The organism is Nocardia stercoris, from assembly GCF_003696265.1.
In the GTDB taxonomy this organism is placed as follows: domain Bacteria; phylum Actinomycetota; class Actinomycetes; order Mycobacteriales; family Mycobacteriaceae; genus Nocardia; species Nocardia stercoris.
The window spans coordinates 230,687-346,029 of the sequence record NZ_RFFH01000004.1; the positions used below are offsets into that span (position 1 = coordinate 230,687).

General features: G+C 68.1%; 99 protein-coding genes and 3 tRNA genes (2 of these 102 running past the window's edge). 57 read left to right on the forward strand and 45 right to left on the reverse strand.

Annotated features, from left to right (window positions below):
- Positions 1-1,337, forward strand: partial view of an N-6 DNA methylase gene (locus EBN03_RS12040; protein ID WP_122188076.1) — the 3' portion only. 733 nt of this gene lie to the left of the window's left edge; only the last 1,337 of its 2,070 coding nucleotides appear in the window; its start codon lies beyond the left edge, outside the window; it ends in the stop codon at positions 1,335-1,337.
- 22 nt (positions 1,338-1,359) lie between these two features.
- Here the strand turns inward: EBN03_RS12040 and EBN03_RS12045 are convergent, their stop codons facing one another.
- Positions 1,360-2,916, reverse strand: a complete 1,557-nt coding sequence (locus tag EBN03_RS12045) for a serine/threonine-protein kinase (protein ID WP_147471553.1) — start codon at positions 2,914-2,916, stop codon at positions 1,360-1,362.
- A 163-nt stretch (positions 2,917-3,079) separates the two neighbouring features.
- Here EBN03_RS12045 and EBN03_RS12050 point away from each other — a divergent pair, with 163 nt between their 5' ends.
- The 4 genes from EBN03_RS12050 to EBN03_RS12065 are packed head-to-tail and all read left to right on the forward strand — an operon-like array spanning position 3,080 to position 12,854.
- Positions 3,080-4,822, forward strand: coding sequence for a PD-(D/E)XK nuclease family protein (locus tag EBN03_RS12050; RefSeq protein WP_199742747.1), 1,743 nt, complete (start codon positions 3,080-3,082; stop codon positions 4,820-4,822).
- Entirely contained in the window at positions 4,822-6,006 is a 1,185-nt protein-coding gene (locus tag EBN03_RS12055; protein ID WP_122188078.1) for a pPIWI_RE_Y domain-containing protein, read from the forward strand. The genes EBN03_RS12050 and EBN03_RS12055 overlap by 1 nt, the downstream gene beginning before the upstream one ends.
- A complete protein-coding gene (locus EBN03_RS12060) occupies positions 5,999-9,718 on the forward strand; it encodes a pPIWI_RE_Z domain-containing protein (protein ID WP_122188079.1) in 3,720 nt (1,239 codons plus the stop codon). The genes EBN03_RS12055 and EBN03_RS12060 overlap by 8 nt, the downstream gene beginning before the upstream one ends.
- Before the next feature lie 52 nt (positions 9,719-9,770).
- Positions 9,771-12,854 carry a pPIWI_RE module domain-containing protein gene (locus tag EBN03_RS12065; RefSeq protein ID WP_122188080.1) on the forward strand — a complete coding sequence of 1,028 codons (3,084 nt, stop codon included), beginning with the start codon at positions 9,771-9,773 and terminating at the stop codon, positions 12,852-12,854.
- A gap of 376 nt (positions 12,855-13,230) precedes the next feature.
- Here the strand turns inward: EBN03_RS12065 and EBN03_RS12070 are convergent, their stop codons facing one another.
- Positions 13,231-14,016 (reverse strand): hypothetical protein, encoded by a 786-nt coding sequence (locus EBN03_RS12070; protein ID WP_147471554.1) that lies wholly within the window; start codon positions 14,014-14,016, stop codon positions 13,231-13,233.
- Between the two features lie 587 nt (positions 14,017-14,603).
- Here EBN03_RS12070 and EBN03_RS12075 point away from each other — a divergent pair.
- Positions 14,604-16,004 carry a site-specific integrase gene (locus tag EBN03_RS12075; protein ID WP_147471555.1) on the forward strand — a complete coding sequence of 467 codons (1,401 nt, stop codon included), beginning with the start codon at positions 14,604-14,606 and terminating at the stop codon, positions 16,002-16,004.
- A 77-nt stretch (positions 16,005-16,081) separates the two neighbouring features.
- Here the strand turns inward: EBN03_RS12075 and EBN03_RS12080 are convergent.
- Positions 16,082-16,154 (reverse strand) — tRNA-Lys (locus EBN03_RS12080).
- A 212-nt stretch (positions 16,155-16,366) separates the two neighbouring features.
- Between EBN03_RS12080 and EBN03_RS12085 the strand changes: the two genes are divergently transcribed.
- Both EBN03_RS12085 and EBN03_RS12090 read left to right on the forward strand, forming a co-directional pair.
- The gene (locus tag EBN03_RS12085; RefSeq protein WP_122188376.1) at positions 16,367-17,566 is read left to right on the forward strand and encodes a L,D-transpeptidase; all 1,200 of its coding nucleotides are present in this window, start codon (positions 16,367-16,369) and stop codon (positions 17,564-17,566) included.
- 201 nt (positions 17,567-17,767) lie between these two features.
- Positions 17,768-18,382, forward strand: coding sequence for an antibiotic biosynthesis monooxygenase (locus EBN03_RS12090; RefSeq protein ID WP_233608328.1), 615 nt, complete (start codon positions 17,768-17,770; stop codon positions 18,380-18,382).
- 38 nt (positions 18,383-18,420) lie between these two features.
- Here the strand turns inward: EBN03_RS12090 and EBN03_RS12095 are convergent, their stop codons facing one another.
- From EBN03_RS12095 to EBN03_RS12105, 3 genes are read right to left on the reverse strand one after another with little or no spacing between them, the layout of a single operon-like run.
- The gene (locus EBN03_RS12095; RefSeq protein ID WP_122188084.1) at positions 18,421-19,104 is read right to left on the reverse strand and encodes a CE1759 family FMN reductase; all 684 of its coding nucleotides are present in this window, start codon (positions 19,102-19,104) and stop codon (positions 18,421-18,423) included.
- Between the two features lie 4 nt (positions 19,105-19,108).
- A complete protein-coding gene (locus EBN03_RS12100) occupies positions 19,109-20,245 on the reverse strand; it encodes an LLM class flavin-dependent oxidoreductase (protein ID WP_122188085.1) in 1,137 nt (378 codons plus the stop codon).
- Between the two features lie 29 nt (positions 20,246-20,274).
- Positions 20,275-20,781 carry a MarR family winged helix-turn-helix transcriptional regulator gene (locus tag EBN03_RS12105; protein WP_122188377.1) on the reverse strand — a complete coding sequence of 169 codons (507 nt, stop codon included), beginning with the start codon at positions 20,779-20,781 and terminating at the stop codon, positions 20,275-20,277.
- A gap of 178 nt (positions 20,782-20,959) precedes the next feature.
- On the opposite strand from EBN03_RS12105, the gene EBN03_RS12110 reads away from it, so the two are divergent.
- Together EBN03_RS12110 and EBN03_RS12115 are read left to right on the forward strand one after the other, a co-directional pair.
- Positions 20,960-21,436, forward strand: coding sequence for an SRPBCC family protein (locus tag EBN03_RS12110; protein ID WP_122188086.1), 477 nt, complete (start codon positions 20,960-20,962; stop codon positions 21,434-21,436).
- 133 nt (positions 21,437-21,569) lie between these two features.
- The gene (locus tag EBN03_RS12115) at positions 21,570-22,121 is read left to right on the forward strand and encodes a hypothetical protein (RefSeq protein ID WP_147471556.1); all 552 of its coding nucleotides are present in this window, start codon (positions 21,570-21,572) and stop codon (positions 22,119-22,121) included.
- A gap of 42 nt (positions 22,122-22,163) precedes the next feature.
- Here the strand turns inward: EBN03_RS12115 and EBN03_RS12120 are convergent, their stop codons facing one another.
- From EBN03_RS12120 to EBN03_RS12130, 3 genes are all read right to left on the reverse strand, one after another.
- Positions 22,164-22,505 (reverse strand): zinc ribbon domain-containing protein YjdM, encoded by a 342-nt coding sequence (locus EBN03_RS12120; protein ID WP_122188378.1) that lies wholly within the window; start codon positions 22,503-22,505, stop codon positions 22,164-22,166.
- A gap of 18 nt (positions 22,506-22,523) precedes the next feature.
- Positions 22,524-23,333 carry an alpha/beta fold hydrolase gene (locus tag EBN03_RS12125; protein ID WP_122188088.1) on the reverse strand — a complete coding sequence of 270 codons (810 nt, stop codon included), beginning with the start codon at positions 23,331-23,333 and terminating at the stop codon, positions 22,524-22,526.
- Positions 23,334-23,431: 98 nt separating this feature from the next.
- Positions 23,432-23,758 carry a hypothetical protein gene (locus tag EBN03_RS12130; RefSeq protein WP_147471557.1) on the reverse strand — a complete coding sequence of 109 codons (327 nt, stop codon included), beginning with the start codon at positions 23,756-23,758 and terminating at the stop codon, positions 23,432-23,434.
- Between the two features lie 22 nt (positions 23,759-23,780).
- Between EBN03_RS12130 and EBN03_RS12135 the strand changes: the two genes are divergently transcribed.
- From EBN03_RS12135 to EBN03_RS12145, 3 genes are all read left to right on the forward strand, one after another.
- Positions 23,781-24,737 (forward strand): hypothetical protein, encoded by a 957-nt coding sequence (locus EBN03_RS12135; RefSeq protein WP_122188090.1) that lies wholly within the window; start codon positions 23,781-23,783, stop codon positions 24,735-24,737.
- A 2-nt stretch (positions 24,738-24,739) separates the two neighbouring features.
- Entirely contained in the window at positions 24,740-25,057 is a 318-nt protein-coding gene (locus tag EBN03_RS12140; RefSeq protein WP_122188091.1) for a hypothetical protein, read from the forward strand.
- Between the two features lie 106 nt (positions 25,058-25,163).
- Entirely contained in the window at positions 25,164-26,642 is a 1,479-nt protein-coding gene (locus EBN03_RS12145; RefSeq protein WP_122188092.1) for an aldehyde dehydrogenase, read from the forward strand.
- A gap of 92 nt (positions 26,643-26,734) precedes the next feature.
- Here the strand turns inward: EBN03_RS12145 and EBN03_RS12150 are convergent, their stop codons facing one another.
- On the reverse strand, positions 26,735-27,982 hold the full coding sequence (locus EBN03_RS12150; protein ID WP_122188093.1) for an NADH:flavin oxidoreductase/NADH oxidase family protein: 1,248 nt from the start codon (positions 27,980-27,982) through the stop codon (positions 26,735-26,737).
- A gap of 120 nt (positions 27,983-28,102) precedes the next feature.
- Here EBN03_RS12150 and EBN03_RS12155 point away from each other — a divergent pair, with 120 nt between their 5' ends.
- Complete coding sequence (locus EBN03_RS12155; protein ID WP_122188094.1) at positions 28,103-28,717, forward strand: TetR/AcrR family transcriptional regulator; 615 nt, start codon at positions 28,103-28,105, stop codon at positions 28,715-28,717.
- Between the two features lie 20 nt (positions 28,718-28,737).
- Here the strand turns inward: EBN03_RS12155 and EBN03_RS12160 are convergent, their stop codons facing one another.
- The 3 genes from EBN03_RS12160 to orn form a co-directional block, all read right to left on the reverse strand.
- On the reverse strand, positions 28,738-30,294 hold the full coding sequence (locus EBN03_RS12160) for an adenylate/guanylate cyclase domain-containing protein (protein ID WP_122188095.1): 1,557 nt from the start codon (positions 30,292-30,294) through the stop codon (positions 28,738-28,740).
- Between the two features lie 91 nt (positions 30,295-30,385).
- Positions 30,386-30,458, reverse strand: a tRNA-His gene (locus EBN03_RS12165).
- A gap of 52 nt (positions 30,459-30,510) precedes the next feature.
- Positions 30,511-31,137: an oligoribonuclease gene (orn, locus tag EBN03_RS12170; protein ID WP_122188379.1), complete on the reverse strand. Its 627-nt coding sequence runs from the start codon at positions 31,135-31,137 to the stop codon at positions 30,511-30,513.
- A gap of 217 nt (positions 31,138-31,354) precedes the next feature.
- On the opposite strand from orn, the gene EBN03_RS12175 reads away from it, so the two are divergent.
- Positions 31,355-33,046 (forward strand): helicase HerA-like domain-containing protein, encoded by a 1,692-nt coding sequence (locus EBN03_RS12175; RefSeq protein WP_122188096.1) that lies wholly within the window; start codon positions 31,355-31,357, stop codon positions 33,044-33,046.
- Positions 33,047-33,112: 66 nt separating this feature from the next.
- On the opposite strand, the gene EBN03_RS12180 is transcribed toward EBN03_RS12175, so the two are convergent.
- Both EBN03_RS12180 and cmrA read right to left on the reverse strand, forming a co-directional pair.
- Positions 33,113-34,006 (reverse strand): hypothetical protein, encoded by an 894-nt coding sequence (locus EBN03_RS12180; protein WP_122188097.1) that lies wholly within the window; start codon positions 34,004-34,006, stop codon positions 33,113-33,115.
- Positions 34,007-34,089: 83 nt separating this feature from the next.
- Positions 34,090-34,884 (reverse strand): mycolate reductase, encoded by a 795-nt coding sequence (gene cmrA, locus EBN03_RS12185; RefSeq protein ID WP_122188098.1) that lies wholly within the window; start codon positions 34,882-34,884, stop codon positions 34,090-34,092.
- 403 nt (positions 34,885-35,287) lie between these two features.
- On the opposite strand from cmrA, the gene EBN03_RS12190 reads away from it, so the two are divergent.
- The 9 genes from EBN03_RS12190 to EBN03_RS12235 all read left to right on the forward strand — a co-directional run bounded on the left by EBN03_RS12190 (position 35,288) and on the right by EBN03_RS12235 (position 44,148).
- Positions 35,288-36,088 (forward strand): ABC transporter permease, encoded by an 801-nt coding sequence (locus EBN03_RS12190; protein WP_233608364.1) that lies wholly within the window; start codon positions 35,288-35,290, stop codon positions 36,086-36,088.
- Positions 36,088-36,939 carry an ABC transporter permease gene (locus EBN03_RS12195; RefSeq protein WP_122188100.1) on the forward strand — a complete coding sequence of 284 codons (852 nt, stop codon included), beginning with the start codon at positions 36,088-36,090 and terminating at the stop codon, positions 36,937-36,939. Before EBN03_RS12190 ends, EBN03_RS12195 begins: the two co-directional genes overlap by 1 nt.
- 18 nt (positions 36,940-36,957) lie before the next feature.
- Positions 36,958-37,968: an MlaD family protein gene (locus tag EBN03_RS12200; protein WP_233608329.1), complete on the forward strand. Its 1,011-nt coding sequence runs from the start codon at positions 36,958-36,960 to the stop codon at positions 37,966-37,968.
- Positions 37,965-38,963 (forward strand): MlaD family protein, encoded by a 999-nt coding sequence (locus EBN03_RS12205; RefSeq protein ID WP_122188102.1) that lies wholly within the window; start codon positions 37,965-37,967, stop codon positions 38,961-38,963. Before EBN03_RS12200 ends, EBN03_RS12205 begins: the two co-directional genes overlap by 4 nt.
- Positions 38,951-40,012 (forward strand): MlaD family protein, encoded by a 1,062-nt coding sequence (locus tag EBN03_RS12210; protein WP_233608330.1) that lies wholly within the window; start codon positions 38,951-38,953, stop codon positions 40,010-40,012. The genes EBN03_RS12205 and EBN03_RS12210 overlap by 13 nt, the downstream gene beginning before the upstream one ends.
- Entirely contained in the window at positions 40,012-41,091 is a 1,080-nt protein-coding gene (locus tag EBN03_RS12215) for an MlaD family protein (RefSeq protein WP_122188104.1), read from the forward strand. The genes EBN03_RS12210 and EBN03_RS12215 overlap by 1 nt, the downstream gene beginning before the upstream one ends.
- Positions 41,092-41,374: 283 nt before the next feature.
- Positions 41,375-42,481: an MlaD family protein gene (locus tag EBN03_RS12225; RefSeq protein WP_233608331.1), complete on the forward strand. Its 1,107-nt coding sequence runs from the start codon at positions 41,375-41,377 to the stop codon at positions 42,479-42,481.
- Positions 42,478-43,434 (forward strand): MlaD family protein, encoded by a 957-nt coding sequence (locus EBN03_RS12230; protein WP_122188107.1) that lies wholly within the window; start codon positions 42,478-42,480, stop codon positions 43,432-43,434. The genes EBN03_RS12225 and EBN03_RS12230 overlap by 4 nt, the downstream gene beginning before the upstream one ends.
- Positions 43,435-43,464: 30 nt before the next feature.
- The gene (locus tag EBN03_RS12235; protein ID WP_122188108.1) at positions 43,465-44,148 is read left to right on the forward strand and encodes a hypothetical protein; all 684 of its coding nucleotides are present in this window, start codon (positions 43,465-43,467) and stop codon (positions 44,146-44,148) included.
- 137 nt (positions 44,149-44,285) lie between these two features.
- Here EBN03_RS12235 and EBN03_RS12240 read toward each other — a convergent pair whose 3' ends face one another.
- From EBN03_RS12240 to EBN03_RS12255, 4 genes are all read right to left on the reverse strand, one after another.
- A complete protein-coding gene (locus EBN03_RS12240; RefSeq protein WP_122188109.1) occupies positions 44,286-44,882 on the reverse strand; it encodes a VOC family protein in 597 nt (198 codons plus the stop codon).
- A gap of 119 nt (positions 44,883-45,001) precedes the next feature.
- Positions 45,002-47,056, reverse strand: coding sequence for an NADPH-dependent 2,4-dienoyl-CoA reductase (locus tag EBN03_RS12245; protein WP_122188110.1), 2,055 nt, complete (start codon positions 47,054-47,056; stop codon positions 45,002-45,004).
- Positions 47,057-47,063: 7 nt separating this feature from the next.
- On the reverse strand, positions 47,064-47,654 hold the full coding sequence (locus EBN03_RS12250; RefSeq protein ID WP_122188111.1) for a PadR family transcriptional regulator: 591 nt from the start codon (positions 47,652-47,654) through the stop codon (positions 47,064-47,066).
- A gap of 202 nt (positions 47,655-47,856) precedes the next feature.
- Positions 47,857-49,284, reverse strand: a complete 1,428-nt coding sequence (locus tag EBN03_RS12255; protein WP_122188112.1) for an MFS transporter — start codon at positions 49,282-49,284, stop codon at positions 47,857-47,859.
- Positions 49,285-49,386: 102 nt separating this feature from the next.
- Between EBN03_RS12255 and EBN03_RS12260 the strand changes: the two genes are divergently transcribed.
- Positions 49,387-50,313, forward strand: a complete 927-nt coding sequence (locus EBN03_RS12260; RefSeq protein ID WP_122188113.1) for a helix-turn-helix transcriptional regulator — start codon at positions 49,387-49,389, stop codon at positions 50,311-50,313.
- 33 nt (positions 50,314-50,346) lie between these two features.
- Here the strand turns inward: EBN03_RS12260 and EBN03_RS12265 are convergent, their stop codons facing one another.
- Together EBN03_RS12265 and EBN03_RS12270 are read right to left on the reverse strand one after the other, a co-directional pair.
- Positions 50,347-52,176 carry an acyl-CoA dehydrogenase gene (locus tag EBN03_RS12265; protein WP_122188114.1) on the reverse strand — a complete coding sequence of 610 codons (1,830 nt, stop codon included), beginning with the start codon at positions 52,174-52,176 and terminating at the stop codon, positions 50,347-50,349.
- Between the two features lie 154 nt (positions 52,177-52,330).
- A complete protein-coding gene (locus tag EBN03_RS12270; RefSeq protein WP_122188115.1) occupies positions 52,331-52,963 on the reverse strand; it encodes a TetR family transcriptional regulator in 633 nt (210 codons plus the stop codon).
- A 150-nt stretch (positions 52,964-53,113) separates the two neighbouring features.
- On the opposite strand from EBN03_RS12270, the gene EBN03_RS12275 reads away from it, so the two are divergent.
- The 3 genes from EBN03_RS12275 (at position 53,114) to EBN03_RS12285 (ending at position 55,805) form a co-directional block, all read left to right on the forward strand.
- Positions 53,114-54,223 (forward strand): ferredoxin reductase, encoded by a 1,110-nt coding sequence (locus EBN03_RS12275; protein ID WP_122188116.1) that lies wholly within the window; start codon positions 53,114-53,116, stop codon positions 54,221-54,223.
- Positions 54,224-54,332: 109 nt separating this feature from the next.
- Positions 54,333-55,481 (forward strand): fatty acid desaturase family protein, encoded by a 1,149-nt coding sequence (locus tag EBN03_RS12280; RefSeq protein ID WP_122188117.1) that lies wholly within the window; start codon positions 54,333-54,335, stop codon positions 55,479-55,481.
- A gap of 3 nt (positions 55,482-55,484) precedes the next feature.
- Positions 55,485-55,805 (forward strand): hypothetical protein, encoded by a 321-nt coding sequence (locus EBN03_RS12285; RefSeq protein ID WP_122188118.1) that lies wholly within the window; start codon positions 55,485-55,487, stop codon positions 55,803-55,805.
- An 82-nt stretch (positions 55,806-55,887) separates the two neighbouring features.
- On the opposite strand, the gene EBN03_RS12290 is transcribed toward EBN03_RS12285, so the two are convergent.
- Both EBN03_RS12290 and EBN03_RS12295 read right to left on the reverse strand, forming a co-directional pair.
- Positions 55,888-56,241: an Imm51 family immunity protein gene (locus EBN03_RS12290; protein ID WP_122188380.1), complete on the reverse strand. Its 354-nt coding sequence runs from the start codon at positions 56,239-56,241 to the stop codon at positions 55,888-55,890.
- Positions 56,242-56,335: 94 nt separating this feature from the next.
- Positions 56,336-56,785 carry a DUF4254 domain-containing protein gene (locus tag EBN03_RS12295; protein WP_122188119.1) on the reverse strand — a complete coding sequence of 150 codons (450 nt, stop codon included), beginning with the start codon at positions 56,783-56,785 and terminating at the stop codon, positions 56,336-56,338.
- A 376-nt stretch (positions 56,786-57,161) separates the two neighbouring features.
- On the opposite strand from EBN03_RS12295, the gene EBN03_RS12300 reads away from it, so the two are divergent.
- Complete coding sequence (locus EBN03_RS12300; protein WP_122188120.1) at positions 57,162-57,491, forward strand: hypothetical protein; 330 nt, start codon at positions 57,162-57,164, stop codon at positions 57,489-57,491.
- On the opposite strand, the gene EBN03_RS12305 is transcribed toward EBN03_RS12300, so the two are convergent.
- The 3 genes from EBN03_RS12305 to EBN03_RS12315 are packed head-to-tail and all read right to left on the reverse strand — an operon-like array spanning position 57,488 to position 60,052.
- Positions 57,488-58,498 (reverse strand): ABC transporter ATP-binding protein, encoded by a 1,011-nt coding sequence (locus EBN03_RS12305; protein ID WP_122188121.1) that lies wholly within the window; start codon positions 58,496-58,498, stop codon positions 57,488-57,490. The genes EBN03_RS12300 and EBN03_RS12305 overlap by 4 nt on opposite strands.
- Positions 58,495-59,328: an ABC transporter permease gene (locus EBN03_RS12310; RefSeq protein ID WP_233608332.1), complete on the reverse strand. Its 834-nt coding sequence runs from the start codon at positions 59,326-59,328 to the stop codon at positions 58,495-58,497. Before EBN03_RS12310 ends, EBN03_RS12305 begins: the two co-directional genes overlap by 4 nt.
- Positions 59,321-60,052: an ABC transporter permease gene (locus EBN03_RS12315; RefSeq protein ID WP_122188382.1), complete on the reverse strand. Its 732-nt coding sequence runs from the start codon at positions 60,050-60,052 to the stop codon at positions 59,321-59,323. Before EBN03_RS12315 ends, EBN03_RS12310 begins: the two co-directional genes overlap by 8 nt.
- Positions 60,053-60,379: 327 nt before the next feature.
- Between EBN03_RS12315 and EBN03_RS12320 the strand changes: the two genes are divergently transcribed.
- Positions 60,380-61,015, forward strand: a complete 636-nt coding sequence (locus EBN03_RS12320) for a hypothetical protein (protein WP_122188383.1) — start codon at positions 60,380-60,382, stop codon at positions 61,013-61,015.
- Here the strand turns inward: EBN03_RS12320 and EBN03_RS12325 are convergent.
- The 4 genes from EBN03_RS12325 to EBN03_RS12340 all read right to left on the reverse strand — a co-directional run bounded on the left by EBN03_RS12325 (position 61,012) and on the right by EBN03_RS12340 (position 64,149).
- Positions 61,012-61,491, reverse strand: a complete 480-nt coding sequence (locus EBN03_RS12325) for an NUDIX domain-containing protein (protein WP_122188122.1) — start codon at positions 61,489-61,491, stop codon at positions 61,012-61,014. The two genes, EBN03_RS12320 and EBN03_RS12325, sit on opposite strands and share 4 nt — an antisense overlap.
- 227 nt (positions 61,492-61,718) lie before the next feature.
- Entirely contained in the window at positions 61,719-62,315 is a 597-nt protein-coding gene (locus EBN03_RS12330) for a TetR/AcrR family transcriptional regulator (RefSeq protein WP_122188123.1), read from the reverse strand.
- Positions 62,316-62,338: 23 nt separating this feature from the next.
- On the reverse strand, positions 62,339-63,034 hold the full coding sequence (locus tag EBN03_RS12335; protein WP_122188124.1) for an ABC transporter ATP-binding protein: 696 nt from the start codon (positions 63,032-63,034) through the stop codon (positions 62,339-62,341).
- On the reverse strand, positions 63,031-64,149 hold the full coding sequence (locus tag EBN03_RS12340) for an ABC transporter permease (protein WP_122188125.1): 1,119 nt from the start codon (positions 64,147-64,149) through the stop codon (positions 63,031-63,033). The genes EBN03_RS12335 and EBN03_RS12340 overlap by 4 nt, the downstream gene beginning before the upstream one ends.
- Before the next feature lie 187 nt (positions 64,150-64,336).
- On the opposite strand from EBN03_RS12340, the gene EBN03_RS12345 reads away from it, so the two are divergent.
- The 3 genes from EBN03_RS12345 (at position 64,337) to EBN03_RS12355 (ending at position 67,849) form a co-directional block, all read left to right on the forward strand.
- Complete coding sequence (locus EBN03_RS12345) at positions 64,337-65,434, forward strand: sugar ABC transporter substrate-binding protein (RefSeq protein ID WP_233608333.1); 1,098 nt, start codon at positions 64,337-64,339, stop codon at positions 65,432-65,434.
- A 2-nt stretch (positions 65,435-65,436) separates the two neighbouring features.
- Positions 65,437-66,210 carry an ATP-binding cassette domain-containing protein gene (locus tag EBN03_RS12350; RefSeq protein ID WP_122188126.1) on the forward strand — a complete coding sequence of 258 codons (774 nt, stop codon included), beginning with the start codon at positions 65,437-65,439 and terminating at the stop codon, positions 66,208-66,210.
- 199 nt (positions 66,211-66,409) lie between these two features.
- Positions 66,410-67,849, forward strand: a complete 1,440-nt coding sequence (locus EBN03_RS12355) for a sugar ABC transporter permease (protein WP_199742748.1) — start codon at positions 66,410-66,412, stop codon at positions 67,847-67,849.
- 80 nt (positions 67,850-67,929) lie between these two features.
- Here EBN03_RS12355 and EBN03_RS12360 read toward each other — a convergent pair whose 3' ends face one another.
- Positions 67,930-68,550: a TetR/AcrR family transcriptional regulator gene (locus tag EBN03_RS12360; protein WP_147471558.1), complete on the reverse strand. Its 621-nt coding sequence runs from the start codon at positions 68,548-68,550 to the stop codon at positions 67,930-67,932.
- A gap of 125 nt (positions 68,551-68,675) precedes the next feature.
- On the opposite strand from EBN03_RS12360, the gene EBN03_RS12365 reads away from it, so the two are divergent.
- Positions 68,676-69,866 carry a lipase family protein gene (locus EBN03_RS12365; RefSeq protein WP_122188128.1) on the forward strand — a complete coding sequence of 397 codons (1,191 nt, stop codon included), beginning with the start codon at positions 68,676-68,678 and terminating at the stop codon, positions 69,864-69,866.
- A gap of 161 nt (positions 69,867-70,027) precedes the next feature.
- Positions 70,028-73,042 carry an FAD-dependent oxidoreductase gene (locus tag EBN03_RS12370; RefSeq protein WP_199742749.1) on the forward strand — a complete coding sequence of 1,005 codons (3,015 nt, stop codon included), beginning with the start codon at positions 70,028-70,030 and terminating at the stop codon, positions 73,040-73,042.
- Position 73,043: 1 nt separating this feature from the next.
- Here the strand turns inward: EBN03_RS12370 and EBN03_RS12375 are convergent, their stop codons facing one another.
- The 4 genes from EBN03_RS12375 to EBN03_RS12395 all read right to left on the reverse strand — a co-directional run bounded on the left by EBN03_RS12375 (position 73,044) and on the right by EBN03_RS12395 (position 80,493).
- Entirely contained in the window at positions 73,044-74,183 is a 1,140-nt protein-coding gene (locus tag EBN03_RS12375) for an FHA domain-containing protein (protein ID WP_122188130.1), read from the reverse strand.
- Positions 74,184-74,324: 141 nt separating this feature from the next.
- Positions 74,325-74,400, reverse strand: a tRNA-Gly gene (locus EBN03_RS12380).
- 214 nt (positions 74,401-74,614) lie between these two features.
- A complete protein-coding gene (locus EBN03_RS12385) occupies positions 74,615-79,222 on the reverse strand; it encodes a thioester reductase domain-containing protein (protein ID WP_147471559.1) in 4,608 nt (1,535 codons plus the stop codon).
- 110 nt (positions 79,223-79,332) lie between these two features.
- Positions 79,333-80,493, reverse strand: coding sequence for an alpha-hydroxy-acid oxidizing protein (locus EBN03_RS12395; protein WP_122188133.1), 1,161 nt, complete (start codon positions 80,491-80,493; stop codon positions 79,333-79,335).
- Between the two features lie 256 nt (positions 80,494-80,749).
- On the opposite strand from EBN03_RS12395, the gene pabB reads away from it, so the two are divergent.
- The gene (gene pabB / locus EBN03_RS12400) at positions 80,750-82,906 is read left to right on the forward strand and encodes an aminodeoxychorismate synthase component I (protein WP_267899283.1); all 2,157 of its coding nucleotides are present in this window, start codon (positions 80,750-80,752) and stop codon (positions 82,904-82,906) included.
- Here pabB and EBN03_RS12405 read toward each other — a convergent pair.
- Genes EBN03_RS12405 through EBN03_RS12415 form a run of 3 tightly spaced genes read right to left on the reverse strand, consistent with a single transcriptional unit; the run spans position 82,866 to position 84,352 of the window.
- Entirely contained in the window at positions 82,866-83,417 is a 552-nt protein-coding gene (locus EBN03_RS12405; protein ID WP_122188134.1) for a hypothetical protein, read from the reverse strand. The two genes, pabB and EBN03_RS12405, sit on opposite strands and share 41 nt — an antisense overlap.
- A gap of 41 nt (positions 83,418-83,458) precedes the next feature.
- Complete coding sequence (locus EBN03_RS12410; protein WP_158675604.1) at positions 83,459-83,896, reverse strand: T6SS immunity protein Tdi1 domain-containing protein; 438 nt, start codon at positions 83,894-83,896, stop codon at positions 83,459-83,461.
- Between the two features lie 48 nt (positions 83,897-83,944).
- Positions 83,945-84,352: a hypothetical protein gene (locus EBN03_RS12415; protein ID WP_122188136.1), complete on the reverse strand. Its 408-nt coding sequence runs from the start codon at positions 84,350-84,352 to the stop codon at positions 83,945-83,947.
- A gap of 249 nt (positions 84,353-84,601) precedes the next feature.
- Between EBN03_RS12415 and EBN03_RS12420 the strand changes: the two genes are divergently transcribed.
- On the forward strand, positions 84,602-85,534 hold the full coding sequence (locus EBN03_RS12420) for an SGNH/GDSL hydrolase family protein (protein WP_122188137.1): 933 nt from the start codon (positions 84,602-84,604) through the stop codon (positions 85,532-85,534).
- A 154-nt stretch (positions 85,535-85,688) separates the two neighbouring features.
- Here the strand turns inward: EBN03_RS12420 and EBN03_RS12425 are convergent, their stop codons facing one another.
- Positions 85,689-86,276 carry a dihydrofolate reductase family protein gene (locus tag EBN03_RS12425; RefSeq protein ID WP_122188138.1) on the reverse strand — a complete coding sequence of 196 codons (588 nt, stop codon included), beginning with the start codon at positions 86,274-86,276 and terminating at the stop codon, positions 85,689-85,691.
- 147 nt (positions 86,277-86,423) lie between these two features.
- Here EBN03_RS12425 and EBN03_RS12430 point away from each other — a divergent pair, with 147 nt between their 5' ends.
- Together EBN03_RS12430 and EBN03_RS12435 are read left to right on the forward strand one after the other, a co-directional pair.
- On the forward strand, positions 86,424-87,407 hold the full coding sequence (locus EBN03_RS12430; RefSeq protein WP_122188386.1) for an RNA polymerase subunit sigma-70: 984 nt from the start codon (positions 86,424-86,426) through the stop codon (positions 87,405-87,407).
- A gap of 198 nt (positions 87,408-87,605) precedes the next feature.
- The gene (locus EBN03_RS12435) at positions 87,606-89,681 is read left to right on the forward strand and encodes an acyltransferase family protein (RefSeq protein WP_233608334.1); all 2,076 of its coding nucleotides are present in this window, start codon (positions 87,606-87,608) and stop codon (positions 89,679-89,681) included.
- 7 nt (positions 89,682-89,688) lie between these two features.
- Here EBN03_RS12435 and EBN03_RS12440 read toward each other — a convergent pair whose 3' ends face one another.
- Together EBN03_RS12440 and EBN03_RS12445 are read right to left on the reverse strand one after the other, a co-directional pair.
- The gene (locus EBN03_RS12440) at positions 89,689-90,435 is read right to left on the reverse strand and encodes a glucose 1-dehydrogenase (protein WP_122188139.1); all 747 of its coding nucleotides are present in this window, start codon (positions 90,433-90,435) and stop codon (positions 89,689-89,691) included.
- Positions 90,436-90,567: 132 nt separating this feature from the next.
- Positions 90,568-91,623, reverse strand: coding sequence for an alpha/beta hydrolase (locus EBN03_RS12445; protein WP_147471560.1), 1,056 nt, complete (start codon positions 91,621-91,623; stop codon positions 90,568-90,570).
- 322 nt (positions 91,624-91,945) lie between these two features.
- Here EBN03_RS12445 and EBN03_RS34095 point away from each other — a divergent pair, with 322 nt between their 5' ends.
- Positions 91,946-92,410: a threonyl-tRNA synthetase editing domain-containing protein gene (locus EBN03_RS34095; protein ID WP_158675605.1), complete on the forward strand. Its 465-nt coding sequence runs from the start codon at positions 91,946-91,948 to the stop codon at positions 92,408-92,410.
- A gap of 12 nt (positions 92,411-92,422) precedes the next feature.
- Here the strand turns inward: EBN03_RS34095 and EBN03_RS12455 are convergent, their stop codons facing one another.
- Positions 92,423-93,643: a cytochrome P450 gene (locus EBN03_RS12455; protein ID WP_122188141.1), complete on the reverse strand. Its 1,221-nt coding sequence runs from the start codon at positions 93,641-93,643 to the stop codon at positions 92,423-92,425.
- A 337-nt stretch (positions 93,644-93,980) separates the two neighbouring features.
- On the opposite strand from EBN03_RS12455, the gene EBN03_RS12460 reads away from it, so the two are divergent.
- The 6 genes from EBN03_RS12460 (at position 93,981) to EBN03_RS12485 (ending at position 100,046) form a co-directional block, all read left to right on the forward strand.
- Positions 93,981-94,877: a TauD/TfdA dioxygenase family protein gene (locus EBN03_RS12460; protein ID WP_199742750.1), complete on the forward strand. Its 897-nt coding sequence runs from the start codon at positions 93,981-93,983 to the stop codon at positions 94,875-94,877.
- A 245-nt stretch (positions 94,878-95,122) separates the two neighbouring features.
- Entirely contained in the window at positions 95,123-95,644 is a 522-nt protein-coding gene (locus EBN03_RS12465; protein WP_147471561.1) for a hypothetical protein, read from the forward strand.
- Between the two features lie 655 nt (positions 95,645-96,299).
- The gene (locus EBN03_RS12470) at positions 96,300-96,662 is read left to right on the forward strand and encodes a hypothetical protein (RefSeq protein WP_233608335.1); all 363 of its coding nucleotides are present in this window, start codon (positions 96,300-96,302) and stop codon (positions 96,660-96,662) included.
- 156 nt (positions 96,663-96,818) lie between these two features.
- Entirely contained in the window at positions 96,819-97,196 is a 378-nt protein-coding gene (locus EBN03_RS12475) for a MarR family winged helix-turn-helix transcriptional regulator (protein ID WP_122188390.1), read from the forward strand.
- Positions 97,197-97,299: 103 nt separating this feature from the next.
- On the forward strand, positions 97,300-98,928 hold the full coding sequence (locus EBN03_RS12480) for a carboxylesterase/lipase family protein (protein ID WP_122188144.1): 1,629 nt from the start codon (positions 97,300-97,302) through the stop codon (positions 98,926-98,928).
- A 326-nt stretch (positions 98,929-99,254) separates the two neighbouring features.
- Positions 99,255-100,046, forward strand: a complete 792-nt coding sequence (locus tag EBN03_RS12485; RefSeq protein ID WP_233608336.1) for an alpha/beta fold hydrolase — start codon at positions 99,255-99,257, stop codon at positions 100,044-100,046.
- Between the two features lie 53 nt (positions 100,047-100,099).
- Here the strand turns inward: EBN03_RS12485 and EBN03_RS12490 are convergent, their stop codons facing one another.
- Together EBN03_RS12490 and EBN03_RS12495 are read right to left on the reverse strand one after the other, a co-directional pair.
- The gene (locus EBN03_RS12490) at positions 100,100-101,608 is read right to left on the reverse strand and encodes a glycoside hydrolase family 5 protein (protein WP_122188145.1); all 1,509 of its coding nucleotides are present in this window, start codon (positions 101,606-101,608) and stop codon (positions 100,100-100,102) included.
- Positions 101,609-102,260: 652 nt separating this feature from the next.
- On the reverse strand, positions 102,261-105,014 hold the full coding sequence (locus tag EBN03_RS12495) for an ATP-binding protein (RefSeq protein WP_233608337.1): 2,754 nt from the start codon (positions 105,012-105,014) through the stop codon (positions 102,261-102,263).
- A gap of 137 nt (positions 105,015-105,151) precedes the next feature.
- Between EBN03_RS12495 and EBN03_RS12500 the strand changes: the two genes are divergently transcribed.
- The 9 genes from EBN03_RS12500 (at position 105,152) to EBN03_RS12540 (ending at position 113,072) form a co-directional block, all read left to right on the forward strand.
- Positions 105,152-105,499 carry a VOC family protein gene (locus EBN03_RS12500; protein ID WP_122188146.1) on the forward strand — a complete coding sequence of 116 codons (348 nt, stop codon included), beginning with the start codon at positions 105,152-105,154 and terminating at the stop codon, positions 105,497-105,499.
- Between the two features lie 28 nt (positions 105,500-105,527).
- A complete protein-coding gene (locus EBN03_RS12505) occupies positions 105,528-105,989 on the forward strand; it encodes an iron chaperone (RefSeq protein WP_122188147.1) in 462 nt (153 codons plus the stop codon).
- The gene (locus EBN03_RS12510) at positions 105,986-106,909 is read left to right on the forward strand and encodes an ABC transporter ATP-binding protein (RefSeq protein WP_122188148.1); all 924 of its coding nucleotides are present in this window, start codon (positions 105,986-105,988) and stop codon (positions 106,907-106,909) included. The genes EBN03_RS12505 and EBN03_RS12510 overlap by 4 nt, the downstream gene beginning before the upstream one ends.
- Positions 106,906-107,730 (forward strand): ABC transporter permease subunit, encoded by an 825-nt coding sequence (locus EBN03_RS12515; RefSeq protein ID WP_122188149.1) that lies wholly within the window; start codon positions 106,906-106,908, stop codon positions 107,728-107,730. The genes EBN03_RS12510 and EBN03_RS12515 overlap by 4 nt, the downstream gene beginning before the upstream one ends.
- A gap of 736 nt (positions 107,731-108,466) precedes the next feature.
- Positions 108,467-109,198 (forward strand): DUF4097 family beta strand repeat-containing protein, encoded by a 732-nt coding sequence (locus EBN03_RS12520; RefSeq protein ID WP_122188150.1) that lies wholly within the window; start codon positions 108,467-108,469, stop codon positions 109,196-109,198.
- Positions 109,195-110,721 carry an MFS transporter gene (locus EBN03_RS12525; RefSeq protein WP_122188151.1) on the forward strand — a complete coding sequence of 509 codons (1,527 nt, stop codon included), beginning with the start codon at positions 109,195-109,197 and terminating at the stop codon, positions 110,719-110,721. Before EBN03_RS12520 ends, EBN03_RS12525 begins: the two co-directional genes overlap by 4 nt.
- 166 nt (positions 110,722-110,887) lie before the next feature.
- Entirely contained in the window at positions 110,888-111,682 is a 795-nt protein-coding gene (locus EBN03_RS12530; protein WP_233608338.1) for an alpha/beta fold hydrolase, read from the forward strand.
- An 88-nt stretch (positions 111,683-111,770) separates the two neighbouring features.
- Entirely contained in the window at positions 111,771-112,172 is a 402-nt protein-coding gene (locus EBN03_RS12535) for a hypothetical protein (protein ID WP_122188394.1), read from the forward strand.
- Positions 112,173-112,283: 111 nt separating this feature from the next.
- Entirely contained in the window at positions 112,284-113,072 is a 789-nt protein-coding gene (locus EBN03_RS12540; RefSeq protein ID WP_122188152.1) for a CPBP family intramembrane glutamic endopeptidase, read from the forward strand.
- Positions 113,073-113,285: 213 nt separating this feature from the next.
- Here the strand turns inward: EBN03_RS12540 and EBN03_RS12550 are convergent, their stop codons facing one another.
- Positions 113,286-114,179 (reverse strand): LysR family transcriptional regulator, encoded by an 894-nt coding sequence (locus EBN03_RS12550; protein ID WP_122188153.1) that lies wholly within the window; start codon positions 114,177-114,179, stop codon positions 113,286-113,288.
- 624 nt (positions 114,180-114,803) lie between these two features.
- On the opposite strand from EBN03_RS12550, the gene EBN03_RS34100 reads away from it, so the two are divergent.
- Together EBN03_RS34100 and EBN03_RS12560 are read left to right on the forward strand one after the other, a co-directional pair.
- Positions 114,804-115,004 carry a hypothetical protein gene (locus tag EBN03_RS34100; protein WP_158675606.1) on the forward strand — a complete coding sequence of 67 codons (201 nt, stop codon included), beginning with the start codon at positions 114,804-114,806 and terminating at the stop codon, positions 115,002-115,004.
- 5 nt (positions 115,005-115,009) lie between these two features.
- Positions 115,010-115,343, forward strand: partial view of a cysteine hydrolase family protein gene (locus tag EBN03_RS12560; RefSeq protein WP_122188155.1) — the 5' portion only. It continues 314 nt past the right edge of the window; the window shows 334 of its 648 coding nt (coding positions 1-334); the start codon lies at positions 115,010-115,012; its stop codon lies beyond the right edge, outside the window.

Consider the following 115,343-nt stretch of genomic DNA (forward strand, 5'->3'; position numbering starts at 1 on the left):
CACTGCGGGCGGATCCGCAAGCAGAGCTTCGTGCCCATATGGTGCTGTGCAACCCCCCGTTCAACGAACGCGACTGGGGACACGAGGAGCTGGCCACGGACCCTCGCTGGAGCTACGGACTCCCACCGCGGACTGAACCGGAATTGGCCTGGGTACAGCACGCGTTGTCCCGGCTGCATCCGGGAGGCGCCGCAGTTCTGGTGCTACCGCCCAGCGCTGCGGCCAGGAAAGCAGGCCGTAGTATTCGCCGGGCGCTGCTGCGCGCCGGCGCCCTGCGTGCCGTCGTTGCCTTGCCTCCCGGCTCTGCCGCGCCGCACAGTGTGGCTTTGCATTTGTGGGTACTTGGAGCCGGTCACGCCAGCCGCACGGCGGCGAATCAGTCGATCTGCCTGATCGATGCTGCGGGCGCTGCGATACCTGGGCGGGGAATCGACTGGACCACGCTGAGCAGTGAGGTAAAGGCACTCTTGGGACCGCGGGACGATGTTCCGGGTCCTCCCATAGACGAGTCGGAAGCGTGTACCCGCAGTGTCGTGATGTCCTCGATCGATCTGCTGGATGAGGAGGTCGATCTGACCCCGGCCCGCCATGTTCCGGTCGGATTGCCGGCTGATTCCCAGGCGCTGGGTGACATCAGGCAGCAGTTCTCGGCGAGGCTCGCCGACTTGCACCGTGCATACGACGCTTTGTCGGTAGTCGATCGAGTGCCAGGGCCAGGAACGCACCGCGGGACCACAACAGTGGGAGAGCTGGTGCGCGCCGGAGTGTTGGACCTGTACACCGGCCACTTGCCTGCCGAAACCTCGGTGCGCACCGGCTTCCCCGGCGCTGATGACGTACCGGTCATGACCGTGCCGGATGTGATGTCGAGTGGTCGTCCCGGCGGATGGATTCCCCGGCAAGAGGCGATTGAGGCAGGTCTCACCGTGAGTCAGCCGGACGATGTGATCGTGGTGGGAGTAACTCGCGCATTCTCTGCATGGGTGGAACTCGGATCGGCCACTGCGCTCGGGCCGCAACTGTATGCATTGCGCGCAGACCCGGAGGCGCTGGATTCTTGGTTCCTGGCCGGCTGTCTGCGGGCGCCGGCCAATGGCCGCCAGGCCGGAACGCACGCGTCGAGTTCCGCGCGAGTGGATGTTCGCAAACTTCAGGTGCCGCAGATGCCGCTCGACGAACAACGCCGACACGGCGACATTTTTCGGCAGATTGTGCGTTTCGAGCGGGAGCTTGGAGAGCTTGGCCGGGCGGGGGAGACCCTAGTACGAGAATTGAACGACGGCCTAGCCGGCGGACGGCTGGCCAGAACGCCCTTGGAAGACGACAGAGTCGGCTGAGGTTGCGTTGCGAGATGTCTAGTCAGCCTTCTTGCGAAGGCCTCGGCATTTTCTGCACGGGTGACTTGTATCCCAGCTCGTCGAGGTTGGTTTCCAGTTCGCTCCAGACAGCTCGAACGTCGTGTGCCGCGCTGGCGGGCAAGGTCGGGATCCTGGTGGCGATATCGGCGAGTGTCTCGATTGCGAAGTTGCCGTCCCCGAACGGGAGGCGGCACTCGGCGATGCGGAGCTTGTAGATCATTGCGGCTGCCTGGTCAGCGGGGTCCCGGTTACGCTCGAGGTCGTCGGACATCTGCTGGTAGAAGGTGACGGCGCGGCCACAGTCGCCGAGGACTCGCAGCCCTTCGGCTGCCAGCTGCCACACTCTCCGGACAAGGAGTCTGGTCGGTCCCCACTCCCGTCGTGCGGCGGCTGCGATATCGACCAGGCGGTTGGTTGCCGAGCCCGGTTCGCCTGCTGCCAATTCCCGCTCGGCTGCCGCGCACTCCTGCTCGACGTCCCGCGCGCGCAGCCATGTCCGCGCCGCCGGTTTCGGCAGGGCCGGTGCCAGCGGCGTGATGCGCTCGGAGTCTGTGCCTTCTGCCGGGGCGCGGTAGGGCAGTGTCGGATCAGGATCTAGTCTCGGCCGCGGCGGCTGGGATCCCGGTAGGGGCAGGTAGCGGCGGAGCACCTGCTGGATTTGCGCCATGTCCGGTCGTTGTTCGGGGGACTTGGCCAGCATGGCCATGACCAATTCGTTCAGTTCGTCCGGGACCTGTGCGGCGATGGTCCACAGTGGCGCGGGGTCCTTGTCCAGGTGCTGGCCCGGCAGGCCGCCGTCCTGCTCAAGGAATGGAGTGCGGGCGGTGAAAAGCTCATAGCACACGCAGCCGAGGGCGTAGCTATCGGTCTTGGGCACAACCGCGTCACCGCGGATCTGCTCGGGTGCCTGGTATCCCGGACTTCCCAGGCTGGAGCCGTGCTCGGTGTATCGCGTGACATCCGGCCAGAGTGGTCGCGCGATCCCGAAATCGATCAGAACTGCCACTCCCGTGACGGAGATCATGACATTCTGCGGTTTGAGGTCGCGGTGAACGACCGGGCGCTGGTGCGCGCACTCGAGAGCGGATGCGATCTGCACAGCGATTGCGGCCGCTGGAGCAAGAGGCAGCGGGCGGTATCGCTGCAGGAATTCGTTGAGTGGGATGCCGTCGATGTACCGCATCGCCAGGAACGGGGTTCCGTAGTGGCTGCCATGGTCGTACAGCTCGGGGATGCCCGGGTGGCTGAGTGTCGCGAGCAGGCCGGCTTCACGCCGAAACCGGTTGCGCAGGGTTTCGAGGTCTCCTTCCTGGAAGACCGTATCGACGTGGACGAGCACCTCGTCGGCCGATCTCAGAAACTTGACCGCTACAGCGCGCTCCTCCTGGATATCTGTGGCACGCCAGACTTGGGCCATGCCGCCCTTGCCGATCGGCCTTTCCAGCTTGAATCGGCTGCCGACCAGCTCACCGCGTCCGATGGCCCGCGCGTTCATAACCAATCCCTTCGGCCAGCGGCCCGCGATGGAAACTTCCGGATAGCAGTCCGGCGTGCGCACCCGCGCAGCATGACCGAGCTCCGACTGTGAAGAACTCTAGCAGCAAATTGTCTGTGGACTAAGTTCACAATGTGTGGCAGTCTGGTGGCGCCGGGCAACGCGCAGTGACTGCCTGCCTGGTGAGGGACGCGGCGCATCAACCCGATTCATCAGGGAGAGACTGTTGGCGGACTGGCAAATGCCGCCCGGAACCACCGGCGATGTCCGGTTGGTGCGGGCCAGTAGTACAGCCGTGCGGGAGACGGTCGGGGGCTGCCCGACTGCCAAAAGTGTTGCCCTGCGGCCATTCCTGAATTCCGACCCCCCGCCCGACCGTAGCTTTACAGCATTGCAGGAGTTTACGCTCGGGCCGTTGATGAAGGCCCTCGATCTGGTCGAGCACCGGCACTGGCCGGTGGATCGGGCAATCGCCGAATTGACGCGCACGAACGGCAGATTCGGCACATTCGGCCGACCGGCACATTCGGCACTGCTGGAGTGGACGACACAGGCACTGCTCCGCTACCTGGAGGCGCGCGATGCCGTGCAGTCCGCGCGCGACGACCCCTCTGACCGCACCGAGCCCATGCCGTTCGAGTGGGTGGCGTTGACCGACAGGGCGACGGCCGGACCGGACTCACGCGGTGTCATCCGTTACGAACGCACCGCGTGGGGGCGCCGCTACATCTCTCATGACCACAGGGTGCGTGAGATTTGGCTTCCGTCCATCCGGACCGCACGTGCGGACCGTGCCGACACTGAAAAGGCCGCGATCGCAGACGTTCTTGCGAGGGGAACGGCCTGCAGGAAGCCCAGCTACGGCAAGCTGTACGAGGCAGTTGCGGGCTATCCGTCTCGACTGCCGGAGCGCGTGAGAATATTCGCTTTCGGATGTGGGGACGGGACTGCCGAGCCCGTGCTGGACTGGGACCAGCAGGAAATCGGTCAGCGCTATCGCGAATACGCTGCCCCGGCATTCGCGCGCGCGGTCTCCGGGGTCGGTGCCGTACCGGGTTCCGACTGTATCGGGTGCAAGGCGCTGGACAGCTGTACGGCCCTGCCCCGCACTCCAAGCCTCTGGGGTTCTCAACCAGGCGACAGGCGTCCCCGGCGCAGCGTGTCCGCCTGGGATCTACGCGTGTACGACCAGTGCCCGGCACGCTATCACCTCACGCGGCGACTGCACCTCGGGTCGTCGCAGGTGGAGCACGAAGCTGCTACCCGCGGCCGAGCGGTGGACGCCTGGCTGAACGACCAACACCGCCAACGACCTTCAGGAGGATGCCGAACGATCGCGGGGCCGTCAGATCCAGGTAACTGGTCTGCCGGCGCCCATCACCTCGCTGGCCGGCCAGCTCACGACGGTGCATCGATGCTTGCTCAGCACAAAGCCTTGTGCCCCATCGACGGACTGGCACCGGAGGAACGAGTTCTCGTGCAGCACCAGGTGACCGGTTACATACCCGAACTTGACGTCGTCGTGATCGCGACCCCGGACCTGCTCTACACCGATTCCGGTAGCTGGGTGTGGCGGGAAACCAAGACCGCCACAGCACGGTTGTGGGAGGGACGATCACTGCTGCGCAGCTACCCGCAGCTGGCGCTGGCGGTGCTGCTGTTGGCCGCGGGAGTACCCGCAACCGGGCCGCGCAGTCCACGCGTCGAGTTCGAACTTTTGTATCCCGGAGACAGCACCCTCGAACAGCTCGATCCGACTCGGGCAGATGTGGTCGACGAGGCTCGCCGCGTCATCGCCGCTCTGGCCGGCCCACTCCTGCGTGACGACTCGTTCCATCCCGAGCCCGGACGCGACTGCCATGACTGCGAAGCCCGGCCTTGGTGTCGGCCTGGAAGCGATTACATCGCCGATAACCCGGCGCCCGCAGCGGTACAGGCCGCTGTGGAAATCCGACCTGAGGGGACTTGATGCGACGGCCCAATCCCGGTGAGGACTGGCTCGACCACGCCGACGTACCGCTGTTGCGGACCATTGCGACCGCCGTGGTGAAACTGGCCGACGCGACTGGGCTGCAGTCCTTCACACTTCCCTATGACGCGGACGTGGCGCGTGCCGTCAATGGCACGGCGCTGGCCTGCCTGCTGCAACAGGCACAACCGCCCACGAGCGTGCCCGATCTGCTCTCCTGGTGCCGCACCCGCCCCTTGGAAGACTGGCCACTGGATCTTCCTGCGGATGCGTTCGGGCCGGATGATTACCTGATCGACCCCGAGTCGGGGGCGCCGAGCCAGTTGTGCCACGAGTGGTGGGTCCAGGGACGCGACAGCGCCGCAGCCGAATACGACCGCAGAGTCGTACGCAGAGCGATGTATCTGTGCCGTGAAGCGTCGTCCCCGGAATGCTATACGGCCTTCCGTCGGCTACTGGTCACGAAGCCAGTACTGACCAGCGATGACCAATTCGACCTCGCCACAGACCTGTATCTCGAGCCCGTCCGGCCGCTGCTCGACGACATCTACGAACCCGTTCCCGCTGGGTATCTCCGTAACGGTGGATACCTGACGTGTTTCCGTTGTCATACGCTGTTGACCCCGGTGGTCGGCGGTGGCTGGTGGTGCGAGCGAGATCAATGCCGCAGCCGGGGCCCAGCGCCACGCGGGCGGGAACTGTCGGTCGAGGATGTCGGCGAACTGGTGCACCTGGTGCGCCCGTTGCGCCAATTCGTCACCGGGCCGGGCCGCGCCGAAGTCGAGCTGGAGCGACAACTGAAAGACCTGCGTCTGTCGGTCGAGATGTGGCCCGGATTCGACGCCTACGACGTGCGTATCACCTTCCCCGACGGCCATGTGTGGGCGATCGATGTTAAGGACTGGGCGCACCCAGGTCTGCTCGGCCGGGCATCGCGTCCGGTCCGGCCCGAGCCGCAGTATGACGAGGCGTGCTGGGTCGTGCCGCAATACCGAGTCAACGCACGTCGCGACTATCTCGGCATTTACGAGCGCAACCGTCCTCCTTCCGCTGGCGGACTGCGGTTGCTCAGCGACATCCAGCTCATCGATGCTGCTTCCGCCCGGTTACGTGGCGTCACAGGCCCGCAGGCGCGAATCAGCCCTACGAGATCCGACACAGTCGACGGAGGACGCAATGCGTGACCGCTACAGCTGGTACGAGCCGGTCGTCACAGCGCTGCGACCGTGGCCCACGGAAATTTCGAATGTCAAACCGTCTCTGCTGTGCCAGGTCGAGCTCGGTCTGCGGTTGCTAGAGCGTCTCGATCCGGAGCATCCGGCCGACAGCGTCTGGCCGTTGCTCGGCGGGTATCCGTTCGCTGCGGCCGCGGATATTGCCACCGATGACGAGTCTCATCGTCTGATCACCAATGCCAGGCATTTGCTGTGGACACTGCGCCGCAACAGGGTATGGCAGCAGAGCCTCGATCTGTACAAGACCCTCCCCGAACGACTACGCGGCTACCGGATCGCGATGAACGACGTGCCAGCTCGCCGGGTGGAGCCTTTAGTCGCCGCCGGCCGTTTCGACGACTACGACGCCGCATTGGAAACCTTGCCAGCGTTCGACCATGATCCCGTCCGGATCGCATCCCCCGGGTCCAATCGCTTCGTGGACCGCGGTCGCCGAACCTCGGTCACCATCCCCGAGGAACTGGTGTTTCCCTCGGCGCCTGGCCACGACCTGACCCAGAACCGTGGTGATGACGCGTGCGACATCCCGCTGGCCGAACTCGCCGAGACTGCGGCCTGGATGGACAGAGCCGAAGAAGACGCCGGCTTCCCGCGGCGTGGCAACTGGGCAGTCCGATTCGAGGACCTGCAGCTCGATACCCGCACCTCCGACGGTCTGCGATTCGAGGAAGCGAAGACACTGACACTGAACCGGCTGGTTCACCTGGTCGGGATGGTTGGTGCGGGCAAGAGCACACTGATGACGTTGATCGCGGTCTGGGGTGCTCTGCGAGGCCTTCGAACAACTTTGGTGGTCGGTGACGTCGCCGAACAGCTCACCCTCACAGCTCTGTTCCGTGCGCTCAACTTGCCGGCCGCGCCGGTGCTCGGACCGACCACCCGTGAACGTCACGTTCAGCGGCTGCACCGCCGGATCGCGGCGCGCACCGGTTTTCCGCTGCTGATGCACGACGATCCGGGCTTTGCTGACCTGAGCACTGTGTGCGTCCTGGATGCGCAACGTGGCCTGGACCCGGTCGAACCACTGCGCTACGCCGACGCACCCTGCACCGCGCTGTATCCGGCACCCTCCAAGCCCACAACTCCTGCCGACGATTCCAGCCCTCCGGGTCGCTATCGCGAGACTCGATCGCCTTCGCCCTCCGCGGACGACGAGGACGATCTCGGCACCCGGCACGGTTGCCCGATCTGGAGCGCCTGCCCCAGGCACAGTGCTGCGCGAGACCTCGTCGAAGCTTTGATCTGGGTAGCGAACCCTGCGAGTCTTGTGCAGACAGCCGTACCACGACACCTCAACAGTGAACGGCTGCGGCACCTTGAGCTGGCCTGCGTGCGCAGCGACATCATGATCATCGACGAAGCCGATCGAGTTCAGATGCACCTCGACGACGCATTCGCGCCCTCGGCGACCCTGGTGATGCGTGGTCCGGAGTCGTGGCTGGATCGACTAGGTACCCACAAAATCGAAGAATTGGCACGCCAGGGCCGGCTCCCACTGTCGGACCGTGACGTCGAGCGCTGGGCTGCGGCACTGGACGTCGTGACCTCCACGACAAACCGCCTCTACGCCATGCTCATCCGCGACAAGAGCCTGCGGGACTGGGTAGAAATCGACTACTTCAGCGCATGGACTCTTCAAGAAAAGCTGATGGAAGAGTGGTACCCGAGCGCGAATCGCCTCACCAGCCAGATCGTCGACACCATTCCGGACGAGGGCGAACTGTTCTCTACCGACAACGATCACGACGCCTTCGATGGACACGACGGTGTCGGGCTGTCCGCCGAGACGCCATGGGCGTCGCGCCGTGCCGAGGTCACCGCCGTGTTCGACACCTTCCGCGACGACCCGCTCGGCGACCGTGCACCCTACACAACGGTGACCGACCACCTCATCCAGGTGACCCACGATCTGCTGCACACCTTGAACGAAAACAATACCCGCCGACGTGTCAACACCTTGGTAATCGAACTACTGAGAGGGGCACCAGGTCTCGGGGAGGCCGACGCCTGGCCCGCGCCGAGGGCCCGCAAGGGCGAGGAACTCTTGCCGGCCGATTTTCGCGGGACCCCGGACTGGTACGACCGCACCGCGGGGCGGCTGGAATTCACCCTCTTGTTGGCCGCGCTGCACCACCGGCTGAACCGGCTCACGTTCCTGTGGCCTCAAGTGGAGGCAGCACTGCACCTCGACAGCACCGACAACGAACTTTCCCGCCGCCCGCCGCTCGACTACGCGCCCATCGTCCCCGAAGCACCGATGGGCAACGTACTGGGTTTCCAGTACCTGCCTGACGACCCGGAACAGACCCGTGGCGCGGACGGGCTTTGCACTGGCACGCTGCGCTTCTTCCGGTGCGCGGGAGTGGGACGTGAACTGCTGTATGCACTTCCCGATATCGGGGCAGACCGCAACTCCGGTCGTCGTGGGCCGCATGTACTGCTCATGTCGGGCACCAGCTGGGCAGGCACCTCGACTCGAGCCCACGTCCTGGCACCCGTCCAGGCTGTCCTCAAACCCGGCGACAAAGCAATCGAGGCTATCCGCAAGACCACGTTCCGCACCGAGTTCGTGTACGAGGGCAGCCGACCCATCACGCTGTCGGGGACAGACCAATCGATGCGGCAGGAAATACTCAAACAACTGGTCAGTAAGCTGGCCCGGCCCGGTAGAGGCGGGAAAGCCAGCCCGCTGGAAGCGGAACTCGCCCAGATCGATGACCACCGCCGCCGACGCGCACTCTTGCTGGTCGGCAGCTATGCCGAGGCATCGACAACGTTCACCCTGATGAACGACATGCAGCGCTGGCACGGCCGGGTCCGGGTACTTACCCGCGACGACGCCGAACTCGACGAACCGACCAGCGACGACCTGCCTTCGCCCAACAATGCATCTGGGGCCGTACGTCGCGGCGAACTCGCGGCATTCGCCGATGACGACGACGCCGAAGTGCTGATCGCCCCCTTGCTGGCCATCGAACGCGGGCACAACATCCTCAGCCCGGCCCGAACCCCCAACGAGGAGCGCGTCGCCGCATTCGGCACAGTGCTGTTTCTCGTACGCCCCCACCCACGCCCCGATGACCTCAGCATCGCAGTCTTCGCGATGAACGACTGGGTCTCGCGCTTCACCCGCAACCAGAAACAGCACAAGAAGTACGGCACGTTCGCCGATGTGGTGGCATCGAATAAGAGCCTGAGCAGCGCTGGGCTTGCCTTCCGCCACATCGCCCGGACAGAGTGGCGACGCCTGCTGACCAGACGCTACGTTTACTCGCATCTGGGCCCCGAAGAGAAGAAGGCGTTCGCATGGGACCAGTTGGTGAGCATCTGGCAGGTGATCGGCAGGCTCGTCCGTGGCGGCGTACCCGCTCGCGTCGTCTTCGTCGATGCCGCCTTCTCCCCGGCCCTCGCTGATGCCCAGGCTCCGACAGTGCCGGCCGATTCGGCAACCAGCCTCGTCGGACCACAGCGACAGGCGCGCCCACGCCGCAAGACCCAGGACTACGGGCTCCTAGCTCAGCTGCATGACGTTCTCGCGCCGTACTTCGATCCGGCCACCGACCTGGGCGAATTCACTGAGCCTTCCGATCCTGCACTCGTGCGGACGCTCTACGAGCCCATGTACAACGCACTGCGCGACATGCGGATTCGTCCTTCGTAGACACAGATCTAGCCATCGATCACGACATGAAGCTGGAAAGGGAACCCTGACTGTGGGCTTCACATACAAGACCGTCACGCGAGCCGCATACCACCTTGCGCCGCACTCGGCCCCGTGGACGATCGAGTACCGGGCACTACAGTTTCCTGAACAGGCCCGGGAAAGTCTGCTCGGACTATGCAACTACGGCCGGCACCAGGGAGATGACCTATACCGTACTGTGCCCACATATCGCCTGGACGGAGTGCTACAAAGTCTCGCCCCGGATCTAGTCGTGTGCGCACGGCCGAAGGATACGGCAGTCTCGGAAAAGGACTTCTGGCTGTATTCTCCTGCGGGGCTGCCCGATCCGCTACCCGGACCGACGATGAACAGGCTCCTGTCGGCTTGGCTTCGCACACTCGGACCGGCATCGGCGGTCGGCACTCCCGGCTATCGCGACCTGTGGGCGAAGACCCTCACCGAACTTGACGCCTCGCCTCTGCTCTGGCAGGACGATACCGTGGATCTGCTCGGTTGCCCCCTGACAACCGGTGGCACGGCAGCGCCGGCCGCCCGTCAGTTCCAGCTGGCGACCGATGCCTTGGCGCGGCGCATCATGGCACTGGAGCCATACGACTTCGGGACAGGTGTGTTGAGATTCCGCGCTATTCCGCGCGGGGCGCGCCAAAAGGGTGCGGAACTGATGTCTCAGCCACACAGCCACCAGATCAAAGGCAGGACATGGTGGTTCTCGATCACCATCAACATCACCCTGCACACAGTCCCCTTGGACCCGACGCCACGGCTGCACATACACACCGGCGTCCGGCGATGGGCAACACATCCCCGCACAGACACCGGGAGGGTCTACCTTCCCTACCGCCGCGCCACCACCGTCTACCTCAGACCCACGATCCCATGGCTGCCCGGCGCTCCCGCGAGTGAGAGGTACGCTGTGGCCAAATTGGCCTACGACCAACGCCGCAGCGCTGTCGACTGGGCAGAGAACGGCCCCGCCGGAATCCTGCGCAATCTGGCACTACGCCAAGCATTTCCAGACCCCGAGGCGCTGCTCAGAGCGCCGGAAGCGTGGCTCGGAGACGGCCCGGGTGTCCGTGCGGCCATCGTCCACAGCAACCACATGGGCGCACACGAGATCGGCCCAGGGCTGATGTCTCACCAGCGATCACAAATCATCGAGTGGGCCGAGCAAGCGCTGCCTGCGGAACTCGTCCGCGCGCAGCCGTTGGCCCGCAGCACCGCCGGCACGAGCAAACCCGCCAATGCTCGTGCTGCTGTCGAAGGAGCCGCTAAGAAAACCGAGGAAGAACGCGCGGCGTACGAGCGCCGCAGTGCTCTCGGTGCAGCCGCCCGGATCAACGCCGGCGACCACCACTCTCCGATGGATGGACCTGCGGTCGTCGAATTCAGGCTTCTATGGCAGACCTCGACGGTACGTGAGGCCGCGATCACCGCCCTGAGCGACATCCTCGGCCTGGACGGTGACGGCGAAGCACTCCTACCGGAGCTGGGCCAACGTCACGGTACCTGTACCGACTATGACGGCGCCGCGCCCGGAAACGCCGTGGTGCGCCAGTGGCACACCCCGGAACTGACGGTCGTTCTGCGCTGTATTCCACTATCTGGAGGTCTTGCTGACAAGCTTCATATCAACAAGCGGAATTGTTCCGGGACAACAGCCCTCGGCGATGCGATCAACACACGACGCCATGAGCTGGTCAGGTACCTGACCGATGATGGCGCTCGTAGCGCAACACCTACACTCGCCCTGGTCGAAATCGCCCACCGGAGCACATTCGTACCTGCGAACACCGATCCGAAATTCGCCGTCCGGCTCGGTTGCGCCGACGCCGGTGTCCTCACCCAGTTCGTAGCCGTCCCCTCGAATGCCAAAGGCATCAAGAATGCAAAGAACGTAGACCACCGCGTTCGCTCCAGCTGGCTGGACGGACTACGGCAACTCGGAGTACGTGTCCTGCCAGAACACACCCTCCATGGCGACCTCCCCGAGAACCTCCGGTACGCGGCGGTCTGGATGGTCAAACGCCGCAAGGACGGCCCCACTCGTCTGCCTCTGCACATGCCTGTCGCAGTGCGTGTGACCCCGATGCCACACGGAAATGGCCGAGCGCAGATCGAAGGCTGGGACGACGACGCCAAAGAGTGGATCCCATACCCGCGGTTCCTTCTCGGACTGGTCCGAAAGGCTGAAATCTCTAACATCGACCGCGAACCCGGCACGGCGGCCGATGTTGAATCCACCGCAGCCGATCCGAGCACTGAGCCAGCCAAAAAGAGGATCACCCGGGCCGCCTGGCGAAAAAACATGGAACAGCAAAGGCAAGAAGCTGCCAGCTTTCTGCAACGCATGATCTACTCGTTACGAAGCCAGCCAACCATCTTGATCACTCACTCTCAGAACAGTCGGCAACACTGGCCGTGGCTGCAAGACAGCAAGGTTGTGATGGATCTGATCAAGACGGGTCACGCCCCAGCTTCCGGATTGCATCACAACCTACGTCTGGTCCGGATACGTGGATCGGCGGGGCGCGAAACACCTCAATGGTGGGGTGTAGCCGGTGAACCGGATGGCATCAACGGACTGCCCGCCGGCCTATGGACACAGTCCGGCAGGTCCGGAACCGAACAGCGCATCTTTTACAGCACCACCGAGAAAGCCAGCCAGTTCAAGGCTTCGGCTGTCAGTGCCGACCGTCTCGCACCGAGGGAACTCACACGAGGCAAAAACGCCGGCAATTTGACGATCGACGCAGACAAGCCTGCGTGGAACCCATCTCTGGTAGAGATCGCCATCCTCGGATGTCACCGCGCCGGAGATAGTGATGACCACAGTGACAAGCCGGAGGCGATCGCGCTGGCTGTCCATCAGTTGCGTCAAGCGCCGGACTACTTGGATGCGCTGTCCTTGCCGCTTCCATTGCATCTGGCCGGCTTGGCCCAGGAATATGTCCTACCGACAATCACTGACGACGACCCCGCCGCGGAAGACGACCGGGTCGAGTACATCGAGACGGCAGACGACGGATCTCGCGACCTGGACCCGGATCTAGCTGATGCTCCTGGACTGGAGCAAGAGCCAGAGCCATACGAGCAGATCCTACTATTCGTCTGAGGAGCCTGAGGCCGAGGGCAGTCACAACTGAACGTTGACGAGGTCAAGGTCTCGGCCCGATTGCGCTGAGAAGCCAACTGACGTTCCGCAGCGTGCTCGCCCTGCTTAGGAGACAAGGGCCGAAATAGCGTCAGGTAGACGACGTCGTGCTCAGATAGGGAGGTGCGGTCGAGGGGCGCGTTAGTCGGCAGTCGCGATGATCGGATCACGATTGCCGGGGAATCGCCGTTTTCCCGTTTTAAGGTTTTGCGTGGGGTGTTGTCGTGTGCGCAGTTGGCGTCCTGCCGGGTCGGATGGCGGACCGGCGGGAGTCTACCGATCCGGGTGTCCTTCTTGGGTGCCGCGGTGTCTCGTGACCGGAGGCCGCTGATTCGGCCTAGAGCTCCCGAATTTTTCCGGTCTCGGTGAATCGCTGTGGAATCGGCTCATCGAAGACATCCACGATCCAGTAGAAGTCAGGGTCGGTTTCGATCTGGTGACCGTCGTCGTCTTCCATGAAGTGGACGAAATGCGGCAGGGCACGATGAATACGCACGCGGCGTCCGTTCATCGATTCGTCGTGAGCGATATCGATCGCTTCCTCAGGATCCTCGATCACCTGGTGGGCCGTTAGTAGCGAGCAGCCGGAAGGTAGCGGCCACGTACTGCGCTCGCCAGACCAGTTCGAGAAGTCGTTGCGGTATGTACCCGCGGTGTTGCGAATCCTCACACTCCACCCGGTCTTTTTGTCGATCTGTGCGTTCGCAATGCGGATGCCAAGGTCGAGGTCGGCGGCGGACTGCATTAACCTCGGGAGGTCGTCAGTGCATTTGATGTAGTAGCCGCCGATGTCTCGCGCGGCGGTATGACTTAGCTCATCGTATTGTCCGGGCTGGATGGGGTCGATATGGAGAAGGAAGGTCTTGATGGCCTGCCATACTGGGCCAGGAATTCGGGACATCAGTACCTGGAATGGCACTTCCGGTCCTAGTGCGCGTAAATCGGCGCTGGTCAGGTATTGGTTCATGCAGCCGGCTACCCATTGTGCTAGATCGGCATGAGGTCCACTCAGTGTGGTCACGACGGTAAGTTCGGAAATGCGTTGGCGGTGGTGCGAATCCTCATCTAAGGCGAATATCGTTGCCTTGGCACCAAACTTCCGCACGACGAATTGAGTTATCACCGATGGTCTCCTGGATGCGAGTGAGTGGACCGCAAGGGTCAAGCCGGCGAATCTGGTTTACGTGACGACCGTCCACTGCCGCGGACTGTGGTGGGTTGTTCATGCATTGGCAGAATCGGGCTATCGCCGATATATCGTCACTCGCGATGAAGCTTCTGCTTTCAAGGTTGCGCTGACAGCTGAATCTGCTCGATACACACTTTCGGGTGGGCAGTCGGTCGGCCACAATTCGCTCCTATCGGACTCGTTTGACCGCTCGGATATCTCCGTGAATGGCGATCGGATCACATAGGTCGGCCGGCGATTGACCTCACCTGTGAACCACCAAGAGCGGTGTCGAAGCCTAATATGGACGGAGGCTTCTGTGTTCAAGTGAAAAGCACGAAGCAGGTGCCCGTCTAGTCTATTGGCCCCCACGGTATGTGGGCCCACTGGGAGAGGCGCCACTGGCGGGTGTGGATCGTATCTCAACAAATGTGGGTGGGAAGGATCCGAATACGAAAACCTGATCAATGTTCATTCGTTGGCGCGGTTCGTGGAACCGATTGTTCCGATGGCTATGACACCAAACGTGAGGAGAATGACTCTTGGCCAAGCGCGGACGCCCTCCGATGCGCGAGGGCGTACCGACCAACCCTACCTACCATGCGAGCCGCAACGGTAAGAGCATCGTGGCGCGAGGCTACATGCGGCTCAACGGCAAGACCGAGCCAATGCAGGGCACAGGAGCGACTCGGACCGCTGCGCGGGACGCCTACTTCGAGAATGCCGAGAAACGCAAGTCTGTTCGGCGGTCCGAGGTCAACGACTACACCACCGACTCGAAATTTCGTGTGGTCATTGACGCTTGGCACACCCGGCAGCTGAAGAAGAACCCGCGGAACCGCGACCAAGGGTCCCTGGAAATCTATTTCAGCGAAGTCTTCCATTCGAAGGATCCGCGGGCGCCGAAGGACGTCATCAAGATCGAGGATCTCGCGGACTTTTCGATTCGTGAGATGACTGCGCCGAGGCTCATCGCGCATGTGGATGCGATCCTGGATCTGGGATTTCGGGTGAAAGCGCAGCGGCATCGACTGCTGCTGATCGAGATCATGGCGATCCCCAAGCAATGGGGACTCATCGACACCAACCCGGCCGAAGCCATCGAGGAAATCCGCGACAAGCCTGCAGCTCCACGCGGTCTCACCGCAGACGAGCTGTCACGCCTGCGTGCCCAGCTCCAGCGTTGGGTGGCCGGCGAGCCCATCCCTGGCACACCGGCGGGGCGGATGTCCGATCGGGACAAGACGATTCCCGACCTGTTCGAAGTCGGCCTCGCACTCACCTGCCGGCCCGGTGAGATTCTCGGCCTGGTCTGGGACGAGCCCGGCCGCGAGGACGGAGTTTCCGGTGGCATCGACCTCGATGCCGTCGACGAGAACGGCGATCCCGCCCCGTACGCGTGGGTGACCGGCATCGCCAAACAGGTTCGCGGGCAGTCCATCACCCGCCAGCCGCACACGAAAACCGGCGAGGACGGGATCCGGTGCATGCCGATCCCGGAATGGGCCCTACCCGTATTCCGGCGCCTGCAGGACGAGCACCTGGCCCGCAAGACACCGAACCCATTGAACCTGGTGTTCCCGTCGCGGGAAGGTACGTTGCGATACCTGAACAATGTGCGTCGCGCGTGGAACAACGCTCGCGGCACCGAGTTCGAGTGGGTCACCCTCGGTACTACCCGCAAGACCGGTGCCGGCACGGTGATGGCCGAGCTCGGCTCCAAAGCGACCGCCGAGCAACTCGGCCACACCAGCGAGAAGAACGTCAAGTACTACGCCAAGGCCCCGGCCCGGATCGTGCCCCGGGCGAACGCGAAAGCCCTGTCCTCCCTGGCGCCCAAACCGGCTCCCGAGCCGGTCCGCGCGGCACCGGCCGACCCTGATCCGGCACGTGGTTATGCACCTGAAATTCCCGGGAAACGACGAAAATCAAAGGGGCGCTAGGAGGAAACCAGCAGGAACCCCGCCCACCTGCTTCCGCAGGTAGACAAAGAAAACCCCTCCGAAGAGGGGGTTAACTGTGCGCCATCAGGGACTCGAACCCCGAACCCGCTGATTAAGAGTCAGCTGCTCTGCCAATTGAGCTAATGGCGCTTGTTTCGTTGTGCCCCGCTCTGCGGTGCCTGGAAACAATAACAGGGAGTCGGACAGTTGACGAAATCGCCTGGTCATCGTGGGTAACGAGGTGGTTTCGGTGCGGCGTGGTTGTCGGTTCTGTCCGGGTTGGGGCTGGCATGATCGGCGGGCTGTTTGTCGATCGTTCCGACGGGCTGAACTCCACCGCCGGATTCGCCTGGGGACAGGGGATGGGCATGAAGATTCGCGGATTGACTCGGCTGGCCGGGCCGACGGTGGCGTTGCTGCTGGTCGCGGTGGTGACCGCAGGATGTGGGGGGTCTCGGTCGAATGATTCCGCCGGTCATTCCGGCGCGCAGTCGGTGGCGGAGATATTGACGCCGAAACTGGATCTGCCGGCCGAGAACGGCGCGGTCGATGTCGGCGTCGACACGTTGCTGCCGGTCCGGATCGAGCAGGGGAAGCTGACTGCCGTGACGCTGACCGGCCCGAACGGTGCGGTGGCGGGCACCCTCGCACCGGACGGGACGTCGTGGCACGCCAACGACAAGCTCGCCTTCGGGGCCGTTTATCGGCTGCAGACCGCGGGTGTGGGGCTGGGGAAGCAGGTCTTCAAGACCGTGAGTTTCACCACTATCGCCCCCGAGCACAAGACCCACCCCTATCTGACGCCCGACGACGGGGAAGTCGTCGGTATCGGTCAGCCTGTGGCGGTCGCCTTCGACGAGGACGTGCCGAACCGCTACGCGGTCCAGAAGGCGATTTCCGTCACAACCGTGCCGCCGGTCGAGGGCGCCTTCTACTGGGTGAACAACCGGGAAGTCCGTTGGCGTCCGGAGCATTTCTGGGCGCAGGGCACGAAGGTGACGGTGCACGCCGACCTCTACGGCCACAACCTCGGTGGCGGCCTGCTGCCCGACTCGGACCTGGACGCGACGTTCACCGTCGGTGACGCGACGGTGTTCCACGCCGACGACAACACCAAGCTGGTGACCGTCGAGCGAAACGGGCAGGTCATCCGGACCATGCCGACGTCGATGGGCAAGGAGTCCTCGCCGACCACCAACGGCATCTACATCCTCAGTGACCGCCACCAGCAGATCATCATGGACTCCACCACTTTCGGACTGCCCTCGGGCAGCCCCGGCGGATACCGCACGCCGGTGGACTGGGCCACCCGCATGTCCTACAGCGGCATCTTCATGCATTCCGCGCCCTGGTCGGTGTGGGCGCAGGGTTCCACCGACACCAGCCACGGCTGTCTGAACCTGAGCCCGGAGGACGCCGAGTGGGTGTACGACAACGCCAAGCGCGGTGACATCGCGATCGTGTCGAACACCGTCGGCGACACCCTGTCCGGGATCGACGGTCTCGGGGACTGGAACGTCCCGTGGGCGGACTGGAAGGCGGGTAACGCGGGCGGTCAGTAACAGCCCGTTCGTGACCGGCGGGCCGGGTAGGTGCCGACCCGATAACAACTGTCGCGAGCCTATGGCAATTCGGATATGGGCTGCTGTAGATCAGTGGCAGGTGGTCTGGCTACCCACTGGCAACGTGTCGGTGGTGTCGACGGGCCGGATCCATCGGTGGCGCCGCCGGGGCGCTGCCCCCGTTGGCGGAGGGAGTTAGACGTGTTCGCACGTTCCACGACAGTGCAGGCGCAATTGTCCGCGATCGACGAAGGGATCACCGCCGTCCGTGACACGGTGTTGCCCGCGGTGCAGGGCATGCCCGGATGTATCGGCATGTCGCTGCTGGTCGACATGCAGTCCGGTCGGTGCATCGCCACCAGCGCCTGGCAGACCGAGCAGGCGATGCGCGACAGCGAGGGCCCGATCAGTTCCTTCCGGGCCATGGCCATGTTTCGGGGCCGCGCCCAGGTCCACGAATGGGAGATCGCGCTGCTGCACCGCGACCACCGGACCGGACCGGGCGCCTACTCGCGCGTGATCTGGGGGCAGACCGCCACGGGCCGGTTCGACGAGGCGATCGAGGGCTTCCGGGTCGGTGGCCTGCCGCAGCTCGAGCAGCTCGACGGTTTCTGCAGTGCCAGCATGCTGGTGAACCGGGCGACGGGCCGCGGTGTGGTGACCGAAACCTTCGACAGCGCGGCCGCGCTGGACCGCAGCCGGGAGCAGGCCGAGGCGATCCGTGACGAGAGCACCCGGCGGACCGGGGTGGAGATCCTCGATGTGGGCGAATTCGAGCTGGCCCTGGCGCACCTGCGGGTTCCCGAGCTGGTCTAGCCCGGGCGGGCGGTGGCCTGAAGCGGCCACCGCCGTGCTCAGCCGACGACGTGCCCGTTGGTGTGGGCGGGCTGCGCGTCCCCGGTGTGCCCGGCCAGCAGCCGGCTGAACGGTGTGACGGCGTCGAGCTGGTTGCCCGAGCGGCGCGGCCGGATCGACGGGTCCGGCACGAAGCCGGCAACCGCGGTCGGTACCGACACCACTTGGGTGGCCAGTTCGGCGGCCGCGCGGGTGATGCGCTCGGACAGCCCGGTGGAGCCGAAATCCGAAGTGGCGGCGAAGACTCCGGTCGGCACGACCACGGCCCGCAAGTAGGTGAACAGCGGGCGCAGGGCGTGGTCGAGGACCAGGGCGTGCCGTTCGGTCCCGGCGGTGGCGGCGATCAGTACCGGCATGCCGTTGATCGATTCGGGATCCAGGATATCGACGAACATCTTGAACAGGCCGCTGTAGCTCGCGGCGAAAACCGGTGTGACAGCGATGATTCCGGCGGCCCGAGTGACCTGTTCCCGAGCTGCCGTGATGGCGGGGGTCGCGACGCCGGTGGTGACCGTGGTGGCGAGATCGGCTGCCAGCTCCCGCAATTCGATGAACTGCAGCTCGATCTGCTCACCGCGCGCGCCCACCGCCGCCGACAGCGCGGTGCCGAGCTGGTCGGCGAGCATCCGCGTGGACGACGGCTGGGACACCCCGGCGGTGAGCACGACGACGGTTCGATTCATGTTCTTACCCTTCGGCATTCGCGGTGAGCCGCTCGCGGGCGGGCTCGACCAGGTGGAACGGGGACTCGGGGCCGGCGGCGACCAGGCTCGCGTGGGTGGGCGGGTCGCTGGGCACGCCGGCGGGGCGGCGCAGCTCGAATTCCTTGCGCAGCACCGGAACCACCTCACGGCCGAGGATCTCGACCTGCTCCAGCGCGGCCTCCAGCGGCAGGCCGGCGTGGTCGACGAGGAACAGCTGGCGCTGGTAATCACCGGCGTAGTCGGCGAATCCGAGCGTCTTCTCGAGGACCTGCTCGGGAGTGCCGACGGTGAGCGGGGTCATCTCCGTGAAGTCCTCCAGCGACGGGCCGTGCCCGTAGACGGGGGCGTTGTCGAAGTAGGGGCGGAAGTACTTCTTCGCGGCCGCTTCGGTTTCCGCCATGAACACCTGCCCGCCGAGGCCGACGATCGCCTGTTCGGCGGCGCCGTGGCCGTAGTACTCGTACCGCTGCCGGTAGAGCCGGACCATCTGCTCGGTGTGCTCCTTGTTCCAGAAGATGTTGTTGTGGAAGAAGCCGTCGCCGTAATAGGCGGCCTGTTCAGCGATCTCGGGGGTGCGGATCGAACCGTGCCACACGAACGGCGGTGTGCCGTCCAGCGGCGCCGGGGTGGAGGTGTACCCGCTCAGTGGCGTGCGGAACTTGCCCTGCCAGTTCACGACCGGCTCGCGCCACAGCTTGCGCAGCAGGTGGTAGTTCTCGATCGCCAGGTTCACGCCCTCGCGAATGTCCTTGCCGAACCACGGATAGACCGGGCCGGTGTTGCCGCGGCCCATCATCAGGTCGACGCGGCCGCCCGAGAGGTGCTGCAGCATCGCGTAGTCCTCGGCGATCTTCACCGGGTCGTTGGTGGTGATCAGCGTGGTCGCGGTGGACAGCAGCAGGCGCTCGGTGCGCGCGGCGACCCAGCCCAGCATGGTGGTGGGAGAGGAGGGGACGAACGGCGGATTGTGGTGCTCGCCGGTCGCGAAGACGTCGAGGCCGACCTCTTCGGCCTTCAGCGCGAGCTGCGTCATCGCGTGGATCCGCTCGCTCTCGGTGGGGGCGACTCCGGTCGTGGGGTCGGTGGTCACGTCTCCGACGGTGAAGATTCCGAACTGCACGGTGCGCCTCCTGGCATGTAGTGAAGATTTCAATCACCAGAACAGAGGGGTGCTCCGGAGTATTCCCCGCCCTTCGGCGCTGCCGGTGTGCCCTGCAGCCGGGCGCGCAGGCGGGTGAACACGCGCCCGAGGACCGCCAGCTCGGCGGGGTCGAGGTCGTCGAGGAACAGGGCTCGAATCGTGGCCGAGTGGTGCGGGACCGCGTTCAGGAAGGACTCCAGGCCGGTCGCAGTGAGCACCGCCACCGCGCCGCGGCCGTCGTCCGGTGCCGGCTCGCGCACCACCAGGCCGCGCTTGGCCATGGAATTCACCTGGTAGGTGACCCGGCTGCGGGAGAAGACCATGCGATCGGCGAGCTCGCTCATGCGCAGCCGGTGACTCGGCGCCTCCCGCAGCAGGAGCAGCATGTGGTAGTCGATCAGGGTGAGTCCGGTGCTCGCGCGCAGAGTTTCGTCGAGCACCGTTTCGAGCCGCAGGCTCGCCTCGATGTACGCCCGCCAGGCCACGCCCTCGTCGACCGTCTCGTCGCTCGGCATGATCACCCCGCATGTCGGTGGATTGATGATTTCAATCTTAACCAATAACGCGCGGGGCCGGTTCCCTTCGGCGCCCTGCGCTGTCGGTGCCGGGAGTGGGCTGCGAAACACGCCCGCGGGCCGGATCAATTGGTTAGGCTAACCTTAACGGCAGTTTGGCGAAAGTGGGGGCAGTGCAATGACATTCGAACGAGTAGTGCGGACGAGCCTGGTCGATGCGCCGGTCGCAGCAGTCTGGGCGGCCGTCACCACCCCGGCGGGCTTCAATGCCGAACTGTGGCCTTATCTGCGGATGACCGTCCCGCGGCCGTTCCGGGGCGCGACGATCGCGGATGTCACGCCCGGAATGCACATCGGGCGCAGCGTTCTCCTGCTGTTCGGTGTGCTGCCCATCGACTACGACGACATCACGATCGCCGAGATCGACGAAGGCCGCAGGTTTCGGGAGGAGTCGGCCATGCTGTCGATGCGCCCGTGGATCCACGAGCGCGCGCTGCGCCCTGTCGGCGACCGCACCGAGGTGACCGACACGCTGACCTTCGCGCCGCGCCCGCCGTTGGCTCTGGTGCCGGGTGCGGGCGCGGTGCTGCGGGGCATCGTCGCGGCACTTTTCCGGCACCGGCATCGCCGGCTGGGTTCCCTGCTCGGGGCGTGACGGAGTCGCCCGGCGAGCTATGAACGGGATTGTTCGTTTTCGGTTCGGGCCGGTACGACGGGCGGATACCGTGTGAGCCGCGGCGCGGTGGGTGCGTCGCACGCAGTGTCAGAGGATGTAGATGAAAAACAATATGACCAGGGCCGTTGCGGCGGTTGCCGGAATCTCCGCGGCAGTGCTGCCGGGGATCGACGCGGCGACGGCGTCGGCGGATGTGGCGCCGGTTCAGTACCAGCTCAGTTACAGCGGCTGCTACCAGCACAAGGCCTGTTCCTTCGATGTGCGGACCCCCGACACGACGTCGGTGGTGACGATCACGGTCAACGGCACGGCGGTGGCCAGCGGGGCACCGCAGCTGGTCGCCCCGGCCCAGCCCGGCTATTCCCCCGCCTACGCCGACTACACGGCCACGTGGACGCCGACCAGCAGCGGCGTGTACACCGTGACCGCGACCCAGGGCTCGAACACCGCGACCTGGAAGTTCGCCGTCTGCCCGACCCCGCCGTACTCCGGCTCCGGCGGTTTCACCGACAGCCCGTTCCCGCCGCCGGTCGACACCACCGGGCCCGTGCTCGGATCGGTGGAGAACGGTCCGTACAACCTGTGCAACCAGCTCGGGCTCCTGGCCACCCAGTCGGGCATCCCGACCGGAAGCACTCTGCCGCTGTTCAGCCTGTCCGGCTAGCGGGCCGCGGGTGGGGGCCGGCGCGGCTGGCCCCCACCCGCACTACGCCTTCTTGACCACGCTCGACTTGAGCTGCATCGGGCCGATGCCGTCCACCTTGCAGTCGATGTCGTGGTCGCCGACGCCCTGGACGAGGCGGATATTGCGCACCTTGGTGCCCACCTTGATGCCGGTGCTCGAGCCCTTGACCTTCAGGTCCTTGATCACGGTGACGGTGTCGCCGTCGGCGAGGACGTTGCCGACCGCGTCCTTGATCACCGGTGCGGTGTCGGCTGATTCGGTGCCCGCGGACCACTCATGGGCACACTCCGGGCAGACCAGCAGCGCGCCCAGCTCATAGGTGTAAGCGCTCTCGCACCGCGGGCACGGGGGTAGTTCGTTCATCGCGGACCCCATGTTGAATCAGGCTGCGCCGGTGAGGAAGCCGACGATCGCCTGGTTGACGGCTTCGGGCTGCTCCAGATAGCCGAAGTGGCCGCACTGCTCCAGCTCGGTGTAGCGGGCGCCGGGAATCGCCTGGGCCACTTCACGACCCATGGCGGCCGGGGTCATGCGATCGTCGGCGAACCCGATCACCAAGCTGGGCTTGGTGATCCGGGTGTAGGCGGTGCGGCGGTCCTCGGAACGGTCCATGCCCAGCTGGGCCCGCACGCCCGGTGCCGTCTTGGCGCCGGAGGTGAATTCGAAGATGTCGAGCCACTCCTGGGCCTTGGCCGGGTCGGCGACACTGGCGGGCGACAGGTTCAGCATCGCCTTGATCGCGGCGGCGTACTGCGGCGGCAGCTGGACATCCTTGTCGTACAACGCCTGTTCGCCCGCGTTGAGCAGCGCGGACAGCGGGTGCGAGCGGGCCACGGCGCCCATGGTGACCGTGCGATCCACCAATTCCGGTCGCGCGAGGGCGAGTTCGAGGGTCACCCGGGCGCCCATCGAGTGCCCGACTACGTGCGCGGGGGCGCCGAGGAGTTCGATCAGGGCCGCGGCGTCACCGACCAGGTCGGTCATCCGGATTCCGTCGGCGCACTCGTCGCTGGGCGCGATGCCGCGGCTGTCGTAGGTGGCGACCCGAAATCCGGCCTTCACCAGCGCGGGCACCTGGTAGTTCTTCCATACCCGACCGGGGCTGCCGCTGCCCATGATCATCAGGACCAACGGTCCGGTCCCGGTTACCTCATAGTTGAGCCGAATCCCGTTCAGGGTGGTGATAGGCATGGTTCTCCTGGCTGGTATGCCTGATTGCGAATCTATGCAACTAACCGGGGGAGAGTATCACGCGGCACTTCCGGGGCGTCCCGAGCTCGCCGGACCGCTCACACCAAGAAGCCGGCCAGCAGGGACGCCGCGTTGGCCGTCACCGAGATGAGCAGGAGTTCACCGGGCCGACGGCGGCGGACGGCGTAGACCAGCGCCGCTTCGAGCAGACAGACACCGATCTCGGCGACAATCAAGGTCGCCCAGAACGCGTTCGGGGCGGCACGGCTGATGATCGACCACAGCAGGGGATGGGAGACCAAGTTCACCGCGGTGCCCGTGGCGGCCGCGCGGGCGGGCCGGAAAGCCTTCGCCGTCACCAGCATCGCGGTATAGATTGGCACCTCGACGAGCAGGGTGAGAGCCAATGCCCACGGGTATCGCACGGGGAGATGGTAGGGGAGGACCGTGGCCGCGCCGACGATCGCAGCACCGGGCCCGGTGGCACAGCCGCTCCGGCCGACCGCGCTCGCCGCCGTTTTCGTACTCGCCGCCGCCGCGGCTCTGACCGCGGCGCTGCGGGTTCCGGCCGCACTCACCCTGATCGGGCTGGCCTGCTTCGGCATCCTGCACAACGCCCTCGAATTGCGTTATGTCACAGGCCGCTTCGCGCACGTGCTGAACGGGCGTTTTCTGCGGCTGCTGCTGATACCGATCACCGGGATCGTGCTGTGCCGGGCTTTTCGGCGCGGGCTGTGGTCGCAGGAGGCCGAAATCCTGCTCGGCTACGGCGTTCTCGGGGTGGCGGCGGTGCACGCGTTACGCCGGCGACCCCTGCTGCTGGTCGCGGTGGGTACGGTGCTGATCGGTGCGGCGGCGAGCTCGCTGTTGTTCCCCGCCTACCACTTCGTGGTGTTGACGCATGTGCACAACCTGGTGCCACTGCTGTTCCTGATCGAATGGTCGCGCGAGCTGCCGCGCGGCCGCGCCACCTTCCTGTCGGCCCAATTCCTGTGGGTCCTGGTTATTCCGGCGCTGCTGCTCACCGGACTGTTCGACCACATGTCGACGGTCGGCCCGGTCGCACTGACCACCGGATACACCCCGCCGATGTGGCTCGGCACGACCGTGGCCGCGCGATTCCTCGCCGTCTTCGCGTTCCTGCAGACCATGCACTACGTGGTGTGGGTGTGGTTCATGCCGCGCTACGGCCCGGCCGCGACCGCTGCCTTCGAGGCCCGGCTACCGGACCTGCGTGGAATCCGTGGCTGGGCAGTCGGTTTCGCTGCGGCTACGGCGGTCGGCGCACTGTTCGCGGCGGACTACGCCGCGGGCAAGTCCCTCTACTCGTGTGTGGCCACCTATCACGTGTACCTGGAATTTCCGGTGGTGCTGTTGCTGATCCTGGGGTCGGAGAGAGAGTGATCATGACGAATGTGCTGGCCGATGTTGCCCCGGCGGGCGGCGACAGCTCCGGCCACGGGCCACAGGTGATCGCGGTCCTCGTGGTGGTTCTGGTCGCCGCCGCGATCCTGTTCGCCCTGTTCCGTGGTGGTATTCGGCGCCTGCAACTGGTCGCTGCGGCGCTGACCGTCGTGATCGCCGTGGGCCTGATCCTCGTGGCCTGTGTCGCTCTCGCGCCACGCGATCGCCACCACGAGTACGTTCCGCACCCGTACGTGCCACAGTCCCGAACGGCGACCGCGACTCCCTCGCCGGTCACATCGACCTCGCCGCCCACCTGATCTTCCGGCCCTGAGCGTTTGTCGACGGCCGCTTGCCGCGCGCCCAGTCGGGAAATAATGTTTGGACCGTGTGTCCAACTTTTCGACGACGAAGGACAGCGCGAGCATGACCGACACCACGACCACCCCACGGACCGTCTACGACCGCCTCTTCATCGGCGGCCGCTGGGTGGAGCCCGCCGGTACCGAGATCATCGACGTCCGTTCCCCGGCGACCGGCGAACTCGTCGGCAGCGTGCCGCTGGCGCAGCCCGAGGACGTCGCCGCCGCCTGCGCCGCCGCGCGCACAGCGTTCGACGAAGGGCCCTGGCCCACAATGACTCCCGCCGAGCGGGCGGCGATCATCGGCAAAGCCGCCGACCTGATGGAACAGCGGGCCGACGCCTTCCGCACTCTGCTCTCGCTCGAACTCGGTCAGCCGGCGAGCATCATCGACATGATGCACTTCGGGGCGTCGATGACCACCCTGCGCTACTACGAGGGCGCCGCCGACAAGTTCACCTGGCGTGAGATCCGCGACGGCAACTACGGGCAGACCCTCGTCACCCGCGAACCGATCGGTGTCGTCGGCGCGGTCCTGGCCTGGAACGTTCCGCTGTTCCTCGCGGTCAACAAGCTCGGGCCCGCCCTGCTGGCGGGCTGCACGGTCGTGCTCAAGCCCGCGGCCGAGACCCCGCTGTCGGTCAACGCGCTGGCCGAGGTGTTCGCCGACGCCGGGCTGCCCGAGGGCGTGCTGTCGGTGGTCCCCGGCGGCGCCGAGACCGGGCGGGCGCTGACCGCCGACCCGCGGCCCGACAAATACAGCTTCACCGGCAGCTCAGCCGTCGGGCGCGAGATCGGCCGGCTAGCCGCCGACCGGCTCAAGGCCTGCACCCTCGAACTCGGCGGCAAATCGGCCGCGATCATCCTGGAGGACGCAGACCTGCCGTCGATCATGCCGATGCTGCTGTTCTCGGGTCTGATGAACTCGGGCCAGGCCTGCGTGGGCCAGACCCGCATCCTCGCCCCCCGCTCCCGCTACGACGAGGTGGTCGAGCTGGTCGCCGCCGCCGCGAAGGCCACCGTGGTGGGTGGGCCGGACAATCCCGCCGCCACGGTCGGGCCGCTCATCTCGCAGCGGCAGCTCGAACGGGTCGAGGGCTACATCGCCAAGGGTGTCGCCGAGGGCGCGCGGCTCGTGGCCGGTGGTGGCCGGCCCGCCGGACTCGACGGCGGCTGGTTCGTCGAGCCGACCGTCTTCGCCGATGTCGACAACTCGATGACCATCGCGCAGGAGGAGATCTTCGGTCCCGTCCTGTGTGTCATCCCGTTCGACACCGAGGACGACGCGGTCCGCATCGCCAATGACTCCGATTACGGTCTCGCGGGCAGTGTCTGGACCACCGACTTCGATCGGGCCATGGCGATCGCCGCCCGGATCCGCACCGGTACCTACGCCGTCAACATGTATGCCTTCGACGCCGGCTCGCCGTTCGGCGGGTACAAGAACTCCGGTGTCGGCCGGGAGAACGGGCCGGAGGGGATCGAGGCCTACTGCGAGCAGAAGAGCGTGCTGCTGCCGTTCGGGTACACGCCGGCGAACTGACCGGATCCGCTTGTCGCTCTGCGTGTGCGGGGCGGCAAGCGGGTGGAGCCGGAGGTGCCCTCGGATCGTCCCTCGGCACACCGGCGTCGTGGTCAGCCGCGCTTGGGCCGCAGGCTGTCGGATCCGTTGCGGCGCACGGTACTCAGCGCGGTCTGCCACCAGGCGCGGTTCGGGTCGGGTGCGTCACCGGCGCCGATTCGATGCAATTGGTCGGTGTACCACTGCAAGTCGATCATGCTCTGCAGCGGGCGCAGCCGGGGGTTCGCGTCGGCGAAAGGCACGGTGATCGTCTTCGTCTCCAGGCGCGGCAGGCGGCCGCTGAGTAGGGCGTCCGCCGCGTCGGGGACCAGGGCGGTCGGGCGGCCGAGTCCGACGACGTCGCAGCCGCCCGACGCGACAGCTTCGCTCATTCCGGTGAAGCTGCGGAAGCCGCCGGTGACCGCCACCGGAACCGCGCCGGCCAGATCGGCGACGGTGCGCGCGTAGTCGAGGAAGTACGCCTCCCGCGCCACCGTCGACGCCTTCGCCGCGCCCATCATCGCGGGCGATTCGTAAGAGCCGCCGCTGATCTCGATCAGGTCGAGGTTCTCGGCGGCGAGCATCCGCACCACGTCCCGGGATTCGTCCTCGGTGAACCCACCGCGCTGGAAATCCGCTGAGTTCAACTTGATTCCGACGGCGAAGCCGGGGCTGACCCGCCCGCGGATCGCCTGCACCACCTCGAGGACGAAGCGCCGGCGCCGTTCGGCGTCACCACCCCATTCGTCGTCGCGCTGGTTCGCCAAGGGGGACAGGAACTGGCTGATCAGATATCCGTGGGCACCGTGGATCTGGACGCCGTGGAAGCCGGCGGCCTCGGCGACGGCCGCGGTGGTGGCGAATCGCTCGATGATCTCGTGGATCTCGGCGCCGGTCAGCTCGCGGGGCCGGGTGGCGACGGGAATGCCCGGCGCGATCGCGCTCGGTGCCACCGGGCGCCGTCGGCCGAACGGGTTCGCTTGCCGCCCAGGGTGATTGATCTGCATCCAGAGTTTGGTGCCGGTGTCGTCGAAGGGCGCGGTCACGCGGCGCAGGGCATCGAGGTGCCGGTCGTCCTCGATGACGACGTTGCCGGCCTCGCCCAGCTGCCGCCCGTCGATCATCACGTTGCCGGTGACGACCAGTCCGAAGCCGCCCGCCGCCCAGGTCCGGTAGAGGCGCTCGAGCTGCGGGGTCGGCCGGCCCTGCCGGTCGCCCAGGGCCTCGCTGAGCGCCGACTTCATCAGCCGGTTGGGCAGGTGCTGCCCGCAGGGGAGAGCGACCGGATCGGTCAGGGTCCGTGCAGTGGTGGTGTCGGTCATCGGTACTGCCTCACTTGGGTCGCGCCGAGCGTCTGCGAATCGTCGGCGCCTACCCTAATTGCCAGTCATACGACTTACAAGTCGGATGACTGGTAAATCCGACCTGGGTAGGATCCCGGCATGAAGTGTCGATCCAGGACCCAGGCGGAACGGCGCGCGGCGACGATCGACGCACTGCTCGAAGCCACCATTCGCGCCCTGTCGGAGGTCGGATACGGCGCGCTGACCACGCGCGGGGTCGCGCAGTCCGCCGGCGTGAGTCAGGGTGCGCAGCAGCATTACTTCCCGACCAAGAGCGCGCTGGTGACCGCCGCCATGGAACGCCTGATCGAGCAGCTCACGACCCGGGCGATGGCGACACCGGTCCGCGCCGAATCCGAACGAGACCGGGCCCTGGAATTGCTCGACCGGTTGTGGGAGCTGCACACGCTGCCGATCTGCCCCGCCGTGCTGGAGCTCTACAACGCGGCCCGAACGGATGCTGAACTAGCGCAACGGGTTTCGTCCCTCACTCGGATCGGGATGGAATCGATCCGGTCCGTCGCGGCGCAATTCCTGCCGACCTGCGCGCAAGCTCCCGGGTTCGCCGACTTCGTCGACGTAGCCACCTCGACGATGCGCGGCACCGTCGTGCTGACCTCGGTGCCCGGCCTCGCCGACGCCCACCCCGGCTGGCCCCGGATACGGACGATGCTGATGCAGCTACTCGAGGTGTCCACCGGCACACCGGTCTGACGCCGGAACGCGTTGCCGCGCTACGACTGTGGGAAGGCCAGCTGTGTAGGACTGACCCGCCCGCGCAGCGTCACCGTCTCGCCCAGGCGCCAATTCGCGGCCTCCTCCGCCCCCGCGGCCGCCAGCGTGGTCGCCGAGGTGAGCAGCAATTCGTCGTACGACTTGGACAGTTCACACAGCCGCGCGGCCTCGTTGACCGCATCCCCGATCACCGTGAACTCGTAGCGGTTGTGCGTGCCCACGTTGCCCGCGACCACCCGGCCGGCCGCCACCCCGATCCCCGCCTGCAGATCCGGCGCAGCGCTGAGCCGGCGCTGGATGGCCCGCCCACACGACAGCGCCGCCGCCGCCTGATCGGGCAGCGGCGCCGGAGTCCCGAAAACGGCCAGCGCCGCGTCACCCTCGAACTTGTTCAACAGGCCGCCGTGCCGCTCCACCTCGTCCACGACGATGCCGAAGAACCGGTTGAGCAGCGCCACGATCTCGGCGGCGGGCCGGGTCGCGGTCATCGTGGTGGAGCCGATGATGTCGATGAACAATGCGGCCGCGTCGGTTTCGGTGCCGCCCAGTTCCGAACCCGACGAGATCGCGGCCAGCGCCACATCGCGGCCCACGTGCTTGCCGAACAGGTCCTCGATCAGCGCCCGCTCCCGCAGACCCGCGACCATCGTGTTGAAACCGCTCTGCAACTCGCCCAGTTCGGTGCCGTCGTAGACGGTGACCGCGGTTTGCAGGTCGCCGTTCTCCACCCGCCGCAACGCCTGCCGCACACCGCGGATCGGGGCCACGGTCGACTCGGTGAGCTGAGCCATCAGCAACATGCCGAACCCGAGCGTCGAACCGCCCAGGCTCAGCATGCACACCGCCAAGCGGGCCTTGCTCACCGTCGGGTCGGCCAGCGCCCACACCGCCACCGCCATGGCGACGGCGACCGGGATCACCCCGACCGTCCAGGTCAGCATGGTGCGGCCGAATACTCCTACCCCGTGGCGGGCCCGCTGCGGCTCGACCTCCAGGATGCGCGCGGTGATCGGGCGCAACCCGAACTCGACCACCAGATAGGTGTTGGCGCACACCATGATCGACGAACCGAGGATCGCCAGCGCGATCTTGGGGATCAGCAGCGGCTCGATCGCGCCGTAGGCGGTGGTGAGCACGATCAGCGTGACGATCCACAGCACCGCCGCCTCGAGCGTCAGCGTGCGCGGTGCGCGCGCGGCGGCCCGCCGCTGACGCTCGTCGGGCACGTGATCCAGTTTCTGTGCCCAGCCCAGCGCCCGCAGGCCCACGACCGTCGACCAGACCGTCCCCACGATGATGATCGAGGTCGACCAGACCGGGACCAGGACCACGTTCAGCAGCAACAGGCGGCGGGTGAACATCGGCGGGCCCGGCAACACGAAACACGCCAGCACGACGGTCATCGCCACGGCGAGCAGATTCGCCCCGATCAGCGACAGCGACAGCAGCGACTGCACGCGAATCCGGCGGGTCTTGCTGTCCTCGTCTGCGGTACCCAACAGCCGCGACCCCCACGGCGCCAGTCCCTCGTCCATCGGCGCGTCGGTGCGGCTCACAGCAGCCACCCTAGCTCGATCGCCCGCCGCCGACGTGCGGAGGAAAGAAAAAGAGCCTGGTCGGGACGATGTCCCGACCAGGCTCTGTAGGGGTGGCTGACGGGACTTGAACCCGCGACATCCAGAATCACAATCTGGTGCTCTACCAGCTGAACTACAGCCACCATCACCGGTTGGACCGGCGCGAACGATATTAGCGCGTGGTTCCGTCAGAACCTAATCGCTGTGGTTGGCGGCAGGTGCGGGCGCACCGAGTTCGGCGGCGACGGCCGCGATCTCCGAGGTCGACGGGCCGGGCGGCGCGACGAAGGCGGTGCGGCGGTAGTACTGCAGCTCACGGATGGATTCCTGGATGTCGGCCAAGGCGCGGTGGCTCAGACCCTTCTCCGGCTGGCCGAAGTAGATGCGCGGGTACCAGCGGCGGCACAACTCTTTGATCGAACTCACATCGATCATGCGGTAGTGCAGGTGAGCGTCCAGTTCCGGCATGTCCCGAGCCAGGAAGCCACGGTCGGTGGCGATCGAGTTGCCGGCCAGCGGGACGGTGCGCGGAGTCGGCGCGTACTCGCGGATGTAGGCCAGGATCTGCTGCTGCGCCTCCTCCACCGTGACGGTGGATCTGCGCACCTCGTCGGTCAAACCCGAGCGGGCGTGCATCTCCGCGACGACCGGCGGCATGGCGGCGAGGGCGGCGTCATCGGCGTGGATCACGATGTCGACGCCGTCACCGAGGATGTTCAGGTCGCTGTCGGTCACGAGCGCGGCCACCTCGATCAGCTTGTCGCTGTCCAGGCGGAGGCCGGTCATCTCGCAATCCATCCAGACCACTAGTTTGTCGGACACCCGCGCCACCTTAGCCGGTCGAGCGCCCGACTACGCGTCGTGCGCGGTCCGCTCGCGCGCTTCGCACCGGGGCCGGTCACCGCCCCGTCCGGGCCGCCGATGCCGGCCGGAAGTGTCGTGCCCAGGTCCCGGCCGGTACGGGCATTAGGGTTTTCCCATCCCCAGCTTTCGGATGCTCAGCGTTGTCAGCGAACAGAGTGCGGACGAAGGAGCGGCGATGACCACCCCGCAGGAGAAGGCAGCCGCGGCCCGGCGGGCGGCCGAAGCCGCGGCGAAGGCCGCCGCCGAGGCCGAGGCAGCGGCCGACGCCGCCGAACGTGAAGCCGCCGAAGAGGCGGCGAGAGCTTCCGGCCAAGGCGCCGCGAAGCCGGGGAAGTCCGCGGGTGGCGACGCGGCTGCGGCCGGGGAGAAGATCGCGGCCGGGTACGTCTTCGAGGGGCCGGCACTCGAACTCGGTGGGGTGATGGTCGACGGCGCGGTGATCCCCGGCGCGCTGACGCGGATCCCGCTGCGGACGCTCAACCGGCACGGTCTCGTGGCCGGGGCGACCGGCACCGGGAAGACCAAGACCCTGCAGGGGATCGCCGAGCAGCTGTCGTCGGCCGGTGTGCCGGTGGTCATGGCCGATATGAAGGGCGACCTGTCGGGGCTGGCGCAGCCGGGGGAGCGCAGTGACAAGCTGATCGCGCGGTCCGCCGAACTGGGCGACACCGGTTGGGCGCCTGCGGGTTTCCCGGTCGAGTTCGTGTCGCTGGGCACCGGCGGGATCGGGGTCCCGGTGCGCGCCACGATCACCTCGTTCGGTCCGGTGCTGCTGTCGAAGGTGCTGGGGCTCAACGCGACTCAGGAATCGACGCTCGGGCTGATCTTCCACTGGGCCGACGAGCACGGCCTGGCACTACTGGATCTGAAGGATCTGCGCGCGGTGATCACCCACCTGACCAGTCCCGACGGGAAGGCCGATCTGGCCGGGATCGGCGGTGTCTCGGCGGCCACGGCCGGTGTGATCCTGCGGGCCCTGGTCAATCTGGAGGCCGAGGGCGGCGACACCTTCTTCGGTGAACCGGAACTCGACAGCGCCGACCTGCTGCGGGTGAGGGGCGGTCAGGGCGTGATCACCCTGGTGGAACTGGGCGCGCAGGCGGCGCGGCCGGCGCTGTTCTCGACGTTCCTGATGTGGGTGCTGGCCGAGCTGTTCCAGACACTGCCCGAGATCGGTGACCCCGACAAGCCGAAGCTGGTGTTCATCTTCGACGAGGCCCATCTGCTGTTCGCCGGGGCCTCGAAAGCCTTCCTGGACCAGGTAGTTCAGACCGTGAAGCTGATCCGCTCGAAGGGTGTCGGCGTCATCTTCTCCACGCAGATGCCCACCGACATCCCCAATCCCGTGCTGTCCCAACTGGGTGCGCGGATCCAGCACGCCCTGCGCGCGTTCACCCCCGAGGACCAGCAGGCGTTGACCAAGACGGTGAAGACCTACCCGAAGACCGAAACCTACGACCTCGCACAGGCACTCACCTCCCTGGGTATCGGTGAGGCGATCGTGACCGTCCTGTCCGAGACCGGCGCCCCGACCCCCGTCGCCTGGACCCGCCTGCGTGCCCCGCGCTCGTTCATGGGCGCCATCGGCGACGACGCCGTGCACGCCCGCGCCGAACGCAGCCCGCTGTTCGCCAAGTACGGCGCCACTGTGGACCGCGAGTCCGCCTATGAGATCCTGGCGGCGAAAGTCCAAGCGTCCCAAGCAGAACCGGAAGCCCCACCCCAGCCCAAACGCTCCGGCCCCGACGACAAGACCGCCGCCGAACGCATCATGGACAACCCCGCCGTGAAGAACTTCCTCCGCTCCGCCGCGACCGCCGCCGGCCGCGAGATCAGCAGGAGCATCTTCGGGACGCGGAAGCGCTGATATCGCTGCACGACTGCGAATTTCGGCCGGGCTGGGACGGAAACCGAACGGCCCGGCCGAATTCCGCTAGTTGAACAGCTGATCCGCAGTGTCGATGTCGAGCGCTCGGGTCAGTAGAGCCTCCAGAATCGCGGGATCGGTGCACTGGGTGAGCTTTTCGCTGACGGTTTCCTCGATGGGGATCCCGCGCAGCGCGAGGATTCTCCGCACCCCCATCTGTAGCACCGCACGTGCTTCGCCACGTGCTTCACCAATGGCTTGGTGTCTGAGTGCGAATTCGGATTCCCACTTGTAGGTTTCGTTGGAGAGGGCCATGAGTTGCTCCAGGTCCTTCAGCAATTCGGGGGAAATTCGGCGGGAGATGTAGTCGTAGTAGATCGCTCGCTTGTCGTGTTGCCGGTGTCCGAGCGTTTCGAATGCGGCGTGGATCACCTCGGCGGTCATCCAGTCCGGCCCGGCGCGTTCCGTGGTGAGGGCCAAAATCACCATTTCAGGCCATTCTTTCGCCCGATCGGGCTCCTCGGTGATCTTGACGGCGCCGGGCCAATAGGTGAGCGGCCGCAGGTCGAAGCCGGGATGTCCGGTCTCGATGGTGGCGGCAACCCGCTCGGCAACGAGTTCCGTGGGACAGAAGACGAGAAGTACCACCGGACAGCGGAATCGGTGACGGGAATAGACGAGGTACAGCGGCCAGCTGAGGCTGATCCGCTGGAGATCCTCACCTTTTCCGCTGTTCTGGACTTCGTGGAGGATCACGCGCTCGGGACGGTCGGCGGTCTCGCCGACCGCCGCGAGGTCCAAACGTAACTCGCAGGGCAGGGCCGGGACCGTCTCCGGGCCCAGCCGCCAGGTCATCGAGGCCGGAATCGCCAGCCCGAAGTGCTCGCGCGCGAGCTTCGCGGCCAATTCCGGTCGGCTGCGCAGTAATTCGAGAGGTACCTCATGGTCGATGGAGGGCACGCCCAGAGGGTAGCTCGATAGACCGCCGTCTGTCTACGGAGTAGGCGAAATGGCGGTCTAGTCGAAAGTAGAACCCAGGTGGTTCAGCTTCCCATCTTCTTGTAGAAGCTGCCCACCAGTGGTGCGGTGATGCGGCGGGGGGTGTACGTCCCCGCGACGCTCATGCCCTTGCTGATCAGGCCCGGGACGACGCGCATCTTGTTGCGGGACAGCGCGTCGATGGATTGGCGGGCGGCGTCGGCGGCGGTGACCCAGATGAAGCCGGGGATCTTGGCGCTGACGTCGTCCTGGTCGGGGTTGTCGGTGCGGACCGGGCCGGGGGCCAGCAGGGTCACGTGGACGCCGGTGCCTTTGAGTTCGCCGCGCAGCGATTCCGAGAGACCGTTGGTGAAGGCCTTGGTGGCCACGTAGGTGGCGTTGTTGGGGATGGCCATGTTTCCGGCGGCCGAGCCGGTGATGAGGATGCCGCCGGCGTGGCGGTCGAGCATGCCGGGTAGGACCGCGAGGGTCAGGTCGTGGACGGCGACCGCGTTGAGTTCGACGATGGCGCGTTCGTAGGCCGGGTCCAGCTTCGAGAGGGCGCCGAAGGTGGCGACACCGGCGTTGTTGCACAGGATGGCGATGTCGCGGCTTGCTAGTTCGGTGACCAGGGGCGCGCGGGCGTCGCGGTCGGACAGGTCGACGGCCCGCACTTCGACCGTGACGCCGTAACGCTCGGTGAGGCGCTGCGCGTGTTCGGCGAGCAGGTCGCCGCGGCGGGCGACGAGGATCAACGAGTAGCCGCGAGAGGCCAACTCGGTGGCGAGGGCGGTTCCGATGCCGGAGGAGGCTCCGGTCACGACGGCGCGGTTCTCGGAGGTGGGGACAGGCAAGCTCACCCGGGCAGCCTACCGGTCCTTCCGCGATGTCCGGATCGGACCGCGAATCATCCGGGTGGGCAACTTCGGCCGAGGTTTGCTGAATAGAAACTGAAATGTTTCACTTCGTTCGACCCGGGATCGGAGATCACTCCGAGTGGACTTCGCCGGGCCCGTTCAGTGTGGTCGCGATGCTGCCTGTGCGCAGTTGTGGTCGAGGTCACGATGGGTTGGGACCGGCTCTCCGGGCGGTGCGGGTCACACCTGCACCGACTTTGATGTGACCTTACGTAACTGTTAGCTTCGTGTTGGCAGTGTTGCCGATCACCGAGAGTAGGGCAGTGAAATCCGAGCGGTCCACCGCACACCGGAGGCGCATGTGGCGCAGGTGACTCGGGCTACTTCGAGCCCATCACATCTCCGGATCGTGCGAAAGAATTTCTCCGACACCATCGCGTCGTCACTGCGCACCTTCGGTCGCTCCGTCGACATCGCGCGCGAATCCACCGTCGGCGCGGTCACCGACATCGCCCGCCGCGAATTCCAGTGGCGCGAGGCGATCCTGCAGTCCTGGCGGCTCGTCACCGTCACGGCGCTGCCCGCGATCCTGATCGCGGTCCCGTTCGGTGTCATCGTCTCGGTCCAGGTCGGCAACCTGATCCACAACCTCGGCGCCGACTCGCTGCTCGGCGCCACCGGCGGCCTCGGCGTCATCAAACAGGGCGCCCCGCTGGCCACCGGTTTCCTGCTCGGCGGCGCCGGCGCCTCGGCCATCGCCGCCGACCTCGGCGCCCGCACCATCCGCGAAGAGATCGACGCGTTGAACACCATGGGCATCAGCCCGATTCATCGCCTGGTGATCCCGCGGCTCGCGGCCATGATGATCGTGGCGCCACTGCTCAACATCCTCATCGTGTTCGTCGGCATCGTCAGCGGTTACGCCGTGGCCGTCGGCGGACAGCACGTCACACCCGGTAGTTACTGGGCCACCTTCGGTTCCTTCACCACAGTCACCGACGTCTGGGTGTCGGTGATCAAGGCGCTGATCTTCGGTTACCTCGTGGTCGTCATCGCCTGCCAGCGCGGGCTGGAAGCCAAGGGCGGTCCGCGCGGTGTGGCCGACGCGGTCAACGCGGCCGTCGTGCTGTCGGTGGTGTGCATCGCGATCGTCAACCTCGGCGTCACCCAGATCACCGAGATGTTCATCCCCACCAGGCTGGTGTGATGACCACCTACACCCCACACGGCCTGCGCGGGCTGCGGCGGCTGGACCACTTCGTCCGGGCCCGCGTCGAAGGACTCGGTTTCGTGCTGGCGTTCGTCTGGCAGGTGCTGTCGTCGCTGCCGCTCACGCTGCGCCGCTACCGCGACCAGACCCTCAAGTTGATCGCCGACATGACCTGGGGCCGTGGCTCGTTGATCGTCGGTGGTGGGACCGTGCCCATGATGGTGGTGCTGGGCCTGGTGCTCGGCGCGTCCATCGCGGTCGAGTCCTACACCATGCTCAACGTGCTGGACATGGGTCCGCTGACCGGCATCGTGTCCGCGTACGCCACCACCCGCGAGCTCGCGCCCATCGTGTGCGCGGTCGGCTTCGCGGCCCAGGCCGGCTGCCGGATGACCGCCGAGATCGGCTCGATGCGGATCTCGGAGGAGATCGACGCCATCGAGGCGCTCGGCCTGCGGTCGGTGCCGTTCGTCGTCACCACCCGCGTGATCGCGGGCGCGGTGTCGATCGTGCCGACCTTCCTGATCGCGCTGATCCTGTCCTACGCCGCCTGCCGCGGCCTGGTGACGCTCGTCGACGGCCAGGCCGCCGGCGTCTACGACCACTACTTCTTCCAGTTCGTGTCCGGATTCGACGTGATCGCCGCGGTGATCAAGGTGGCGGTCTTCGCCACCGTGGTCATCCTCGTCCACTGCTACTACGGGTTCTTCGCCACCGGCGGGCCCGAGGGCGTGGGCATCGCCTCCGGTCGCGCGGTCCGCGCCTCCTCGGTCGCCATCGTGGCCATCGACATGGTGCTGACCCTCGCGATGTGGGGCCTCAACTCGACGATCACCTTCACGGGGTAGCCGATGCCGAATTACGGAATGCCAGGAGTGGCGGTCGATCGCCGCCGGTCGCTGCTGACCGGGACCGCCGCGCTCGCGCTCGCCGCGGCGGTCGCGGTACCGGCCGCGCTCTATCTGCGCGGCCACGACTCGGCCGGGCTGACGGTCGCGTTGCACACCACCGAAATCGGGGACGGCATCCTCGAAGGCACTCCGGTGCGCGAGGACGGGGTGCAGGTCGGCACGGTCACCGCGATCGCCCCCGACCGGGCCGGCACCCAGCGCATCACGCTGCGGCTCGACGCTGCCCAGCTGCGCGGTCTCGACGAGAGCCTGCAGGTGGACTACGCGCCCTCGAACCTGTTCGGAATCGGCGAGATCGAGTTGCGCCGCGGTCCCGGCGGTGCGCCGCTGCGGCAGAACAGCGTCGTCGATCTCACCGGGCCGCGCGCGAACGGTGTGTTCGACGCGACGATGAGCGGGCTGCTGCGCAGCCTGGCGCAGACCGGCGATTCGGTGCTCACGCCGCAGATGGTGAGTTCGATCGCGCAGGCCGCCCGCGATCTGCACGCCTTCACCCCGCTGCTGCAGGCGCTGATCTCGGTGGCGGGCACCGTGACCGACCACCAGATCATGCCCAGTTCCGAACTGGCCGGCCGGCTCGGCACAGCTTTCGACGGCGGCGGCAAGTTCGCCGCGGCCACCATCCACGTACTGGACTTGATCCTGAGAAGCCCTGCGCTGCAAGAGAATCGCGCTGAGTACGACGCCGCGGTGGCCATGCTGACCGGGCAGCTGCTGCCCGGGCTGGCGCGCACCGCCGGGACCGCCGGCGACGGTCTGAGTGGCAGCACCGACGCGCTGGCGCCGGTCCTCGACGCCGTGGCCGCCACGGTCCCGCAACCCGGACAGTCCGGCGCCCAGCTCAGCGAACTGCTGGACCGCCTGCGCGCGGCCATGCCCGACACCCCGAACGGCCCGGTGCTGAACGCGGAGATCGACGTGCACGGGATGCCGATCCTCGCCCCCATGCTGGGAGGAAACCGATGAAGGTGGGAGCGGCCGCATGGCGGCTGGCACTGTTCGCCGCCGTCCTGATCGGCGTCCTGGTCGTGGTGATCACCGCCATCCAGCGCCCGGTATCCGGCCCGACCGAGCGGCACGACGCCCTGTTCACCGACGCCAACGGGCTCAAGGTGGGCGACGACGTGCGGCTCTACGGTGTGCAGGTCGGCAAGGTGAAGCACATCGCGCTCGACGGCCCGCTCGCCCGCGTGCAGCTGACCGTCAAGACCGACACCCCGGTGTTCGACAACTCGAAACTCGCCATCCGCTACCAGGCGCTCACCGGTCAGCGCTACATCGACCTGCAGCAGCAGCCGCACACCGGCACCCGGATCGCCGACGGCGCCACCATCGGAACCGACCACACGGTGCCGTCCTTCGACGTGACCGCCATGTTCAACGGGCTGCAGCCGGTGCTCGCCACCCTGTCGCCGGAGGCGATCAACCAGTTCAGTACCAGCATGATCGCGCTCATCGAGGGTGACGGCAGCGGGATCGGCCCGGCCCTGGACGCGATCGAGAAACTCGCCTCCTACGTCGACAACCGGCAGCAGGTGATCGGCACGATCATCGGCAACGCGTCGGACCTGGCCGACCGGGTCGGCGGCCGGGTGCACTACCTGGTGCCGCTGCTCGCCCGGCTCACCGACATCTTCCAATCCCTGGAATCGAGCATGGGCGGGCTCACCCAATTCGCTCTGGCCGCACCGTCGGTGCTGCGCCCGCTGGACGCGCTGCTGCAGGACGCGGGCTTGCGATCGGGCACCGATGTGAACGCGGCGGTCGAGGCTCTGTTCCCCGATCCGCAGCAGGCGGTGGACGTCCTGGGCAAGCTGCCGACCGTTCTGACCTCGATCGACGCCGCGGCCCCCGCCACCGCTGGTGGCTGGAAGCCGCAGTGCGCCGGTGGAATTGCTGCGACGCCGCCGCTGCTGCAGGTGCTGCTCGCGGGACAGCAGGTGACCGTATGCAACCGATGAAGTTGGGGCGCTGGCTCTCCGGCGATCCGCCGGTCCTCGACGAGACGGGCAAGCGCCGCCGCGAGATGCGGCTCGGGCTGACCGGTGTGGCGCTGGTCGGCGCGGTGGCCGTCGGGTCCGCGACGCTGTACGCGGTGCCGGTGGGCAAGAAGACCTACACCGCCGACCTCGCCGAGGCGCAGACGGTGAAGGCGGGCGACGACATTCGCGTGGCCGGCGTCCCGGTCGGCACCGTGACCTCGCTGGATCTGTTGCCCGACAAGGTCGTCATGCACTTCACCGTCGATTCGTCCGTATTCGTCGGTGACGCTTCGACTCTCGACGTGCGGATGCTCACCGTGGTCGGCGGGTACTACGTGGCGCTCACGCCCGCCGGGCGGGAACCATTGGGCAGCAAGGCGATTCCGCAGGACCGAGTACACCTGCCCTACACGCTGATGCAGACCTTCCAGGACGCGATCACGCCGCTGCGCGAGGTCGACGGAGACACCGTGCGGCGCAACCTGACCGCGCTCAGCACCTCGATCGACCAAGCCCCCGACGCGCTGCGCACCACACTCGACACCCTCGGCACCTACGTCGGCGCGCTGGACCGCCAGCGCACCCAGGTGGCGAGCGCGCTGTCGGTGGCCGACGAGTACCTCACCGCCTACGACGGCGCCAAGTCCGATCTGGGCCGGCTGATGGACAACGTCAACCTGCTCGAGACGGTGCTGCAGAACAAGAAAGCCGAACTGGCCGAGAGCGTCGGCCTGCTGCAGTCGGTGATCGACCGGCTCGCGCTGCTGGCGCCGGCCTGGGACTCGACGCTGAAGCCGAAATTGCAGCAGCTCATCGACGCGATGCCGGCGCTCGAGGACCTCGGCAAGCGGCTGGGCCCGGTCCTGGACTCGGTGCAGAGCCTGCAGCAGCGGTTCGCCGGGATGGTCGACACCGGCGGCGCCGTGCACGTCGACCAGTCGGGGCAGGTGGTGACCGCGCCCGCCGGCACCGATACCGCCGCACTGCTCGGCCACACCTGTGTGCCGGTACCGGGGAAGGATTGCTGATGCTGCGGACATTGCTGGGTTCGCGCGCGTTCATGTCGATCGCGGGCGTCGTGGTGCTGGCAGCCGTGGTGGTGGCCGGTTACTTCGTCGCGTTCGACCCGATGAAGGAAACCCGCAGCTACTGCGCGATCATGCCCGACAGCGTCGGGCTCTACGTCGGCAACCAGGTGACGATGCGGGGCATCCCGGTCGGCACGGTCACCGGGATCGGCAGCCAGGGAAGCGGTGTGCGCGTGGACTTCTCGGTCGACGCCACCCATCCGGTGTTCGCCGACGCGGGCGCCACCACACTGTCGAACAGCCTGGTGTCGGCCCGGCAGTTGGCCGTGGTGGCCAGCGGAAACGACCGCACGCCATGGGATTCCGGGAAGTGCCTGACCAAAACCGTGACACCCAAGAGTCTCACCCAGACGTTGAACGCGCTGGCCCAGCTGTCCGCGGAACTGCAAGGCCCGGACCCGAATTCGACCGACGCGCTGGCCGACGGTCTCGGCGCGCTGAACAACGCCACCACCGGCACCGGCCCGGAGATCAACCGGATCGTGCAGCAGCTCGGCTCGGCACTGTCCACGCCCGACGCCGACGTGGCGCATCTGGCCGGCATCTTCGACGCGTTCGCTTCGGTGGCGCAGCGGGTGCAGGCGCACTGGGGTGACCTGCAGTCGATGCTGACCCGGCTGGCGCCGACGCTGTCGCAGGCCACCGACGACCTGCTGGTACCGGGCGCGAAGCTTATGGACGGCCTGGCCCAGGTGCTGCCCATGCTCAACGACCTGACCACCCTGTTCGGTGATCCGATCCTGCGGGCGCTGAATTCGACCGCGCCGCTGTCGAAGCTGCTCGGTTCCCAGGTCGGCTCGCTGAGCCGGATCGTGACGCAGATTCCGGTGCTCACCCAAGCCATGGCCACCACCCAGGCACACGGCCTGGACTACACCCCGCCGCAGGTGGCGATCGCCGCGCAGAACGCCGACCAGGTGTGCGCGGTGGTGAACGCGGTCGCCCAGGGTCGATGCGCGGCCGACGGCGGGCGCGTGCTGGTGGACGGTTCGACGCTGGTGTTCGGGGCGGCGCGATGAGGGCTCGGTTGTCCAGCGGAACGGTGACCCTCGGCGGGGCGCCGGAGCGGGTGCGCGTGGTGGGTGTGGCCCAGAAGCGTTGTGCTAGTAGGTCTTTCGGTGCTGATGTCCGCAGCGGCGGGCGCGTGATGAGGGCTCGGTTGTCCGACGGGGCGGTGGATGTCGGCGGGGCGTCGGAGCTGGCGCGCGCTGGGTTCGCTCTGGCGGGGAATGCGAACGGCAGTGTGCCGGTGGACGGTTCGACGCTGATCAGCGGAACGGCAGGGGCGCGATGAGGATTCGATTGACCGACGGGACGGTGACCGTCGAGTTCGCCCCGGGCGGGCGGTCGCGGCGGTGGACCGGTGCGGTCGCGCTGACGGTGGCGGCGGCGGTGCCGGTTGCGGGCTGCTCGTTCGATCCGGCGTCGGTGCCCATGCCCGGGACCGGGGTGTCGGGCCCGTCGTATCACGTGCACATCCAGTTCTCGAACGTGCTCAGCCTGCCGGCGCGCGCCAAGATCATGGCCAACGGTGCCCAGGTGGGCACGGTGACCGGCGTGCACGTCGTGGACAGCGCGCACGACAGCAGCGCCGCGAACACCGGGGCCGGCGGATTCGTGGTCGTCGACGCCGACATCTCGACCGCGGTGCAGCTGCCGGTCGCCACCACCGCGGAGCTGCGGCAGAACACCGTGCTCGGCGACACCCACGTCGCTCTGCTGACGCCGACCACCGGCTACGGCAGCCTGCTGGCCGACGGCGGCACCATCCCGCTGGCGCAGACCAAGCCGCCGCAGCAGCTGGAGGACACCATGGCCGCGGTGGCCATGTTCACCAATTCCGGTGCGATCCAGCAGCTTCAGGACATGGTGCAGCAGATCGACGCGTCGCTGCCGCGGGATCCCGCGCGCACGGCGCAGATCTCACGCACCATCGCCGGCGACACCGTCGATCTCGCCGCGCACGAGGACGCACTGGACGCGCTGCTCGACGGTCTGGCCACCAATCCTGATGAACTGCACAAGGTTTCCGACGATCTGGACGACATCTTCCGGCCCGAGTCGGTGGAACAGACCGCCGGGATCGTGCGGTCGCTGTCGGGCGTGACCGACATCTTCGGTCAGCTCGGTCCGGTCGGCACTTCGCTGGCCTGGCTGGCGCCGCTGCTGGGGGCCGCCGGACCCGCCGCCGCGGCGTTCGTGCCGCTCGTCACCGGTGGAACGATCGACACCAGCCGCCCCGCGACCTTGGCGCGGCTCTCGGAGTTGTTGCGCGACAAAGTCATTCCGTGGGTCCAGAGCGGTCCGAAGGTGAACGTCACAGGGGTACGGACGGACGCCGCGGTGCCGGTCGCCGATCGGACCGACCGCATGATCGCGACCCTGCGGATGATCGGGGTCGTGCGATGAGGGCGGGATCGATTGCGTCGCTGGGCGGTATCGCCACCATCACCGCGCTGGGTGCCGCGTACCTGACCTTCGGGGTGGTGCGGGCGCAGCCGTTCGCCGAATACACCCACGCCACCATGGTGCTCACCAATTCCGGTGGGCTGGGTGCCGGTTCGCCGGTATTGCTGAGCGGGATCGAGGTCGGGCGGGTCACTTCGATCCACAACGGCGCCGACGGGGTCGAGGTCGGGTTCCGGGTCGCCGCCGACAAGCATGTGCCGACCGACAGCACGGTCACCATCGAGCACCTGTCCACGCTCGGTGAGCCGTTCGTGGAGTTCGTGCCCCGGACCGGGAACGGGCCGTTCCTGCACGACGGGCAGCGCGTGGAGACCTCGAATATCCGTATGCCGCTGTCGATTCCGGATGTGGCACGCCTCGTCACGCACACGCTCGAACAACTGGATCCGGCCGTGGTCGGTGCGCTGGCCGACACGATCGACACCGCGCTGGCCGGCACCGAATCCACCATCCCGAACCTGACCCGGGCCAGCGACCTGCTCACCGCCGCGATCGTCAGCCGCAACACCCAGATCGCGCAGCTGTTCGACGCCTTCCAAGCGACCGCGCAGAACATCGACTGGGCCGGGCCCGCCACCGCGGCCGCGGCACCCGAGTTCATCCGGTTCACCCAGGCGCTCAACGACCTGGCCGCCGGGGTCGGCAAGGTCAACGCCGCGCGTCCTACCTCGGCGTATACCGAGGGCGCCGGGTTGGTACCGTTGCTGAACGAACTCACCGCGGCATTGCGCGAGCTCGCACCGCAGCTGCGCGCCTCGACGCCGGCCCTCGCGCCGCTGGTGGAGTCGGTGACCACCACCGCTCCGCAGATCGACCTGTCCGCTCTGATCAGTCAGGCCCTGGCCGGAGTCGGTGACGACGGTGCCGTGCACCTGCAGATCAATGTCAAATAGCAAGTAGGGATTTTCCCAGGAGGATTTCGCATGTCGAACGACACGAGCGAGCCGGCCGCCCAGGGCGGCACCCCCGCGGCCGTGCCGGCCGACACCACGCCCAGCGCCGCCGCGACCCAGGCGGGCGGGCCCGCCGCGTCCGGGACGGAGACTTCCGCCGCTGCCGGATCGCAGGCAGCCGGGTCCGCGCCGGGCACGGTCCAGATCCGCCTCGCGACCCTACTGCAGGCCGTCGCGGCCGTGGCGCTGGTCGCGCTGACCGTCACCTTCGGCCTCCTGTGGTGGTCGGCCCGCAGCACCAACCACGACCACGACGCCCAGGCCGCCGCTGACCGCCACGCCGAACAGGTGGCCACCGACTACGCCGTCGGCGCCTCCAACTTCAACTACCAGGACTTCGACGCCTGGGTGGGCAAGCTGAAGTCCGGCACGGCCCCTCAGCTCGGCGCGAAGTTCGACGCCACCGCCGGCGCCCTGAAACAACTCCTGGTCCCGCTCCAGGGCACCACCAGCGCCACCCCCATCACCGCCAAGGTCGTGGACCGCGCCAACGGCTACACCGTCGACGTCTTCCTCAACGTCACCAGCACCAGCGCCCAGAACCCCGACGGCAAGCAGTCCACCGTCAACTACACGGTCCACCTGGACCCGAACAACAACTGGGTGATCACGGATGTGGGCGGCGTGACCGACATGCTGCCGACGAAGAAGTAGGTCGCCCGTCTCCGCGCTCGGGTCGGCTGACGCTTCGCAACAGCTGCCGACCAGCTGATTGTCCGTGAACGATGACATCGAACGGATGTCCGTGAACGATGACATCGTCTCGTGGGTGCCCCTTACACCGAGCGACCTCAGCGTGGGGCGGATTCCATGACGGCGAGCCCCCAGTTCACGTAGCCGGACCAGATGCTGGCGATGCGGCCGCCCTGCACAGAGGGTTTCGGGTCGCCGATCGGGGCGCCGGCGGTGCGGACTGCAGCTACGGTGGCGTCGAGGTCGGGGCTGCGGAAGGCGAGGCCGAGCAGGTGGGGTGGTTTGCCGGAGGCTACGACCTCGATGACGGCTTCGCCTGCGCGGTAGAAGGCCATTTCCGGACCTTCGGGGCCGCGGGGGTGGAAGCGTTTGCGTGGGGGAGTGCCGAGGACGGCGGTCAGGGCCTCGACCGAGGCGTCGAGGTCGGCCACCTCGTAGACCACGTGGTCGATCTTGGTGATGCCGTTCGGGTGGACGCCCGCGTCCGCGGGGAGGTCGGCGGGCGAGGTGCTCGGTGCGGGGACCGCGAGGATGCTCTGGTCGGCGTGGGTGTCGGCGAAGGCCCAGCTGGGGTGTTCGCCGACCGTGCAGACGACCTGGCCGATGCGGATCGTGCCGGAGACGATGGTGAAACCCAGTGCGGCCCAGGCTGTCTCGTCGCCGGGGAGGCCGAGGTGGGACAGGGTTGCGGTCATGGGGCGCCTTTCGGTGCGAGCTCGTGGTAGCGCAGGGGCGGCCGCGGGCCGCTGAGTGCCCGGTCCGAGCGCAGACGGGTCGGCCCGCACACGAACTCGTGCGCGGGCCCGGACTCGGACTACAGACCGGCCGCCAGTCGCGTCCCCTGGCCGATGGCGCGCTTCGCGTCCAGCTCGGCCGCCAGGTCCGCCCCACCGATCAAGTGCACGTTCACGCCCGCGTCCTTCAGCGGCTGTTCCAGCTCGCGCACGGATTCCTGTCCGGCGCAGAGGATCACGTTGTCGCATTCGATGACGGTCGGGCGCTCGCGCTGTTCGCCGTAGCTGATGTGGAGGCCGGCGTCGTCGATGCGCTCGTAGTTCACGCCCTTGAGCTGTTCGACGCCCTTGGCCTTCACCGCGGCGCGGTGCACCCAGCCGGAGGTCTTGCCCAGGTCCTTGCCCATCGAGCTCGACTTGCGCTGCAGCATCACCACGTCGCGGGCGGCGGGGGCCGGCTTGGGCGTGGTGAGGAAGCCGCGGACGGTGAGGTCGTCGGTGACGCCCCACTCCTCCTTCCACTCGTCGAGCTTCAGGCTGGGATGTCCTTCGACGGTGAGGAATTCGGTGACGTCGAAACCGATGCCGCCCGCGCCGATCACCGCGACCTTCTTACCGACCGGCTTGCCGTCGCGGACGAGTTCGGCGTAGGTCAGCACCTTCGGGTGGTCGATCCCGGGGATGCCGGGGATACGCGGCCGCACGCCGGTGGCGAGGACCACCTCGTCGTATTTGCCGTCGATCAACTGCTGTGCGGTCGCCCTCGTGTTGAGATGCAGTCGCACGCCGGACAATTCGATCTGCCGGGTGTAGTAGCGGATGGTCTCGGAGAACTCCTCCTTGCCGGGGATCCGCCGCGCGATATCGAACTGGCCGCCGATCTTGTCGTCGGATTCGAACAGGTCGACGGTGTGCCCGCGCTGGGCCAGGCTGACCGCGGCGGACAGGCCGGCCGGGCCGGCGCCCACGACGGCGATCTTCTTGCCGCGCCGGGTGGGCAGCAGGGTCAGCAGGGTCTCGTTGCCGGCCCGCGGGTTCAGCAGGCAGGACACGTGCTTGTTGGAGAACGCGTGGTCGAGGCAGGCCTGGTTGCAGGCGATGCAGGTGTTGATCTCGTCGGTGCGGCCCTGCTCGGACTTGATCGCCCATTCCGGGTCGGCGAGCATCGGGCGGGCCAGCGACACCAGGTCGGCGTCGCCGCGAGTCAGGATCTCCTCGGCGGTCTCGGGCATGTTGATCCGGTTGGACGCGCAGACCGGTACCGACACTTCGGCTTTCAGGCGCGCGGTCCACTCCACGAACGCCGCGCGCGGCACCGAGGTGACGATGGTGGGCACCCGCGCCTCGTGCCAGCCGATGTCGGTGTTGAAGATGTCGACGCCCGCGGCTTCGAGATCGCGTGCGGCCGCGGCGATCTCGTCCCAGGTCTGGCCGTCCTCGACGAAATCGGCGATGGACAGCCGGAATACGATGATGAAGTCCGGCCCAGCGGCGGCGCGCACCTTGCGCACGATCTCGGTAGCGATGCGGCGGCGGCCCGCGGCGTCGCCACCCCACTTGTCCGTGCGCTTGTTGACCCGCGGCGTCATGAACTGGTTGATGAAATAGCCTTCACCGCCCATGATCTCGACGCCGTCGTAGCCGGCGAGCTTGGCCAGCTTCGCGCAGCGGGCGTAGTCGTCGATGGTGTCCTCGACGCCCTTGGACGACAGCGCCCGCGGCTTGAACGGATTGATCGGCGACTTGATCGCGGACGCGGAAACCGAACGCGGCCAATAGGAGTAGCGGCCCGCGTGCAGGATCTGCAGCGCGATCTTGCCGCCGGCCTCGTGCACCGCCTTGGTCACGGTGCGGTGGCGGTAGGCCTCGGTCTTGCTGGTCAGTTTGGCGCCGAAGGGCAGCAGCCAGCCGGTGCGGTTGGGGGCGAAACCGCCGGTGATCATCAGGCCGACGCCGCCGCGGGCCCGTTCGGCGAAGTAGGCGGCCAGGCGGTTCATGTGCCATGGCCGGTCCTCGAGTCCGGTGTGCATGGAACCCATGACGACCCGGTTGCGCAGGGTGGTGTGCCCCAGGTCGAGTGGCTCGAACAGGTGCGGATACGGGTTCGGTTGCGGGGCAGAGGAATTCGCGGTCATCGGCGACTCATCCTTCGGTTGCGGAATGCGGATGCCGGGCTGGGGCATCCATCGGAGCGGTCGTGGGGCCGAGAGTGTCCAGAATTTCCTGGCACCATTCGGTGAAAGCGATCTCGACGTGGATTCCGCCGCGCAGCACCAGGTATTGGTGCAGGGCGGTGCCGGTGAGGTCGTGCGGGGCGGGGAAGTCCCTCTTCTCGATCCGGCGGTACACGTCGATGCGTTCGAGGTGCCGATCGCGGTGCCGGGCGACCTCGGCGAGGACCGCGTCGAGGTCGCCGTGGGCGGCGGCGCGCACCTTGACCCCGAGTTCGGTGCGCAGAATGCCGGTTTCCTCGCCGGGTTCGGCGATCCAGCGGGCGAGCTCGACCCGCCCGGACTCGCTGACGGTGTAGACCTTCTTGTCCGGCCGTCCGGCCTGGGCGACGGCCTCGCTGCTGACCCAGCCCTGCTCTTCCATGCGCTTGAGCACGCGATAGATCTGCTGGTGGGTGGCGCTCCAGAAGTAGCCGATCGATTTGTCGAAGCGGCGCGCCAGCTCGTAGCCCGAGCCGGCGCGCTCGGTGAGCGATACCAGTAGCGCGTGCTCGAGGGCCATGCGCTCAGGGTATCGACGGTCGCGGCGTTATGCAACTAGGTGCATAGGGCGCTCGGCGCGGAACATCGACCGATGAATTCGAAGAGATCAGTTACCAGTTATCTCCGGCCGGTGTATGGTCGGTCGCGGTGTGATCCACACCATCTCGGATACGAGAAGGGCACCTCCCGAAATTGGGAGGTGCCCTTCGCATCTGCGGCGCTCAGCGCGCGGCACGGACCGCCATCACCGCGGCCGCCAGGGCCGTCACGCCGGTCGCGATCACCGTCACGCCCACCGCGTGGATCAACGAGGTCATGGTGGCGCCGGCCACGCTGAAGTACACCGAGCCGAACGCGGCGACACCGATCACCACACCCAGCTGCGCGCCGGTGACCAGGATGCCGCTGGCGTCGGCCGCCAGGGTGATCGGCACCCTGCTGGTGGCGCGGGTCATCAGCGGGCTGAACGCGAAACCGTTGCCGAGCCCGACCAGCCCGAACAGCGTGAGCACCAGCAGCCCCACCCCGTCACCGCGGTACAGCAGCACACCCATCGCGAGACTGCACAACGCCGCGACGAACAACCCGACGGCCGGCGCCGCCGCCTGCATCCGGACCGGCAACTTCTGCCAGTTCATGCTGGCCGCACCGAAGGTGAGCCCACAGGGCACGTACAGCAGTCCGGCGCGCAACGCCGAGTAGCCCAGTGGGCCCTGCATGTGCATGGCCAGCACGAACTGGAAGCCGGCGAAGGTCGTCATGGTCAGCAGCAGGGTGGCGGCGGTGAGCAGCAGTCCGGGGGTCCGCAGGACGGCGTCCGCGAACAGCGGTGCGCCACCACGGTGGTGGACCATCCGCTCGATCAGCCCGAAGGCGGCGAAGGCGGCCGCCGATCCGGCCAGGGCCAGCCAGGTCCACAGCGGCCAGTTCTGCTGGTGGCCCAGGACCAGCGGCAGCACCATGAGCAGGACCGCGCCGGTCAGTGCGGTCAGACCGGGCAGATCGAGGGCGCGGGCCGCACCCGCGGCGATCCGCGGCAGCACTCGGGGAGCGGCCGCCACCAGCACCAGGCCGATCGGCACGTTCACCAGAAAGACGCCGCGCCAGCTGGATCCGGCGAGATCCGCGTCGACGATGATGCCCCCGGCCACCTGGCCGACGATGACGCCACCCGAGATCACGGTGCCGTAGGCGGACAGCGCCAGACCGCGCGTGCGGCCGGTGAAGGTGCGCTGGATCATGGTCATCACCTGCGGCACCCCCGCTGCCGCCGCCGCACCCTGCAGGAAGCGGAAGATGATGAGCGACAGCGGGTTCCAGGCCAGCCCGCAGGCGAGGGAGGCGAGGGTGAAGGCCGCGATCCCGGCCACGTACATGGTGCGCTGGCCGAACTTGTCGCCCAGCCGGGCGCCGGTCACCAGCAACACCGCGTACGCGATGACATAGCCGGAGACGATCAGCTGCAGCTCGGAGCCGTTGGCGTGCAGCGAGCTTCGCATCGCCGGAATGGCGACGTTGACAATGGAGGAATCCATGACGGACATGAACTGGCCGGTCAGGATCACCGCGAGTACGACGAGACTGCGTCGGGACACCGATGATTCGGTCTCCGGAGGCGCCGGCCGTGTCCGGTTCAATGTTTCGGTCATGGAGATCAGCCTGCTGCACCGTCAATCCTGGTAACAGGAGCCTGGATATCCTGGTATCGACACCACCTGGCTGCCGGAACCGTTGTGCTTCATGATGAATCCATGGTGGTGGAAGGTCTGAACGCGGGCTCGACGAGCGGGTCCAGTGAGTCGCGGAAGGTGCGCCGTGCGGAACTGGGCGCGTTCCTGCGGTCGCGGCGGGCGCGGATCACGCCCGAGGAGATGGGCCTGCCGACCGGATCACGCCGTCGCACACCGGGTCTGCGCCGCGAGGAGGTCGCCCAGCTGGCCGGGGTGGGTGTCACCTGGTACACCTGGCTCGAGCAGGGCCGCGACATCAACGCCAGCATGCAGGTGCTGGACGCGATCGCCCGCACCCTGGCGCTGGACCCCGTGGAGAAGGCGCACCTCTACCGCCTCGCGGACGTCCCCACCATCGGCACCGGTTGGGGCGAGGAAGAGTCCATTCCCGGTGAGCTGCAAGGCATTCTCGACCACCTACACCCGTTGCCCGCGGTCCTGATGTCGGCCCGCTACGACGTCCTCGCGCACAATCTCGCCTACGAGGTGCTGTTCCCCACGATGTCGGGACCCGACAGCAACGTCCTGCGCTCGGTGTTCCTCACCCCCGACTGCTGCAACCCGTACCCGAACTGTGCCGAGCGCCTCGCCCGGATGGTCGGCTACCTGCGCGCCGCCTACGTGAAGCATCTCGAGGACCCGTCCTGGAACGAGTTCATCGCCGACCTGCAACAACGCAGCCCGCTGTTCGCCGAAATGTGGTCCCGCAACGACGTCGGCGCACCTCCCGGCCGCTTCCGCACGATCCGCAATCTCGCCGTCGGCGACTTCGAGGTGGTCATGACGAGCATGACCGTTCCGAGCATCGCGGGCGCCTGGTTCCAGGTGCTGACTCCCGCCGGCGAAACCGCGCAGGCGCAACTGACGCAGCTGCTGGCCATGAGCGAGGAACAGCGGCAGGCCCCGGCCCGCGAGCACCGCGACCGGCATCACCGCCGCACGGCCTGACCGCGATCCTCCTCCGCCGCCGGCGGTTCCGAATCAGAATGCGGCCTCGTCGACTGCCATCACGTCGGCATCGAGTGACTCGATGATGCGACGGGTCGCCGTCAGCAGCGGCAGGGCGTTCTTGGCGAAGTGCGAGGCGACCGCCACCTTCCCCTGGTAGAACGGCCGGTCTTGCGGCTCGGCGGTCCGGAGGGCGGCGGCGGCGATCTCCGCCTGGACGAGCAGGCGCCAGCCGATCAGCAGATCGCCCATCGCGAGCAGATAGCGGACCGAGCCGAGACCGACCTTGTATGCCTCCTCCGGCTCCCGCTGGGCGGCGATCAGGAAGCCGGTCAGGCTGACAGTCATCACTTGGACGTCGTCGAGGGCGGTCCGGAGCAGCTCACGCTCGGCTTTCAGTCGGTCGCCGCCGTCGGCGACGGTGCGAGCGATCTGTTCGGACAGATGCGTGAGCGCGACGCCGTTGTTCCGAATGATCTTGCGGAAGAAGAAGTCCAGCGCCTGGATGGCGGTGGTGCCCTCGTACAGCGAGTCGATCTTCGCGTCGCGAATGTACTGTTCGATCGGGTAGTCCTGCAGGACGCCGGAACCGCCGAATGTTTGCAGGGATTCGGTCAGGAGCTGGTACGCGCGTTCGGAACCGACACCCTTGACGATCGGCAGCAGCAGATCGTGCAGGTGGTGGGCGAGATCGGCGTCGGCGCCCGAAACATGGTGGGCGACTTCCGGATCCTGGTGCGCCGCGGTGTACAGGTACACCGCGCGCAGCCCCTCGGCGTACGCCTTCTGTGTCATCAGGCTCCGCCGCACGTCCGGGTGCGCGATGATCGGCACCCGCGGTGCGTTCGGGTCGGCCACTCGCGTCGGATCGGTGCCCTGGATCCGGGTCTTCGCATAGGCGAGCGCGTTGAGGTAGCCGGTGGACAGGGTGCCCGCGGATTTGACCCCCACGACCATCCGGGCGTGCTCGATGACCTTGAACATCTGGGCGATTCCGTTGTGGACATCGCCGACCAGGTAGCCGACCGCCGGGACGCCGTTCCGGCCGAAAGAGATCTCGCAGGTGGGCGAGGCCTTCAATCCCATCTTGTGTTCGACACCGGTGACGAAAACGCCGTTCCGTTCCCGTAATTCGAGCGTCACCGGGTCGAACAGATGATTCGGAACGTAGAACAGACTCAATCCCTTGGTACCCGGCTGGGCACCCTCGGGGCGGGCGAGAACCAGATGGAAGATGTTCTCGGCGGTATCGCCGACGTCGCCACCGGAAATGAATCGCTTGATTCCGTCGATGTGCCAGGTGCCGTCGGCTTGCTGCACAGCCTTGGTGATGCCGGCTCCGACGTCGGATCCGGCGTCGGGCTCGGTGAGCACCATGGTGCCGGACCAGCCGCGCTCCAGGCTCTTTGCCGCCCAATGCTTCTGCTGGTCGTTGCCGACCGCGTAGAGGGCGTTCGCCAGTGCCGGGCCGAGACTGTAGAAGAATGCGGCCGACGGATTGGCAGAGTACAGAATCTCATTGATCGCCCAGGTGAGCACTGCCGGCGCGGATATACCGCCGATGCCTTCGGCTACACCGACCTGCCACCACTGCGCGTCCTTCACCGCCTGCACGGACGAGGCCAGCGCGGGCGGCACCGTAACGCGATGTTCGGCCGCAATGAATTCCGGCGGATTGCGATCGGAAGTCGCGAAAGTTTCGGCCAGTGGCCCCTCGGCCAATTTGGCAGCCTCGGAAAGCATGGATCGCGCGGTATCGCAGTCGAGGTCGCCGAAAGCCCCGGAGTCGAGAACTGTCCGAAGATTCAGCACCTCGAACAAATTGAACTCTATGTCGCGCACATTCGCGATGTAATGAGCCACGGCGGATACTCCTCTTTCGACGTCGGATCGGCAGAGCAGTTGGTCGGGCGAAAACTATGCGAACGAATGTAGCTCATTGTGCTGCCGTTGCCGGGCCGTCGGCTACGCCGGCCGGGCAATGAAACAGTTGTGCACTGAAGTGGAAATCGCCGGGTCAGTACCGATTGGACGGTCGCCAGCTCTGCATGCCGAGCATGATCATCCGGAGTTGCCGGCCGGTGCGCTCGACCATCGCCGGGCGGTCGCGTAGCGACGCGTCCACGTACGCGGCGACGTCGTCGGCGACCGTGGATACCAGCAGGTCGGCGGCCAGTTCCAGGTCCTCGGGCGACCAGTCGTCCAACGCGGGGATACGGGAGAGGTCGGCGACGAGTTCGCGGGTGATCAGCTGGAGTTCGATCGCGATGGCGCCGCGCAGCGCCGGTGCGCCGCCGAACCGTTCGCGGACCAGGAAGCCGAAGAGCTGTTCCCGCTGGTCGACCTGGTCGAACACGACCCGGATGGAATCGGTCAGGCCGGCGTTCGGGGTGCGGCGCAACTGCCGCAGGGCCAGGCGCAGCTGCCGGATGCCGGCGTCGACCAGGGCGGTGCCTAGTTCGTCCAGCGAGCTGAAGTGGCGGTAGAAGGCGGTGGGCACGATGCCCGCGTTGCGGGTGATCTCCCGCAGGCTCAGTGCGCCGAAGCCGCGGTCGGCGGCCAGCGCCAGCGTGCCTTCGAGAAGTGCTTGGCGGGTGCGCTCCTTGCGCTCGACACGCGATTCCGGCTGCTCGCTCACTTCGGTGAGCATACATGCGTTCACGATTGCCTCGACCCTCTTGATGTTGCCTCGGTCACAGCCGTTGCAGGTTGAAATCCGGTGCACCTACCCGGCACACTGGTGTCAGTGTACAGATGTTCACCGAAACTGGTGAACGAGGGAACTTGCTGGGAGAACGTAATGGTGGGATTGCTCGACCTGGTTCAGACGCTGACCACGCCGCACCCGCTGGATCGGTACCTGGAACTCGTGCGGCCGAACCTGACCGTGCGTGACCTGCGCGCCGAGGTGATCCGGGTGGACCGCTCGGCCGAGGGCTCGGTGACCATCGGGCTGCGGGCCAACCGCGCCTGGGGCGGCCACCTGGCCGGTCAGTACGTGCAGATCGGTGTCGTCGTCGACGGCGTGCGGCACACCCGGTGCTACTCGCCGACCCATTCGCAGCACACCACCGGCCGTGAGCTGGAGCTGACCGTCAAGGCGCACCCGCACGGCCTGGTCTCGCGCTATCTGGTCGAGCACGCCGCGCCCGGTCTGGTCGTGGATCTGGCGCCCGCCGCCGGTGTCTTCCACCTGCCCGCGCAGCGCCCCGACCGGCTGCTGCTGATCAGCGGCGGCAGCGGCATCACGCCCGTGCTGTCCATGCTGCGCACCCTGTCGGATGAGAACTTCGCTGGTCAGGTCGTGTTCCTGCACTACGCGATGAGCCCGGGGGAGGTGACTCACCGCACGGATCTGGAGGGGATCGCGCGGCGGCACCCGAACTTCCGGATCGAGGTGCGCTATCCGGCGCCGGGCCGCGGTGGCGGTCCGGCGCAGGGTGCTCCGGGCACGGTGACCGAGGGCCCGTCGGGGTTCTTCGGCTACGAGACGCTGACCCAGGTCGCACCGTGGTTCGCCACCGCGCACGCCTTCGTCTGCGGCCCGGCGCCGCTCATGGACGGGGTGCGGGACGTCTTCACCGCCGAGGGACTCGGTGAACGGGTGCACACCGAAGAATTCACGGTGCAGACCGTCGAGGTCGACCCGTCCGAGGTGTCGGGCGCCACGACCTTCTCCGGTAGCGGCACCACCACCGACAACACCGGCACCTCGCTGCTGGAGCAGGCCGAGGCCGCCGGCCTCACCCCGGAATTCGGCTGCCGGATGGGGATCTGCTTCTCCTGCACCGCGGTTCGCAAGTCCGGCTGCACCCGCAACCTGCGCACCGGCGAGCTCGACAGCGAGCCCGACCAGCCCATCCAGATCTGCGTGAACGCCGCTGTCGGCGACGTGGACATCGACATCTGATTACCCGCCTTCGTCGGTCAGCGGCTGGAGGCGGCAGCGAAGTCGTAACCACGGAAGCCGTCCGGCGAAGGCCGATCCAATACAGCACGTGTTCGAAAGGGGAAGAACCATGGCGATTCTCGGTGAGACCAAGGACGGCCCGCTCGTCCTGAGCCCGGAGCAGGTCGAGGAGATCGGCCGCGAACTCGACGCGATCCGCGCCCGCGTCGTCGCCGATCTCGGCCAGCGCGACCGGGAATACATCTACAAGATCATCAAGGCCCAGCGCGGTTTCGAGATCGCGGGCCGCGGCCTGCTGTATCTCGGCTTCCTGCCGCCGTTCTGGCTGGCCGGCGTCGCCGCGCTCGGTGTGTCCAAGATCCTGGACAACATGGAGATCGGGCACAACGTCATGCACGGCCAGTACGACTGGATGCGCGAGCCCGGCCTGAACTCCAAGGTCTTCGAGTGGGACACCGTCTGCCCGGCGGACCAGTGGAAGCACTCGCACAACTACATGCACCACACCTACACCAACATCCACGGCATGGACCGCGACATCGGTTACGGCATCCTGCGGATCGACGAGGACCAGAAGTGGAACCCGTACTACCTGGGTAACCCGCTTTACGCGTTCCTGCTCATGGTGTTCTTCGAGTGGGGTGTGATGCTGCACGACCTCGAAGCCGACAACATCGTGCAGGGCAAGCGCACCTGGGCGGAGATCAAGCCGCTGGCCAAGGGGCAGATCCGCAAGGCGAGCAAGCAGGTCCTCAAGGACTATGTGATGTTCCCGCTGCTCACCGGCCCGCTGTTCTTCCACACGTTGGCCGCCAACGCCGCCGCCAACCTGGTGCGCAACCTGTGGACGTTCAGCATCATCTTCTGTGGGCACTTCCCGTCCGGTGTGCAGACGTTCACCGAAGAGGAGACCGAGAACGAGACCCGCGGCGAGTGGTACGTGCGGCAGATGCTGGGTTCGGCCAACATCACCGGCGGGCCGCTGTTCCACATCATGTCGGGCAACCTGTCGCATCAGATCGAGCACCACCTGTTCCCGGACCTGCCGGCCAACCGGTACCCGGAGATCGCGCCCGAGATCGAGGCGCTCTGCAACAAGTACGGCCTGCCCTACAACAAGGGCCGGTTCAGCAAGCAGATCGGCTCGGTCTGGGCGAAGATCTTCAAGCTGTCGCTGCCCGATCGGCTCGTCGGGAAGTCGTCGCAGCCGCGTATCATCATCATGCGGGAACCGAAACCGAGTGAAGCGGGCGTATAGCAGATGGTCGGTAAGTTCGAGAGCAACAAGGACCTCGTCCAGGAGTTGACCTCCACCGGGGCCAAGCGCGTCGGCGCCATCGCCACCCTGATCACCAATGTGGTGGCCGACGTGGCGAAGGAGATCGGTGAATTCGCCACCGACGTGATCGAGATGCGGGAGGCGGCGCGCGCCGCCCAGCGCGACCGGGCCGCCGCCGCGCGGGTCGACGAGGGCCGTGCGCATCCCGATGTGCTCATCGACGAACCGCAGCCGCACCCCGCGGCCGACGCCGTGCAGCCCTTCATCGATGTCACCATCGAAGAACAGGACAGCGGCCGCTAGGACGACGATCGCGAACGCCCGGCCGATTTCGGCCGGGCGTTTCTCGTTCCGGCGAAATAGCAAGTGGCACAACGGTGGCCGGTCAGTCCCAGTCCTCGTCCCGGACCGCGGCGATCGACTGCGCCAACCGCTGCGGATCGTGGAACACCTCGGCCAGCCTCGCCCCGAGCGTCCGCAACGCCTCTTCGTCCGTTCCGTACGCGCAGAACATCCCGGCCTCGGGATCGAATCCGATCCGGTCGCCGACCGCCGGAATCTCGAGCCGCACCACGGTGCGCGCGACGCTGTCCCAGTCGTAGCCGCCACCTTCGTGGCCGTGGCTCTCGAAGACCGCGGCGCGGCGAACCATCGCGGTGTCGCCGAGAATCAGGCTGTACTTGCCGGGGCTGGTCTCCAACAGCTGGAGGGGCGCGAGTTCGTTAGCTGCTTCGGTCATACCGGGCATGCTGTCACAAGGGGCCGACAGCCGATCCGGACCCGCCGCCGTGCGACCGAATGTCCAGTGGTGCAAGGAGTTCGGCATCGACCTCTCAGAAAACCGGTAGTCGCCGACGGTGTTCGAGGATGTCGGTGACGAGATCGCGGTACCCGTCGGCCAATTCGGCCAGTCGCACCCAGTGCAGATGCGCGTCCGCCGCGGGCGGCAGCGTGCCGGAAGGATCGGCCGGCCCGGTGAGGCCCAGCGCGTGCTGAGCGGTCACCCATTTGGCCGCCATCCGGTCGATCACCGCGCCGAGGGTCTCGGTGTGCAGGGACGCGCCACCGCGATGCTGGACGTGGTGCGCCACCCAGGTGTCGATGCGGTCGATCAGCGCGGCTCGTTCGGCGTCGATCGCGCCGCCCGTCCCCAGGGTGCCGTAGCTTCGCTCATGGCATTCGACCAGGTCACGGGCAGCGCCCAGCACGCTGTGCTCCAGGCGGACTCCTGTCGGCTCTCGGAATGCCTGCAGCAGGGCCGTCGCCGAAGGCAGATCTCCCATCGCGTTCCCCACCTCGTATCGCGCGGGCCAAGTGGATACGCCAGGGCCGAGGAGGTTCTGTCGGGCTTCCCCTCGGCGCCGGCGCAGCCCCCCGGTCACGGACAGCACGACCCCCGACGCTCACAGCGTGAAACCAGGAAATTCCGCGACGATGCGGGAGCAGACCGTCCGAAAGGAGGGACATATTCAGCAAAGCGCGCGGTCGTCCCCGGCGCAACCATCGTCTGCCTACTGCGGCCTTGCAGTGGAAAATCGTTATATACCTTGACGAGCCGGTGACCTTGCTGTCAGACGACGGCCGAGGCGGCGATATTCCGGCAAACCGGTCGCCATTTTGCCTGTCCACAGCCGCCGCGGTGCGCTAGCCTGCTGATTTGTGGCCGCCTACGTATCCTCGCCGGAGCTGACCTTCGGCTTCCTGTTCGCGCTGGAAGATCCCGAGCGAATCGCCGAGGTCGTCCGGCAGTTGATCGAGCGCAAGACGGTGTCGGTGTTCCGGCTCGCGCACGTCTCCGGCGCCGACGGACCGCCCGAGCGCTACGTCGTGAACTGGGCCGCGGTCCCGCAGGTTTCGGTGACCACGACCGCGCCCGCCCCGGAGGAGGTGCGCGGGCGGATCATGCTCGTCAACGCGTTCCTGGACGGTGAAGGCGGGATCAGCCTGTACTCGGCGCAGGGCACGGTGCCCGACCAGCCGCGCGACTAGCCGCTCTGCGGCGGGTCGGAATCCGTTGTGCCGAGGTCGGATTCGGCCAGGTAGATCCGCCGGACCACGTCCTCGATGTGGGGTTCCTCGATCGCCAGGTCCCGCACCTCGACCCGCGCCGACACCGCGGTGAGCAGCTGCGCGGCGGTGGTCGTCTCGGCGTCGAACGCCAGCCGCTGCCGGATCCCGCCGCCCTCGCTGGACACCAGCCGCGCGCCCGGCAGGTCGACCAGATCCGGTGCGGGAGAGGCCAATTCAACCACCAGTACGCGCTGGACGCCGACGGTCGCGGCCAAGCCGGCCAGTGAGCCGTCATAGGCCAGCCGCCCCCGGTCCACCACCAGCACCCGTTCGCAGAGGCGCTCGATATCGCCCATGTCGTGCGTGGTGAGCAGCAGCGTGGTGCCGCGCTCGATCCGCTCGTAGCTGAGGAACTCGCGTAACCGCTGCTTGGACAGCACATCCAGGCCGATCGTGGGTTCGTCCAAGATCAGCAGTTGCGGCGAATGCAACAGGGCGGCAGCGATTTCGGCCCGCATCCGCTGCCCCAGCGACAGCTGCCGGACCGGAATGTCCAAGGTACCGGCCATGTTCAGCTGCTCGACCAGCTCATGGCTGCGCTTGCTCGCGGCCTCCGGGTCGAGCCGGTGGATCGCGGCCAGAATCGAGAACGATTCCCGCAGCGGCAGATCCCACCACAGCTGCGAACGCTGACCGAACACCACCCCGACCCGGCCGGCCAGTTCACGGCGCTGCCGTACCGGTTCCAGCCCGCAGGTGCGCACGGTTCCGGCGCTGGGCACGAGAATTCCGGTGAGCATCTTGATGGTGGTCGATTTGCCGGCACCGTTGGCGCCGATATAGCCCACGGCCGCACCGGCTTCGACCCGGAAGCTCATCCGGTCGACCGCCGTGAGTACCTCCCGGATCTGCCGCCGACGCCCCTCCTGCTTCCGATGAATAACGAATTGCCTGGTCAGATCCCGCAATTCGATGATCGGTCTCATCCGCCACCTCCCTGATAGTGCCGCACGCCGATCTGCCAACAGCCCAGCGCGAGTCCCCACACCCACAATGCCGCCACCGGCGACGCCCAGGCCAGGTTTGCCGGTAACCAGGCGGTTCCGGGGCGGCCCAGGAGCGCGATGGTCGGCAGATAGGCCACGAATGCCACCGGTACGGCGAAGCCGAACAGCAGTTTCAGCGGGTTGCCGAATACCGAAGTCGGCTGCTGGGAGGCGAAATTCCCGCCGTAGGTGAAGCTGTTCGTCAGCTCCGACCCGTCGACGAGGAAGAACTGCAGCCCGGCCGCGACGACGAAAAGCCCAGCGAAGATGGCGATTCCGGATCCGATCGACACCAGCAGCAGGGTCACCGTGGCCAGGCTCCAGGCGATCGGGTTGGCGAACAACCCGATCACTAGCACGGTCAGCGCCACCGCCGCGCGGGCCAGCCGCCGCAGCGAGATATCGCTGGTGATCAGTTGCAGCAGGAGAGGTTGCGGCCGCAGATGGAAGGCGTCGAGGGTGCCCAGCCGGATGTAGGTGGGCAGGGTATCGGTGTGGCCCACCATGATCTGGGCGACCGCGAAGGCGAGGCTGCTGAGTCCGAACAGCAGCAGCATGCCGCGCAGATTCAGCCCGCCGAGCACGGGCACGTTGTCGTAGATCACCCAGACCTCGGCGAACTCCACCAGCCCGATCAGCAAGGAGGACAACAGGTCCGCGGCGAAGGAGAGCGGGTAGGCCTGCTGGGAACGGACGCGGGAGCGCAGTACCGCCAGGTAGGGGCGCAGGGGTCCGCCGGAGGTCGCGGGAGCGGTCGTCGCGTCACCCACCCTGCACCTCCAGTTTGCGCCGGCCGGCCCGCAACAGCACCCGGCCCAGCGCGAGCGCCAGCACCGCCCACACCACCTGCTGGGCCAGAATCGCCAGGGCCACACCGCCGGTCGCGCGCCCCGACAGGATGTCGATCGGGCCTTGCAGCAGCGACGGGAACGGGGTGAGCATGGCGGCGGTGTGCAGCCAGGACGGGAACAGGTGGACCGGCACGAACAATCCCGCCAGGAAGGTCGCCACGATCTGGTACAGCAGCCGGATGCCGCGGGTCTCGATCAGCCAGAATCCGCTCAGGCCGACCGCGAACAGCAACAGGATCGAAATCGTCACGGCCAGTGCGACACTCACCGTGCCCAGCAGGTACGGCGCCGGACCGTGCGGCAGCACCAGCTGCAGGGTGACCAGTCCGGCCGCGGCGCTGGGGATGCCGCGCAACAGCAACGTGCAGCAGGCGCGGCCGAAATCCGTACTCAGGTAGAAGAATTGGAGATCGACCGGGCGCAGGAAGTCGACCGCGACGTCCCCGTTCTTGATCCGGTCCACGATGTCCAGCGGCGGGCCCATGACGCCGAGCGCGCCGAGCAGTCCCTGCGACAACCAGACGTAGGCGCCGATCGAGGTGCCGTTGTAGCCGCCGAAGGTGGTGGTGGCGCGCACAGCGGCGACCATCACCGAGGCTCTCACCAGGCCGAAGACGATATTGGTCACCATTCCGGCATACATCGCCACTCGGTAGCGCCACTGTCTGCGAAACCCGGCCTCGGCTAAACGGAGGTACATCTTCGGGTCGCCGCGCACAATCGAATCACCGTACGATCGGGTGATCCAGTTCACAAGGGAATGGAGCCTGCCGTACCGCACCGCAACCGAAGTGTTGTGGTTGTGTGTTCGCCCGCGGCGTTGCAAGATCACGTTTACATACGTACTAGGTCGCGAATCACCTGTCAGGCGTACGATTTTCCCGGTTGTCCCGTCAGGGCAACGGTGTCGAGGGGTTGGAGAGGACACGGGGTGCAGGAACGACCCGCGCCGGCCGGCAGCCGGCGAGTCGTGAGCGGAGAAACGAAACGTCTCGCGACCTGCGTCGTGGCCACCGGGATCGTCTTGGGCGGAATGGGTTTCGCCCGCGCCGATCCGTCGTCGATCGCCGGTGGCACCGGCATCGACGCGGAGTGGGACGCGTCCTGGGCGGCCTACGAGGCCGAGGAGGACGCGGCCGGTCCGGAACTGGTCTCGGTGACCGTCGACCTGCCGATCACCATCGGCGCGCCGCTGGACCGGGTCTTCCCGGCGTACTCCGACGTCTACAACGGTTTCGGCCGGCATCCGTTCCTGCACGGGGTGCTGCCGCGGCGGCACTACCTCGAGGACGGTGCCGAGGTGTCGGAATTCATTGCGCTCGAGGACATTCCGGCCGGTCCGGCGCTGATCCCGGGGCGGACCGTCGCGCAGCAGCGGGTGCACGCCGACGGCCACTGGTACACCAGCGACACCTGGGACGCGCCGGGCGTCATCACCCACCAGACCGTGACGTTCGCCGAACAGGACGGTGTGACCGATGTGGTCGAGCACCTGACCTTCGTGGCGCCGGCGGCGCTGATCGACTACACCGTGCAGAACGGTGTGTCCTCGCACCTGGCGTACCAGAGCGCCCTGGCCCGTGACCTCGAGGACGGAACGCTCTAGAAGTCGTCGGTGTGCCGGCGTTCGGGCGCCGGCACACCCTGCTCCAGATACACCGTCAGGCCCGCCTGCCAGGCGGTGTAGGCACGCCGGATGCGTTGTGCCAGACGGGGAATAGTCAGCTCGTGCACGGCATCCACCGGAACCCAGCGCCAGTCGTCGAGTTCGGTGGTCTGCAGCACGATGGCGGCGGTGTCGTCGAGCCGGCCGCAATCGAAGACGTACAGCACCTTGTCGCCCTCTTCGGGGACGACCGCCCAGTCGGTGACGAGCAGCCGGTGCGGGAGCGCGGCGATGCCGAGTTCCTCGAACACCTCGCGTCGGCACGCCGCGGCGGGCGACTCCCCGGGCTCGACGTACCCGCCGGGCAGGTCCCAGCCGTTGCCGTAGGTCTTGTGCACCAGCAGAACCGACTCGTCTCGAACGAACAGCGCCCCGGCCGCGAGCCGGGCCAGGGCGAGATCAGCGGCAGTGGTCATGCGGGCTATCTCACCACTCGGGGGCCGGTGTCCCGCGAGTCGCGGGGGATCGGCGCGTCGGCGGCGTAAGAGGCGGATCGCCGACGCCGCAGCACGCGGCGGTTGCTCGTGCCACTCAGCCGGAACATGCTGGCGCGCAACAAGATTCGCTGCCTCCGGGCGGATCGAGCGCCCGGGTGACTGTATGCGGCCGCCACAAGACTCCGTCGCGGCAGAAGGGACCGTGCTCAGGACCCGCTGTCCGAACCCGGCAAACTGAGCAGGAACGGTGACACCAGTTCCGCGGCGCGCTCGGTCACCCGCGCCGGATCAGCGCCGTTCTCCACCATGCGGGTCGCGGCGTGCACGATTCCGTCCACCAGCTCCGCGGTGGCGGCCGGATCGGGCGCGCCGCACGCGGTCAGCGCCGCCACCAGCGGCAACCGCAACTGGTCGTGCAGGGTGCGGCTGCGCGCGGACTGATCCGACTCGATGGCGGCGGTGAGGGTGCGGGCCATGGCGTGCTCGCCCGCCGCGACCAGCTCGAGGTTGGCGGTGACGTAGGCCAGGACCCGGCCGACCGGGTCGGGCTCGCGGTCCATGGCCGCGGTGACCCGGTCCGACCAGCGCGGGAAGGCATCGGCCAGCACCGCGATGAGCAGTTCGTCGCGGGAGCGGAAGTACTGGTAGACGCTGGGCCGGGCCAGACCGGCCAACGCGCCGACCTCGGCCAGGCTGGGCAGGTGGGTGGGGTCCGCGGCGAGGAGGTCGCGGGCGGCGTCGAGCAGCGCGCGATGCTGCGCGGCGCGATGCTCGGCCACCGTTGCGGCGCTGATCCTCGGCACGGACCCCTCCTGGAAGACTCGGACTACTCCGACAGTCTTCCATCCACCATGGTGAGCACCCGGTCGCAGTGCCGCAGGATCTCGTGATCGTGGGTCACCATGACGGTGGCCACCCGCGCGGACCGGGTCTCGCGCGCCAGCAGTTCGATCACCTCGTGGCTGCGCGCCCGGTCCAGCGCCGCGGTGGGCTCGTCGACCAGCAGCACCGACGGGCGGCCCGCCAGGGCGCGGGCGATGCCCACCCGCTGCCGCTCCCCGCCGGACAGTTCGTGCGGCCGGCGGCCCGCCTTCGCGTCCATGCCGACCTCGGCGAGCAGTTCGCGCGGGTCGCGTGGCCCGTCCGGGTGCCGGCGGGTGAACCGGCCGACCAGCCGCAGCTGGTCGACCGCGGTCAGCGCGGGCAGCAGATTCCCGGTCTGGAACACGAAACCGATGTGCGCCAGGCGGAATCGGGCTCGCGCCCGCCGCGACAGCCGCGCCGGATCGGTGCCGTTCACCACGACCGTGCCAGTGTCCGGGACGGTGAGGGCGCCCGCGACGGCCAGCAGGCTCGATTTGCCGGAGCCGGACGGACCGACGATCGCGGTCAACTCGCCGGGGCGAACCGTCAGCGAGACGTCGTCGAGGGCGGTCACCGCGGCGTCGCCGGAACCGAAGCGCAGTGAGACTCCGCGCAGTTCGATTCCGGTGGCGGTGGTTTCGCGGGTCGTGGCGGTCATCGGTGGGCTCCCAGGGCGGTGAGTGGGTCGACGCGGGTGATGCCGAGCGTGGTCAGGACCGCACCGAGCAGGCCCATCACCACCAGCAGCACCGCACCGGTCGCGACGGCGGCGGGTTCGAGCGCGAACGGCATGCCGGAGATGAAGTGCGCGCCCCCGACCGCGGCCGCGACGCCGAGTGCGGTGGCGCCCACCAGGATCGCGGCCGCTTGGGCCACCGCGTCGCGCAGCAGGTAGCCGGTGGGAATGCCCATCGCGCGCAGCACCGCCAGTTCGTGACCGCGCTGCACCGTCCAGACCATGAAGAACGCGCCGACCACGAGCGCCGAGATGGCGTACAGGAACACCTTGATCAGCGACATGGTCGACATCTCGGCCGAATAGCCGGGGGAGGCGGCGAACGAGGCCTCGCGCGTCATCGTGGACGTGTCGGCCGCGAGATCGCCTGCGCCGAGGTCGATTCCGCCACGGCCGCGCAGGGCGATCGCCGAGGCCTGCTGGTAGATCTCGGGTTCGGCTCGTTCGCCCGGCGCCAGTCCGGCGTGGATCTCCTGCCAGCGCGGGAGCGGGACGTAGGCCACGTCGACGTGGCCGAAGGTGCGCTGGTCCCCGGTGATTCCGACGACGCGCAGGGTGGTCCCCAACCGGTCGACGGTGACGGTGTCGCCGAGCCGGATGCCGTGGCCGGCGGCGGTGCTGCTCACCACGATGCCGTCCGGCGCGTCCAGGGCGGTGCCGTCGGCCGGCTGCGGGGCGAGGAACGAGCCCGGCCGGACCCCGAACAGGGCCAGGTCCACCGGTGTGCCGTGGTCGGTGTGCGCGTTGACCAGGGTGTTGCCGAAGGGTTCGGCCTCGGCGACGTCCGGCCGGGCCCGCCACGAATCCACTTGGCGCAGTTCGACTGTGCTGCGGGTGAAGGCGGATTCGGTCTTGGTGCCCGCGGCGAAGGCGAAGGCGTCCACCGGCATGGCCTTCAGGCCGGAGACGCCGTCCTGGACCAGGCCGGAGGAGAGTCCGCACAGCATGACGATCAGGACGGCGATCAGGGCTACGACGCCGCCCATCAACCCGAATCTGGAGCGCGCGAACCACAGTTCGCGCCGGGCTAGAAACATGGAAACTCCTCTACCTGCACCGATGGCGCTTTGCTGACACTATGTCGGTATGATACCGACGCAGTGTCGGGAAGAATTCGGGGGTGGGTGATCGCGGATCGGCCGCGGGGCGCGGTGTGATTCGGGTTGATGACGAGATCGTCGAACTCGCAGTAGCGGAAGCGAATCAGTTGGACAATCGGGACCCATGATGAGGACGAAACTCCTGGGCGCCGTGGCTGTCTCGATCGCCCTGGTCGCCGTGTCCGGCTGCGGATCCGACTCCAGCAGCACCAACAACGCCGGCGGCAGCCCCACTGTGGGGGTGATCCTCCCCGAGACCGCCACCTCCGCCCGCTGGGAAGGCTTCGACCGCCCGATGCTGCAGAAGGCCTTCGCCGCACAGGGATTCGACGCCGACATCGAGAACGCCCAGGGCGATGTGCAGAAGTTCAGCTCGCTCGCCGACGGCATGATCGCGCAGCGGGTCAAAGTGCTCGTCATCGCCGCCATCAACAGCGAGGTCGGTGCCGCGGTCGCCAGGAAGGCACACGCGGCCGGTATCCCGACCATCGACTACGACCGGCTCTCCCTCGGCGGCTCCTCCGACTACTACGTCTCCTTCGACAATGTGAAAGTCGGTGCGCTGCAAGGCACCGCGCTGGCCACCGCGCTGCACGACAAACCGGGTGCCCAGGTGATCGAGATCGAGGGCGCGCCCACCGACAACAACGCCACCCTGTTCACGCAGGGTCAGCATCAGGCGTTGCAACCGCTCTACGACTCCGGCGCGCTGAAACTCGTGCACTCGCAGCCGATCGACGGCTGGGAGAACCAGAAGGGCGGCCAGGTCTTCGAACAGCTGCTCACCGGCAACGGCGGCAAGGTCGACGGGGTCGTCGCCGCCAACGACGGGCTGGCCGGCGCGGTGATCACCGTGCTGAAGAAGAACGGGCTGAACGGAAAGGTGCCGGTCACCGGCCAGGACGCCACCGCAGACGGTCTCAAGGCCATCCTGCGTGGCGACCAGTACATGACGGTGTTCAAGCCGATCCAGGAGGAGGCGGCCGCCGCCGCGAACCTCGCCGCCGCCCTGGCCAAGGGGGACAAGGCCGCCGCCGACGCCGCGGCCACCGGCACCAGCCACGACCCCAAGGGCAACCGGGACGTGAAATCGATTCTGCTGGAACCGAAAACCGTCACCAAGGCGGAGGTGAAGCAGGTCGTCGACGGCGGCTACGTCAAGGCGTCCGACCTCTGCTCCGGGGATGTCGCCGCGGCCTGCGGCCCGCTCGGGATCTCCTGACCGTGAGCGCGCCGCTGCTGCGGATCACCGGGCTCAACAAGAGCTTCGGTGCCGTGCACGTCCTGCACGACGTGGAGTTCACCGGCCGGGCCGGTGAGGTCACGGCGCTGGTCGGCGACAACGGCGCCGGCAAGTCCACCCTGGTGAAATGCATCGCCGGCGTGCACCCGGCCGACTCCGGCACCATCGCGGTCCGAGGTGAGCCGGTCCGCTTGCGCGGCACGAAAGACGCTGCGGCACTGGGCATCGAGGTGGTCTACCAGGACCTCGCGCTGGCCGACAACCTCGACATCGTGCAGAACATGTTCCTCGGACGCGAACGCGGGAAGCCGTGGCTGCTCGACGAAGCCGGGATGGAACAGGCCGCCCGCGACACCCTGGCCGCGCTCTCGGTGCGCACCGTGAAATCGGTGCGCACCCCCGTGTCGGCGCTGTCGGGCGGGCAGCGGCAGACCGTGGCGATCGCCAAGGCGGTGCTGTGGAACAGCGCGCTGGTGCTGCTCGACGAGCCGACCGCGGCGCTCGGCGTGGCGCAGACCCGGCAGGTGCTCGACCTGGTGCGGCGGCTCGCCGAACAGGGGCTCGCGGTGGTGCTGATCAGCCACAACCTGGCCGACATCTTCGAGGTCGCGGACCGGATCACCGTGCTCTACCTGGGCCGCACGGCGGCCGAGGTACGTACCGCGGACGTGACCCGCAATCAGGTGGTGGAGCTGATCACCACCGGGCGGTCGGGGGAACTGGGCCTGGCTCGGCCGGAAACGGCGGCGTTGTGAGCAGAACTGCCCGCGGACGGGTCGCCGAGGACAGCGACGGGCTTCGCCGTCCGCGAGACGGCGGCGTGCCGATCGTCGACCTGTGGCGGGTGGTGGCCGTCCCGACGGGTGACCAGTTCTCGGATGCGAGACACGCAGTAATTGCCAGGTGCCCGAAGGTGATTCGGATGCCGAGCGCTGCCGGGCGACGGAAGGGCAAATGATGTCGGAGATTTCGGCTGTGGAGGCTCGCGAACACGACCGGGAACCCTCGGCGATAGCGGATTTCGGGATCGACACGACACCGGTGACGGTCGGCGAGGCGATCCGCGGTTATGTGGCCGGGCTGCGTGCCGGCGAAATCGGTTCGCTACCGGCGCTGTTGGGCCTGGTGGTGCTGGTCGTGTTGTTCTCGGCGCTGTCGGATGTGTTCCTGTCGCTGAACAACATCGCGAATCTGCTGGCGCAGGGGGCGGGCCAGACCGTCATCGCGATGGGCATCGTGTATGTCCTGCTGCTCGGCGAGATCGACCTGTCGGCGGGTACCGCGTCCGGGGTGGCCGGGGCGGTGCTCGCGATGCACTACGTCGACAACGGAAACCTGGTGTCGGGCATGGGGCACACGGTCTTCTTCGTCTTCGTGGCCCTGCTGGTGCTCGCGGCTGTGCTGGCCGCGCTGCTGCGGCTGTGGGCGGGTACCGCGGTCTCGCTGCTGGGGCTGGCGATCACGCTGATCGGGTTCCACGCGGACCCGTGGATCGAGATGCTGCTCGCGGTCTGCGTCGGCACCGCGATCGGCTGCATCACCGGCTTCCTCATCGCCCGGATCGGAATGCCGTCCTTCGTGGTCACTTTGGCGCTGTTCCTCACCTGGCAGGGTGCGATCCTGCAGCTGATCGGCGACGGCGGGGTGCTCGGGATCAGTTCCTCGCATGTGCTCGACCAGGTGGCCAACGGCAACCTGCCGGTGCTGTGGAGCTGGGTGCTGTACGTGGTGGCCGGCGGCGGCTGGGCGGTGCTCACCGTGGGCGGTCACTTCCGCAGGCGGGCACAGGGATTGGTGACCACGCCGACCGCGCTGGTGCTGGTCCGGGCCGGTGCGGTGCTGGTCCTGGCCGGGGTGGCGACCGCGTTGCTGACGGTGAATCGTTCACCGAGCCCGATGATCCGGATCGCGGGGGTGCCCTATGTGGTGCCGATCGTGCTGGTGCTGCTGGTGATCGGGTCCTATGTGCTGGACCGGACCGCGTACGGCCGGCACCTGTACGCGATCGGCGGCAACGCCGAGGCGGCGCGCCGGGCCGGGATCGACGTGACCCGGTTGCGGGCAAGCGTTTTCATCATCTGCTCGGCCACCGCGGCGGTCGGCGCGATCATCTACTCCTCGAAGGTCGGGTCGGTGGATCCGCAGGCCGGTGGGCTCAACACGCTGTTGTTCGCGGTGGGTGCCGCGGTGATCGGTGGTACGTCGTTGTTCGGCGGGCGCGGGCGGGTGTCGGACGCGGTGATCGGGGGCGCGGTGCTGGCGGTGGTGTCCAACGGTCTAGGGCTGCTGCGGCAGCCGGCGGCGGTGGTGTCGATCGTGACGGGCTTGGTGTTGCTGTTGGCGGCATCGGTGGACGCGGTGTCGCGACGGCGCAGTGCCACGGCGGCGCGCTGATCGCGAGGTGTGCCGGATCGCCGTTGGTCGTCGCGGAATCACCTTGCGCAACAGGGCTGTTCGGCGCGAAGCCGGTAAGCTCAGGACGCGGGCTTGCCGGTGATCGCCCCGAGCATGCCGGTCAGCAACCGCAGGCGCTGTTCTTCGATCTCGGGCATCGGATAGATCGCCCGGCTGAGCGCCTCGCCGTTGAACAGGTGCACCACGCTGGTGACCAGCGTCTGCCGGACCTCCGGCGGGAGGGCCTCGTAGCCGGGTACGGTGGCCGCCAGCTCGCCGGTGAGCTCGTAGGCGTGGCGCATGAGCGGGCGCAGTTTGTCGGCGAGTTCGGGAGTGGTGCGGGCGGCGACGACCAGTTCGTGCCAGACGGTGTTGAGCGGGCCGCGGGTGCCCTCGCGCACGGCGACCAGGGCGGCGGCGATCGGATCGGCGCCCGCGGGTACCGCCGCCAGCTTGGCGGCGAACCCTTGCGCGTGCCGGTGCGAGACCTCCTCGGCCGCGGCGATGATGACGTCGTGCCGGGTCGGGAAGTGGCGCAGCAGCGCGCCCTGCGATACCTCGGCGCGGCGGCAGATCTCGCGAATCGTGGTGCGGCCGTAGCCGACTTCGGTGATGGACTCGATGGTCGCGTCGACGATGCGGGCCATCGTCGATTCCTTGCGCTCCCGTTGGGTCCGCCGTGGCTTGTTGGCACCGGTCACGCTACGACCCTAGCGTGCGGCAAACATAGAGTACGCATGCCCTCTATTGACAACCCTCGAAACGACCGCCAAGCTTGCGATCAGACCTTGCGTGACGCCTGTCATGCCCAGACCTGGAGACAGCGTTGCGAATCTCGAACACCCGCATCCGGATCGGCGCGGCCTCGGCCCTGGCCGCCGTCCTGGTCGCCGGCCCGGCCGTCACCGCCACCGCCGCACCCGCCGTCCCACTCGACGAGTTCCACACCGCACCGGCCGACATCGCGGACCTACGGCCCGGTGCCGTGGTCGCGACCCAGCAGCTGAACCTGCCCGCCTACCCCGGCGCCGACGTCTGGCAGATCTCCTACCGCACCGCCGACGAGCGCGACCGGCCGGAGATGACCGTGACCACCCTGCTGGTCCCCGATTCGCCCTGGACCGGGCCCGGCGCGCGGCCCGTGGTGTCACTGGAACAGGCCGAGGACTCCTCCGGCGCCCAATGCGCGCCCTCGGTCGCGACCGCCACCGGCAACGACTTCCTCAGCCACCGGTTCGTGCAGCACGTACTCGACCGGAACTGGGCCGTCGCCATGCCCGACTTCGAAGGGCCGCGTTCGCTGTTCATGGTCGGCGCGCAGTCCGCGCACGCGGTACTCGACGGGATCCGCGCCGTGCGCAACGCCGGCATCGACGACATCGGCGCCGACAATCCGTGGGCGCTCGAAGGCTATTCCGGTGGCGCCGGTGCCGCCGGCTGGGCGGCACAGGCGCAGCCCGGCTACGCACCCGACATCACCTTCGCCGGCGTCGCGGTCGGCGGCATGCCGGCCGACCCGCAGGCCACCGCCGAATACCTGGACGGCGGACCGTTCGCCGGCCTGGTGTTCGCGGCCCTGTCCGGAGTCTCCGACGAGTACCCCGAAGCCGGTATCCCGGAGCTGCTCAACGCGCAGGGCACCGCCGATCTGGAGAACTCGCGCAACCGGTGCGCGCGGGATCTCATCGCCCAGTTCGCTTTCCGGAGCGTCAAGCGGGACGCCGCAGCGGGTGATCCGCTCACCGCGCCGGACGTGGCCGCCGTCCTCGCGCAGAGCACCATGGGCGCCACCGCACCCGCCGCGCCGGTCTACGACTATCACGCGATTCCCGACGAGGTCGTGCCCGTCGGCCAGGACGACACCCTCACCCGGAACTGGTGTGCCGCAGGCGGAACCGTCCTGATCGACCGCGACCCGGAGGCGGAACACGTCTCGGAGAGCATGCTGCGCGAAACAGAGGCTCTGGATTACCTGGCCGACCGCTTCGCCGGGATCCCCGCACCCAGCAGCTGCTGAACCGGCGATGACCGCGCCACGAACTCCCTGCGCGCGATACGAACTCGGTCCCGCGCGCGATTCACTGCCGGACAATCGACAGTGATTCCCGGCACCGGACCGGGCCGTGGAGGGGAGAGGCCGTGGGCGGGCTGCCGTTGATCGAGGTTCGCGGGCACGGGATGGCACCGCGGCGCATAGTGCTGGAACGGCCACTCGAAGTGGGCCGGGGCGGGGACGGCCTGGTGGTGGCCGACGACCGGGTGTCGCGCCGGCATCTGCGGCTGGTACCCAGCCCGATCGCGCTGTCGGTGGTGGACCTGGGCAGCCGCAACGGGACCACCGTGAACGGTGTGCCGCTGACCGGGCGGGCGACGCTGGCAGCGGGGGACGTGGTGCGTTTCGGGGGCACCGAAATCGTGATCCTGCATGTTCCGACGGTGGAACCCGACGGCGACCTGGGTGGCACCACACTCGCCCCGGCGTCGGCCGCCGCGCCACCGCCACCGGGCCCCGCGCCGGTTCGGCCGGTATGGCTGACGACCGCGGAGCGGGTCCTCGGTATCGACCCGACCGGGACCCGGAACCTGTTCCCGTCCTTCACTGACCTGCCGTCGCGAATTCCCTTGCGGCTGTGGCAGATTGCCCGGCTCGTCAGTGTCGTGGCCTATCTCGCGGTGGTGGTGGCGCTGTTCGTGCGGCCCGCCGGTGGGCTGTTCGTGTTCTTCGGCATCGTCGTCCCGCTGCTGCCCGGGCTGTTCCTCATCGCACCTGGCTTGTGGCGCAACATCTGTCCGCTCGCGGCGACCAACCAGGTGCCGCGACTGTTCGGATTCACCCTGGCCAAGAATCCGCCCGAATGGCTGTACAGCCGTGGGTATCTCGTGGCCATCACACTGTTCTTCGGGATCGCGGGCGCCCGGCTGGCCGGGCTGGACCGGGTCGGGCCGGCCGCCGGTGTGGCGCTGGCCGGGGTGGCCACCGCCGCGTTCACCGGCGGCTTCGTCTACAAGGGCAAGAGCGGCTGGTGCTCGACGGTGTGCCCGCTGTTCCCGCTGCAGCGCGCCTACGGGCAGACGCCGTTCGTCACCGTCGCCAACAACCACTGTCAGCCCTGTGTGGGATGTGCCAAGAACTGCTTCGACTTCCGGCCGCGGTCGGCGTATCAGCTCGACCTCACCGACACCGATCGAGGCTGGAGTGCGCCGCGAAAACTGTTCGTGGCCGCGCTTCCCGGGTTCGTGCTCGGGTTCTTCACGCTGACCGGGCAGACGGGAACCGCACTGCCGCAACGCTATGCGGTGCTCGCGCTGATCATGCTCACCGCGGTCGGGCTGTTCTTCGCGGTGGAGGCGATGACCGCGATCAGCGCCTCGCTGCTCACCTCCGGGTATGCCGCGATGGCGCTGAACATCTTCTACTGGTTCGCCGGAGTCACCCTGGCCAAGTCGTTCGCCACCGTGACCGGCGTCGGCGCGCCCTGGTTGCGGTGGCCGATCAGCGTTTTCGTGCTGCTGGCCACCCTGGTGTGGTTGGCGCGGACCCGGGTCGTGGAACTGCAGCACGCGCACGCCAGCGGGACCCGGACCGCGCCGGTGGTACTGCCCTTCCCGCGTGTGCGCAGCACACCCGCGGCCGAACCCGGGCTGTCGGTGGTGTTCCAGCCCGGCGGATCCCGGGTCGCGGCCGATGTGGGGATGAGCCTGCTCGACGTCGCCGAACAGGCCGGGCAGCCCGTCGAGGCGGGCTGCCGGATGGGGGTCTGCGGCGCGGATCCCGTTGCGGTGCTGGAGGGTATGCCGTGCCTGACCGCGATCGGCGCGGACGAGAAGAACACCCTGCAGCGGCTCGGGTTCGCCGACAACACCCGGATGGCGTGCTGCGCGCGGATCGAACGCGGCACGGTCACCGTCGGGCTCACACCCGAGCCGGGCCGCGAGGTGACCACCGCCCGCGGCCGGGCCGACCGGTCGATCGTCAGTGTCGTGGTGCTGGGCAACGGAATCGCGGGTGTCACCGCCGCGGACTTCGTGCGCCGCGGGCACCCCGACTGCGAGATCCATCTGGTCGGGCGGGAACCGCACGACTTCTACAACCGCATGGGCATCTCCCGCCTGGTCTACGGCCGGTCGGCGATGCAGGGCCTGTCGCTGCTGCCCGCGACCTGGTACGACGAACATCAGGTCACCACCTGGCTCAACACCCTGGCCACCGGTATCGACCCGGTCGGCCGCCGCGTGCACCTGGGCACCGGCGACGTGTTGCCCTACGACCGGTTGATCGTGGCCACGGGCGCCGACAGCACCCGGCCCGAGGTCGACGGATTCGGTTGTCCCGGAACCTTCGTGCTGCGCGAAGCCCACGACGCGATGGCCCTGCGCGCCTACGTGCAACAGCACCGGTGCGGGCGGGCAGTGGTGGCCGGCGGTGGGTTGCTCGGGCTGGAAGCGGCGTACGCGCTACGGCAGCTGGGGCTCGCGGTGACCGTCCTGGAACGCGGAAAACGCTTGCTGTCCAAACAACTCGACCCGCGCGCCTCCGAGCTGGTGCACGCGCACTTCCGTGCCCACGGCATCGAGGTCCTGATCGGTGCCGAAACCCGCAGTGTGCTGGGCGATCCCGCGGTCCGGGCGGTGGAGCTGCGCGACGGCCGCCGCCTCGGGACCGATATCTTCCTGGCCGCCATCGGAATCCGGCCGCGGGCCGATCTGGCGCGACGGGCGGGGATCCCCGTCGGCAAGGGCATCCTGGTCGACGACCGGATGGCGACCGCGATCCCGGGCGTCTACGCGGCCGGTGATGTCGCCGAGCACGCCGGCCGGGTGCTGGGACTGTGGCCGATCGCGGCCGATCAGGCGCGGATCGCGGCCGTCAACGCCCTCGGCGGCGACGAGACCCTGCCGGTGGAGAATCCGGCGGCGATCCTCAAAGGTGTGGGGCTGGAACTGTTCTCGATCGGAACCGTGCAGCCGGGCCCGGGTGACGAGGAGATCGTCGTCGATCACGGTGCCGCATTCTCCTACCGGCGGCTGGTGATCTCACGCGGGCGGGCGGTCGGTGCGACGGTGCTGGGGCACCATCCCGCCGACCACGCTGCCGCACTGCAGGCCGTGCGGACCGAGACCGTGGTGGCGCCGGCGCTGCTGCCGGCCCTGCGTGCGGGAGACTGGTCCGGGTTGGCTACTGCGGCAACATAACTCAGTCGCGCAGATGGGTGAGCACGCGGTCGGCGATCCGCAGACTCCATTCCGGCGGTAGTTCCGCCGGGCCGTCGCCCAGCCGGGTCCAGTCCTCGGCGCCCGGCGCGGCGATGAACGTGCCGCCCGGTGTGCCCGCGTCCTGCACGGTCACGACGCCGTGCTCGACGGCGATCCGGGCGTGGATCCGGGAGATCTGCCGGTGCGCCAGGACGATCGGGGACGCTTGCGCCCGGCGGACCGCCTCGTCGGTCAGCGGGTCGCGGCCGATCACGTACGGACGGTCCAGGGGGTAGCTGGATCCGTCGGCGCCCGTTAGGGTGCCGTGCGGGGCGCCGACCCTGGTGGTGTCACCGACCTCCGCGGGTGCTGCTGCCTCGAGTTCGTCCGGGGGATTCGGGGTTTCGTCCGGATCGGGCGGCGTGTCCGATGCCGCTGACGAGCCACTGGGCGCCGCGGGCCGGGCACCGGTCCGGCTGTCACCTCGCGGTCCGGCGGATGGCGGGCCCGGGCGCTGCGCACCGGCAGTCGGGGACGGTCTGCGGTCGGTGGGCTGGGCCGGTGGGCGCTCGGCGGTCTCGCGGAGAGCGGCGGGCCGGGCGCGGGCGGTCCGATCCGGCTCGGCGCCTTCGCTTTTCACTGGCTCACGCTGGGCATCTCGGTCGGTCCGGATCGGGTTCTGCAGGATCAGGCCGCCGCCCGGGACCACGCCGGCGCGCAGGTCGGAATGCGGTACGGCGGTGACGGTTTCGGTGGCGTCGTCGCTGAGCATGATGTGCCGCACCGGATCCCGAATGATCTCGTCGAGCCAAGTCATGGCCCGAGTGCCGGACAGGCGGCGGGTGCCCGCCGCGCCGGTGACGGTGGCGGCGACCGCGCCGCGCAACAGCACCAGGACGCCGCCCTGAGTCGGGGCCAGGGCACCGAAGACGACCGACTCGGAACTGCCGCCGAACACCGCCGCGAGCAGCCGGGACACGAGCGTGGCACCCGGATCGGCGGCGGCCGACGCCGCCTCGGCCGCACCGAGGATCCGGTCGGTGGACTCGCTGTCGCGCGGCAGATACACGACCACATCGCCGTACCGGGCGACCAGCCCCGCCCCGCGCGCCACCCCGATGATCGCGGTCCTGTGCGCCATGCCCGCTCCTCGTCCCACCAGCACCTGGTTGCCAGGATAGAGGTCATCCCGCCCCGACCGTGCGTGTCGCCGCCCCGGAAACGACGAACGCCGACCGGAAGAACCGATCGGCGTCGAGGTGAATCCCGGAATTCCGGGGGGTGGAGCGGATGACGGGATTCGAACCCGCGACCCTCACCTTGGCAAGGTGATGCGCTACCAGCTGCGCTACATCCGCATTCGCCGTCGTTCGGCGGCGAGAGGAAACATTAGCGCATCCGCGGAAGAACATGAAATCCGCAGGTCACAACGGGTGCGGAACGGCCTGCGGCAGCCGGCCCGGGATGGGCCCTGTGTCCCCCATCGGACACAGGGCCCGATTGTGAAATTTAGACCAGCTCAGACTGATTCGCTCGACGTTCGATCAGAACGCCAACCGCTTACCGGTGGGGTCAGACGGCGAGCGGGACCGGGAGGCGGCCGTTGGCGATCAGGTAGGCGATGGAGGCGGCGAGGCGTTGCGGTGTGACCGGTGGCGGGGTGAGGCCGCTGTGGTACAGGGTGGTGCGGGTGCGGGTGTCGTCGAGGACGCGGTCGCTGCCGGTCATGCGGTCGCGGAACTCCTCGGCGATCGGGGCCGCCGGGTTGGCCGGGTCGGCGCGGATCCGCTCGAGCCAGACCGGTAGCGGCAGCGATTCGAGGCGGTAGCCGACGTCGGTGAGGGCGGCGGCGACGCTGGCGAAGGGGAGCCGTTCCGCGCCGGTCAGGTGATAGACCGGGCCCTCGTGGGTGCCGGGGGTGGCGGTGAGGGCCACGATCGCGGTGGCTGCGTAGTCGACCGGCAGGACGTCGTACCCGGCCCGCACGTCGCCCGGTACGGCGCCGGCGCGCACGCAGCCCTGTACCACCCGCCACAGCAGGTCGTCGGTGCGGCAGGCACCGGTGTGCTGGTCGCCGAACAGTCGCGGCGGCCGCAGCACGGCGACCGGCAGGCCGTGCCGTCCGGCCTGCAGAACCAGTTGCTCGGCAACCCATTTCGATTGCGCGTACCCGGTGGCCAGGGCGCCGACCGGGCCGGTGGTGGTGTCCTCGTCGGGGACGATCCGGTCCTTCGGGGCCGGGAACACCGTCGCGCTGGAGATGTAGTGGAAGGGGGTGGGCGAGCCGTGTGCGGCCAGCCGCAACAACTCCCGGGTGCCGTCCACGTTCGCGGCGCGCACCGCGTGATAGGGCAGCGCGGCATCGACCGCCGCCCCGACGTGATAAATCGAGTCGACGGTACCGGCCAGCGTGTAGAAACCGGCGCGGTCGAGTCCGAGCATAGGCGCGGTGAGGTCGCCGGGTACGGGCGTGATCCGCCAGGCGAAGCTCGGCTCCCAGATTCGGTAGTGCTGCAACGACGCTCGGATCCGCTCACCGGCGGTGATCGGGTCCTGCGCCCGGACCAGGCAGTGCACGGTGGCGTCGGTGGTGCGGAGCAGTTCGCGCAACAGGTAGGCGCCGAGGAAGCCCGTCGCACCGGTCAGCAGGACCTGGCGGGGCCGGGTCCGCGCCAGCTGCGGCAGCACGGCGAGGTCGAGGAGCGCGTCCCGGGCAGGATCCTCCGGCACCCCGAGATCGTCTTCCGGGCCGCGGCCGGTGGTCGCCGCACCGATCCCGTCGAACGATTCGAGCGGCCCGTCCGCCGAGGACACGAGCCCACTCGCCGTCGACGGAACCCCGCCGGCCAATGGAATGCCCGCGCTCGGGGTGGTCCCGACGACGCCGCTGCCGACTGCGGACCCCGCCGCTGCGGCACCCGCGCCCGCCGCCGATGCGACCGGTCCTGCCGCAGCCAGGGTTTCGCCCGCCGCCGGCGCGACACCGCCTGCCTCGGTGACGACATCGCCCGCGGCTTTCGCGACCGTGCTCGGTGTGCCGCCCACGGCCGCGGCGGTGCCACCCGGTGGCGCGGCGAGCGTGCAGGCACCGCGCTCTCCCGCGGTCCGGCGCCCGAGGTACCGGCCGGCGCCGATCGGGGACGCGGTAGCGGCGACACCGGGGTGCGCGCTCAAGCCGGCCCGGTCGACCGCACCGTGTGCCGTCAACGGCAGCGCGTGGATCCAGCGGAACACCGCTGGAATCAGGTACTCGGGCAGCGCCACGCGCAGGTGCGCCCGCAGCTGGTCCGGCGACGGCGTGGTGGCCCCGGCCGCCGGTTGCAGGTACGCCACCAGCTGCGGTCCGGGCGCGGTGACCGGCACGACCACCGCATCGATCACCGCGGGGTGCGCGCGCAGCCGGGCCTCGATCTCGCCCGGTTCGATGCGATAACCGTGCAGCGTGAACTGCTGGTCGGCGCGGCCCAGCTGCTCGATCTGGCCGTCGGGCAGCATGCGCGCCAGATCGCCGGTGCGGAACAGTCTTTCACCGCAACCACCCGGGTCGGCGACGAACCGGGCCGCGGTCCGCGCCCGGGCGCGGTGATAACCGTCGGCGACACCGAGGCCCCCGATGTACAGCTCGCCGGTGACACCCACCGGAACCGTCCGCAACCGTTCGTCGAGGACCCGGCAGACGGTGTTGGCCAGCGGGGTACCGATGGTGACCGTCCGGTCCCGCGCGATCCGCGCGATCGTCGACCAGACCGTGGTCTCGCTGTGCCCGTACACATGCCACACCGCCGCGACCCGGTCCACCAGCGCCTCGGCCAGATCGGCGGGCAGCGGCTCACCGCCGCTGCACACCCGGGCCCGCCGGTAGCCGCACCAGCCGGACGCGATCAGCCGCCGCCACGTGGTGGGTACCGCCTGCACCAGGGTCGGGCGGGTGCGCTCGATCAGGCGGGCCAGCTCGATCGGCGCGTCGAGTTCCGCGTCGGCGGCGATGATCACGGTCGCGCCGGTGGTCAACGGCAGGAAGATCTCCGCGGCGGCGATGTGGAAGCCGATGGGCGTCACCGCCAGCACCCGGTCGCCGGGCCGGCAGCCCGGCACCGCGGCGAGCGCGGCGAGCAGATTGGACAGGCTCTCGTGCCGGATGCAGACCAGGCCGGGCCGGCCGTCGGCGGTGGCGGCGAGCGAGGCGACGGCGCCCGGTACCGCCCAGCCGGGCGGGCTGACCGCGTCGCTGTCGTGGTCGATCAACAGCAGATCGGTGCGGGTGCGGGTGCGCAGGCCGGTGCCGAGGCAGCGGTCGGTCACCACCAGCCCGACCCGGCCGCGATCGACCATGTCACCGATCTGTGCCGGGGACAGGCGCGGGTCGAGCGCGGCAACCGTTGCGCCGCTGCGCAATACCGCCAGCAGCGCCACCACCAGATCGGGTGAGCGGGGTAGGTAGACACCGATCGGCGCGCCCGGCCCGGCGCCCCGGGCGGCGAGCCGCGCGGTGAGCGCGGTGACCCGGGAATCCAGTTCGCCGTAGGTGAGCGTCTGGTTGCCGTACTCCACCGCCGGGGCCGCGGGATCGTGATCGGCCCACGCGGACACCAGATCCGGGACCGGCGGCCCGGGCTCGACGGTCGGTCCGCGCAGCACACTGTCGGGGCGGGTGGCGGCGTCCGGTCCGGCACTCAGGGCCGCCAGATAGGACTCGAAGCGGTCGAGCAGGTCGGCGCCCGCGACCTGGTCCCAGGTCCAGTCGCAGACGGTGCCGGCCGCGCCGACCCGCATCAGCAGGGTCTCCCCGTCGTCGAGGTGGGGCGGAACCGAGAGGTCCGGCACGATCTCCACCACCACGGGCAGCGTCCACTCCGGGACCTCGGCGTAGCGGCAGGGCAGGTCCAGCGCCGGCACCCCGTGTACCTGGGCGGCCTTGAGCCGGTCGCAGACCCGGGCACAGACCTCGTCGAAACTGCCGTTGATCGTCGAGATACGCAGTGGCGCAACCGAAGCGAATATGCGGCGCAGAATCGGGTCGGGTACCGCGAAGCGGACGCCGATATCGGTGTCCCGGTATCCGCCGGCGCGGGACAGGAAGTCGACCAGCGCGCCCAGCAGGCCGAGCGGGCCGTCGGGCAGCCGGTCCATGAGTTCGGCGGTCAGGACCCGGCGGCGCGCGCCCGGCGCCCGGTCGCCGGGGCGGCCGCCCGCGGCCGGTAGTCGCAGCGGGCGCAGTTCGGACAGCCGCTTCACCCAATACCGTTCGTGCGACACCGATTCCCGGTAGGCAGTGGTGGCGACCGCGGCCTCGCGCGGGCTCGGCGTCGGCAGCACCATGCCGGTGCGGACGCGTAGTTCGTGCCGGGTGACGGGTTCCCCGGTGAGCGTGGTGAGGCCGGTCAGCACCAGGTCGCGGGTGCAGGTGGCCACCGTCAGACCGGTGTCGGACAGCGCGACCACGGTGCCGGGGGCGGCGGTCGACAGCGGGCCCAGCCCGCTGCCGGTGACCGCCAGCCAGGCGCCGTCGAATACCAGTTTGGCGGTACCGAATTCGTTGTTCTCGGCACCGAACCGGGTGGCGCGGACCAGGGCATCGAGGTCCTCGGCGGTCTCTGTCCAGCGCAGCGCGAGCGCGAGCGGCGGCCGGTCGGAGCGGGCACGGCGGCCGTGCTCGGCCGGTACCCGCGGGATCGGGCGCAACCGGCCCGCTTCCAGGTCGCCGACCAGATCGGTGAACGACTCCAGCCCGGCCCGTTGGCATTTCGCGCGCAGCGAGCGGCTGGTCTCGGTGTCGGCGATCTCGATCGTGCGCTCGGCCAGGACCTCGCCGGCGTCGGCCCGCGCGGTCAGCACGTGCCAGCACACGTTGTGGGTGCGGGCGCGGTCGAGGAGCGCCCAGGTCGCGGAGTGGGTCTGGAAGGTGACCGCGATACCGGGAACCAGGGCGAGCGCCGCCTGCGGCAGCATGCGCAGGTCGGCCGCGCCGAACAGGTGGTCGAACCGGTCGGTGGCGAGCAGGTCCATCCAGTCGGCACCGAAATCGGCGGTGGGCAGGCCGGCGGCGCGGGCGGAGCGGCGGACTTCGGGCTGTCCGGAAAGCACTCGGACGACCTCGTGTCCGCGTTCGACGAGCAGTCGGGCACAATCCACGACCAGCGCATTGTGTCCGATCAGTACGGCGCGAAATCCAGCTCCCACGGCGCCCTCCGCCTCGCTCGGTCAGCCAATGTGGCAAAACCCTAGCAACGAGGAAGGGTGCTGGACGGTGCTCCGCACGGCCCGGTGTGTTGCGCCCGTTCGCGGGGAAATCAGCCGACGCGGCGCAGCGACTCGGGAGTCAGATCGGCGAGCGTCGGGTAACCGTCCACCGCCATGATCAGGTCGGCCTCGGCGAGCAGCGCGCGCAGCACGTGCACGATGCCGTCGACGCCGCCCAGGGCGAGCCCGTAGGTGTAGGGCCGGCCGATGCCGACCGCGGTCGCGCCCAGGGCCAGCGCCTTGACGATGTCGGCGCCCGTGCGGACACCGGAGTCGAACAGCACCGGCAGGCCGTCGGCGGCCTCGACCACACCGGGCAGCATGTCCAGCGCGGGGAGACCGCCGTTGGCCTGGCGGCCGCCGTGGTTGGAGCAGTAGATGCCGTCGACGCCGAGGTCCTTCGCGCGGCGGGCGTCGTCGGGGTGGCCGATGCCCTTCACGATCAGCGGCAGCTCGGTCAGGCTGCGCAGCCAGGGCAGATCATCCCAGGTCAGCGGGTTGCCGAAGAGCTGGATCCACCGCAGGATGGCGGCCTGCCGATCCTCTTCGGGGGTGCGGGCCAGGCCGGCGCGGAACACCGGGTCGGTGAAGTAGTTAGCCAGGCAGTGGCCGCGCAGCTGGGGGAAGTTGCTGGTGCTCAGGTCGCGGGGGCGCCAGCCGGTCACCCAGGTGTCGAGGGTGACGACGATGCCCTTGAAGCCGGCCTGCTCGGCGCGTCGTACCAGGCTGGCGGCGAGGTCGCGGTCGGTCGGGGTGTAGAGCTGGAAGAAGCCCGGGGTGTCACCGAACTCCGCGGCGACCTCCTCCATCGGGTCGACGGTGAGGGTGGAGGCGACCATCGGCACGCCGGTGCGGGCGGCCGCGCGGGCGGTGGCCAGGTCGCCGTGCCCGTCCTGGGCGCACAGGCCGATCACGCCGACCGGCGCCATGAACACCGGCGACGGCAGGTTCAGCCCGAACAGGTTCGCGCTCAGATCGCGCTGCTTGGCGCCGACGAACATGCGCGGGATCAGGCCCCAGCTGTCGAAGGCTTCGACGTTGGCCCGCTGGGTGCGTTCGTCACCGGCGCCACCGGCGACGTAGGACCAGATCGACGGCGGCAGGGCCTGCTGGGCGCGGGCCTCGATCTCGGTGAAGGTCATCGGCAGGGGCGGCTGGACGCCGGCCAGCCCGGCGAAATAGATTTCGTTCTGGTAGTCGCCGAATGCCATCAAATTCCTCCGGTTCCGTGGTGAGCCGTCGGTACCTTCTCATATCCGTACGGTCGGTCCGGTGCGTGCGGTGCGGCAGTGGCCTCCGTCACCTTCCGGCGACCTGCACGCAATCGGTGCGACAGGCGAGTGGTAACCTGCGTTGTTCCCCTGGATCGGCGCCGGTGTGCGGCGCGGGATTCAGCGGCTGGCAATCATCTGGCAACAAGATGTCCGGCCGTGACTCAGCGGGAGCGGATGTTGTGAGGGCTGGCCTGTGACTCGGATCTTGATCGTCGACAACTACGACTCGTTCACCTTCAATCTGGTGCAGATGATGAGCGAGGTCGCCGGTGTGACGGTGGTCGTCGTGCCCAACGATGCCGACATCGACGCGGTGGACCTCGATTCCTTCGACGGTGTCGTGCTGTCACCCGGCCCGGGAAATCCCACGCGGGCAGCGGATTTCGGTATCTGCGCCACCGTGCTGGAACGGTTCGGCGGCCCGGTGCTGGGAGTGTGCCTGGGGCACCAGGGGATCGGCGTCGCCTACGGGGGCACGCTGGTGCGGGCCGAGCATCCCATGCACGGCCGCACCTCGGTGGTCCGCCACGACTCGGACGTGCTGTTCGACGGTGTGCCGCAAGAATTCTCGGTGGTCCGCTACCACTCGCTGATCCTCACCGAACTGGGGCCGCGGCTCCGCGCGATCGCCTGGACCGACGCCGGCGAGATCATGGGGCTGCGGCACACCGAACGTCCGCTGTGGGGTGTGCAGTTCCATCCCGAATCGATCCTGACCGAGTACGGCGCGCGGATCGCCGCCAACTTCTGTGCGCTCGCCGCGAACCCCGAACGGATCAGCCAGGGCGGCAACGCCTCCCAGATCGCGCCCGAGCCGGCGCCGCCGACCGGTTACCAGCTGGCCTACGAATCGTTCGACACCGCGGTGCCCAGCGAAGAGCTGTTCGAGCTGCTGTTCGCCGGCCGGAACCCCGCCTTCTGGCTCGACACCAGCCTGCCCGGCCGCGACGGTGCCCGCTTCGGCATCATGGGCGGCTGCGATCCCGACACCGGCGAATGGTTCAGCTACGACGTCGATTCCGCTGTCCTGCGGCATCGTCGCGGGGGCGTGGTGACCGACCGTCCGGTGCCCGACTTCTTCGAGTTCCTGCGCGCCGAGACGGCCGCGCGCGCGGTCGCGCCCTGCCCGGAACTACCGTTCGACTTCGCGCTCGGCTACGTCGGCTACCTCGGCTACGAGATGAAGGCCCAGTCGGCGGGTTCGCCCAACCCGGCCGCGGCCGAAACACCCGACGCCGCATATATTTTCGCCGACCGAGCGGTGGTGGTGGACGAGACCGCCGGTGCGGTGTACCTGCTGGCGCTGGTCTCCGACACCGATCCCGCGTATAGCGCGGAACGGGCCGAGGAGTGGTTCGCCCGCACCCGCCACGCCGTCGCGGAACTCGCCGCCCGGACCGGCACCACCCCGATGTCCGGTGGCCGATCCGAATTGCTTACGCGCCCCGTGGATTCGGCGCGGATCGAGGAGCATTTCGAGTTCCGGCACGACCGCGGCGAATACCTGGCGTTGATCCGGCGCTGCCAGGACTACATCCGTGCCGGCGAGTCCTACGAGATCTGCCTGACCAATACCGCGACCGCTCGCCGCTCGGTCGATCCGCTGACCACCTACCTGCGGTTGCGGGAACTCAGCCCGGTGCCCTACGCCGCCTACCTGACCTTCGGCGAGGTCGCGGTGCTGTCGGCGTCACCGGAATCGTTCCTGCGGGTGACCCCGGACGGGGTGGTGGAGTCGTCCCCGATCAAGGGCACCCGGCCGCGCGGGCGGACCGCCGCCGCGGATGCCCGACTGCGGGCGGACCTGGCGGCCAGCGAGAAGGATCGCGCCGAGAACCTCATGATCGTGGACCTGCTGCGCAACGACCTGGGCCGGGTGTGCCGGATCGGATCGGTCCGGGTCACCGAGCTGTTCACGATCGAAACCTATGCTCCGGTACACCAATTGGTCAGCACCATTCGCGGTGAGCTGGCACCCGGGGTCGGCGCCATCGACTGCGCTCGTGCCGCCTTCCCCGGCGGATCCATGACCGGCGCACCGAAATTGCGCACCACCGCCCTGATCGGTGAGCTGGAGGGTGCCGCCCGCGGCGTGTATTCCGGTGCGCTGGGCTGGTTCTCGCTCTCGGGCGCCGCGCAGCTGAGCATCGTGATCCGGACCGTTGTGGTCACCGGGGACCGGGTGTCGTTCGGGGTCGGCGGCGCGATCACGCTGCTGTCGGATCCGGTGGAGGAGTATCAGGAGACGCTGGTGAAGGCCCGCGCCATGGCCACCGCCCTGCTCGAGCCGGCGCCGCCCGCCCGGCTGGTCACCACTTCAGCATCGGTGCCGGCGACAGCGGGTGGGTGAGCGCCCGGGTCGCGGCGAGCCGGGCGATCCGGCGGTGGAAGCCGCGAGAGGGGAAGGCGCGCAACAGGTCCCGGTAGACGGCTCGCGGCAGGCCGAAGCTGCGTAAGCCCAGGGTGAGGTCGATCGCGTCGGCGCGGCGGAAGATCTCGACCGGATCGGACGAGGAGCCCGCGGGCCGCAGCTTGTGGTGCTGTTCGATGACCTCGGTGACGAACGCGGTGTCGGCGGCGCGACCGTCGGCGGCCAGCCGGGCGCGAGCCAGCTCCACCGACGGCGGCAGATAGTCGAAGGTACCGGCCGTCCAGACGCCGAGATCGTGGCAGACGGCGGCGACGAGCAGTTCGGGCCGGGCACTGGGCGCGGGCCCGTCCGCGTCCGCCGCGACGTACAGCGCGTCACACAGCAGCAGCACCCGGACGACGTGGTGGGTGTAGGCGTCGCGGTCGGCGCCGAGATCACCGGCCCAGGGTTCGAGCGCCGCGGTCACCTGATCGGACACCGAGTTCGTCACGAACGGAATTCTCGCACAGGACAACCCGATCGGGCAGTCGGCTACTCGGGGTCGTGTGCCTGCGCCACCAGGTCGAAGAAGGACCAGACGCCGCCCTTCTGATAGGCGTCGGGGGTCTCCGAGCCACCCAGGAAGGGGTACGGCGTCGCGATGTAGACCTCGCCGGGCTGCAGCGGTCCGAGCCGCCGCCGGATCTCGGCGACGTGTCCTGGTTGCAGCACGTAGGTGACGACGCCGGGATCGAACAGCACGCGGTCGACGAACGTGTCCAGATCGGTGTGCGCCCCGTAGCTCTTGACGCCGGGACTGTACGGGTCGAAAATGCCGTACTCGCCGGTGCGGGTGCTGAACAGGAAGGCGTTGCCCAGGTCCGTGTAACCGACGACGGTGTCGTACTGCGGGGGCAGCCGGTCGACCCAGGCCGGGAGCATCACGTCGATGCGCTGGGGTTCGATGAAGCGGTAGGGGACACTGGACACGACCCCCATCCAACCAGGTGGTGGATGTTCCGGGTCCGGGACGTCCGGTTACTGCGGTGCCGGCGGCTGTTGCGAGGTGTCCGGGGCCAGCAGCGTGCCGATCACCGGGATTCCCGCGATGATCAGGGTAGGCCCGCCGGCCGACAGCGTGCCCAGGACGCCGCCGATTCCGGCGCCGGCGGTCGCCGCGGGCAGGCAGCCGACGCCCGAGGCCGGCAGTCCGAGGAGGCAGCCGAGGATCGCGCCGCCGGCCGCGCCGCTGGCCGTCCCGAGGAATCCGCCGACTCCGGTCGCCGCGCCCAGCAGGGTGGAGAGGGTGCCCAGGGCCGCCTGGTTGTCGGCGGGGGAGGCGATCGGTGCGGGCACCGGATCGGCGTGGGCGGAGCCGATCCCGAAAGACAGTGCGACGGTGGCCAGTACGGTCACCGCGGCGGTGGTGCGTAATTTCCTGCTCATGTCATCAGGAAACCGCGACCTGCGGATATCCGATGGAACTGTGCCGTTTCGTGACGACATCGCCTTCGCGCGGCGACGGGAAATTTCCTGTGTTGCAACTCTTCCCGCGGCCCAGACGTGCTCGGCCGGGGCCGCGGCTCACCGGACTTTCCGGATGCGATCCGATCGCCGTCCGATAGATACGGGTTGTCCTTGTTCTGCGTGTATCCTGCGGGCGGATAATCGCATTCCGATGGGGGATCTCACAGCATGGCAGGCCTCGGTTCGATCACAGCTCGGGTGTGCACGGCGGTCGTGGCGGTGACCGCCTCGATCGGGACCGCGGGGCTGGCGCAGGCCGCCGATCCGGGCGCGCCCGGCAAAAAAGTTGTGGTACTTGGTGATTCGTATGCAGCGCACGGGGACGCGGTCGATGCGGCGCTGACCGGCCAGCTGTCGAGCTGCTACCACGGGGCGTCCGCGTGGCCGTCGCAGCTGCGCGGCCTGCTGGGTCTCGCCGGCACCGACCAGGTGTCGGACCACTCCTGCCCCGGCGCGATGATCGAGAGCACCGAGCACTACACCCTGCTGCAGGAAGCCCGGGATGCGGACGCGGAGAACGCTTTCGGCCCGCAGACCCAGCTGGTCGCCATCCAGCTCGGCATGAACGACAGCTGGGGTGTGCCGGGTGGCCTGGCCGCCGCGTTCCAGGGCTGTGAATACGACCTGATCGAGGGTTGCGACGCCGAGGCCGTCGCCGCGGGCCGCACACCGGACATGAGCGGTGTGACCGGTGCCGCCTACGCCGAGAAGATCAGCAAGGTCGTCGCCTACATCAAGTACTACGCGCCCAACGCGCACATCGTGCTGATGGGCTATCCCGAGATGGCCGCGCCCGGAACGGAAGCGTTGTGCGTCGATCCGCTCGGCCTCCCGGTCGCCCAGCGGCACGCCGGGCCGGTCCTCGAGTACTACGAGCGCATCGATCAGGCGAAACGCGATGCGGCGCAACAGCTGGGCTTGGAGTACTTCGATACCCGCGCGGTGACCGCCGGGCACGGGCTGTGCTCACCGCAGCCGTGGGTCAACGGTGTGCTCGACCCGCGGGCCGACTTCACCGGCGCCCCGTTCCATCCCTCTGCCGCGGGTGATCTCGCGGTGGCCACCGCGCTGTACAACACTTTCCTGTACGGCCACGCCTGATCGGCGCGGTACGCCGCCGCCGCGGGTCTTACGGGATCGCCGCAGCGGCAGGACCTTTCGGGCCGGCGCGGTACGAACCTTACGCGGCAAGGGCTTTCGGGGCGATCCTGGCACTGCCCGATGGACGGTCCGCACCGGGCAGTGCGGGAACGGATCAGGAGTGGTCGGCGTTCCCGGTGAGGTCGTAGGCGTAGAACACCAGGCCCTCGCCGATGGTCCGCACGTCGATCAGCCGGGCCGGTCGCGCGGCCGAGATGTCCTGGAACAGCCGCTCACCGGTGCCGAGCACGACCGGAAGGGTGACCAGTCGCAGCTGATCGGCCAGCCCGTGCTCGATGAGGGCGCGGGTCAGCCGATAGCTCGCGTATACGACGATCTCACCGTCGATTTCCGCCTTCAGCTTCGAAACCTGTTGCACCACTTCGCCGCTCAGTACGGTCGAGTTCTGCCACGCGGCTTTCTCCAGTGTCGCGGAGACGACGTATTTCGGCATGCTGTTGAGCCGGTTCGCCCACGGGTCGGTCCGCTCCGACCACCGGGCGGCGAACCAGGCGTCGCTGCGCCGGCCCAGCAGGAGCGCGGCCGCTGCCATGGCCTCCTCGGTTTCGTGGGCGGCCCAGGCGGGGAGGTCCGCGCCGCCGAAGCGGCCGAACCAGCCGCCGTGCGCGAACCCTTCCTGGCCGTCGGGGTCCTGGACGACGCCGTCGAGGGTTACGTTGGTCGAGATCACGATGGTGCCCATGCGGTGCTCCTGTGTCGTAGCTGAGGTGTGCCGAACGGGTAGACACCGGTGCCCGGTGAAATCGGGCGCGATCCGAGCGCCCGATTCGGCCGCCGGCCGGTGTCCATACCGGGAAACCGCTACGACATGCAGGAAGAGGTGCCGTTAATGGCCGAGACCGCTGTGCTGGCGCGGGCGCGCGCGGGTGACGGTGACGCGTTCCGGGAACTGACCCGGCCGCACCACCACGAGCTGCAGGTGCACTGCTACCGGATGCTCGGCTCGCTGCAGGACGCCGAGGACGCGCTCCAGGACACGTTGCTGGCCGCCTGGCAGGGCCTGGCCGGATTCGACGGCCGCGCGTCGTTGCGGACCTGGCTGTACCGGATCGCCACCAATCGGTGCCTGAACGCCCGCCGCTCCACCGGCCGGCGCGCGGCCCGGGAGACGGCGATGGCGGGGCTCGACTTCCCGGAACCGAGCCGGCTCGGTGAGGTGCCCTGGCTGGAGCCCTACCCGGATATCCGGTCGACGGTGGCGGGCCCGGAGGCCCGGATCGAACAGGCCGAGTCCATCTCCCTGGCCTTCGTCACCGCCCTGCAGGTGCTGCCGCCGCGGCAGGTCGCCGTGCTGGTCCTGCGCGACGTGCTGGGCTTCCCGGCGCAGCAGGTGGCCGAGATGCTCGATGCGACAGTCGAATCCGTGCACAGCGCATTGAAGCGGGCCCGGGCGAACCTGGGTCGTCACCGGGCGCCGGGCCTGCCGCCGGCCGCGGGCTCGGCCGTGGAGAACAGCGTGGTGGACCGGTTCGTGCGGGCCTACGAGTCGGCCGATCTCGCCGCGCTGCTGGAGCTGCTGACCGACGACGTCTTCGTCTCGATGCCGCCGCTGCCGTTCGAGTACCACGGCCGGGAGGCGGCACTGCGGTTCTGTGCGGCCGTCTTCGGCTCCGGACGCCGGTTCGATCTGCTTCCGTCCCGTGCCAACGGCCAGCCCGCGTTCGGTGCCTATCTGCGCGACCCGACCGGAACTCGGCCCGCGACCGGGCTTTTCGTGCTCACCCTGCGTGCCGACAAAATCTGTGCCATGACGCGGTTCGACAAGGGGGTGCTGCCGTGGTTCGGGTTGCCGGTTTCGCTCCCGGGCCGTTGACGAACGGTTCGGCTGCACCAGCCGGAGTGCCACTGACCGGGTGAAAGCGGGCCGCCGGAACCGGCAGGTGGAACTCGGCGACCACCACGTGATAGGAGAGTTGTTCGTGTGCTCTTGGCCTGTGGTTAACCAGCGGTGTGTGTGCGGCAGCGGCCGGGCGGCCGACCGGTGAGGACTTCCCGGATCCGGAGTGGACCCGTGTCGCTGCCCGGGCCCGCGCTTCCCGCGGCCGGTAGGCGGGCGGTACGCCGCACCGACCTCGACGGTCTGCGCGGGGTCGCGATCGCGCTCGTGGTGGTGTTCCACGTCTGGTTCGGCCGGGTGTCCGGCGGTGTGGACGTGTTCCTGGTGTTGTCCGGCTACTTCTTCACCGGGCTGCTGGTGCGCCGGGCCGAGGCCACCGCCGCGGTCGGCCTGGGTCAGGTGCTGCGGCGCACGGCGCGGCGCCTGCTGCCGTCGATGGTGGTGGTGCTCGCGGCCATCGTCGCCGCCACGGTCGTGCTGCGCCCGTACACCCAGTGGTCGGGGATCGCGGCGCAGACGCTGGCCGCGCTGTTCTTCCAGCAGAACTGGCAGCTGGCCCTGAGCTGGTCGGACTATCTGGCCGCCGACCCGTCGGTGAGCCCGCTGCAGCACCTGTGGTCGATGTCGGTGCAGGGCCAGTTCTATGTGGTGGCCGCGGTCGTGGTGGCGGTGACCGCGTGGGTCGCGCGGCGGGCCGGGCACCCGGACCTGCGGCGGATCGTGCTGCCGGTGATCGTGGTGGGCGCGGCGCTGGTTTCGTTCGGCTACGCCGTGCACGGCCACACGACCGCGCAGGGCTGGAACTACTACGACTCGGGCGCGCGAGCCTGGGAGCTGCTGGCCGGGGCCGGCCTGGCGTTGGCCGGCCCGTATCTGCGGCCCGCCCGGCTGGTCCGGATCGTGCTCGCCACTGCCGGTATCGCGTCGGTGTTGTTGTGCGGGTGGGTGATTCCCGACGGTGCCGCGCGTTTTCCGGGCCCGGCGGCGCTGCTGCCGGTGTGCGCGGCCGCGGCGCTGATCGTGTCGGCCGGCAACCTGCCCGAAGCGGCGTGGCCGGTGCCGAACCGCCTGCTCGCCGGACACTGGGCGCGCCGGCTGGGCGACATCGCCTACCCGCTGTATCTGTGGCACTGGCCGATCCTGATCTTCTATCTGGCCCAGCAGGCCCGGCCGCACGCCGGGCTGGTGGACGGGACCGCCGTCATCGCGGTGTCGGTGCTGCTGGCCGTCGCCACGCACCGCTGGGTCGAGGAACCGCTGCGCCGCCCCGCCGATCGCACCGTTCGCGCAGCGCGGCGCCACCGCCGGCCCGGTGAGTACGCGCTGGCCGCGGTGGCGCTGGTGGTGGTGTCGGTGGCCGGCGCCTGGCAGGTGTCCGCGGTGTGGGTGAATCCGCCGCAGCCGGTCGGCATCCTGGATCCCGTGCGCTATCCCGGCGCGGAAGCCCTCGACGCGGGGGTACCGGTGCCGGACGCGCCGCTGCGGCCCACGGTGTCGCAGGCCTCGGCGGATCTGCCGCCCCCGACCGGTGACGGCTGCATCGCCGACTGGGACACCCGTCCGGTCGTCTCCTGCACCTACGGTGACCCGCAGGCCACCCGCACGCTCGCCGTGGTCGGCAGCTCGCACGCCGAGCACTGGCTGCCGGCCCTGCAGATCCTGGCCGCCGAGCACGGTTTCCGGATCCAGGTGTATCTCAAGATGGGGTGCCCGCTGACCCTGGCCGACGCCGTCTCCTACAAGGGCGAATCCAATCCGGACTGCCGGGACTGGTCGCGGGACGTGATCGACCGGCTCGGCACCGACCGGCCCGACTGGGTGTTCACCACCGGCACCCGCCCCCGCGACGCGGGCGGCGACGAGACGCCGGAGGAATACCTGCAGGTGTGGTCGGCGCTGGCCGATCGCGGCCTGAACGTGATCACGATCCGCGACACCCCGTGGCTGCGCCGCGGTGGCGTGCGCTACAAGGCGTCCGATTGTCTCGCCGCCGGCGGGGACCGGATCAGCTGCGGCATGCGCCGCACCGACGCCCTCGACCCGATCGACCCGCAGGAGGAGCCGGCGTCCCGGTTCCCCACGGTGTTCCCGATCGATCTCACCGACGCGATCTGCGATCCGGATGTCTGCCCGGTCACCGCGGGAAACATCCTCGTGTACCACGATGAGCACCACCTCAGCGCCAGCTACTCGCGTTCGCTGGCCGAGCCGCTGGGCCGCCGGCTGCAACCGGTGCTGGGGTGGTGGTAGCTCGTGATCAGGAGAACGTCTTGTGGGGCACACCCACGATCAATCCGCCGTCGATGACGTGTTCGGTGCCGGTGGTGTAGCTCGATTCGTCGCTGGCCAGGTACACGATCAGGTTCGCGACCTCGTCGGCCTCGGCGGCGCGGCCGAGCGGGATCTGCAGGAAGTCTTCGGGGATGCCCTCGGTCATGGGGGTGCGGACCATGCCGGGGTGTACCGAGTTGACGCGAATGTTGTACTGCGCCAACTCGAGTGCCGCCGATTTGGTCAGGCCGCGCACCGCGAACTTGGTGGCGGTGTAGCCGTGCAGGCCGGGGCTGCCGCGGAAGCCCTCCACCGACGAGATGTTGACGATCGAGCCGGCGCCGGCCCCGATCATGACCCGGGCCGCCGCTTGGATGCCGAGGAACGTGCCGGTCAGGTTGATGTCGACGATCTGCTGCCAGGCGGCGAGTTCGAAGTCGACGAGGGTGTTGCCGTTGACGATGCCGGCGTTGTTCACCAGCACGGACAGCGAGCCGAATTCCTCGACCGCTACGTCGACGGCCCGCTTCCAGTCTTCGGGGTCGGTGACGTCGAGGTGGACGAATCGGGCCCGGTCGCCCAGTTCGGTCGCCAGCGCTTTGCCCTCGTCGTCGAGGAGGTCGCCGATGACCACCTCGGCTCCGTGCGCGACGAGGGCGCGGGCGTGCGCCGCGCCCATGCCACGCGCACCTCCACTGACGAGGGCGACTTTTCCGGACACTCGCTTGCTCATGGTCGGACCTTCGGGTGAGTTGTGACGGTCGGCATTTCGGAGCAAGCAAAGCACAGATTAAATCATCGATTCAATCATTGATTGAATCGATGATTGCGGGTAGATTCCGCCGGAGTTCGCCGATCGCGGCGCTCAGAATCCGTGCGAATCGAGCCAGCCGTCGAGATCGTCGCGGACCTGCGCGGCGGTCGGCTCCAGGGTCAGTCCGTGGGTGGCACCGTCGACGACGTCGGTCGTCACATCCGAGGTGCCGGTGAACAGATTGCCTTGGAAGCGAGCGCGATTCACGTCGAAGACCCGGTCCTGGGAGCCGGTCAGGACCAGCACCGGCACGTGGATCGAGCCCAGGCGCGCCGGATCGATGAGGGTCGCCTCGACCAGTGAGGTCATGTCGCCGCACGGGTTGATCGCCCGCAGCGGGAGGGCGGCGGCCAGCACGTCGGGCGGGGACTGGGCGAGGAAATCCTGTTGGAACGCTTCGACATTCGGTGTCAGGTAGGAGTACCCGGGTGCGCCGGCCGCCGACGGTTCCCCGCCGGTCAGGCAGTGGGCTCCCCACGTGAGGCTGCCGGCCAGCTGTTCGGGAGTCAGGGCCAGATCGGAATAGGCCAGCACGCCGACGGCATCGACGTCACCGAACGAATAGGCCTCGACCTGGGCGACCGCGCCGCCCAGCGAATGGCCCAGCAGCGCCACCCGGTCGAACGCGACCGCGCCACCGTCGGCCGCGTAGTTCCCCGAGCGCAGGTCCTGCACGATCTGGTGGGCGACCGTCGCCTGCCCACCCACACAGCTGAGATCGCCGGGCGCCCCGTCGGCGGCGCCGTAGCCGATCCGGTCGACGGAGACCGACACGTGGCCACGGGCCGCCATCTCCCGCACATGGTTGTAGGCGGGTACCGCGTCGAAATGCCAGAACCATTCGCCCACTTCGAGACCGTGGATGTACAGCGACACACTGGGGGCGGTGCTCCCGGCGAGCGCGTCCGCCGGACCGGTGAGATGACCGTGGACGGTGTAGGTGCCGCCGTCGGTTCCACACGGCACGCCCGAGGCGTTCACATTGTGGACCGTGAACGAGATCTCGCGGTCGAGGATGCCGTCGCCGGGTGCCGCGACCGCCGTCGGCGCGGCTGCGACCGGCAGCACGGAAACCAGCGCAGCAAGGACAGTGCGGGACAAACGCATGATCCGAACCTCTCCGTACGGGAAGGGGAAACTGCGGGACGGTCCCACGACCGCGTCGGCTCGCAGGCGTGCGGCGCGGTCCCGGATTCGCGGGCGAAGGCGGAAGAAGCCCGCCCCGGAGGTATACCCCACCGCCTTGCCGATCGAGCCGACCGACGCGGTACTCGCGAGCAATTCGGCAGCGCGCGCCTCCGATCACAGCGATGCCGCAATCCAGTGCTGGGAAGTTCCAGTTGCGTCGATGGCCGATCGGCGCCTAGATTGCGTCGCGGCCGGTCCGGACTACGGTCCGCGCCGCTGCTACGCCACCCCGAGGATCGGCATGAATATCCTGTGCCAGCGCTGCCGGACGTTCGAGTACTCGCTGACCACACCGGGGCCGGGCGCGGCCGAACTGGATCCGGGCTCGCGCGGGCAGACCTACCGGTTCACCGACTGCGTGTTCCTGCTCGTCGGGATCGAAGAGGGCGATCCGCGGGCGACTACCGCTGCGGCGAAAGCGATCCGGCGCATCGCCCGCAAAACGGGGGCGACCCAGATCGTCCTCAACGGCTTCTCGCATCTGGCCCGGCCGAAGCTGCGGCCGACCGCGGCGACGGCGTCCCAGGCCCTCGATGCCCTCGCGAATCGATTGCGGGAGAACGGTTTCGCGACCCATCAGATGCCGTTCGGCTGGAACAAGTCCTGGCGTGCGGACGTCTGCGACGGTGAGTGGCAGCAGCGCATGGTCTATATCGAGCCCGCCGCCACGGCCACGCTGATGCCGTCCGGTGCCGAGATCGCCTGAGCCGCCGGCAGTTCACCAGGTGACCGGCAGCGACTCCAGGCCGCGGAACATTCGGCCCCGGCGGAACGGCAGGTCGTCGACCGGTACGGCGAACCGGAGGGTGGGCAGCCGGTGGAACAGCGTCCCGATGGCGACCTGTAGCTCGATGCGGGCCAGGTGGGCGCCCAGGCAGTGGTGTGGGCCGTAGCCGAAGGCGAGGTGTGGGTTGTGGCGGCGGGTGAGGTCGAGTTCGTCGGGGCGGTCGAAGACGGCCGGGTCGCGGTTGGCGGCCGGATTGTGCGCCACCACGGCGTCGCCGGCCGCCACCAGCGTGCCGCCCAATTCGGTGTCCTCCAATGCGATCCGGCTGAGCAGCGGACTGGTGGCCATCGGCGTGAACCGCAGCAGTTCCTCGATCGCGGTCGGCAGCAGCGCCGGGTCCGCGCGCAACAGGTCCAGTTGATCCGGGTGCGTGAGCAGGGTGTAGGTGAAGTTGCCGATCTGGTTGACGGTGGTCTCGTAGCCGGCGATCAGCAGCGTCACGCCGAACTGGACCAGTTCGTCCTCGGTGAGTTCGTCGTGTTCGTCGCGGGCTTCGACCAGGGTGCTGAGCACGTCGTCGGCGGGCTGCGCGCGGCGGCGCGCCACCAGCTCGGTCAGGTAGGTCTTGAGTTCCTCCCGCGCGGCGAAGATCTGCTCGGGGGAGTAGGCCGAGAGCGCGAGCACCGTATCCGTCCAGGTGCCGAACTGATCCCGGTCCTCGTACGGCACCCCGAGCAATTCGCAGATCATCGTGATCGGTAGCGGCAGAGCGAGATCCCGCACCAGGTCGGCGGGCGGCCCCTGCGCGATCATCCGGTCCAGCAGGGTGTCGACTACCTCCTGCACCCGCGGGCGCAGCTGCTCCATGCGCCGATGGGTGAACGCGCCCGCCGCCAGCCGCCGCAGCCGCGCGTGCTCCGCACCGTCCATGACGACCAGATTGGGATCGGAAGGCGGCAACGGAATCGACCGTGGCACATCGGCATCGACGGCGGCCGCACGGCTGAACCGCTCGTCCGACAGTGACGCCTTGACGTCGTCGTGCCGGGCGCAGAGCCACGCGTCACCGCCGTAGCGCATCGAAACCCGAGCCAGCCCTTCGCCGTCGCGCAGCCGGACCAGTTCCGGTTCGATGTCCAGGCGGCGGGCGGTGCCGGTCGGCAGCGGACAGGCGGCTGCCGGGGAGGTCCCGGCCGGTGGTTGTGGCGACATCGGCAGGCCTTTCTGGCGCCTTGTGGGCGCGATTGGATGGAAAGTGCTGTCACACAAGGTGTTTGGACGAGCTCATACCACGCTACCAACGGCAGGAGAACGCTCGCCACGGTTGGCGATGTCGGCTGTCGATGCGCTGCGTGCGCGTGACGGCGGAAACGGTCGGCGATCCGATCACGGTGATCGAAAACATGGCCTACCGATGTGCCTCGGGGCGACAGTGGCAACCCGAATATGCCGCGCGCTCCGGCAGTCCGACGCGCGGCGGACCGCTTCGTGCCTACGATCCGAAGCGCGATCGGGCCGATCGAACCGCCGAAACACTCAGGAGCCCACCGTGACCCACGCCGCAACCTGGTCGGTGACCCGGCTCACCGGGACGTTCGGTGCCGAGCTGACCGGGCTCGACCTCGCCGATTCCGCGGCCGCCGCGCAGATCCCGGCACTGCTCGCGGCGTATCGGGTACTCGCGGTGCGCGACCAGGACCTTGCTCCGGGCGCGCAGGTCGCCCTGGCGCGGGTCCTGGGTGAGCCCACACCCGCGCACCCGGTACTCCCCGGGCTGCCGGGCCATCCGGAGATCCTCGTCCTGGACGGCGAATCCGGTGGCCGAAATGCCCGGTGGCACACCGACGTCACCTTCATCGCGCGTCCCCACGCGGCCGCGATCCTGGTCGCCGACATCGTGCCGGAATTCGGCGGCGACACCTTGTTCGCCGACCTGCACTCCGCCTACGACGCCCTGTCCGCACCGTTGCGCGCCGCGGTCGACCAGCTGCGGGCCGTGCACCGCATCGCGCCCCTGGCCTACTGGGGTGAGCCCTTCGACACCGGCCTGTCGCGCGCCGACGCCGCCGACCTGCGGGCCGCTGCCGACCGGGTCGCGCCGGTCATCCACCCGGTGGTCCGGGTCGACCCGCGCACCGGCCGGCGCGGGCTGTTCGTGAACCGCGGTTTCACCTCGCACCTGGTCGGGTTGTCTCGCATCGAGAGCGACGGACTGCTGGATCTGCTGTACCGCCACATCGAGCAGCCCGAACTGACGCTGCGGCATCGCTGGCGGTCGGGCGACGTCCTGATCTGGGACAACCGAGCGACCTCGCACTACGCCGTCGACGACTACGGCCACACGGCGCGGCGAGTGCGCCGCGTCACGATCGCGGGCGAGATCCCGGTCGGGCCGGACGGTTTCGCGAGCCAGGTGTCGGAGGACCCGCTCGTGACGGTGCGCTGACCACCGGAAGCCGGGACGTTCGGCTCGGTACCCGAAGGTTCAGCACATTGTTGTAATTTACCGAAGTTCGGTACTGAAAAATATTGTCGCGCAGAGGTATTGCGCCGGATATCCGCGGTGGGGTTCTCGGGCTTCGATGCTTGCGCATTAAACATTCACAAAACGGGCCACCGTGCCGCTGTGACCCGATAATGTTTCACACCGCTCGACCCCGAGCGTCCATTCCGCGGAAAGAAGCAAGCTGGATGAGCATTACTAAGCGTGCCGGTTACACCCTCACCACCCTCGGCGCCATGGCGGCCATCGCGGCGTTCGCAGCCCCGGCGGCCAACGCCGACGTCACCGGCGTGACCGTGCAGACGCCGAACGGCGGGAACTACTGCGCGAACCAGTCCTACTCGGTCACCGTCACCGTCAGCACCGGCCTGCTCGGCGCGACCGGCCCGGTCAGCCTGCTCGACAACGGCAACCTGGTCTCGACCCAGAACGTGACCGGTGGCCTGCTCGGCGGCTCGCAGACCGCGGTCTTCGCCTGGACCCCGAGCAGCACCGGCAACCACTCGCTGGTCGCGACCCAGGGCGGCACGCTGCTGTCCCCGACGTCCACCTCGCAGCCGGTCGTCGAAGCCGTCACCACCTGCATCCCGCCGGTCGCCACCGGCTCGTTCTCCACCGGGCTCAACGGCACCGGCTCCACCATCACCAACAACAGCCTGAACATCGGGGCGATCATCACCTCGATCACCAGCGGCTCCGCGGCCCGGTAACCGCTGCGGCCCCCGCCGACTCTCTCCCGGCGGGGGCCGCTCCCGGTTTCGCCGGCCGGCCAGCTCGGGTCGAGAACGAGCCCACCGCATTTCGGACACTCCACGCCCTGGCCCGTACCCACGGGGTATCGGTACGATGCCCTTTTCCGGCAGCCCCTTCAATTGGTCGTAGCGCCACTGGCATTGCACGCACATGAAAGATGTCCGCCGGGCGGCCACCCAGGTCTGCCGCGACACGATCGACGACAGATGCTGTTTCCGCGTGCCGTGCGGGTTGCCGTGGTCGATGCAGTTGTTCAATGTGCTCCCGTCGATCCCGCCGTACTGGGCGCCGAAGGGAATGTCGGAAATAGACGGTCGGATCGGTGCCGATCGAAATATCGGCAAATTCGGATGCTTTCGCCATGATGCACTCCAGTCGCTGGAAGGAACCAGTCGGACCTCGTTGTGCAGGAGCATGCGCGGTGATCATATGTCGTGGACCGCTGGTCGCGTCGGCTCGGACGGCGGCGATCATGTGGCCGGTACGGTAGGCGATCATGGTTCGCGACCACGAGTACCGAAGCGCGTGTGTTTGCTGCTACCGACGGTGAATCGGCTTCTGTCGGTAACATGCAGCCGCTCCTGGCCGAAGGTCATCCTGAGGAGGATCTCCATGACGAAGACGATTCTTGCCGCCGCACGCATCGCTACCGCCGGTCTTTCGGGTCTGGCCTGTGTGGCGATCATCGGTTCCGGTGCTGCCCAGGCGGCGCCGCAGGATTGCGTTGTCGAGCGGGACCTCCTCGGCGCGGCAGCGACGTGCCAACCCGACGGAGGCAGCAACTACGTCCTGCACGTCGACTGTTTCGGCCTGTACGCCGGTGCGTTCTTCCCGCAGTACAACATCGGTTCCTACCAGGTACTCAGCTATCCCTTCACCCCGACGGGCCAGCGCGTTGCCACCGGCTGCACGGGTGTGGGTCCCGGCGTCGCCGCCGTGGCCACCAACGCTTATGTCGAGATCTATCAGGGCTAGGAAGTATCGACGGGACGGTCCCGGGCTTGCGCCCGGAGTCGCCGGGTGCCGCCGGGGCAGAATGGGGCGGTGGACTCTCCGGCCCGTCACCTCGAACCGGCGACCTCGGTCGAAGCCCGGCTCAGCACTCTGCTCGGTCCGTTACGGCGGGCGGTCATGCGGTCCACGCGCGCCGCGGCGGGTTTGCCCGACCTGCCGGAAGCGCAGATCGAACTGCTGCGGCTGCTCGTCGCGACCGATGGCATCACGCCCGGCGGGGCGGCCACCGAACTGCGGGTGGCGCAGTCCACGATCAGCAATCTCGTTCGGACCATGGCGGCGGCCGATCTGGTCGAGCGGCTCCCCTTGCCGTCGGACGGACGAGGCGCGCTGCTTGTGGCATCGACGCATGCGCGAAGCCTGCTCGCGCGGTACGACCGTGCCAGTGCGGCCGTGCTGCGTGAGGCCCTCGACGACCTTCCCGCCGCCGATCGGCGTGCGATACAGGACGCGCTCCCGGCATTGCAGCGCCTGCTGTCGGCGTTGAGCGAGTAACCGGCGCAATAGATTCGGCAGTCTCACCTGAACGCCCCACTCCCGGGCGGGTGGTCCCATATATTGCTTTTGTTTCAAAAGTAGATGCCAGTGGGAGTCACGCATGTGGTCTGTCCTCGCCCGTGGCCGCCGCCGGAGCATGGTGTGGCCGTGCTGGCCGGCGATTCTGACCGGCCTCGTCGTGCTGGCGGCTACCGCCTTCGCGCCCGCAAGCGCGGCACCCGGCGACCTCGCCGATCCGATCGCGACCGTCGCCACCGGATCGCTCCGGGGCTTGCGTGCCGACGGCATCGAGAAGTACCTCGGGGTGCCGTTCGCGGCGTCGACAGCGGGCGACGGCAGGTTCGCGCCACCCCGGCCGGCGTCCAGCTGGGACGGTGTCCGTCCGGCGACCGCCCACGGACCCCAATGTCCGCAATCACCGCCACTGCCCAGTGTCCCCGCGCTGCAACCCTCGAGCGAAGACTGCTTGACCATCGACATGTACGTCCCCGAACACGCGGCCGGCGCCACCCTGCCGGTCATGGTGTGGCTCTTCGGGGGTGCGTTCCTCCTGGGGTCCAATGCGCAATACGATTCGCCCGCCAGGCTCGTGCGCGAAGGACAGGTTGTCGTCGCCATCCCGAACTATCGGGTGGGCCCCTTCGGCTTTCTCGCACTCCCCGAACTCGCGGGCGAGGACGGCGGGGCCACCGGGACCTACGGCACGCTCGATCAGCAGGCCGCGTTGCGCTGGATCCGAGACAACGCGGCCGCGTTCGGGGGCGATCCGGACAATGTCACGCTGTTCGGCGAATCCGCCGGCGGCATGAGCGTGTGTACCCAACTCGCCTCGCCCACGGCGCGCGGTCTCTACAGCAAGGCCATCATCGAAAGCGGTTCCTGCGCACGCAGCCCGCTCGCACCGCCCACCGAGGACGCCGCGTACCGGACGTCGGCCGACTACGCCGCCGGGCTCGGCTGCGGCGACCCCGATACCCGGCTGCGATGCCTTCGGGCCCTGCCCGTCGATCGCCTGTTGGATTCTCCGACAACCATGTTGAACACCATGGATGTAAGTTGGCGGCCGGTTTCGGACGGTGTCGTGGTGACCAGCGGTCCTGAGGCCGCGCTGGCCGACGGAGCTGCTCGGGGGATCCCGCTGATCGTGGGCAGCAACGCCGGGGAGGGCGCGACTTTCGTGGCGTTGCTCGACTACGCGCACGGCATCGTCCCTGACGCGACCGGCTACGAGCTCTGGGTCCACGACTTGTTCCACGACGACAGCGCGCGAGTGCTGGCCGGATATCCGTTGTCCGGCTTCCCTTCCGCGGTGGCGGCCATCACTCAGGTGATCACGGACGGGTTCTTCGCCTGCCCCGCGTCGTTCATCACGCAGGCCGCGCGCCGCGGCGGTTCGAGAGTGTGGCAATACCAGTTCGACGACGCGCCCCTCAGTGGGAATCCGTTGCTGCCCGGCGCATTTCACGGTGCCGAGGTCCCGTACGTCTTCTCCGGACTGATGGGGCTCGCCATCCCGCTGCCACCCAGCGGCGACCAGCTGTCACAACGCATTCAGCAGAGCTGGGCACGTTTCGCGCACACCGGTGATCCCGAGACCCCAGCCCTCGCGCCCTGGCCGTCCACGTCCGACACCACCCTCGAACTAGCCAATGACCGCACTGTGCTGGGAGATTCGTTCCTCGCACAGCACCGATGCGATCTGTGGTCGGATATCGCGCACATCGGTTAGGGCGACGCCGCCGGAGAGGCTCAGCGAACGCACGCTCCGGGCCCGTGTCGGCGTCGGATCGTGACGATGTCGATCACCAGGCTGCCCGACGCCCGAGTCCGGTCGAACCGAGTGCGGTCGCGCGGCGGCCGCAGCGCGGCCTGGAGGGAACACGGTACATCGGGACGCCGTCGCGGTCCGTATCTGTCAGCGGGTGCGTCAGGTCCGTGTCAGCGCCATGGCAGCGCAGTCCGCGACAGTAATCACATCACCCCGGCCGAGGCCGCGAGCAACACCGAAGACCAGCTCACACAACGACTTCGACTGCATCCGAGGAGCAATCAGCCATGAACATCACCACCACCGCGGCCTGGACCGGAATGGTCACCGTCGAGGACACCGCCCTCGCGGTCACCGACACCGGCGGCACCGGCCGCCCCGTCGTCTACCTCAACGGCTCCTACGCCACCCGCAAGAACTGGAAGAAGGTCATCGCCGACCTCGGCCCCGGCTTCCGCCACATCACCTTCGACGAGCGCGCCCGCGGCAAGTCGCAGACCTCCGCCGACTACTCCTTCGAAGCCTGCGTCCGCGACGTCGACGCCGTCCTTGCCGCCCGCGGCATCACCGAGAAGCCGATCCTGGTCGGCTGGTCCTACGGCGCCCTGGTCGCCGTGCACTGGGCCGACCGCAACCCCGACCGCGTCGCCGGCGTCGTCTCCGCCGACGGCGCCATGCCCTGGGGCTTCACCGACCAGGAGAACCTCGACCGCATCCGCGTCATGTTCGCCAAGATGGGCCCGATGATGTGGCTGCTGCGCCCCTTGCAGCTGGCCGCCCGGATGACCGCCGACCAGCACGCCGATGTCAACATCGAGTTGAACGTCCTGTGCGCGAACCTCGCCTCCGTCCTGGACCGCCTCACCACCCCGGTCCGGTACGTCATCGCCACCGGCGCGAATCTCGGCGCGGCAGAAGAGGAAATGGCAGCCGTCCGTGCCTCCCTGGAGCCGTGTCTGGCCGCCAACCCGAACCTGACCGTCAGCTCTCGGGTCACCAGCAACCACTCGAAGATCCTGGCCAAGGACTTCCACGCCGTCGCCGAAGCCGTCCGCGAAACCGCCGCCGCACTCGCCTGAACTTCAGGCCGAGCCCTCCGGTTGCCGAAGCTTCGGCAGGGGCCGCAGGCGGATCATCCGCAGGTGACGGCGATCCGGTAGTCACCGGCCGACGGGACCGGCACGGTGACGCGATAGCCGCCCGGGACCGGGGTGACGGATGCGACGCCGACGTTCTGGCCGGTCACCTGCGCCGAGGAACAGCGTTGCGGTACCCACAGATCGGCGGTCGCACCGCCTCCGGTGGTCTGTCCGGCCACAGTCAGTGCACCGGAGGGGATGTCGGGACCGAGGGCCGTCAAGGTCCCGGGAGTGGCGCGGGCGTAGGGGCGGGAGATGACGGCCAGCGTGTCCGGGTCGGTGGTGGTCCCCCATCCCGCGACGGCCGGTCCCTGGGTGGCGCAGGCCGGGCGGGTGTGGCGGACCTGGATGGCGTGCGGGTCACCGCAGGCGCCCTTCCAATGCCACATCGTGCCGCCGATGCGGCGTGAATCCTCTTGTGCGGCATAGCGGTGCCATTGGTCGAGGTTTTCGGGATAGTACTCACCGGACAGCAACGTCGTTCCGTAGTTGCGTGCCGCGGTCGCCGCGGCATCGAATCCGTCTTCGATCGTTCCGGGGGCCAGGCCACCGGATTCGTTGTACAGGTGTGGGGAGTAGACGGCATTGTCGTTGTCCACGAACGATGGGAGCGGGCCGGGCAGCGGGAGGAAGCTACTGATCACACCCGGCTCGAAGAAGGCGATGTGGTGGAATCCGCCGCGGGTGGCGGTCTCGGTGGCGCGCAGGGCCGGGACGACACGTTTGTAGTAGTTGCCGAGCAGGACGTAGTCGTCGATGCCGACGAGCAGGCCGGGGTTGGGTTCGTTGAGCAGGTCGTAGCCGGCGATGGCGGGGTTGTCGGCGAATCGGGCCGCGACGAACTGCCATGCTTTGATCTGCTCGTCCTGGATGCCGTCGGCGTTGTCGTAGAACCGCTGGAACGAGGACTGTACGGACAGAGATATCTCCCGCATGCCGATCCGGCAGGTGCCCATGGTCCCGGCGAGCGACGTGGCCCACGCGGGCGCGCCGTCCCATCCCACGCTCGGTTGCATGAACGGCGGGCACCAGGTGCCGTCCGGGGTGTTCACCGCGGGACCCCAGGCGTCTTGATGCATGTCGAGGATGACGTAGATGTCGTGCCTGCGCGCCCATTCCACGTTCTGCGCGATGAGATCCAGGTATCCGGGATCGAACACGCCGCGCTGCGGTTCGATCCGCGACCACGACAGCACCATGCGCACGACGTTGTGTCCCCGCGCGGAGATCGCCGCGTAATCGTCTTCGGTGAGCGCGACATTCGGTGGGAGGTCCGGCCACTCCTGGTAGTAGCCGCCCAGTCCGTTGACGTTCACCCCGCGCAGCAGCACCGTTCGGCCACGGTCGTCGACGATGCGCGCGTCGTTGCCGTGTGTCGCGTGCAGGCTGTGGGTAATCTGCGGAGCGGGGGTGTCGGCGTGTGCGGCCGGCGCTGCGGTGACCAGCGCGGTCGAGGCGGCCAGCGCTGCCGTGAACATCGCGACCTTACGGGTCGAGCGCATCCGTGCCCTCCGGTCCCATTAATTGGACGATTGACCAGAATGCAGGATAGGTGGAGATCGCCTGCCCGCGAGGCGAAACCGACTACCTCCCGACATCGAACCGCTGTGAATTCCGATTGCGGATGAGCTGGATCGGTGCCCGCTTTCGCGGAAGACCTCAAGGAGCTGCCAAAGATGTTGTCCTGCAACGGAATTGGAAATCGGATTGTCTGTTGGCAACAATCAGCGGTACGCCAGCTCGCTTGCTCGTCGACATTCCAGGACTTCGGTCTGCGCAAGTCGGTCGGAACGCCGTGCCCGCTGCTCACTACGCACCCGGTCGCCGAGCATTCTGGTTGGGATCTTGTTGGGGTCCGGTCCAGATCGGGCCCGAATGTCCAGGCGACTTCTGGCGCTGACCTGTAGCGGAAGCGCCCCCGGCGGGGCACTATAAGGATGGGAACGGTGGTGACCAGTGGTTTTCATGGGGGACGCTGACGGTCGAAGCGAGATTCGGCCGTCCCCAGCTGGATTGACGTTCGCTTGTTCACGTCTGATCACATCAGGTCGCGGTGGCCCTTCTACCTGCGACCATGGCCGTCCTCGACGCACTATCGTGCACGTCGGATCCGGGGGCGGTTGTCGTCGGCAGGTCCGGGTGATCGTCGTGTGCTCATGGGTTCGCCATGAAACCGAGGGATTTCATGAGTGCCGCGCCGTCCGGGTCACCGCCCAGGATCGAACTGCGGGCCTGTTGAACCGGGCAGCCCGCGGCCTCGAACGCGGTCGCGGTGGCCAGCACTGCGAGTCGATCCCCATCCTGGAGGGCGGTGGCGCGTGCGGTGATCGCGGAGGCGATCGGGTTTCCCGCCACAGTATTCTTTGCTGCATCCAGAATCTCCGCTGCCTCCGGCCGGCGAGCCAGCACCGCCGCCTCGGCGCGCAGCGCCACGTACCAGTGCCGCCAGATCCACAGCACTTGCTCGTCCAGATCGTCAGGTGCCGTGGCCAATTCGCCCCAGGCCCGGTCCGCGTCCCCGGCGTGCAGCAGCAGCACGGCATCGAACACCGCACACCACACTGCCGGGGGCCCGGACAGCTCGGTAGCGATCGCCTGCCAGCGGGCCTGCGCGGGAGCGTCGCCGCGCAGACCATGGACCAGGGCAACAGCCGCCGCGGACACCGCGAGCTGCGGCGCGGGGAGCCGCCCGGACAGCTCCCAGGCGTCGGCGAACCGCCGGCTGCCGGCTCGAACCGCGTCCGCGTCCCCGGACAATGCCTCCACCACCAGAATCCGTGAGGTTGCCAGATCGCCGCGCTCGGCGAGCAGTGGCAAGTCACGCAGCTGTGCGGCCCAGGTGCGAGCGCCGGCCAGATCCCCGTTCGCGAGACAGCTGTCGGCGGCCTCGGACAGCGCGCCGACCCGCTCCAGCGCACCAGCCGCGGTCGCCGGTGCCGCAGTGAGCAGTTCGACCCGGCGACGGGTTGTGACCGCGCTCGCCGCCGTGTCACCGCACCACCATTGAGCCGCGGCCAAGGCGTCCAGCGCCGCGCTACGTGACAGCGGATCAGCGGTTCGCTCGGCCAGTTCGACCGCTCGTGCGGCCAACGAGATCGCCTGGGAGCCATCAGATTCCGCAGAACGGATGCCGCATTCGGCGACCGCGACCGCGGCCGCGGCGGCCGGATCGTCCCCGGCCAGGTCTCGGGCCGTGGCCAGCAGCTCGGCCGTCACCTGCGGCGCGGGCAGGTGGTCGAAGGTATCGGACATGCGGAAGCAGGTACTCACTGCCGTCGCGAGATCTCTTGCGGCAGCTGCGGTATCGCCGACTTTCCGCGCGACCTCCGCAGCCGCCAGGTACAGCCGGTACATCTCGGCGCCGTGGATCCGACAACCGGCCGTGGCAGCGGCCTCTCGCAATGCCGCGGCCGCCACCGCCGGGTCGTCGGTGAGCATCGCGGCCTGCTCGTAGCGCCGCTGCGATTCACCGATCAGGTTGCGCGTGAAGGTGATCCGCGCCAGCGCCAGCGCCAGGTCGCACGCCTGCGCTCGATGTCCGGCCTCGGCTGCCGCCCAGTTCAGTGCCGCTCGAAGGTCGTCGGCCACGAAATCGAATTCGGTTCGCCACGAACCGGTTCCGGTGTGCTCCGTGAGCTCGGTCGCGGTCGACCGGCTCCACGCCAGGTGCCGAGCGAGTGTCGCGGGGAGCTCGCCGAGAGTGTCGAGCTGCTCCCGGGTGTACTGGCGAACGGTCGCCAGCACGCGATATCGGATGCCGGTTCCGGTCGGAACCACGGACAGCAGGCTGTGTTCGGTGAGCCGCGCCAGTCCGTCCGCGACGTCTGCCGGCGCGAGCGGGGGATAGCCGGTCACGATGGCGGCGGCTGCGGCGGTGAAGGGCCCGGCGAATACCGCTGTCCGTCGCAGCAACAGACGATCCGGCTCGGGCAACAGCGCTTGGCTCCAGTCGAGTGTGGCCCGCACCGACCGGTGTCGTTCGTCGGCGCGGCGTCCGCCCACGAGCAGCCGCAACGGATCGGCCAGGCTGGCGGTCAGCCCGTCCAGACCCAGCGTGGGCAGCCGGGCAGCGGCCAGTTCGATAGGCAGCGCCAGACCGTCCAGCCGGGCACAGATCTCGGCCACTCGGTCGGCCTGTTCGGTCGGCACCGGCCAGCCCAGTGCCGCCGCCCGATTCAGGAACAGCGCTACGGCATCCGCGTTCTCGTCCAGCGACAGCGGCGGCACCGAATAGACCTGCTCGAACGGCACCATGAGCCTGGACCGGCTCGTGGCCAGCACGGTCACGCCCGGACAGCGGGCCAGCAGTCGCTCCAGGAACAGCGCCACCCCGTCCAGCAGATGTTCGCAGTTGTCCAGAACCAGTAGGAGCCGCCGGTCAGCGAGCGCCGCCGTCACCGAATCGTCCAGGCCCCGGCCCAGTTGCTCCCCGATGCCCAGGGCCTGGGCCACCGCCGCGCAGATCATCGCCGGGTCGGTCACCGGGACCAGATCTACGAACCAGACGCCACCGGCGAACTCGCCGGCCAGATCCGCGGCGACGGCCAGCGCCAGCCGGGTCTTGCCGACGCCACCGGGACCCAGCGCGGTCACCTGTCGATGGGCGACGACCAGGCCGCGCAGTGCTGCCTGCTCCTCGACCCGGCCCACGAAGGAGGTCAGGGTTGTGGGCAGTGCTGCGACCGGGGATGCGGCCGGTTCGGGATCGCCGAGCTCGGCCGCTCGGTCCGCGAGCGCACGCCGATCGGGCACCGCGGCCTTGCGCAGCAGCGAGGACACGTGGGTCTCCACGGTGCGAACGGAGATGAACAACTGCGCCGCGATCTCGGCGTTACTGCGATGCTGCCCGACCAGGGCGAGGACCTCGGCCTCCCGGACCGAGATTCCGGCGGCGATCTGCTTCGACACGCACCCATTGTCGCCGGTTCCCGGTAGCGCCACCCGCGTAGCCGATCCGTAGTGGATTCCGTAGTCACCACGGATGTTCCGCGGCCCCGCGATTCCTACCGTGGAAACCACAAGAACACGACATCACAGGAGATTCCATGACCACCCTGGGCATCAAGACCGTGCTGCACCCGGTCACCGACCTGGCCGCCGCCAAGCCGGTCTACGCCGCCCTGCTGGGCGTGCCGGTGACCGCGGAAAGCCCGTACTACGTCGGCTTCGAGGTCGGCGACACGCATGTCGGCCTGGTCCCCGGCGGCGGGCCGCAGGGCATGACCGCACCTGTCACCTACTGGGCGGTCCCCGACCTGGAGGCGAAGCTGGCCGAACTGACCGCCGCCGGAGCCACTGTGGCGGAACCGATCCGCGATGTCGGCGCGGGCCGCCGGGTCGCCACCGTGGTCGACCCCGACGGCAACGTGCTCGGTGTGCTGCAGGACCGCTGAAAACCTCGACTCGGCAAGGACACAGACCATGACCACGAAAAACACTGCCACCGTGAGCTTCTCGGCCGAGGAGCGCGCCGCCATGAAGGAGCATGCGCAGGAACTGAAGACGACGGCCCGGCGAAATGGCAAGACGGCGAAGGCCGACGGAACGGCTGACGTGCTGGCCAAGATCGCGCAGATGGCACCCGCCGATCGTGTATTGGCCGAACGCATTCACGCCATCGTCACCGCCGAGGCGCCCCAGCTGAGCCCGAAGACCTGGTACGGCATGCCCGCCTACGCCCGCGACGGCAAGGTGGTCTGCTTCTTCCAGAGCGCGGAGAAGTTCAAATCTCGTTACGCGACGCTGGGATTCAGCGACTCCGCACACCTCGACGACGGCGCGATGTGGCCGGTCACCTACGCGCTGACCAGCCTGACCACCGCCGCCGAGCAGCGGATCGCCGACCTGGTCCGGACCGCGGCAGGCACGGTGAGCGTCCGATGATCGAAGCGAAGAACCTCACCAAGCGCTACGGCCCGCGGATCGCGGTGGACGATCTGTCGTTCACCGTGGCCAGCGGCCGGATCACCGGGTTCCTCGGCCCGAACGGCGCGGGCAAGTCCACCACCATGCGGTTGCTGCTCGGCCTCGACCGGCCCGACGGCGGCACCGCCACCATCGCCGGCCGACGTTACCGGGATCTGCGGCAGCCGCTGCGCGTCGCGGGAGCCCTGCTCGACGCGAAGGCGGTGCATTCCGGCCGCAGCGTCCACAATCACCTGCTCGCCCTGGCACATACCCAAGGCATCGCCGCCACCCGGATCGCGGAAGTGCTGGACCTGGTCGGACTGCGGGACGTGGCGCGCACTCGCGCCGGAAACCTCTCGCTGGGTATGGGACAACGGCTGGGCATCGCCGCCGCGCTGCTCGGTGACCCACAGGTGCTGATCCTGGACGAGCCGCTCAACGGACTCGACCCGGAAGGCATCGTCTGGGTCCGGACACTGTTGCAGCAGCTCGCGGCCGAGGGCCGAACCGTGCTGCTGTCCAGTCACCTGATGAACGAGATGGCGGTCACCGCGGAGCATCTCGTCATCATCGGGCGCGGCCGCCTGATCGCGGACTGCTCGGTGACCGAATTCGTCGAACGCCACAGCGAACACACTGTGCTCGTCCACAGCCCGGACGCGGCCGCTTTGCGGGAGACGATCGTCCGGGAGGGCGCCACCGCGACCGCCGGCGGCCGCGATCGGTTGGTGGTGTCGAACATGGCGGCCCAACGCATCGGCGAACTCGCCGCCGCCACCGGCGCAGTTCTCTACGAGGTCACCGCGCGACGCGCGTCACTCGAGGATGCCTTCATGGAATTGACCAGGGAGTCAACCGAATACTTTGCTACCGCGACCCGAAAGGATGCAGCATGACCGCCACCCTGGTCCGCGAACCCGCAACCTCCCCACCCACCGGGTTCAGCCGGCTGATGCGCGCGGAATGGACCAAGATCCGGTCGGTGCGCTCGACCGTGTGGTCGTTGGTCCTGCTCGTCGCCGTCACCTGGGGTTCCACCGCACTGTTCGTCGGCCTCGGCGCAGCGAACTGGGATCACACCGATCGGGCGGACCAGGCCAAGATCCTCGCCGACCCGACCGGCATGATCCTCGGGTCCGGCTCACTGCTCGGCCAGCTGACGATGTGCGTACTGGGCGCCCTGGTGATCACCACCGAGTACTCTTCCGGCACCATCGTGGGCAGCCTGCTGGCCGTCCCACAGCGACGGTCGATGCTCGCTGCCAAGGCGGTGGTCTTCGGGCTTTTGACGCTGCTGGTCGGTGTGATGGTGTCGTTCGGCTCGTTCTTCATCGGCGAGGCCCTGTTCGCGCACATCGCGCCGGTGTCGCTCGGCGATCCGGGCGTGTTCCGGGCCGTGGTGGGCGGTGGTCTCTACCTGGCCATGGTCGGGCTGTTCGCGATGGCGATCGGCGCGGTCGTCCGGCACACCGCGGCGGCGATCGCCGGCGTGATCGGATTCGTGCTGGTGTTGGCCCCGATGGCGCAAATGCTCCCCGGCAGCCTGGGCAAACATGTGCACGCCTACCTGCCCACCGAGGCCGGTCGCACCATCGCGCAGGTCGTCCCGGCCCCCGGTGACCTGCTGACCCCTTGGCAAGGATTCGGAGTGTTCACGCTGTGGACGGCCGTACTGCTCGCGCTGGCCACGGTGCTGATCGAACGACGCGACGCCTGAACGGAACACAGCAGCGCGACACCTCGATTCGAGGTGTCGCGCTGCTGTTTCGTCGGCAGATGATGAGACTCAGCCGATGGTCACCAGTCGCGCGCCGCCGTCGGCCCCGATGACAGTACCGGTGATGTTGCGGCTGGTGGCGGCCATGACCACGACCTCGGCGACCTCCTCGGCGGTGGCGATGTGGCGAACCGGTAGCGCTGCTACGGCTTCGGCGAAAGTGGTCGCTTTCGGCGTCGTCGGGCAGTCCGTTCGAGACCACAGGGGTGTTCACCATCCAGGCGACACCGCGTTGACCCGAATGGGGCCAGTTCCACGGCCAGCGCCTACTTCGCGGCTTGTGTTCCCATCCTTATGTATTCCCCCGGGGTGCCTTGCGCAGCGGTCTGACCTGGGATTTCTCGAGCGGCGACCTCAGGAGGGCTCGCCGCTCGAGCACAAGCAACCGCGCTTGAACTGCGAAACAGCTGTCACAGGTCGAGTGCCCCCGGCGGGGCACTATAAGGATGGGAACGGGGGCGACCAGCGGTTTTCGTGGGGGACGTTGACGATCGAAGCGGGATTCCGTCGCCCGACATGAGACTGATGCTGTCGATCCGGTCGCCGACGCGGTCACCGAAGGTTGCCGGACGATGGCGAAGTTCGGAGCCGCTGAGCAGCGACATCAACCCGGGCTTAACGAACGTTGAGGAATCGCCCGTTGTCGGTGTTCCGAGTGTCGTAGACGCTTTCCGGCATGAACACCGAAGATTACAACGAGCCCCGGAGGGCGACAGATGTCGCTGCCACACAGCAGTTTCCGGCTGCCGCTCCGATCTCGGCCGTCCTCGATATCCCCGCCGGGCAAATCCGGATTCTTGCCGGGGAACGTACCGACGTCATCGTCGAGGTGCGGCCCGCGGATACCGGGAAGGACCGCGACAGGCAGGCAGCACGACAGGCCACGGTCGGATTCGCCGATAACGTGCTCGGAATACAAGTCGTTTCGACGACCCGGATTCCGGGTCCGTCCGGCTCGGTCCAGATCACTGTTCAGCTGCCGGCCGGTTCTCGGATCGTGGTGACGGCCGCCAGCGCCGAGCTGGCCACCGCCGGGGCGCTGGACGAGGTCACCTTCGACGGTGCGCTCGGGGTGATCGGGATCGAGCGGGCCACGGTGGTGCGGGTCAGCACCGCCTCCGGCGACGTCGCGGTCGGGCGCCTGGACGGCAACGCACATATCAGCACCGGTCGCGGCGACATCCGGATCGACGAGGCCCGGCGCGGGCAGCTCGTGCTGCGCACCCAGGAGGGCTCGGTCTCGGTCGGTGCCGCCGCCGGGGTGACCGCGACGTTGGATGCCGGCACGACGTTGGGCCGAATCCACAACGCACTGACCGGCACCGGTGAGGTCGTTGGCTTGACCATCCACGCCACCACTGCCCGGGGCGACATCACCGCCCGGACCCTGACGGAGGCGCGGCGATGACCGGATCGGCCGTGGCGCGCGAGCCCGGTGCGCAGACCCGTCCCGACTCGCGCCGCTGGTTGATCCTGATCGTGCTGTGCCTGAGCGCGCTGGTGCTGGTGGTCGACAATATGGCCCTGTCGGTCGCGGTACCGGCGCTCACCCGCGACCTGCACGCCGGAGCGCAGGATATCCAGTGGATCCTCGACTCCTACATGTTGGTCTTCGCGGGCCTGCTGCTCACCGCGGGCAGTTTGTCGGACCGGTTCGGCCGCCGTCGGGTCATGATCGTCGGGCTGACGCTGTTCGGTTGCGCGTCTGCGGGCGCCTCTCTGGTCGAGACTCCGGCGCAGTTGATCATCGCCCGTGTGGTCATGGGTATCGGTGGTGCGCTGATCATGCCGTCCACGTTGTCGATTCTGATCACCGTCTTCGATGCCGAGGAACGCCGCACGGCGATGGCGGTGTGGGGCGCGGTCAGCATGCTGGGCCTGGTCGGCAGCCCGCTACTGGGTGGCGAGTTGATCTCCCATTGCTCCTGGGGCGCAATATTTTTGATCAATATTCCGATCGTTATCCTGGCTGTGGTGGCGGCGCTGGTGCTGATGCCGGAGTCGACGGGACCATGGCGGCGGCCCGATCCGCTGGGAGCCCTGCTGTCAGTGACCGGTACGACGGCGCTGGTGTGGACGATCATCGAGTTGCCCCGCAACGGCATTCACAGCGTCGCGACGGTGGCGGCAGCGGCCGTGTCGGTCCTTGCCCTGGTGGGCTTCGTGACTTGGGAGACCACCACATCGGAGCCGATGGTTCCGCTTAACCTGTTCCGGGACCGGGACTTCACCGGCGGCAGCCTCGCCCTCACTCTGGTGCAGATCGGCAACGGCGGCTTGATGCTCGCCCTGACCCAATACCTGCAATCCGTCCGAGGCTACTCACCGACTGCTGCCGGGCTGGCCTTCGTCCCGATGGCTGTGGCATCGCTGCTGGCCAACACGCTCGGCGCGAAACTCGGTGTCCGACTGGGCAGCCGGACACTCACGGTGGCCGGGCTGTCGGTCATGGCGGCCGGTTCGGCCGTGCTTGCCGTGCTGCACGCCGACAGTAGTTTCGCGCGAATCGCGATCGCGTTGCTGGTGTTCGGTGCGGGTTCCGGGCTGGCGCTTCCGGCGGCGGTCACCGCGCTGATGGGTGTGGTTCCGGCCGAAGAGGCGGGTGTGGGTTCCGCTCTCAACAGCACCCTGTCCCAGGCTGGCGCTGCCTTGGGCGTGGCGATTCTGGGCAGCATCCTGTCGAGCCGGTTCACCTCGGGCATGCCCGAGTCCGCACCCGGCACGGCGCGGAATTCGCTCGGCGAAGCCCTCGGTGTGGCCGCCCGGACCGGCGATGTCTCCCTCGCGGACACAGCTCAGCACGCTTTCACCACGGCCATGTCCGTCAGCTTCCGCGCCGGTGCGGTGGGAATCGTCGCGGCGGCGATCCTCGCGAACGTGCTGCTGCGAAGCCGAGCCCCGGCAACACCGCACCGAATCCTGCCGCGTTGACCAGCGTGAACCGCTGAACACACCCGTCAGCGGGCGTGTCAGGTCCGTGTCAGCGCCATGGCAGCGCAGTCCGCGACAGTAATCACATCACCCCGGCCGAGGCCGCGAGCAACACCGAAGAACAGCTCACACAACGACTTCGACTGCATCCGAGGAGCAATCAGCCATGAACATCATCACCACCACTGCGGCCTGGACCGGCATGGTCACCGTCGAGGACACCGCCCTCGCGGTCACCGACACCGGCGGCACCGGCCGCCCGGTCGTCTACCTCAACGGCTCCTATGCCACCCGCAAGAACTGGAAGAAGGTCGTCGCCGACCTCGGACCCGGTTTCCGCCACATCACCTTCGACGAACGCGCCCGCGGCAAGTCCGAGACATCCAACGACTACTCGTTCGAAGCCTGCCTCCGCGATATCGACGCCGTCCTGGCCGCTCGCGGTATCACCGAGAAGGTGATCCTGGTCGGCTGGTCCTACGGCGCCCTGGTCGCCGTGCACTGGGCCGACCGTAACCCTGACCGCGTCGCTGGTGTGGTCTCCGCCGACGGCGCCATGCCCTGGGGCTTCACCGACCAGGAGAACCTCGACCGCATCCGAGCCATGTTCGCCAAGATGGGCCCGATGATGTGGCTGCTGCGCCCCCTGCAGCTCGCCGCGCGGATGACCCCCGACCAGCACGCCGACGTCAACATCGAACTCAACCTGCTGTGCGCGGAATTGGCCCCGGTCCTGGACCGCCTCGCCACCCCCGTCCGCTACGTCATCGCCACCGGCGCGAATCTTGGTGCGGCCGAGGAGGAGATGGCTGCCGTACGGAAATCCTTGGAACCGTGTCTGGCCGCGAACCCGAACCTGATCGTCAGCTCCCGGGTCGCCAGCAACCACTCCAAGATCCTGGCCAAGGACTTCCACGCCGTCGCCGAAGCGATCCGCGAAACCGCGGCCGCGCTCGTCTGAGCCGAGACTCATGCTCGGCCGATTCCTGTTCCTCTCATTGTCGGGTCAATCGACCTGCACCCCAACCGATTTCAAGGAGAACCCCATCATGGCCGTCACCCTGAACGACCAGGACAAGCTCACCGTTCGCACCGCCGCCTACGGTGCGATCTCCCTGCTCGCCGCGGCCGGCGCCGCCGGCGGTTCCCCGCACAAGATCGCCACCACCGGCAGTATCGCCCTCGCCTCGGCGACCGGCGAGGTAGGCCGCGTCCTCGCCGAGAAACGCACCGGTGTGAACCTGGACGGCAAATCGGTCGCCGACATCGCCGACCAGGTCCTGCCCGCCCTGACCGCGTCCATGGAACTGCTTGCCGCACAGGACGAAGCGGAAGCGGACAACTTCCGCGCCACGGTCCTGGTCGCGGTCGAGGCCGCCCGGCAGAACCAGAGCGGACCGACCCTGGTGGAGATGACTGTCAAGATCACCGCCGCCCTCGACGCCACCTGATGTACCGAACGCCGCGGCTGCCGGCATCCCGATGACAGATCCCGCAGCCGCGGCGCGGCCGTCGGCCTCAATCGACCGACCAACCACCACGAGTCTCGAGGAGCCCATCTCATGTACGCCGTTGCGCATGCCCGACCGAACGCGGTAGCCGAGCGGCTATCGAGCGACCGTCATTCCCTTCCGCTGTCCGTCCTGTTGCATCTAGTCCCCGGCGCTCTGGTGGTCGTCGCCTACCTGCTCGTCGCCGAGCCGATCGTCGAGGCCATCCGCTACCCGACTCTGCTGGGGTGGGCGATCGCGCTGTGTCTGGTACTGATTCCTGTTCTGCTGGGCCTGTTCGGGTTGGGCTACCAGCGCAACGGGCGCTTCTCCCTGCACGGGGTGGTGCACTACACCGACCGTCCGGTGCCGCGCGGGAAGCTCGTGGCGATGGTCGTCCCGCTCATCGCGTGGATGATGATTCTGAGCGTCGTGACCGAACTGGTGAACCGGTTCTTCCTACATCACTTCTTCACCTGGGTGCCGTTCACCAAGGGGGCCGGCAGTTTCACCGCATTCCTCCACGGCTACTCGCACACCACGATGGTCACCACGATGCTGGTCTGCCTGCCGCTGACCGGAATTTCGCTCCCGCTCATCGAGGAGCTCTACTTTCGCGGCTTCCTGCTGCCGCGCCTGTCCCACCTGGGCCGCTGGGCACCAGCGGCGAGCGCGGTTCTGTTCTCGCTGTACCACTTCTGGACGCCGTGGGTGTTCGCATCGCGGGTGATCTTCATGTTCCCCGGATTCTGGTTCGCTTGGCGGAACAAGGACATCCGGATCTCGATGGGCATGCACGTCGGCGTGACCTCCACCATGGGAGCCTTCGGCGCCGTGGCCGTCACGCTGAATCTCCTCTGAATACCGACCCGCCGCCATCGGTCCCGCCCCGTGATTCAGCCCCGCAGATCCAACGTCTCGCCCAAAGCGTGTTCTTCCCCTACAGCCAGCAGCTGGGGATCGGTGAACAGCGTCGGGCCAGCGCCGGAGATATGTACAGCTGCTCCGCCGTCCGGCCGAAATGCAGTTCCTCGGCCAATGTCAGGAAGACCCCGATATCGCGCAGCCCCACCGCTATTCCCGCATCCGCAAGGTGCCGACCGAGCGGACCACCTCGGCCAGCGCCCGGATCATGTCGTTCTCGGTTTCCGTGCGCCACACCAGGACGAACCGTAGCGGTGCCAGGTCGGGGATGGGAAGGTACCGGATGCGCGGCATCGACCAGAATTCGGTGACGTGGCTGGGGAAGGCCACCGAGATATCACCCATCGCGATCGCGTCGATGAGGTCGTCGTCGTTCGAGTACATGCCGACGCGCTCGATGGTTCGCCCACGCGGTGTCTGGAGTGGGACGAACCCGTTCTCCCAGTAGTCCAGCTCGAGTTGGGACAGTGGTTGCGGGAAGTCCGCGAGCATCTCGATACCGATGCTGGACCGGTTGGCCACGGGGTGGTCGTCGGCGACCGCCAGCACCCGAGGATCATCGAGCAGCATCGGACCCACGGTCAGGTCCGGTTCCTCGACCGGTAGCCAGGCGACGAACACATCGAAGTCACCTCGGCGGAGCTGGGCGAACGGCTTGGTGAAGTCCACGTGCCGAATCTGCAACTCCCACTGCGGGTATCGTTTACGAAATGTCTTCCAGTAGTGCCACAGACCGAAGAAGTTGAGCGGCATCATCCCGACCTGCAGCCGACCTGTGACGCCGCGAGCCGCCCTGCGTGCGTGCTCGAAGGAGTCGTGCAGGCCCACGTAGTGGGGCCGCAGATCCTCATACAGTTGCTGTCCGATGGCCGTCAATCGCACTGTGCGGCTGTTCCGTTCGAACAGCAGGGCGCCGACGAGCCGCTCCTGTGCTTTGATGACCTGACTGACTCGGGCCGGGGAAATAAACAGACGTGCCGCGGTACGGCCGAAATGTAGTTCCTCGGCCAGCGTCAGAAAGACCTCGATTTCTCGTAACTCCACTTGTACCTCGTGTGACCTGCGATCAGGCTGCGTACCGCGATCTTCACGCGGATTGTAGGACGATCGTCCCAACCCGAGTGTTCTCAGGGTTGGAGCTTTATTGCAGAAGAGTCTTCCGGCCTTGCGGTCGGTGGCCACCCCGTGGTGGTGCTCTAGGTGAGTCTCACCGGACCGGGCAGACTCCTGATCGGAACGGTGGACGGACGAATCCTCGACTGCTCGATTCAGTGAAGCTTCTCCGAACAATCGTTCAAGGCTGCGTGCCGAATGTCGGGTCTGCCTGCTCGCCGCCGGTGGCAGCGTGGCGTCGAACGAACTTCGCCGCGATCACCAAATCCGCGGTCGATCACGCGGATCGACACGACCAAACCCGGTCAGCCGGAGGCTGCGGCGATCCTGGATACCGCGCGGAACACCCGCCACCGCAGCCGCTTTCGAGGCCGCCCACTGCCCGTATCAGCAGGCCCGCAGCTCGATTCTGGGCGGTGACCCGGTCGGCGCGGCACTCCTGCAATCCCTCTATAGGTCCTGAGTTGCTTCAGGTTCAGTGACCACTCACCGGCCGGGGCTCCGCTCGAAGTTGTGAAGCACCGAGTCGCCGTTGCTATCGCGCCTATAGTCCCGGTGCCGGCGCCGATCGAGGTCGATGTCGCGAGATCGCCGGTGCCGGAAGTGACCCACTGCCGCGATCTGGTCTCGGGCGGTTCGTTCATCCTGCCGCGATTGCTGCCGCACCTTTCGGCCCCTGTAGTCGATGCCGCGGGAATAGCGGATCCGATGGTGGCGTTCCGGATCCACGACGGAGATGCGAGCGAAAGGACGTGAGACCGATGCAATACGACCCGAGGACGACCGCGCTGGTTGTGGTGGATCCCTATAACGAGTTTCTCGCCGAGGGGGGTGCGGCGTGGCCGAAGCTGCGGGAGGTCGTCGAACGGGTCGGTGCGCGAGAGCATCTCGAGCAGTTGGTCGGGGCGGCGCGTGCGGCGGGGATCACGGTGGTGTACGCGCCGCACCGGCGGTGGCGCGACGGGGACGGGGACGGATGGACGCGGGCCAGCCGGCCACACGGCGCGGTCGTGCAGGCACATCTATTCGCCGAAGGCAGCTTCGGCGGCCAGTGGTATCCGCCGCTCGCGCCGACGGCGGGCGACGTTGTGGCTT

Coding starts and splice junctions, on each gene's coding strand:
- EBN03_RS12270 (WP_122188115.1), bottom strand. CDS start 52,963: ATGCTCACCGAAGTGAGCGAGCAGCCGGAATCGCGTGTCGAGCGCAAG.
- EBN03_RS12295 (WP_122188119.1), bottom strand. CDS start 56,785: ATGGGAGATCTGCCTTCGGCGACGGCCCTGCTGCAGGCATTCCGAGAG.
- EBN03_RS12485 (WP_233608336.1), top strand. CDS start 99,255: ATGAACATCACCACCACCGCGGCCTGGACCGGAATGGTCACCGTCGAG.
- EBN03_RS12305 (WP_122188121.1), bottom strand. CDS start 58,498: ATGAGACCGATCATCGAATTGCGGGATCTGACCAGGCAATTCGTTATT.
- EBN03_RS12530 (WP_233608338.1), top strand. CDS start 110,888: ATGAACATCATCACCACCACTGCGGCCTGGACCGGCATGGTCACCGTC.
- EBN03_RS12540 (WP_122188152.1), top strand. CDS start 112,284: ATGTACGCCGTTGCGCATGCCCGACCGAACGCGGTAGCCGAGCGGCTA.
- EBN03_RS12465 (WP_147471561.1), top strand. CDS start 95,123: ATGAGCATTACTAAGCGTGCCGGTTACACCCTCACCACCCTCGGCGCC.
- EBN03_RS12055 (WP_122188078.1), top strand. CDS start 4,822: ATGCGACGGCCCAATCCCGGTGAGGACTGGCTCGACCACGCCGACGTA.
- EBN03_RS12120 (WP_122188378.1), bottom strand. CDS start 22,505: ATGAACGAACTACCCCCGTGCCCGCGGTGCGAGAGCGCTTACACCTAT.
- EBN03_RS12395 (WP_122188133.1), bottom strand. CDS start 80,493: ATGGCATTCGGCGACTACCAGAACGAAATCTATTTCGCCGGGCTGGCC.
- EBN03_RS12150 (WP_122188093.1), bottom strand. CDS start 27,982: ATGACCGACACCACCACTGCACGGACCCTGACCGATCCGGTCGCTCTC.
- EBN03_RS12235 (WP_122188108.1), top strand. CDS start 43,465: ATGTCGAACGACACGAGCGAGCCGGCCGCCCAGGGCGGCACCCCCGCG.
- EBN03_RS12060 (WP_122188079.1), top strand. CDS start 5,999: ATGCGTGACCGCTACAGCTGGTACGAGCCGGTCGTCACAGCGCTGCGA.
- EBN03_RS12415 (WP_122188136.1), bottom strand. CDS start 84,352: ATGAGCAGGAAATTACGCACCACCGCCGCGGTGACCGTACTGGCCACC.
- EBN03_RS12125 (WP_122188088.1), bottom strand. CDS start 23,333: ATGCCTATCACCACCCTGAACGGGATTCGGCTCAACTATGAGGTAACC.
- EBN03_RS12315 (WP_122188382.1), bottom strand. CDS start 60,052: ATGTATGCCGGAATGGTGACCAATATCGTCTTCGGCCTGGTGAGAGCC.
- EBN03_RS12110 (WP_122188086.1), top strand. CDS start 20,960: ATGACATTCGAACGAGTAGTGCGGACGAGCCTGGTCGATGCGCCGGTC.
- EBN03_RS12335 (WP_122188124.1), bottom strand. CDS start 63,034: ATGACCGCCACGACCCGCGAAACCACCGCCACCGGAATCGAACTGCGC.
- EBN03_RS12345 (WP_233608333.1), top strand. CDS start 64,337: ATGATGAGGACGAAACTCCTGGGCGCCGTGGCTGTCTCGATCGCCCTG.
- EBN03_RS12355 (WP_199742748.1), top strand. CDS start 66,410: ATGATGTCGGAGATTTCGGCTGTGGAGGCTCGCGAACACGACCGGGAA.
- EBN03_RS12280 (WP_122188117.1), top strand. CDS start 54,333: ATGGCGATTCTCGGTGAGACCAAGGACGGCCCGCTCGTCCTGAGCCCG.
- EBN03_RS12475 (WP_122188390.1), top strand. CDS start 96,819: ATGCGGTCCACGCGCGCCGCGGCGGGTTTGCCCGACCTGCCGGAAGCG.
- EBN03_RS12230 (WP_122188107.1), top strand. CDS start 42,478: ATGAGGGCGGGATCGATTGCGTCGCTGGGCGGTATCGCCACCATCACC.
- EBN03_RS12095 (WP_122188084.1), bottom strand. CDS start 19,104: ATGAATCGAACCGTCGTCGTGCTCACCGCCGGGGTGTCCCAGCCGTCG.
- EBN03_RS12175 (WP_122188096.1), top strand. CDS start 31,355: ATGACCACCCCGCAGGAGAAGGCAGCCGCGGCCCGGCGGGCGGCCGAA.
- EBN03_RS12200 (WP_233608329.1), top strand. CDS start 36,958: ATGCCAGGAGTGGCGGTCGATCGCCGCCGGTCGCTGCTGACCGGGACC.
- EBN03_RS12420 (WP_122188137.1), top strand. CDS start 84,602: ATGGCAGGCCTCGGTTCGATCACAGCTCGGGTGTGCACGGCGGTCGTG.
- EBN03_RS12375 (WP_122188130.1), bottom strand. CDS start 74,183: ATGGCGCACAGGACCGCGATCATCGGGGTGGCGCGCGGGGCGGGGCTG.
- EBN03_RS12205 (WP_122188102.1), top strand. CDS start 37,965: ATGAAGGTGGGAGCGGCCGCATGGCGGCTGGCACTGTTCGCCGCCGTC.
- EBN03_RS12340 (WP_122188125.1), bottom strand. CDS start 64,149: ATGTTTCTAGCCCGGCGCGAACTGTGGTTCGCGCGCTCCAGATTCGGG.
- EBN03_RS12215 (WP_122188104.1), top strand. CDS start 40,012: ATGCTGCGGACATTGCTGGGTTCGCGCGCGTTCATGTCGATCGCGGGC.
- EBN03_RS12535 (WP_122188394.1), top strand. CDS start 111,771: ATGGCCGTCACCCTGAACGACCAGGACAAGCTCACCGTTCGCACCGCC.
- EBN03_RS12425 (WP_122188138.1), bottom strand. CDS start 86,276: ATGGGCACCATCGTGATCTCGACCAACGTAACCCTCGACGGCGTCGTC.
- EBN03_RS12525 (WP_122188151.1), top strand. CDS start 109,195: ATGACCGGATCGGCCGTGGCGCGCGAGCCCGGTGCGCAGACCCGTCCC.
- EBN03_RS12505 (WP_122188147.1), top strand. CDS start 105,528: ATGACCACGAAAAACACTGCCACCGTGAGCTTCTCGGCCGAGGAGCGC.
- EBN03_RS12285 (WP_122188118.1), top strand. CDS start 55,485: ATGGTCGGTAAGTTCGAGAGCAACAAGGACCTCGTCCAGGAGTTGACC.
- EBN03_RS12325 (WP_122188122.1), bottom strand. CDS start 61,491: ATGACCACTGCCGCTGATCTCGCCCTGGCCCGGCTCGCGGCCGGGGCG.
- EBN03_RS12255 (WP_122188112.1), bottom strand. CDS start 49,284: ATGACCGAAACATTGAACCGGACACGGCCGGCGCCTCCGGAGACCGAA.
- EBN03_RS12140 (WP_122188091.1), top strand. CDS start 24,740: ATGACGAATGTGCTGGCCGATGTTGCCCCGGCGGGCGGCGACAGCTCC.
- EBN03_RS12500 (WP_122188146.1), top strand. CDS start 105,152: ATGACCACCCTGGGCATCAAGACCGTGCTGCACCCGGTCACCGACCTG.
- EBN03_RS12430 (WP_122188386.1), top strand. CDS start 86,424: ATGGCCGAGACCGCTGTGCTGGCGCGGGCGCGCGCGGGTGACGGTGAC.
- EBN03_RS12260 (WP_122188113.1), top strand. CDS start 49,387: ATGGTGGTGGAAGGTCTGAACGCGGGCTCGACGAGCGGGTCCAGTGAG.
- EBN03_RS12290 (WP_122188380.1), bottom strand. CDS start 56,241: ATGACCGAAGCAGCTAACGAACTCGCGCCCCTCCAGCTGTTGGAGACC.
- EBN03_RS12085 (WP_122188376.1), top strand. CDS start 16,367: ATGGGCATGAAGATTCGCGGATTGACTCGGCTGGCCGGGCCGACGGTG.
- EBN03_RS12240 (WP_122188109.1), bottom strand. CDS start 44,882: ATGACCGCAACCCTGTCCCACCTCGGCCTCCCCGGCGACGAGACAGCC.
- EBN03_RS12195 (WP_122188100.1), top strand. CDS start 36,088: ATGACCACCTACACCCCACACGGCCTGCGCGGGCTGCGGCGGCTGGAC.
- EBN03_RS12490 (WP_122188145.1), bottom strand. CDS start 101,608: ATGCGCTCGACCCGTAAGGTCGCGATGTTCACGGCAGCGCTGGCCGCC.
- EBN03_RS12445 (WP_147471560.1), bottom strand. CDS start 91,623: ATGCGTTTGTCCCGCACTGTCCTTGCTGCGCTGGTTTCCGTGCTGCCG.
- EBN03_RS12515 (WP_122188149.1), top strand. CDS start 106,906: ATGACCGCCACCCTGGTCCGCGAACCCGCAACCTCCCCACCCACCGGG.
- EBN03_RS12275 (WP_122188116.1), top strand. CDS start 53,114: ATGGTGGGATTGCTCGACCTGGTTCAGACGCTGACCACGCCGCACCCG.
- EBN03_RS12370 (WP_199742749.1), top strand. CDS start 70,028: ATGGCACCGCGGCGCATAGTGCTGGAACGGCCACTCGAAGTGGGCCGG.
- EBN03_RS12470 (WP_233608335.1), top strand. CDS start 96,300: ATGACGAAGACGATTCTTGCCGCCGCACGCATCGCTACCGCCGGTCTT.
- EBN03_RS12250 (WP_122188111.1), bottom strand. CDS start 47,654: ATGGCCCTCGAGCACGCGCTACTGGTATCGCTCACCGAGCGCGCCGGC.
- EBN03_RS12245 (WP_122188110.1), bottom strand. CDS start 47,056: ATGACCGCGAATTCCTCTGCCCCGCAACCGAACCCGTATCCGCACCTG.
- EBN03_RS12440 (WP_122188139.1), bottom strand. CDS start 90,435: ATGAGCAAGCGAGTGTCCGGAAAAGTCGCCCTCGTCAGTGGAGGTGCG.
- EBN03_RS12105 (WP_122188377.1), bottom strand. CDS start 20,781: ATGCCGAGCGACGAGACGGTCGACGAGGGCGTGGCCTGGCGGGCGTAC.
- EBN03_RS12520 (WP_122188150.1), top strand. CDS start 108,467: ATGAACACCGAAGATTACAACGAGCCCCGGAGGGCGACAGATGTCGCT.
- EBN03_RS12510 (WP_122188148.1), top strand. CDS start 105,986: ATGATCGAAGCGAAGAACCTCACCAAGCGCTACGGCCCGCGGATCGCG.
- EBN03_RS12480 (WP_122188144.1), top strand. CDS start 97,300: ATGTGGTCTGTCCTCGCCCGTGGCCGCCGCCGGAGCATGGTGTGGCCG.
- EBN03_RS12115 (WP_147471556.1), top strand. CDS start 21,570: ATGACCAGGGCCGTTGCGGCGGTTGCCGGAATCTCCGCGGCAGTGCTG.
- EBN03_RS12210 (WP_233608330.1), top strand. CDS start 38,951: ATGCAACCGATGAAGTTGGGGCGCTGGCTCTCCGGCGATCCGCCGGTC.
- EBN03_RS12145 (WP_122188092.1), top strand. CDS start 25,164: ATGACCGACACCACGACCACCCCACGGACCGTCTACGACCGCCTCTTC.
- EBN03_RS12155 (WP_122188094.1), top strand. CDS start 28,103: ATGAAGTGTCGATCCAGGACCCAGGCGGAACGGCGCGCGGCGACGATC.
- EBN03_RS34095 (WP_158675605.1), top strand. CDS start 91,946: ATGAATATCCTGTGCCAGCGCTGCCGGACGTTCGAGTACTCGCTGACC.
- EBN03_RS12455 (WP_122188141.1), bottom strand. CDS start 93,643: ATGTCGCCACAACCACCGGCCGGGACCTCCCCGGCAGCCGCCTGTCCG.